The organism is Cobetia amphilecti (assembly GCF_020217465.1).
GTDB classification, from domain to species: Bacteria; Pseudomonadota; Gammaproteobacteria; order Pseudomonadales; family Halomonadaceae; genus Cobetia; species Cobetia amphilecti.
The window spans coordinates 3,106,185-3,221,527 of the sequence record NZ_CP084115.1; the positions used below are offsets into that span (position 1 = coordinate 3,106,185).

Below are 115,343 nucleotides of genomic sequence, written 5' to 3' on the forward strand. Positions count from 1 at the left end.
AGGGCCTCGAAGCTGACCTGCAGATCGGCTTCGGCCGCGATGCGCTGGGCACGCGCGTCATCGAATGATGCCTTGGCTTCCTGTACATCCGTGATCGCGATCAGACCGACCTCGAACTGCTGATTGGCCTGGTCCAGCTGGCGGGAGAAGGCCTTTTCCTGGGCGATGCGCGCATCGAGCACATCACGATTGTTCAGGATGGTGAAATAGGCAGACGCCACATCATAGAGCAGCTGCTGCTGATCGGAATCCAGCAGCAGTTTCTGCTGACGGGTGGTGTCCTTGCTGGTCGCGAGCTCATACCAGTCGGCAGCATCGAACAGCTGCTGGTTGACGTTGACCACGATATTGCTGTCGGTGTAATCGCCTTCGGTGCCGCTCTGGGAATTGCCGGTGACATCGGTACGCGACACGGTCCCCGTGGCAGTGATCTGGGGCAGCAGGTCAGCAAGCTCGATACGCTCATTGTCCTCGACGCTCTGATAGAGCGAGCGAGAGGAGGACAGGCTGGCGTTGTGGGTCAATGCATCACGCGTGATGTCGAGCAGATTGGCAGCCTGAGCCTGGGTCGCAAAACCCATCGCCAGCACCAGTGGCAGTATGCGAATGTTGGCCATGTATGCGTTGTTCCTGATCAGTGACAGTCGTGACCTGCATGGCGCCTCGAAAGCACCAGGACAAGGTAAAAGGTAGCTCACACATCGGCTGGACTACTGCCTCAGCCCTGCTCAAGCGGGTCGTGGAAAAAGTGGCCTTAGTCTAATCGTCGCTCTTTTGGGCGTCCAGTTAGTTGGCTAACTTTGTTGCACGATACAGCGTTTCCAAATTGACAACAGTGCCATGGGGCACCCTGCACTGAGCGCAGTACGTCAGAATGCCCCCACTCTGCCAGAATAATGATGACACAATATGAAAACGGCCCGCTCGAATCACGAGCGGGCCGTTTTCACTGGCAACATGCATCAGGGTATCGACAGCCATGACGACTGTGCCCGCGCATCATTCAAAGATGGATTCGAGCGTCAGCCCCTGCTTCTCGAGCATGCGCCGCAGCTTCTTGAGCGCCTCGACCTGAATCTGACGCACCCGCTCACGCGTCAGGCCGATCTCCTCGCCCACTTCCTCCAGCGTCGCGGCTTCATGACCGCGCAGCCCGAAGCGGCGCACCACCACTTCCATCTGCTTCTCGGTCAGTTCCGCCAGCCACTCATCGACATGCGCCTTGACGTCGACATCTACCAGACTGGACTCCGGGCTGGTGTCATTCTCGTCGGCGATGGTCTCGATCAGCGGCTTGTCGCTCTCGCCGCCCATCGGGTAGTCGACGGATGACACGCGCTCATTGAGCCCCAGCATCTTCTTGACGGTATCGACCGGCTTGTCGAGGAAGTCGGCGATCTCCTCCGCGGTGGCCTCGTGATCCAGTTTCTGGGTCAGCTGGCGCGCGGCACGCAGGTAGATGTTGAGTTCCTTGACGACGTGAATCGGCAGACGAATGGTGCGCGTCTGATTCATCAGCGCCCGCTCGATGGTCTGGCGAATCCACCAGGTGGCGTAGGTCGAGAAACGGAAGCCGCGCTCGGGGTCGAACTTCTCCACCGCGCGGATCAGCCCCAGATTGCCCTCCTCGATCAGGTCGAGCAGCGACAGACCACGATTCAGATAGCGCCGTGCGATCTTGACCACCAGACGCAGGTTGGACTCGATCATGCGCTGGCGACCGGCGGGGTCGCCCGCCTGTGCCAGACGCCCGAAGTAGACTTCCTCCTCGGGCTTGAGCAACGGGGAAAAACCAATCTCGTTGAGGTAGATCTGGGTCGCATCCAGGCTTTGGTAGTGCTTGCGCTCTTCACGATTCAAGGCGCGTTCGAATGCCGCCTCTTCCGCTTCTGCCTCAAGCGTATCGTCGTCCTCCTCGACATCCTCAAGGGACAACTCAACCTCAGCCTGATCGATATCCTTTTCCAGCATGCTCATGTCGATACCCCGTTGTCTCTGGTCTGGTGCCAGGAACTTGTTGTTGTGGCAGCGGTGGGAATCAGCGTTTAGGCAGGAATTTCAGTGGGTCCTTGGGCTGCCCATCCTCGCGAATCTCGAAGTGCAGCTGCGCACGTTCAGCGTCAGTGGCTCCCAGAGTGGCGATGACCTGTCCGGCGTCGATCACATCGTTCTCTGATACACGCAGAGTGTCGTTGTGGGCGTAGGCGCTCAGATAGCGGTCGTTGTGCTTGAGAATGATGAGGTTACCGTAACCACGTACTCCGCTTCCGGCGTAGACCACGATTCCCGGCCCTGCTGCCTTGACAGGTTGCCCCTTTTGACCAGCGATATCAATGCCGCCGGTGACACTCTCGGACTCGCCGAACTTGCCGATGATCTCGCCTTGCGTAGGCCACTGCCAGTCAACGTTTTTTACCGGAACATAGGTCTTCTTGGCCGGTGCAGCCTTGGCGGTTTCGCCAGCGACATTGGTGCCCTTTTCAACCTTGGCAGCCTCATTTTTCACGCTAGCGGCCGCTTTCTCGCGCTCTGCTGCGGCGGCAGCGGCGGCTTGCTCGGCCTTTTCCTTGGCGGCCTTGCGCGCCTCGGCCTGGGCGGCGGCCGCACTGGCAGCTGCCTCGCTGGCCGTCTGACTGGCTGTCTGACTGGCCGAGCTACTGGCCTGCGCAGCACTGCTGCTGGCCTGCTCTGCGCTGTCAGTGGCTGAGTTGCGCGCCGTCTCGGCGAGTGCCTCTTCACTGCCTTCCTGGTAGACAGGCCCCAGCCCGGCAGCCGCCGCGGCGCCGGTGGCGGCCGAGGACACGCCACCCGAGCCAGTCGTCAGCGACTGGGCCTGGCTGGTGCGCTGTTGCTGCTGAGCCATGGCGGATTCATCCGGTGCCAGCCAGTCAGGCAGTTCGCTGCCGCCGGCGATCGAACCATCACTGCCCCCGCCCATCGGCGTGGCAACAACGCCACCGCTCGAGGCGACGCTCGTGCCGGAAGCGCCCGCCGCACTGGCCGGCAGCTGGGTGTTGGGGTTCAGACGCAGCGTCTGCCCCGGCTGCAGGGTGTAGGGCGGATTCAAGCCGTTCATGCGCGCCACATCCCGGAAATCCTGGCCACTCTGCCAGGAGATGCCATACAGGGTGTCACCGCGCTGAACGGTATAGGTGTCGGAGGTGATACGCGCATTGCCGGCGTTGAGGTCCTGAACCTGCGGGCGAGTGGTCGCCGTGCTGCAGGCTGTCAGCGCACCCAGCGCCAGACCTGCCAACGTCAGTTTGATTCCCTTGTCCATCCTGTCACGCATGTTCCTGCTCCTTGCGGGAATTGCTGGAGTCGTCATCCGGGCCGGAGCGCTCTCCGGCAAACCAGACAAGCAATACGCCGGCCAGCATCAGGGCGAGTGCCGCCCACAGCTGGGCAGGCTCACCGGTCACACTGGTATAGGTATCCGGCATCATGAAGTGGTAATCCAGCGGAACCTGTTCACCCTTGGGTCCCAGACGATAATCGGTGATGGTGCGCCACGGCCACAATACCGGCAGCGAGCCGAGAATGAAGCCCGTCAGCAGCATCAGTGTCGCGGTGTGATGATGACGAAACAACCACGACAACAAACGCGAGAAGGTGAACAGCCCGATGGCGCAGCCGCTGCCGAACAGCATGATCAGCTGCAGATCGAAGCTCTTGATGCCAGTCATCACCGTGCCGTAGAGGCCCATGGTCAGCAACAGGAAGCTGCCGGAGACACCCGGCAGCAGCATGGCACTGATGGCGATGGCACCGCCGACCACCAGCACCCAGGAGGCATCGGTGGCGGCGGGCAACAGGCTGGGCAACTTGCTGGCCAGCACCAGCCCCAGCGCCAACCACACCAGATAGCCCATCCGGAAGGTGGTGATACGCCGCGCGACCACCACCCCGGAACACACCACCAGCCCGAAGAAGAAGGCGTTGAGCAGCAGCGGCTGCGCCTCCATCAACCAGGTCACCACATGCGCCACGCTGATCAGGCTGGCGAAGATGCCAGCGACCAGCGGCAGCAGAAAGGCCAGATTCAAATGCTGCCACAGCGCCTTGAAGCCCTGCTCACGCCATACGCCGATGGCGGAGGGGCCGAAGCGCTTGATGGACTCGATCAATTCTTCATAGATGCCGGTCACGAAGGCAATCGTGCCGCCTGATACCCCGGGCACGGCATCCGCCGCCCCCATGCCAGCGCCCTTGAAGAACACGCTCAAAGCTCGTTTCACCTGATCACTCCCTCGAGCAACGGCACGAAGCGCACGGCCTCGAACCGCTGAATATCCTGAGTGTCGCCGACGTGGCGCACTCGTGTCAGCCACTGACGATCACTGTCGTCCTCGGCCAATGGCACGATCATCACCCCCTGCGGGGCCAACTGCTTCAACAACGCCTGCGGCAGATGCGGTGCGCAGGCGGTCACCACGATCAGATCAAATGCCGAGTCATCGTCCTGCCAGCCATGCCCACCATCGGCATGGCGCAACGCGACATTGTCGAGTCCGAACCAGCCAAGGCGTTGAGCGGCCCTGGCATGCAGCACGGCGATGCGCTCGAGCGAAGACACCCGAGCGAACAGGCGCGCCAGCAGCAATGTCTGATAACCCGAACCGGTGCCGACCTCCAGCACCCGACACTCCTCGCGCGGGCGCGGCGCTTGCGCCAGGGCAAGCTCCGTCATGCGGGCGTGCATGTAAGGCTGGGACAGGGTCTGCCCCTGCCCCAGCGGCAGCGCGGTATCTTCATAGGCACGGTGCGCCAGCGCCTCATCGAGAAACAGGTGGCGCGGCTCACTGGCCATCAGCTCCAGCACCCGCTCATCGCGAATGCCGGCATCCTCCAGGCGCGCCACCATGCGGTCTCGCGTGCGCTGGGACGTCATGCCGATACCGCTCAGCTGCGCCGTGTCCGGTCGCCTGAGATGCAAGGGCCCGGCGATTCCCGCTGCGCTGTCTGACTGCGCAAGCGGGAAAGCGTTCTGATACACGTCCTTCATGGTCTTGATTCATATCCTTCGAACGAGGACTTCACAGCGAAATCTTGAGCCTTGGCTGGCGCTACGTCGCTCAGGTCAGCGCCTCGAGCCACTGCGCCACATCGTGACGCGCCCCGTGGGAGGTGAGATCCGTCATCAACGGCGTGATGGACACATAGCCTGCCGCGATGGCGGCGAAGTCGGTGTCATCGCCATCATCGATGCCATCGCCGGCCAGCGCGATCCAGTAGCGGGTACGGCCACGCGGGTCCTTGACCTCGATCGGGGCGCCCGCCGGGCCACGGTGGCCCTGACGCGTGACGCGAAAACCACGAATCTCGCTCCACGGCACATCCGGCACATTGACGTTGAGCAATGAGCGCGGCGGCAATGCCAGGGTCTCGGCCGCGCCGACGAGGCTCGCCGCCACGCGTCCAGCGGTCTCGAAGTGGGTCTTGCCGCACAGTGACATCGCGATCGCCGACATGCCCAGCGAGCGCCCTTCCATCGCCGCGGCCACGGTGCCGGAATACAGCACGTCATCGCCCAGGTTGGCACCATGGTTGATGCCGGAAATCACGATGTCAGGCTTCTCGTCCCAGACCCCATTGACGCCCAGGTAGACACAATCCGCGGGCGTGCCGTCGACGCTGTAGAAGCCGTTCTCCATCGCGGACAGCAACAACGGCCGACTCAGCGTCAGCGAGTTGCTGGCCCCTGAGCGGTCACGGTCCGGCGCGACCACACGAATGCGTGCCTGCCCGGCCAGCGCGTCATGCAGCGCCTTGAGCCCCGGAGCGTGCACGCCATCATCATTGGAAAGCAGAATCCTGCGCATCATCTCACTCCTTTGCGAATCATCGGATAGTCGTCATATCGCCTGACGGCACTACAGCAGCGGATGGGCGATCAGCTCACGCAACAGGCCCGTCGCGAAGCTGCCGCGCGGTAGATCGAAGTGCAGCCAGACACTGGCCTCGCCACCTTCGGTTTTTGCCTGCTCTGGCGTGATATCCCACTCCAGACGCGGCTTGCCGGGCATCAGGCGCAGCGGACGACGCTCCGCCTTGACGCCGGCCTTCTCGAGCCCCTCGCACAGCTGCGGCCAACGCGTGGCCAGGACCTGCTCGAGCTGGGCGACCTGCGCATGAGCCTCCGCCCGTCCGGTGCCCCACAGCGGGCCAGTGGGATGAATATCGCCACTCGCCAGGCGCTGCGCCAGCGTCTCGGCCGACTCGCTGCCATCGGTGACGAAGCGCGAGCCCGTCCCGTTGAGCGCAAACACCTCACCGCTCAACGCCGTCGCCCAGCAATGCGCCTTGAGGCGCGCAGCCAGCACCTCGTTGAACAGGAAGCTGCGCGCGGTCGACAGCAGCATGCCGCTGCGGTCATCACGCTTGCGCCAGCCACGCACCAGCACGGCACGTGCCCGGCCGAGATTATGTCCCTGATGCCCGAAGCGCTGCGGCCCGAAATAGTTGGGCACACCATCACGTATCAGCGTCTGCCAGCGCGCCTCGAACTCGGGATGCGCGACGGCCTCACCACTGACACGCAGCGCGAAGCGGTTGCCGCGATGCACGCCACGCTTGAGCTTGCGCGGATGACGCACGCTGGCCAGCACGCGGACGCCCTTCTCGGCCAGCGCATCGCTGAGATCCTGCGGCGCTTCACGCCCCGGCAACCACACGGAGACCCACTGCTGGGTGATCGCCTGCTTGTCCTTGAGACCGGCCACGCCGATATCACGCGACGCGACCTCACACAGGCCGGCCAGTTCACGGCACAGCTCATCGGTGGTCAGGCCACGTTTCTCGACCCACAGCCACTGATGCTCGCCGTGACCTTCGGGCACGAAGTCCATCAGCTCGGTGACCCGGAAGTCCTCCGGCGTGTGACGGAAGTCGCCGGCTCCCAGCGGGCCGCCATGCGCATGCGGCCAGCGCTGCATCAACTCGGCTTCCTTGACCCACGCCTCGCTGCCCGCGGCGTCCAACGCCGTCAGCGCCTCGGCAAACAGCGCATCCGCCTCGGGCGACTCAGACATGTCATTCACTTCAGACATGCTCGGCTCCGACCGCGGTCGGCAGCGCGCCCAGCAGCACCACCGCCTCGGCGGCGATGCCTTCCTTGCGACCGGTGAAACCGAGCCGCTCGGTGGTGGTGGCCTTGACGTTGACGACCGCCAGCGGCACGCGCAGGTCTTCGGCGATCACTTCCCGCATCGCCTGGATGTGCGGCGCCATCTTCGGCGCCTGCGCCATCACGGTGAGATCGACATTGCCGACCCCGAAACCGGCGGCATTGACCAGCCCGATCACGTGGCGCAGCAGGCCACGGCTATCGGCGCCGGACCACTCGCTGTCGGTGTCCGGGAAATGCTTGCCGATATCGCCCATGCCACAGGCACCGAGCAGCGCATCGCACAGCGCATGCAGCAGCACGTCACCGTCGGAGTGCGCCACGAAGCCATGCTCGTAGGCGATCTTCACGCCACCGATCATCAGGTGATCGCCATCGCCGAAGCGATGCACATCGAAGCCGTGGCCGATGCGCAGGGCCATCGGCACATGGCCAGCCTGCGGGGAAGAGGTCGCGGATTGCGCAGAGGAAGTGGCAGCAGCGGGTGTTGCAGATTGCTCAGTCATGTCAGGCAGATGTCCGGGGGCTATCGGGAAGCGCCTCGCGCGCGGCCAGCAGCAGGCGCGCCATGGCGAGGTCTTCCGGATGGGTGATCTTGAGATTGTCGCGGGCGGCGGCGACCAGCACGGGGGCACGGCCACAGGCCTCCAGTGCCGAGGCCTCGTCCGTGATAAGCGCGGGGTTATCCCCAAGCGCTTCACGCAGCGCCCGCCGCAACAGGCCCAGCGGGAAGGCCTGCGGCGTGAAGGCATGCCACAGGCCGACGCGGGATTCGGTGTGCGCGATGCTCGGCGCGCGCTCTTTATCGCCATCGCCATCGCCATGCGGGCGGGAGTCGCCGGCCGGCGCGGCGCGCTTCATGGTGTCACTGGCGGGGGCCGCGAGGATGGCGCCATCGGCACTGCGACGAGCGGTCGCCACCAGCGCATGGATATCGGCTTCGCGAACGCAGGGGCGCGCGACATCGTGCACCAGCACGAGGTCATCGTCATGGGCGTGGCGGCTCAGGCAATCCAGGCCTGCCAGCACGCTGTCGGCACGCTCGCTGCCGCCATCGGCGCGCAGCCAGTCCTGCCACGGCACCATCGATGGCGAGAAATAGCCATCGTCGGCGCCCAGCACCAGACAGAGTCCTGCCTCGGGCAGCGCGCGCTTGAGTGTCGCCAGCGTCGCCTCCAGCACGCAGCCCCCGGGCGACAGCTCCAGATACTGCTTGGGGCGGTCGGCCTGCATGCGACTGCCCACGCCGGCGGCCGGCACCAGATACCACAGACGGGGCTCGCGCGAGGCGTCTGTCGGCATCATGGCGTGATCACCTTGGGCAGCCCGCCTTCCAGGCCCTTGCCCTCCAGCGCACCGTCAGCCACTTCATCGGGTGATGGCGCCTTGCGTTCCGGCACCGCGACATTGGGCACCCACAGGAACTGCTCGTCCTTGCGCACCATGCCGAGGTCATTGCGTGCACGCTCCTCGATGGCCGCCAGACCATTCTTGAGGTCGACCACTTCCGCACCGAGCCGCTGATTGCGGTTGTCCAGCACCGCATCTTCCTTGGAAAGCTGCTGCACGCGTGCGCGAATATCGAATAATTCGGTGATGCCATTTTCGCCCCACCACAGCCGATACTGGAGCAGTGCCAGCAGCAGCAGCAGTGAGATATTGATCCATTTGAGCATGGCGATGTCCTTGGCCGTTGCAGCGCGCATTATGCCATCATCCGGGAGCGTGACGCAGGCACTGCCAGCATCCGTTGCCACGCTTGACGCACCCCTGTCGATCAGGGCCACCTGATGACAGCGCCCTCTCACCCTTCTGCCAGGAGTCATCCGATGTACAAGCTTGCGTTCTTCGTCCCGGAGAATGACGCCGAACACGTCAAGGAAGCCGTCTTTGCCACCGGTGCAGGGCGCATCGGCGACTACGAGGCCTGCTGCTTCGAGACACGCGGCACCGGCCAGTTTCGGCCACTGGCCAGCGCCAATCCGCATATCGGGACCTGCGGCACGCTGGAGCGCGTCGCCGAACTGAAGATAGAGCTGGTATGTGACGATTCGCTCATCGCCGCTGCCGTGGCGGCGCTGCGCGACGCCCACCCCTATGAAGAAGTCGCCTTCGATTGCTGGCGACTGGAAACGTTCTGACCCCGCGCACCCCGAAGAGCGAGGCACGCGAGGTCAGCATTGGCCAGACGATCTAGCTCGCGGGCAGGAAGGTGGTGTTGAAGAAGTGCTCGCGGGTTTCCAGGTCGATCTGCTCGAGATGCAGCGGGAAATGCTCGTCACCCTCGCCGTGGCGGCGGTCCTCGAAGTAGCGGCGCAGGGTCACTTCCATGGTCGGGAAGGCCAGTGACTGCCAGGGGACCTCCTCCTCGGCGAACAGCGCCACCTCGAGGCTCTCGACGCCGGCCGAGTAGTCACTGATCAGCTCGGCCCGAAACAGCATGTAGACCTGATTGATATGCGGCAGGTCGATCAACGTATAGAGCCCCTGCAGCTTGACCTCGGCGCCGGCTTCTTCTCGCGTCTCGCGGGCAGCGGCGTCGCTGGTGGTCTCGGCGTTCTCCATGAAGCCGGCCGGCAGGGTCCAATAACCCAGGCGTGGCTCGATGGCACGCCGACAGAGCAGCACCTTGCCGTCCCGCACCGGCAGGGTGCCCGCGATGATGCGCGGATTCTGATAATGGATGGTGCCGCAGCTATCACACAGGTAGCGCAGACGATCATCGCCCTGCGGCACTGCCAGACGCACCGTTTCACCACAGTGACTGCAATAATTCATTCGCTCTCCCATGAAATCTCAAGGCGCCCTTCAGTGACATCCCGTCTCCGCTTCCTCGTTGCGCGGTGGGGCCAGCGGCATGGCAGTCGCCTTGACCGCCAGGACCCTCGCGCCACATGATGAATGCCTACGAGGAAACGACATGCTAGAAGCCCTGCGCCAACGCCTGCAAGCACATCAACCCCTTGCGACTGACCACCAGCTACCACGCGCCGCCGTCCTGATCGCGCTGATCGATCGGCCCGAACCGACGCTGCTGCTGACGCGGCGTGCCAGCCATCTCAGCCAGCACCCCGGCCAGGTGGCCTTCCCCGGCGGCAAGGCCGAACCCGATGATAGCAATCTGTTGGCCACCGCGCTGCGCGAAGCCGAGGAAGAGGTCGCGCTGCCGCCCAGCGCCGTGGAGGTCTTCGGCCAGCTGAGCGACGTGATTTCCCTGCACGGCATGCGCGTCACGCCCTTTGTCGGACGCATTCCCGCCGACCTGCCGCTGCGCGCAGACCCCGGCGAGATCGAGCAGATCTTCGAGATGCCGCTGAGCATGTTGCTCAAGGACGAGCGCGAGCATACCGATGTGATCACCGTCGGTGACGAGACCTGGTACGTGCCCAGCTATCGCGTGGCCGACCAGGTGCTGTGGGGGCTGTCCTCGATGATGCTGGTCGAACTGATGGCCATCGGCTTCGGCCATGCTGTGAGTCTCAAGGCAGCGCCACCGCCTGGTGCCCCGCTGCGCCATCTGCCGCCGCGCCCCGTGCCGCCTCGGCCCTGAAGCTCAAGATCCTGAACTCCTGAGTTACTGAGCTCCTGCACCAGACAAGGTGCGTTCCCGCCTAACGGCTCGTCATTGCCCCGACGATATTGCACCGACAATGGCACTGGACTATAACTCCTCGCCCACGATGCCACGCCACTTCCCGTTCGGAGCGCCTGATGCCCGCTGCACCTGCACCCGCCCCACTGCTGGACCCTGTCGCACTCAACCTGCTGATCGATGAACTGGTCGAGCATGGCTACAGCGTGCGCCCCGACTTCCTGCCGCGCCAGGTCATTCGTCAGCTCAATGATGAACTGACGGAGCTTGAGACGCGGCAGCAACTGACGGCGGCGGGTATCGGGCGCGGGCGCGAGCATGATCTGCGCCCGGACATCCGCGGCGACGCGATTCGCTGGCTGGACCGCAATTCGCGTGCCCAGCGCGCCTATCTGGAAGCGATGAACGTGCTCAAGGATGAGCTCAACCGTGCCCTCTATCTGGGGCTGTTCGAGTATGAGGCCCACTTTGCCCACTATCCGGTCGGCAGCTTCTACAAGAAGCATCTCGACAGCTTTCGCGGCCGCGGCAATCGCCTGATCTCCAGCGTGCTCTATCTCAATGAGGACTGGCCGCGCGATGGCGGCGGCGAGATCGTGCTCTACGACCCCGAGGATGACAGCCGCGAAATGGCACGCGTCACCCCCGAGGCCGGCACCTTCGTGTGCTTCCTCTCCGAGCAGATCCCCCATGAGGTACTACCGACGCATCAGGCGCGCGCCAGTGTCACCGGCTGGTTCCGGCGCAACAGCTCACAGGGCAATCTGGTCGATCCCGCACGCTGATTCCCGGGCGGGAAGGCCCGGCCAGACAGGTCTGGACAGCACCGCACCAGCGGCCCTCAGTCGCGCGCCAGCGGCGAATCATCGCGTGGCGGCACTTGGCGCTGCGCGTCCTGCAATGATTGCTCGTCAGTCAGGGCCTGCTCGTCGTGCAGCGCCTGCTCCTCCTTGACCTCGATCTCCTCGAGGCTGTCCATCGAGGCATCCGTGATCAGCTCCGGCATGTCAGCGACCAGCTCACGCGTGACCTCGACCAGCGGGTCATCGGCCTCGGCGTCACGCAGGTGCTCCTCGGCGGCCTCGACCAGTTCAGGCCCGACCGCAAGCTCGGTGCCCAGCGGCGTCTGCGGGGCATGGGTCTCGAAGGGTGCCAACGGCTGCGGCGCCGGACGCATCACGCGTCGCCAGACGAAGAAGAGCAGCATGCCGCCCCCCATCACCGCCAGACTCAGTGCCATGCCGGGCATCGCGCCCATCTCGGCCATCGGCAGCGATACCGCCGGCGGTGACAGGGTCGACCCCACCGCGTTGATCAACAGCAGGCCCTGACTCATGCGCACCAGGGCGCCGGCGGGCGCACGGTCGGCGGCGTGGCTGACCGCCACCGGATAGAGGGTGAAGGCGGCACCGCCGAGCAGGAACAGCACCGTCAGCTGGGCGATGCCCTCGCGCGCCGGCCCCATCAGCAAGGCGGCGAAGCCGACGATGGCGACCGACAGGATGATCAGCACCTGCTGGCGATCGTGGCTGTCAGACCAGCGGCCGATGGGGTACTGCAGCAGCATGCCGCCGAGAATCACCAGCGCCATGCGCTGACCGATCTCCGCGGTGCTCAAGGTGCCGCCATCGCCCAGCGCCAGAGGCAGCAGACTGTAGATGACCGCCACCACCAGCCCCGAGGCCAGACAACCGAACACGCCCGTCGGCGTGATGCGAATCAGGCGCCACGGACTCAAGGGCTCGGACTGTTCGATCAGCGGCGAGACGCGCGGCAGCAGCACCAGCGGCAATACCGAGGCCGCCGCCAGCATCGCCACCAGCATGAAGGCCGCCTCGAGGCTCAGCATGGCGGTCACGCCCAGCAGCAGCTGACCGAGCACCCCAGCGCCGTAGAGCACGATCATGTAGAGCGCCAGCAGACGCCCGCGCACGGCGGGGTCGGCGGCGCTCAGCAGCCAGCTCTCGATGACCAGATACACCCCGACCAGCGACCAGCCGATCATCATGCGCAGCAGGAACCACACCACCGGGTGATCGCCCAGCCCCATGGCCAGCGCCGCGACCGCCACCAGCGAGGCGAAGCCGGCATAGGCGCGGATATGACCGATGCGCAGCAGCAGGCGGTCGTTGACCAGCGCGCCGAGCCCGAGGCCCAGATAGTAGGCCGAGCTGATCAGGCCGATCGCCTCGCTCGAGACGCCGGCGGCAGACAGCCGCAACGGGACCAGCGAGGTTAGCATGGCGTTACCGATCCCCAGCAAGGCAAGGCCGAGCAGGGGCGCAAGGGACATCAACAGCAGATGACGGGGCATGACCAGATCCTCGGCCGGCCGCCAGTCAGCGATCAGCCAATGCCGCAAGGTGCGGATATCGTCGGGAGGGGGAATTTGCCCTGCGAGAATACGTCAAGGCGCGGGCAATATAGTGACAGTCCGCGCCAAATCCAAGCCTTTTTGCGTCATTTGGCGACAATATCGTCTTGGGTGTCGCTGCGCGCTGTCCTGCGCTCTATCCATGCCCTGTCCCGCGCCCTGTCCCATGCCCTGCCCCGCGCTCTTGTCAGGCGGGTTGGGGCACGCGGAAGATGACGCTGTCGTTGGCGACCTGCTCAAGCTCGAGTCCGTGCGTGCGCGCAAGCCAGGCAAAGGTCGCCGGGCTGAACAGGCACACATGCGTCGGATCACGCAGGTAGTGCCAGCGCCTGAGCGCCTCCGGATCATCCGAGGCGGGCTGCGTCATCACCCCCAGCAGGCCGCCGGGCCTGAGGCAACGCAACCACTGGCGGAAGACCTCGCCCGGCGCGTAGAGATGCTCGATCACCTCGGTGCTGACGATGAAGTCATGCTGGCGGGTGAGCGCTGACGGGTTCGGATGATAATAGAGGTCGTGCAGCGCCATCGGATGGCCCGCCTCCTCGAACATCTGCGCCAGGGCAGGCCCCGGCCCACAGCCGAAATCGAGCCCGCGGGCCCCGGCCGCGAGCCGCTCGCACATCGGCGTGAAGAGCTTGGCCAGGAAGCTTCGATAGCGCGGGTCTGCCGGGTCGTTCTCGTGCTGGTCGTAGATGTCCTGCTCTGCCCTGGCATCCAGGCGCTGGGATGGCGCCAGATACAGCAGATGACATTCCGGGCAGCGCAGGTAATCGCGCTCGTCGGCGGGCGGTCGCTGACCGGTCTCGGGGCATGGCCTGCGTCGCTGTACCAGGTGCAGTACATGCTGGCTCTGGGACGCCTCACACAGCGGGCAGACAGTATCTGAAGGCGGATAGGGAACGGGGGAATCAGGGGCTGACATCAGGGCTCCGCGGCAAGGGACACTGGCGATGAGGATCGACGTCACCACACGACTGGCGGTGACAACTCGCCGCCACGCGCGACACCACGGCGGCAGGGGTGATTCCGCAGCAGGTGAACGTATCGAAGGTGGCGACTGTCTGAGTGCTGAATGATACCCCGCGCCAGTGTCTGGCGCCTGCCACGATGGAGCCTGCAGGCACCGCCCCCCTCTGGCACAATGAGCATCATTCGAGTGCGGCACCGCGACACCTGACGATGTCACGGCGCCTGCCTTCGCGTCAGACAGGCGCGATCTTTCACGCCAGACCACCGGAACTTCACGTGTGACGATGGACAAGACTCTCAAGCGGTTCGAACAGGCCATGGAACAGCGCCTGACTCCTCTCAAGGCCAACTCCGTGGCCTGTCTGTGGCAACGACTGTCCGGGCTCAGCACCCGCCAGCTCTGGTGGCTGGCGCGCCCGTTGGCGCGTGTGGTGCAGCTGTGCAATCCCCGCGAGCGCCGGGTCACGCGCCAGAATCTGGGCCAGGCCTTCCCGCAGCTCGACAGCCAGGCGCGCGCGCGTCTGGCGAGCGACAGCCTCGCGCATTCCACCGCCACCATGCTGGAACTGGGCAAGGTGTGGCTGGGCGATGAAGACGCCGTGCGCGATTCGATTCTCGAGGTCCACGGCCGCAACCTGCTCGACGAGGCGCGCGCCGAGGGGCGCGGCGTCATCGTGCTGGCGCCACACTTCGGCAACTGGGAAGTGCTAAATTTCTGGCTCTCCAGCCACTTCCCGTTCACCGCCATGTACGAGCCGCCCAAGTTCGAACGCCTCGACCCGATCATCCGCAATGGCCGTGAGCGCATGGGTGCGAGCCTGGTGCCCACCAACTCGCGTGGCGTCGCTGCCTTGCTCAAGGCACTCAAGCGCGCCGAAGCGATCGGCATACTGCCGGATCAGGAGCCGGGCCGTGGCAGCGGCGTCTTCGCCGACTTCTATGGCCGCCCCGCCTATACCGCCACCCTGCTGCCCAAGCTGGTGGCGAGAACCGATGCCCGCGTCGTCACCGGTGTCGCCCAGCGTCTGGAAGATGGCCATGGCTTCGCCATCCACTTCCTCGCTGCGGATGAGGGAGTCTATTGCGAAGAGGAAGTCGCCTCGGCACGCGGGGTGAATTCCTCGGTGGAAGCGGCGATCGCCTTGGCGCCGGCCCAGTATCAGTGGGAATACAAGCGCTGGCGCAAGAGCCCGCAGGAAATGGAGCAACAACCGGGCTGGCAGGAAGCCCGCTTCTACGCGCGCACCTATTCCTTCTTCTCGCTCAAGGGCTGGCGCCGCTATTTCAAGCATCGCCGCAAGGCCAGCAAGCGCGGCTGAGGGCAACACTGGCGGATCAAGCCATCAGCTCCCAGACTGAATGCGCATGGCTCAATGACAGGAGGCAAGGATGCCGATCGAGACTCACACCGCTCACCTCACAAGCTCATCGCCCCGGCGCCCCTCCTTGCCCCGGGCAGTATCGACACGCCTGCCGGCAAGTCTGGCGACACGCCTGGTCGCAAGTGCCGCGGCGGCCTGTCTCGCATTGTCTCTGCCTGCCCAGGCAGAGGCAGAGACAGAGGCCGCTTCCTCGCTGTCGCTGGTGAGCGCTCAGCAAGTGCCCAGTGATGCCCCTGCGCTCAAGCTGCCTGAGGGCGCCACGCTCGAGCGGCTGGCCTCGCTCGACAGTCCACGCATGCTGCACCTCACTGATGCTGGCGAACTGCTGATCGGCTCGCGGGCCGAGCGTGTCTATCGCGCTCAGCTGACGCCGGACGGCAGCCTCCCTGCCGTGAAGACGCTGGTCGAACTGTCGGGCTACCCTCACTCGCTGGTGGTGCGTGGTGACAAGCTCTATGTCGCGACCACTGCAGCCTTGCTGGTCGCCGACTATTCACCCGGCGAGTCTCTCACCCGCGATGACTTTCGTGAGCTGATCGCCCTGCCCGGCGGCGGTGGCCATAACTCGCGCACCTTGAGTCTCGGGCCGGATGGTGGCCTCTATCTGGCGCTGGGCATCCAGGGCAATTGCTCGAATCAATACCTCGCAGGCAGCGAGCAGGGCTACTCCTTCAGTGAACGCCGCGGCGGCGTGCTGCGCCTTGAGGAATCCGGCGATGCGCCGCACTGGCAGCCCTGGGCCAGCGGGCTACGCAACCCGGTAGGCCTCGCCTGGCAGCCAGGTAGGGAAGATGAGCCGCGTCTGCTGGCTACCAACAACGGCCCCGACCACTGGGGCTATGAGCAACCCCGCGAACTGGTGGTTGCTGCCCGCGAAGGCAGCTTCCATGGCATGCCCTGGTATCAGTGGGTCGATGGCCGCTGGCAGGCGGATGACTGCATCACGAGCGATTCACCGCGTGAGCGTGACGAGATTGCGCCGCCGCTGGCCGAGATCCCCGCTCGCAGTGCACCGATGGGAATCGCGGTGGTAACGCCAGAGCATCCATTGGCGGCAGACATGGATGTCGTGGTGGCAGTCCACGGCAGCTGGGGCACGGCGCCCTCCGGCAACGCCGCGGGTGACCCGGCCAGCCGCCGTGAGCCTCGCCTGCTGGGCCTCAAGCTGGCGACGCCAGACACTGAAGCACGCCTGGTGCCAGTGCTGACCGGCCTGCAGGACAGCAGCAGCGGTCAGCGCTGGATTCGCCCGCTCGATGTTCTGTTCGGCCCTGATGGCAGCCTGTACTTCACCTCGGATAGCGGCGCGGCTGGCCTCTATCGCCTCACCTTCGATTGATGGCCTGACCTCCAGCAGAACGGGCTTTTGATAATCGAGGCCCTGGCCCTTATTCACGCGCTCTCTCCAAGCCCTCTTGTCCAAGCACTCTCTTCAGGCTCTCTTTCCAGGAGCTGCTTGGCAGAGGGCCTATGGAGAGGGCCTATAAATAGGGCCGATGAATGCAGCGCTTGCCTGCTACAGATACTGAAAACCTGCCTTGCATGCCCCGCCTGCGAATTACAGGAATGTAGTCCTGTGCCCTCGCATGCACCCAATGGCCAGCTAGGCATTGTGTGGCCATGGAGCGACACTGGGTCGACGCCAAGCGTTTATTGAACGATGACGCGCTGATAGAGCCTATCTCGCCCGTGCATCCAGCCTACGAACTCCTGCGTATGATCCAACGAATACGCCATCGTCGGAGCCTGCCGCCATGAACCAGCAGCCACCCCCAGCATCACGGACGTCCGCCAGCCGGGACTCCCTGTCGAGCACATGCACGCACCTGACGCGCGCTCCCTGGCTGAGCATCGTGATGCCGGTGCATGACGAGGCAGCCGGCATCGTGCAAACCCTGATTGCCCTGAGTCGCCTGCGCGCGGGGGGTGACTGTGAAGTGATCGTGGTGGATGGTGGCTCGACGGATGGCACCCCCTCACTGGCCCGACCGCTGTGTGATGCCGTGCTGAGCAGTGAGCCGGGCCGGGCACGCCAGATGAATGCCGGAGCCGCGCGTGCACGCGGAGAATGGCTGCTGTTTCTGCATGCCGATACCGACTTGCCCGACAATGCGCTGGCATTGCTCAAGGAGGCCATCACGACGCATCGCCGCAGCGACTGGGGCCGCTTCGATGTCAGCATCAAGGGCGAGTCGCCGTGGTTACCGATGATCGCCGCCATGATGAATCTGCGCTCGCGGCTGACCAGCATCAGCACGGGCGACCAGACCCAGTTCGTGAAGCGCTCGACCTTCGAGGCCATCGGCGGCTTTGCCGACATGCCACTGATGGAAGATATCTGGCTGAGTGCCCATCTCAAGCATCTGACCCCGCCAATGAACCTGACCGCGCGTGTCACGACCAGCGGTCGACGCTGGGAGACCCACGGCGTCTGGCGCACCATCGTCAAGATGTGGGGACTGCGGCTGGCGGCCTGGTGTGGCGTCTCCCCTGCACGCCTGGCACGCCTTTACGGCTATCGCGCCGCGGCGCAGGCCTGTGAGCAGCGCGGCATGCCACATGCGTGATGCGGTGTTGCCTACCTTGCCCACCGCTGATGCCGCGTCAGAGGTGCGCCCGACTCTCATCATCTTCGGTCGCCTGCCCATCGCCGGCCACTGCAAGACACGCCTGATCCCCGCACTCGGCCCCGAGGGCGCAGCTCGACTCTATGCGCGGATGCTGAGCCATATCGTTGACCACGCCTGCGCCGCGCGCCTCGGCAAGGTCGTGGTGATGCTGACGCCCTCTGCCGAGCCGTCGAGTCAGGCACCTGAACAGGCGGCTCTGCGGGCAGCGCTGGAAGCCCGGCTGCGAAGCGTTGTCGATGCCACTGCCGACCTCACCTTCGAGGCACAGCCGCAGGGGGAGCTCGGTGAGCGAATGTCCCGGGCCATGGCCCGACATCTGCCCGAGGGGCCGGTGTTGCTGATGGGCTCCGACCTGCCAGCGCTGGATAGCCAGCGGCTGCGCGAGGCAGCCCACAGACTGCGCACTCACGACGCGGTGCTGCAGCCCACCGACGATGGTGGCTATGGCTTGATCGGCCTCAAGGCGCCCTGCCCGCAAGCCTTCCTGCTGCCCCACTGGAGCCATGCCCATGTCTGCCGGGACACTCTGGCGCTGCTGGCCCGGGCGGGGAGAACGGCCGCTTGCCTGCCGACCAGCTGGGATGTCGATGAGCCGCGTGACCTTGCGCGACTGTCGCGCCACCTGCCGGCACTCATGGCCGACCTTGCCGCTTGAGACTTTCCATAAATAAGCCCGCTTGAGGCTCATCACAGGTTCGGCATGCCTCCCAAAGTCGTATGCATTTTTGCTCACACTGCCCTTCTTCTACGCCGCAGGGCTGTTACACTCGCTGCATCGTGACTCACATGTCACAGCTTGACGGGGTGCCGGTAAGACCGGCTGAGATGTCATGCGCAGGCAACGTCCTTGCGTGAATGACGATCCCGCCGAACCTGATCCGGCTAGTACCGGCGTAGGGATCAAGCGCGAAGCGATGCCACTCGATATCGTCACCACTTTCTCACGGTGACTGTCGGCACCTCCCCCGCTTTTCCCCTGCTCCTGTTCCGGTACTGGCCACGCTTGCGCCAGAGACCTGCCGCCCCATTACGGGTCGTCAGCACGCTCACCGAGGGATGCGTCATGCCTAGTTTCAACGACCTGACCAGTGCCTGCGCCGAGGAATGGCGTGACTATCTCGAGCACGACTTCGTTCGCCAGCTGGGCGAAGGTCGTCTGCCGGAGGAGTCCTTCCGCCATTACCTGCAGCAGGACTACCTGTTCCTGATCCACTTCGCGCGTGCCTGGGCGCTGGCCGCCTACAAGAGCCGCACCCTCGCGGAGCTGCGTCAGGCCACGGCCAGTCTCGACACCATCCTCAATACCGAGCTCGATCTGCATATCGGCTACTGCAGCGAGTGGGGCATCAGCGAGGATGACCTGAGCGAGCTGCCGGAATCCCGCGCCACCCTGGCCTATACCCGTTACGTGCTCGATTGCGGCCAGCGCGGCGACCTGCTCGATCTGCACGTGGCGCTCGCGCCCTGCCTGATCGGCTACGGCGAGATCGCCGAGTGGCTGCTCGATCAGGACACCACCGAGATCGAGAACAACCCATACGCGGACTGGATCGCGATGTACTCAAGCGATGACTTCAAGGAAGCCGTCGAAGCCGAGCGCGAATGGCTGGATGCGCGCCTCTCGGAGGTCTCGGAGCGCCGACTGGGTGAGCTGGTCGATGTCTTCCGGGACGCCACGCGACTCGAGATCGACTTCTGGCAGATGGGCCTCGATCGCGCTTGAGTCATCACAGACTGACGTCCCGGCACTCGCCATGAGCCGCTCGGGATGACGCCATCCCCATGGATGGCACGACTGACAGGCCAACAGAGCCTGGATGCGAGAATGCTCCCCGTGGCAAGCCTGACGCTTCGGGCAACACCCTCGCATTGAAATCTGCACACGCTTGACGGGGTGCCGGTGGAACCGGCTGAGATCCTGCATGCATGCTTCGCCGCCCTGACGCGCGAGCTTGCCAGCAAGGGGTCCCGTGGAACCTGAACCGGTTAGGACCGGCGTAGGAATCAAGCTGATGGCCAGCCGCTGCGCGCGGCCGCCTCGCTCCCGGGCCACCTGCTGGCAAGGAGTCGGCGACGACCATCCTCTCCCTGCGCACGGTCTTCCCATGATGACGTCAGCCGTGACGTCGCCCTTTGAGGAGACCTGCATGAGCACTGCCCCGACGACACAAGACCCGCAAGCCACCAACGCCGCCGAGTCACCGCTCGCCTCGCAGCCTGAGGCTGCCCCCAAGGCACGCGCGCGCGCCGGTCGCAAGGATGGCAGCCGCCATCTCGCCAGCGAAGCACGAGTCGACGCCGCCGCCATCGCGCCGCTGAGCGGCTCGCGCAAGATCTATATCGAAGGCTCCCGTCCGGACATCCGCGTGCCCATGCGCGAGATCGGCTGCTCGCCGACCCAGACCTCCAGCGGCCTGGAAGAGAACCCGCCGATCGTCGTCTACGATACCTCCGGCCCCTACACCGATCCGGCGGTCGAGATCGACATCCGCCGGGGCCTGGCGCCGCTGCGCGAGAAGTGGATCGAGGAACGCGGTGATACCGAACAGCTCAATCAGCTGAGCAGTGAATATGGTCGCGTGCGCCAGGCTGACCTGCGCCTGTCGTCCCTGCGCTTCGAGCTGGACCACCGCCCGCGTCGTGCCCTGCCGGGCAAGAATGTCACCCAGCTGCACTACGCGCGCCAGGGCATCATCACCCCGGAGATGGAATACATCGCGATTCGCGAGAATCAGCGTCGTATCGCGCTGCGTGAGGAATATCAGGGCAGCGAATCCGTCGAGAGCATTCTGGGCCACCAGCACCCGGGCCACAGCTTCGGCGCCAACCTGCCCGACGAGATCACCGCCGAATTCGTGCGTGAGGAAGTCGCATGCGGCCGCGCCATCATTCCCGCCAACATCAATCACCCGGAAAGCGAGCCGATGATCATCGGCCGCAACTTCCTGGTGAAGGTCAACGGCAACCTGGGCAACTCGGCGGTCACCTCCTCCATCGAGGAAGAGGTCGACAAAATGACCTGGGCGATCCGCTGGGGTTCCGACACCGTGATGGACCTCTCGACCGGCGCCAACATCCACGAGACCCGTGAATGGATTCTGCGCAACTCTCCCGTGCCCATCGGCACGGTGCCGATCTATCAGGCGCTGGAGAAGGTCGATGGCGTGGCCGAGAACCTCGATTGGGAGATCTTCCGCGACACGCTGATCGAGCAGGCCGAGCAAGGCGTCGACTATTTCACCATCCACGCCGGCGTCCTGCTGCGCTATGTGCCGCTGACCGCCAGCCGCGTGACCGGCATCGTCTCGCGCGGCGGCTCGATCATGGCCAAGTGGTGTCTGGCACATCACGAGGAAAGCTTCCTCTATCGTCACTTCGAGGACATCTGCGAGATCTGCAAGGCCTACGACATCAGCCTGTCACTGGGCGATGGCCTGCGCCCGGGCTCGGTGGCCGATGCCAATGACGCCGCCCAGTTCGGTGAGCTCGAGACGCTTGGCGAGCTGACCAAGATCGCCTGGCAGCACGATGTCCAGGTCATGATCGAGGGCCCGGGTCACGTGCCGATGCACCTGATCAAGGAGAACATGGACAAGCAGCTCAGCGAGTGTGACGAGGCGCCCTTCTACACCCTCGGCCCGCTGACCACCGACATCGCCCCGGGCTACGACCACATCACCTCCGGCATTGGTGCCGCGATGATCGGCTGGTTCGGCTGCGCCATGCTCTGCTACGTGACCCCCAAGGAGCACCTGGGCTTGCCCAACAAGGACGACGTCAAGACCGGCATCATCACCTACAAGATCGCCGCGCATGCCGCCGATCTGGCCAAGGGCCACCCGGGCGCGCAACGCCGTGACAATGCGCTCTCCAAGGCACGCTTCGAGTTCCGCTGGGAAGACCAGTTCAATCTGGGCCTGGACCCGGACACCGCGCGCAGCTTCCACGACGAGACGCTGCCCAAGGACTCGGCCAAGGTCGCCCACTTCTGCTCCATGTGCGGGCCGAAGTTCTGCTCGATGAAGATCACCCAGGAAGTGCGCGATTACGCCAATGAGCATGGTCTGACCGGCGATGCCGACAGCGTGATGGCCGGCATGCAGGAGCAGGCCGACAAGTTCAAGCGTGAAGGCAGCCAGCTCTATCAGGAGGTCTAGCCAAGTGCCTGACGCACAGGAAGGCTGACATTCCGAGCGACACAAAAAACGCCCCGACCAGTGATGGTCGGGGCGTTTTCGTCACATCCTGCCACACGCTCATGACATCTCATGAGCGTGACAGAAGGCTCACGTGCGGCTGGTGACTTCCAGCAGGTGATAACCGAACTGGGTCTTCACCGGGCCCTGCACGGTGTTGATCGGGGCGCTGAACACGACTTCGTCGAATTCCTTGACCATCATGCCCGGGCCGAAGGCACCCAGGTCGCCGCCACTGCGGCCGGACGGGCAGGAGGAGTGCTCGCGAGCGGCATCAGCGAAATCGCGGCCGTTCTCGATTTCGGTCTTGAGAGCTGCACACTGTTCTTCGCTGGAAACGAGAATATGACGCGCTGTGGCCTGTGCCATGTCTATCACCTGTCACTGATCGAATAAATGCCGCCGGCAATCACCGGCGGCGTGGCAGGTCATTGTGGCCCAAGGCAGCGCTCGCCGCTAGCGTCGCGCGCCTCCCCACCTGCTCAGCGATATCCCAGACACGCGAACGCCCACCCGGAAGACCGGATGGGCGTTGGGGACGCTCGCCTGAGAGCGTCGGCAGCAGTCGCTTACTTGGCGACTTTCTGCATGGCCTCGGAGGCGGACTTGGCGTTGCTTTCTGCCAGTTCCTGACCTTTCTTGGCGTATTCCTGGTTCAGCTCGACCACTTTCTGGGTGTCGTTCTGCAGCTTCTCGCCCAGAGTCTTGACGGTTTCCTGCTGCTCCTTGACGAAGTTCTTCAGACCTTCGCTGTCCTTGATCTCGAGCATGGAACGCGCCTGGGTCAGGGAAGCATCAGCATAGGACTTGGTCAGTTCCATCTGTGCGCCGATCAGCTTCTCGCTGTAATCGATGCTCAGGGCGCTGAACGCACGCAGCGGAGACAGGAACATATCGTCGAACTGCTGAGCGGACTTCTCGAAGTTGGCATTGAACATGTAGGCACCCTCCAGGGTATTGGCATCACGCTGAAATGAACCGGAGCGTTGCTCCGTTCGGTTATCAGGACTGAACCGGGCTGGTGCACCGTAGTGACCGAGCCATCATTATCAAGCCGTCACTATCGAGCCGTCGCGGTCAGATAGTGCTATCGACCAGGTTCCATCCTCGCTGCAACGCAGCATAAGACAGTCTTTGTTGCACTGCAACATCAAAAACATCGCAACGACTGATCTGTACGCCCTGGTTGATGCAGTGGCTTGATTGCACTGGAGAAAAACAATCAGAAGTTGAAAAGAAAATTGACGCCTTGGGGCCCCGTCATGCCACACACCACGCCCTGGAACGCCAGACTGGGCCAAAGTGCTGGGCCATAGGGCTGGGAGGATAAAGGGCTAGGACAGAGGGCTGAGGCAGAAGCCCGAAGCTGAAAGCCTGAACTTGAGGATAGCGCCGTGCTGCTGCCTCACTGGCATGAGGCGTCGCGACAGCGTTTGCAGAGCAGGCGCCCGCCCAGCGCGCGTGCCTGATCTGCCTGGCGACAGAAGTCGACACTCTGGGTGGAAAGCCATCGCCGACAGCCCTGACAGCGCGGCAAGCCTTCCTCATCCTGCGACTGGGCGGAAGACGCGCCTTGCTGATTGTCGGCCGCAGCACCCGGCTGCTCGCCTGCCGCCTGCGGGCTAGCGGGGCCTTCTCGGCCATCCTGATCCAGAGCCTGGTGCCCGGGCTGCCAATGCGCGGCCTGCAGCCCTCGGCCCCCAAAACCGCACTGCCGTTTCAGGGCAGCCGTAGATGTCACGCCACGCTGGACCGCCAGCGTCGTGTCATCCGACGCCCCTTCCATGTCATCGGACTCTGCCGCCATGGCAGCGCTATCGCCTGAGGCCCGCGCCAGTTCTTCAGGCGATAGCGGCGGTTGCCATAGATAGGCCAGCGGGGATACCTGAGTGGCAGCGTCGCCATCCGTCGCGCGCGTGCCAGCGGCCAGGCCCAGCTCCGCCACCCAATCCGTGTTGGGGGCCACATGCTGGGTGGCGATGGCGCGCCCCAGCTGGCGCAGGCGGCGCTGATCGAGGCGGTGGGTAAAACTGCGCAGCCGTGTCACGTAAGCGGTCTTGCCGCTCACCTGCAGGCACTGACGCTTGAGGCGCGCGAAGGACAGCAGCGCACGACTGTCCACGATATCTTCCGGCGGCCGGCTGACCTGAGCCGCATCGGCCACCACGATGCGATAGCGCAATTGCGGCTGCAGGGTCATCCCCAGGCGCACAGGCAACAACGAGGAGGCCTCCAGCCATTGCACGATGGCGCGGCTACGCTCAGGGATCGCCTGCAAGGGACACGGCGTCACGGCATGCGCCATGACGCCATCTTCGCCTGAGGGTGTCTCGCCGCCCTGCGCGACTCGTCCGCTATGGGCCAACAGCTCACCGAAGGGGGTGATCGAGAGCGTCAGATCAAAACAGGAGGCATCCAGCACCCAGACCTGCATGAGGCTGTTGATCAGCAGGTGATCGATCTCGATCACGCCCTCTGCCTGCGCCAGCCGCACATCATGCAGCACGACCCAATCATCCCGCGTCCCCAACAAGGCATCCAGCTGGCTTGCCAGCGCACGGCGACGCGCCTGACGGGCACGTATCGCACGCAGGGCCTCCAGCACCTTGTGGCGCTCGGGCGCGGCAAGCGCAGCATCCTGCGCCAGCACCTCGAGCACCAGCAGGTCGTATTCCCGTGAATCGCAGTCCTTGATCAGCATGGGCGCCTCTGGATTAGAGCATTCATATATAACTCAGTGTAGTGCTCTATTCGCAATCTTTCTTGCCTCTGACTCCGCGGGAGAATCCGCCAGCGGATAGCGGATGACAGTGAAGAAGGCTGAGGGTCATCACTCCTGCGCTGTCTGAGGCGCGGCCTCCCGGTAGGGCAGCATTGCCGTCACCTGCTGACGCGCCTTGCTGAGCCAACGTGCCTCCTCCTCGACCGCCTCTGCCACCGCCTCCTGAAGCCCGGGATGCATCAGCCAATGCAGCGACCCGGTGGCATACGCCGCGAAACCGCGACTGATCTTGTGCTCACCCTGGGTGCCGGGATCGAAGCGCTTGAGCCCTCGCTGCAGGCAGAATTCGAGCCCCTGGTAATAGCAGACCTCGAAGTGCAGACAGTCGGCATGGACTTCGCTGCCCCACCAACGACCATACAGGCAATCACTGCCGATCAGACACAAGGCTGCCGCCACCGGCGCGCCCTGCTCATCTCGCGCCTGCACCAGCAGCAATCGCTCGGGCATGCTGCGCCTGAGCTGCTGGAAGAAATCGAGCGGCAGATAAGGGCGCTGGCCGCGCTCGAGATAGGTCATGCAGTAGCAGCGGTAGAAGGCCTCGATATCGTCAGAGCCAATCTGCGCTCCCTCGAGCCTGGCCAGCGTGAAGCCTTGCTCGGCGACCTTGCGCCGCTCGCGCCGGATCTCCTTGCGCCGTTTGGAACGCAGACTCTCAAGCCAGGTGGCAAAGTCCGGCTCGCCGCGTGACTGCCAGTGATATTGCATCCCGGGACGCGAAATCAGCTCCGGAATCGCCGCCTGCCAGTCTTGCCGCTCCTCTGCCGAGACAAACAGCAGATGAAACCCGCTGTGCTCATAACGACGTAGCGCGCTACCCGGCTCAGCCGCGGGTGCGATGCCAGCCTTGAGATGCGGCCATAACCACTCAAGCAAGGCACGCCGGGCTGCGGGCGACGCCAACTGTGGCGAGGTGACAAGGCGTGGGCCATCGCTGGGAGTGAACGGCACGGCAGTCAACTGCTTGGGATAATAGCGCCCACCCGCCTGCTCCAGGGCCTCCGCCCACTGCTGGTCGAACACATATTCGCCACGCGAGTGCAGCTTGAGATAGCGCAGCAGCCCCGCCAGCAAGCGGCCGTCGGCGTCGCGCACTACCAGATGGGCAGGATGCCAACCACTGCCGGCGCTGGCCGCACCGCAGCTTTCCAGCGCGCTCAGATAGGCATGTTGCAGGAAGGGATAGTCATCGCCTGCCAGCGCATTCCATTCACTGGCGGTGAGGGCGTCGAGGGAATCCAGCACCTCCAGGCGCCAGCCCTGTTTCTCTGCGGTACCTGCGGCGCTCGCAGCCTGCTGCTGGCCTGTTGCCGACCCTGTCGCCGCCTGAGCCGCCGACCCTGTCGCAGCCTCATCCTCTGCCTGCCATTGCCCTGTCACCGTACTCTCCTCATAGTCTTGCCATGCCTACCACTGGTGCAGACATGCCGCACAACCCAGGACATGCTAGTGTGTCGTCATGATGCAGGACAACGAGACCCACATGACAGAGACTCCCACGCCGCCCGACGATACGTCCACGAGCGGCTCACAGCCCCAGGGGCGCGCTCAAGAGTCCTCGCAAGGGCCCTCTCAAGGGCCTTATGCGCCGACCCCGCCCGCGCAGGACACCCACGCCAGCACGAATCTCATGGCAGTGGCCGCCTTTGCCCTGAGCGTGCTCGGCTGCCTGCTCGCGCCTGCGGCACTCGGCGGCGTCGTGTGTGGCCACATTGCGCGCAGCCAGATCCGCCGCAGTGGCGAAGCCGGTGACAGCTGGGCCCTGGCCGGACTGATTCTCGGCTACCTGCTGATCGCCCTATCGCTGGCCGGCCTGCTGATGTTCGGCGGCATGATGCTGACCATGTTCGGCATAATGGCATTCAGCACCTGACCAGCGCCTGACCAGCGCCTAGGCACTCCGGCTTGAACGTGCAGCGCGCCTGCACGGATAATGCGTCGACATTGCTTCCCCGTGCCAGCGGGGCATGCCTGCCTCTCGCAGCGTCTGCCCTGCCAGCGATTCCGGTTCCCCCGAGCCGCCTTGATACTGAGCGAGCCTCGATGTTGTACTCGATTCTCGATAATGATTTCTACAAGTTCACCATGCAGAACGCCGTGGTGAAACTGTTTCCGTATGCGCGCGCTCGCTACGCCTTCATCAACCGTGGCGAGCATTCGTTCCCGCCGGGGTTCGGCGAGGCCTTGCGCATCGCGGTAGACAACATGGCCGAACTGGCATTGAGCGTGGAAGAGAAATCCTTCCTCGAGCTTCACTGCCCCTTCCTGGACCCGACCTACCGCGACTTCCTGGCGGGCTTCCGCTTCGATCCCTCCGAAATCACCATCACCCAGACCGGTGATGAGCTGGAGGTGCATATCGAAGGCTACTGGTATCGCACCATCCTGTGGGAAGTCCCGCTGATGGCGATGATCAGCGAGCTCTGGTATCAGCTGGGCGGAGATCAACGCGACAGCGATCAGGCCCTGCGCGACAGCACCCTGGCCAAGATCGAGCACTACAAGCGTCTCGGCATCCGCGTGGCGGAATTCGGCACTCGTCGTCGTCACTCCTACGATGTGCACGACAAGGTGGTCGCGGGTCTCAAGGACCACGGCCGCGGCTGCTTCATCGGCACCAGCAACGTGCACATGGCACAGCGCCACGGCATCAAGCCGATCGGCACGCACGCCCATGAGTGGTTCATGTTTCATGCCGCGCGCTTCGGCTTCAAGATGGCCAACATCCTGGCGCTGGAGAACTGGGTCAAGGTCTATCGCGGTGACCTGGGGATCGCCCTGTCTGACACCTTCACCAGCCAGGCCTTCTTCAAGAGCTTCGACAAGAAGTTCGCCAAGCTGTTTGACGGCGTGCGCCACGACAGTGGTGACCCCATCGACTTCGCCGAGACCACCATCCGTCACTATGAGTCACTGGGCATCGACCCCAAGACCAAGACCATCGTGTTCTCCGATGGTCTGGACACCGACAAGGTCGATCGCATCGTGCGCTATTGCGCCGGACGTATCGGCATGTCGTTCGGTATCGGCACCAACTTCACCAATGATGTCGGCCCGCAGCCGATGAACATGGTGATCAAGATGACCGAAGCCCGTCCCGAGGGCCAGGAGTGGGTGCCGGTGATCAAGCTGTCCGATGTCTCGAGCAAACACACCGGCGACCCCGACATGATTCGTCTGGCGCACCAGGTGCTGTCACTCAAGGAGCTGGATTGAAGCGCACGCTCAGCGATCGCTGAACGCCTTGCCATGGCCTCCTGCCAGAGACCTTGAAACAGGCTCATGAAATAGCTGCTAGAAAAAGTCCCATGAAAAAGCCCGCCCGGAAACTTCCCGGGCGGGCTTTTTCATGTCGATCACCTTCAGCACCGGTGACGACGGCTCAGGTCTTGCAGCTCAGGTCTTGACGACTCAGGTCTTGACGGACTTCTTCGGTGTCTTGAAGACCTCATTGAACAGGTTGAGCATGACCTGCCAGGAAGCCGAATCCGCGGCCGCGTCATAGCCCAGCGGCAGATCGTACTTGGCCGCCTTGGCATCCGATTCCGGATTGGTGAAGGCGTGCTTGGCACCCGGATACTGGATCAGCGTGGTGCGCGTCTCGAGTGACTGGAAGGTCGCGACCAGCTTGTCGAGATCCTCCTGCGCCACCAGCGTATCTGCCGCGCCATTCTGGATCACGACCCGGCCGGCAAACGGCTCGGGCTCCGTCACGGCAATCGACGGGCTGCCATGGAAGCTGACGACCGCCTTGAGCGGCGCTCCGGTCAGCGCCATGTTGAGCACCACGGCACCGCCGAAGCAGTAGCCGATCGCCGCCATGCGCTCGCCATCGACTTCCGGGCGTGAGCGCAGCACCGCCAGCGCCGAATTGAAGCTGGATTCCGCCTTCGGCCAGTCGCTCATCACCGCAGAGGAGAAGGCGCCGGCCTCCTTGGGATGCTCGGCCGTGCGCCCACCGCCATACATGTCGACGGCCATGACCACGTAGCCAAGCCCTGCCAATTGTTCGGCGCGCTTGCGGGCGTAGCTGTTCAAGCCCCACCACTCATGCACCAGCAGGATACCGGGTCGACGCCCCTGCGCCTTGGCATCGCGTGCGATCAGGCCTACGTGCTCCTCACCATTGGCCCTATAGGTCACCGTCTCCGTGACCACCTGCGGCCCCTCGAGACGATTGACCAGCGGTGCATCCTCGGCGGCCATGGCCTGTCCGGCGGAAAATACCGACTGTGCAAACAACAGGGTGCCAGCGCACCAGCCACGTAACATTCGCATCGCCTACTCCTTGTATGACGTGATCCACTTGCATGACGCGATCCACAACCCGAGACACCGGCTGCAGGTGTGCCCGATTGATCACCGGTATTGGCTCAATTGTCCTCGCTCAAGGACTGCGATGCCAGCACCACCCGATCGCGACCGCTGCGCTTGGCACTGTAGAGCGCCATATCGGCACGGTGCAGGTAGCCATCCCGGGTCTCCCCCGGCAGCGGTGTCGCCACTCCCATGCTGATGGTGCAGCGCAGTATCAGCGACTTGAAGCGCACCTCCAGCGCCGCGATCTGCTGTCGCAGGCGCTCGGCCATTCCGACACCGGTGGCGGTACCGGCATCGGTGAGCAGGACGGCAAACTCCTCGCCGCCCAGACGCGCAAAGCAGTCATCGCGCCGCAGCTGGGCACGACACGCCTCACCAAGACTGATCAGCACCTGATCGCCCGCCGCATGGCCGTGAGTGTCATTGACGCGCTTGAAGTGGTCGATATCAAACAGGATCAACGCCATCTGCTCCCGCGATGACGAGCTCAGCAGGGTGTCGAGCGTGTCGAGGAAGCTGGCCCGGGTCATGGCGCCGGTCATGGCGTCCGTCATCGCTTCATGCTCGCGACGCTGCTCGACCAGCTTGCGCTCATGAATGTTGCGCGACACCGACAGCACGCGCTGATAACGCCCGGTGGCGGGGTCCATCGAGGGCGTCGAGATCGACTCGAACCACAGCGTATGCCCAGCCTTGTGTTGAATCCTGAAGTCGACTCGAAACACTTCGCCGAGACAGGCGGCACGATGGACCTCCTGCGCGATGCGCAGCATGTCATCGGGATGGATCAGCTGCTTGATCTCCTGGCCGATGATCTCCTGCGGGCGATAACCGCAGAGCTTTTCCACCGAGGGGCTGATGTACTGACAGATGCCGTGGGAGTCCTCGATGCTGACCAGATCGCTGACGGAGTTGAGGATGAAGCGATAGCGCTCCTCGCTCTGGCGCAGCTCATCCTCGATACGGTATCGAGCGGTGGCATCGTCACAATAGCCATGCCAGATCACGCCGCCCTCGGGGGAGTCGATCACCTGCGGCAGCCCGACACACGCCAGCCTGCGCTCCTGACCATCCGGATGCTGATAGCGTATCTCCGCCTCCCAGGGCGATTGCTGCCGGGCACTGGTCTGCAGTGACATGAGCAGCTGCTCACGCTCGCGACCCGCGATGCGCGCCAGCAGCAGCATGGGGTCGTCGATGACGGCCTGCGGGTCGAGCCCCAGCACTTGCGAGGCAACTGGCGAAAGGTAGGTATAACGCAGCTCACCCTCCCGACTCAGGCGACACTGGAAGACGACGCCGCGCATCTGCTGGACAAGGTTGTCCAATTGGCGCCGATGCGCTTCGCACTGGGTGACATCACTGAGCTTGCCGAGCACGGCGGTGACCTCTCCCACAGGCGAGTAACTCAGCTGCATGTCATCCTGGAGATAGCGCTTGCGCCCATCCACATGCACGAAGGCGTAACACAGACTCAGACGACTATGGCGCTCCCGCACGGCCTCATCAAAGCGCTGCTGACAGATGGTCAGCTCATCCGGCGCCAATCGGGCCTGCCAGAGACCCGGGCTGGCCATCAGCAGGTCATGTGAAAGCCCGGTGAGCGCCTCGCTGCCTGCCGACAGATACTCCAATTCCTCTGGCGGCCATTCACCAGCGGTCGCGTAGTGCGCGCCGGGTGTCTCATCCACCCGCCGCGCCAGACGTTGCTGTTGATCGATCACATGCTCGAGACGTTGATGTACCTGGGTGATGTCGCGCGCCATCACGGCCACCTGACGCCCCTCGTCGGCGAGTGAGCGTCCCAGACTGACCATCTGCACGGATAACCTGGATTCCCCCCGCGGCAGCGACAGGCTGATATCGCATTGCCAGGGTTCGGCTCTCTCCAGGCTACGCAGGACATGAGGGAGGTAGAGGTGCTCAAGCGAGAGGCGGGAATGCGCACAGGCCGCATCGTGATAGAGATGCCAGGCCGGGTTGGCATGACTGATCACCAGGCTCTCATCCTTGAGCAGCAGGATCGCCATCGGGTCACGGCTGCGCACCATCATCAGACGATAGGCACGCGCCAGCTGCTGCTCCTGCTCATTGGCCTTGTCACGCTGCGTGATATCCGTCACTCGTCCACACAGCGGATGCCCCACACCGGAACTCCACAGACATTCCTCGAGCAACAACATCTGCCCGCTGCGGTCGCGCATGCGATACGTCGTGCGCTCGACCCGCCCCATCGAGGCGCGAAAGTCACTCAACCGCTGCCGGTCGGCGGTGATCACCAGCGAAAGCCAGAGCTCCGGCTGCTTGAGAAAATCCCGCACCGTATATCCCAGCAGGTGTTCCGCCGCTGCATTCATGGCAATCAGGCGCTGACCATCAGCACTGAGCGTGAACAACACATCTGCCACGACAGCATAATGATGCTGCAGCAAACGACTATCCGCGAATGATTCAGGCAACGTGAAACCCCTTCTCTGTCATGCGGTTTGCTCAAGAATGCCCTATCCATGGCGCTGGCAGCCAGCAGTACCCCCAACGCTTGGTTGCGCGAAGATCCGGGCAGATGACGGCATATGAACGATGGCGACCTTTGCCTTTGCGTCTGACTATCTCCCTTATCGGCAGCGCTGGCGCAATTGTTGTGGGCGAATATCACGCAAGCGGCACCGAAGGGAAAACCTCATGGATGCAAAAAGCCCGAAGCATAAGCTTCGGGCTTTTTTGAGAGCTCACCTTGAACAGAGCTGGCCTTGAACAGAGCTGACTTGATCAGAGCTGGCCTGGAAAGATCTAGCCTTGCGCGGAACGCGGCATGGCATCGTCGATGAGCGCGGAGGACGGGGCATCAGGTGCGCCGCTGCGGCCGTCGTTGCCCTCGCCAGCCGGCTGGGCGGTAGCGCGCGGGGCCTTGCGCTTGTGACGCCGCGACTGCCTGCTGTCCTTGTCCTGCTGGGCGGAAGGCGCCTTGACCGGCAGGCGCGCCCGCAGGTGCTCGAGCAACGCGCGAAAATCATCCGGCTCCATGCCGATGCGCTCCGCTGCGACACTTTCCTGCCATAGCACATAGATCGCCGGCTGCTCACGCCCCAGGTCCATACCCACGACCTTGCCCTCGCGCTGAGTACGCGGGTCGCGCAAGGTAGCACCGATCAATTCATGAGCTTCGCGGATGGCATCGTGCATCTGAGACAGCCTGCTGTGGAAGTCGAGATAACTGCCGGAGAGTGTGCGGCAGTGTGGCAATACCTTCCCTGAATTGCGCACAACAATGGATCACTCGCAGGCCATAGGGCCGCCTGCATGATTTGACGTTGTCATGACCTGGCTCACTGATAGACGCAAGGCCAACAGGTGCGAAGTGTAACACACCGCCACAGTTTCGCTAATTTCACTCGACCGTGAATTACGATGACGACATGTTGACCACCTTTCTCGACGTATCAGTGCACGTTTCACACCACCTGACCCGACTCTGTCGCGATCGTGCTCAGAAAAGTTGCCATAAGGTCACGCCATTGACGCAAGACAACGACACTTTGCGCCTTGGAGCACCTCCCGCACTTTCGTGGTGCGCAAAAAAAACCTCTCCCATTGGGAGAGGTTCAAAAATGGATGACGCGATGTCATTCCGAGCAGCATCGAAGCCGGTCTTGGCGCCAACCCTGACCGACCACCGATTCAAAGGGGACGAATGGCATTGCCTTGTCCGTGGAGCCTGAGCGCGACGCGAGAATCCTCGGGCCACTCGTCCTCACCTGTTGGGAGCCTGCCCTCCTGTCTTGCCAACAGACTGACAGGCCCCCGAATTCTTGCTGTCCCGCGCGGCCTTTTGGGTTGATCGATGAGGGATCAAAGGCCGCGCGGGACTCACCAAGTGCTTACTTGGCGGCTTGCATTGCCAACGCAGTGTCGAGCATACGGTTGGAGAAGCCCCACTCGTTGTCGTACCACGCCATGACCTTGACCAGGCGATCTTCGCTGACGCGAGTGTGATTGCTGTCGAAGGTGGAAGAGTGTGCATCGTGGTTGAAGTCGATGGACACCAGCGGCAGCTCGTTGACGGCCAGCACGCTGGAGCCTTCGGCGGCCTTGGCCACGATGGCGTTGATCTCTTCGATGGAGGTATCACGCGACGCGGTGAAGGTCAGATCGACCAGCGACACGTTGATGACCGGCACGCGGATCGCCAGACCATCCAGCTTGCCGTTCAGTTCCGGCAGCACCAGACCCACTGCCGCGGCGGCACCGGTCTTGGTCGGGATCATGGAATGGGTCGCGCTGCGGGCACGGTACGGGTCGGAGTGGTAGACATCCGACAGGTTCTGATCGTTGGTGTAGGCGTGAATGGTGGTCATCAGGCCGTTCTCGATGCCGACTTCATCATTCAGCGCCTTGGCGACCGGCGCCAGGCAGTTGGTGGTGCATGACGCGTTGGAAACGACCTGATGCTCGGCCTTCAGCACATCTTCGTTGACGCCGAACACGACAGTTGCATCGGCATCGCCGCTCGGCGCGGAGATCAGCACACGCTTGGCGCCGGCTTCGATGTGCTTGGCAGCGGCAGCACGCTTGGTGAACAGACCGGTGCATTCCATCACCAGGTCGATGTCCAGGCTGGACCACGGCAGCTGGGCCGGGTCACGCTCGGCCAGGATGCGGATCTTGTCGTCACCGACGAACAGATTCTCTTCGTCGTGCGAGACAGTCTCGGCGAAACGGCCGTGGACGGTATCGCGGCTCAGCAGGTGAGCATTGAGCTTCGGATCACCCAGATCATTGATAGCGACGACCTGGATACGATCGTTGTACTGACCTTCATACAGCGCACGCAGCACGTTGCGACCGATGCGACCAAAACCATTGATGGCGACGCGTAATGTCATGATTCAACTCCTGTGGCGTATGGCGGGTGCAGGACCAGACCTGATCCAGGAACGAAAGCCTGCAATGCGTTCCGTGAAATTATCCTACACGCTTTTCCCATAATTTGGCCGAAAGTCGTCCAGTCTTCAAGCAGTTTTTTTGTTAAATTTACCGAATATTCCGAACAAAACCGTTTCTCGAGCGCCATGACGCGCTACTGTAGGCTACCCCGGCAACCGAACGACGCGACACGAGTGAGGCCAGAGGCTTTACACCGCCATCACCACTGGATAGCGTCGCCGGATAGCAGCACGCCCACACAGCGGGAAACGCTTTCTTTCGCCAGCCTCGGCGCCCTGCGCCGCCTGATACATGAGGTAAGAGCATGTCAGTCAACCAGACCGTAGAGCACGTGACCCAGCGCATCATCGACCGCTCCCGCGAACGCCGCGCCGCCTATGAGCAGTTGATGGAAAGCCAGCAGCGCCGCGGTGTACACCGCTCCGAGCTCTCCTGTGGCAACCTGGCGCACGGCTTTGCCGCCTGTGGCGAGACCGACAAGAATCGTCTCAAGCTGATGAACTCGGCCAACCTGGGCATTATTTCGTCATATAACGACATGTTGTCCGCCCACCAACCGTTCGAGGACTACCCGCGCATCATCAAGGAAGCTGTCCAGGCGATGGGCTCCACCGCCCAGTTCGCCGGCGGCGTGCCCGCGATGTGCGATGGCGTGACCCAGGGTCAACCGGGCATGGAGCTGTCGCTGTTCTCCCGCGACCTGATCGCCATGGCCGCCGCTGTCGGCCTGTCGCACAACATGTTCGATGGCGCCCTGTTCCTCGGCGTGTGCGACAAGATCGTCCCGGGCCTGTTCATCGCCGCCGCACGCTTCGGCCACCTGCCGACGCTGTTCGTGCCGGCCGGCCCGATGCCCTCCGGCCTGCCCAACAACGAGAAGGCGCGTGTCCGTCAGTTGTTCGCCGAAGGCAAGGTCGGCCGCGATGCGCTGCTGGAAGCCGAGTCCGCGTCCTACCACAGCCCGGGCACCTGCACCTTCTATGGCACCGCCAACTCCAACCAGCTGATGGTCGAGCTGATGGGCCTGCACCTGCCGGGCGCGTCCTTCGTCAATCCGGGCACCCCGCTGCGCGAAGCCCTGACGCGTCACGCCGCCGAGCAGACCATCCGCAACAGTGAAGTCGGCGGCGACTACCGTCCCTTCTATCGCCAGATCGATGCCCGCGCCATCGTCAATGCCATGGTCGGCCTGCTGGCTTCCGGCGGCTCCACCAACCACACCCTGCACCTGGTCGCGATGGCCGGCGCAGCGGGCGTGACCATCACCTGGGATGACTTCACCGAGCTTTCCGCGGTGGTGCCGAGCCTGACGCGCATCTACCCGAACGGCCAGGCCGACATCAATCACTTCCAGGCGGCCGGCGGCATGAGCTTCCTGATCCGTGAACTGCTCAAGGCGGGTCTGCTCCACGACATCCCCACCCAGGACGGCGGCACCCTGGCCGGCTATGTCCGCGAGCCCTTCCTCGAGAACGGCAAGCTGGTCTGGAAGGACGGCCCCACCGACAGCCTCGACGAGGATGTGCTGCGTCCGGTGGCCAACCCGTTCGCCCCGACAGGCGGCCTGACCGTGCTGGACGGCAACCTCGGCCGCGGCGTGATCAAGGTCTCTGCCGTCAAGGAAGAGCATCGTCTCGTCGAAGCGCCGGTGAAGCTGTTCAGCGACCAGGATGAGATGAAGGCCGCCTTCGAAGCCGGTGAGCTGGAGCAGGACATGGTCGCCGTGGTGCGCTACCAGGGCCCGCGTGCCAACGGCATGCCGGAACTGCACAAGCTGACGCCCTACCTCGGCATCCTGCAGGACCGCGGCTTCAAGGTCGCACTGGTGACGGATGGCCGCATGTCTGGCGCCTCGGGCAAGGTCCCGGCCGCCATTCACATGACGCCGGAAGCGCTCGACGGCGGCCCGCTGGCACGCCTGCGCGAAGGTGACGTGGTCCGCCTGGATGCCAATGCCGGCACCCTCACAGCGCTGGTCGATGAAGCCGAATGGGCCGAGCGCGAGGCCGAGACCATCACTCGCGACAGCTATCATCACGGCCTGGGCCGCGAGCTGTTCTCCGGCATGCGTTCACTGGTCGGCGGTGCCGAGGAAGGCGCCTCCAGCTTTGCTGGCTACGGCGACCTGCCGGGCAGCGGCCACGACCTGATGTGATGGGCGCACCCTGTCACTCTCCTGAGGCACTGACGCAAAGGAAGGATGCCGGACGATGACCCGCGACACCTCCCATCGCCTTGCTCTGGTAGGCGATATCGGTGGCACCAATGCCCGGCTGGCACTCGTCCAGCCGGGCAGCCACACCCTGCAGCACATCCAGACGCTCGCCTGCGCCGAGCATGCCGGGCTTGAGGAGGCCATCCAGGCCTACTATCGGATGCTGGGCCTGTCAGAGGCCGAGCAACCCGTCGAGGCCTGCCTGGCCTTCGCCTGCCCCGTGCATGATGAACGCGTCAGCATGACCAACAATCACTGGACGTTTCTCAAGCGCGAGGTGCGCGAATCATTGAGGCTTGAGCGCTTCAAGTGCCTGAATGATTTCACCGCCATGGCGCTGGGCGTGCCCCACATCGAGGCCAGCGAACGTCTGGCCATCGGTGAGGAGCTCACCGAAGGTAGTGGCGATGCGGCCTCGCCACGCCTGGTGATCGGCCCCGGCACCGGCCTGGGTGTCGCGGGTCTGGTGCGCGGCACGCACAACTGGATTCCTCTCGCGACCGAAGGGGGGCATGCAAGCTTCGCCCCCACCGACGAGATCGAGGATGGCCTGCTCGGCATCTTCCGCCGTCGCCATGGTCGCGTCTCGGTGGAGCGCCTGCTGTGTGGCCAGGGCATGCTCGAGATCTATCAGGCCCTGGGCGAGCTTCGCGGCCTGCCGACTCCCCTCGACAGTGCGGCCAGCGTCAGCCAGGCAGCGCATGAGCACCTGCATCACGATGAACCGCAGAATGCCCTCGCCTTTGATGCCGTGATGCGCTTCATGAAGATTCTTGGCGCGGTCGCCGGCGATGCAGCACTCACGCTGGGGGCGCGCGGCGGGGTCTATCTGTGTGGTGGCGTGCTGCCGCGCAACCTGGATCTGCTGATACGCAGCGATTTCCGCCACGCCTTCACCGACAAGAATCGTCTGAGCCGTTACAATGCCGCGATACCCACCTGGGTGGTGACCGCGCCGTGGACCGGCCTGCTGGGCGCCGCCGAGGCTCTGCACAATGAAGAGGTGGCATGATGCATCGCAACCTCCTGAACCATCGAGGTAGCTCGAGATGATCCCCGAAAGTCTGCGCGCACTGATCGCCGACACCGCTGGCCAACGCACTGTCGAATGGCAGGGCCGCTCGCTGTTGATCCTCAACCAGGAGTGGGGCGAGCTGGTGGTCTGCCACCAGGGGGCTCAGGTGCTGCACTATCAGCCGACGGGCGACTCTCCCTGGCTGTGGGTGACGGAAACGCCCGCCGCCCTGCCGGGCAGCATTCGCGGCGGCATTCCGCTGTGCTGGCCCTGGTTCGCGGATGAGTTCCCCGAGGGCGAAAGCGAACTGCACGGCCCCGCTCGCAAGGCCGACTGGCGCATCGATGCGGTGGACGAGGAAGAGGAAGGCGTCGAGATCCATGCCTCACCGGTCTCAGCGCTGCATGCCGCCCTCTCTCCGCGCGTGGTGATCTTTGCCAGCCGCCGCTTCCTCAAGGTCGAGCTGATCACGGAAAACCGTGGCGAGGCTCCGATCAAGATGACCGGCGCGCTGCATACCTACTTCGCAGTGGCGAATGCCTTCGAGTGTCGCGTCACTGGTCTGGCCGGCGCCAGCTACCTGGACAAGAGCCAGGACTTCTCGCGCTTCGACCAGCAGGGCGAACTGGGCGTGCGCGGCCCGCTGGACCGCATCTACCAGACCAGCCAGGTTCAGGTGCTCGAGGACGGCAAGCGTCAGCTGCGCATCGCCAAGCAGGGCTCTGACTCCACGGTGGTCTGGCATCCCGGTGACGCGCCGCCGGCCGACACCAGCGTCGAGAATGCGCGCAGCTTCCTGTGTGTCGAGACCGCCTGCACGCGACTCGATCCGGTCTGGCTGCCGCCGGGCGCTCAGCATCTGCTGGCTCAGCACATCTCACCGCTGAGCGGTGATGAGGCAAGCGGCGAGTGAATGACAGCCGGCCACGCGACTCACGGCGTGGCCGGCACCTTGCGCACCTTGTCGGCCAACCGAGAGCTCTCGGCGCCTGAATCGTGTCATCCACACGACTCCCGACTGACAGTGACTTTCGCCTCGCCTGCAAGCGTGCGTCGGGCCGCCACAGAATGCGACCCGCCCCGATGAACTTCAACAACCCATACGATGGACACTTCCATGCTGCAATTGACCCGTAGTGTTTCCTGGCAGGCGCTGACCCGGCTGGGCGAGGTGACCCGCAACGACCGCATCCGCGATTACTTCGCGGCGGATCCCAAGCGCTTCGAGAAGATGAGCCTGCGCGTCGGCGGCCTGTTTCTCGACTACTCCAAGCACCACATCTCCGATGAGGTGATGGAGGCGCTGGTCGAACTGGCTGAGCACTCTGCACTCGTTCAACGTCGCGCGCAGATGTTCTCCGGCGACATCATCAACGTCACCGAGAATCGCCCGGTGCTGCACACCGCACTGCGCAGCCAGACCAACACGCCGGTCATCGTCGATGGCAAGGACGTGATGCCGGAAATCCACAAGACGCGCGAGCAGATCCGCGCCTTCTCGGAAGCCGTGCGCAGCGGTGAGTGGAAAGGCTTCGACGGCCAGCGGATTCGCGACGTGGTCAACATCGGCATCGGCGGCTCCGATCTGGGCCCCAACATGGCCTGCCGTGCGTTGCTCAAGCATCGCCACCCGGAAATCAATTTCCACTTCGTCTCCAACGTCGATGGCAACCACATCCAGAAGGTGCTCAAGCGCCTGGATCCTGCCACCACGCTGTTCATCGTCTCCACCAAGACCTTCTCCACCCAGGAAACCCTGCTCAACGCCAAGACGGCGCGCCGCTGGTTCCTGGAGCACGCCGGTCAGGATGCCGACGTCGGTGCCCACTTCGTCGCGGCTTCCACCAACCGCAAGGCGGCCAAGGAATTCGGCATTCGCGAAGAGAACGTCTTCGAATTCTGGGCCTGGGTTGGCGGTCGCTACTCCATGTGGTCTTCCATCGGCCTGCCCATCGCCCTGTCCATCGGCTATGAAGGCTTCATGGAGCTGCTGGAAGGCGCCCATGAGATGGACCAGCACTTCATCAATGCGCCGATGGCCGAGAACATGCCGGTCCTGATGGCGCTGATCGGCATCTGGTACATCAACTTCATGGGCGCCGAGACCCAAGCCATCGTGCCTTACGACCAGGCCCTGCATCAGCTGCCCGCCTTCCTGCAGCAGCTGGACATGGAATCCAACGGCAAGTCAGTCGACATCTTCGGCCGTCCGGTGGACTACAAGACCGGCCCGATCGTGTGGGGCGAGACCGGCTCCAACGGCCAGCATGCCTTCTTCCAGCTGCTGCACCAGGGCACGCGCTACGTGCCCATCGACTTCATCGCCTCGCTGAAGCCGGAGCCGGGTACCGAAGAGCACCACTTCGCGCTGATCACCAACATGCTGGCGCAGGCCAACGCCTTCATGGAAGGCAGCCAGGATGGCAGCAACCTCGATCCGCACTACAATTGCCCGGGCAACCGCCCGTCGAGCACCCTGCTGCTGGATGAGATGACCCCGCGCAACCTCGGCGCACTGATCGCCCTCTACGAGCACAAGGTCTTCGTGCAGGGCGTGATCTGGAACATCAACTCCTTCGACCAGTGGGGCGTGCAGCTCGGCAAGCGCATCGCCGGGGAAATCAGCGCGCGTATCGATACCGACGTGAAGGCCTTCGATCCGTCCACCCAGGGCCTGCTGGCGCTGGTCCGCGAGCACTTCCCTGCCGGTGGCGCCACCCAGGCGGATGACAGCAACGACAAGCCGGGCAAGAAAGCCAAAGGCTCCACGACGACCACTCGCAAGGAAACCTCCTCCTGATGACTCCGGTAATCGCGTTCGGCGAAGCGCTCGTCGACATGCTCTCCAACAAGCTCGGCGGCCAGGCCGTCGAGCAGGAAACCTTCACGCCCTACGCGGGCGGCGCACCGGCCAACGTCGCGGTGGCCTGTGCCCGTCTCGGCCTGCCGAGTCACTTCGTCGGCATGCTGGGTCAGGACAGCTTCGGTGACTTCCTGCACGACGAACTGAGCGCTCATGGCGTGCAGATGGATCACGTCAAGCGCACCAGCCATGCGCGCACCGCACTCGCCTTCGTGTCTCGCGATGAAGAGGGTGAACGCCGCTTCGACTTCTATCGTCCGCCGGCCGCTGACCTGCTGTTCCGTCCGGAGCACGCCGGGCCTGAGCTGTTCGCGACCCCCGCCATCTTCCACCTGTGCAGCAACAGCCTGACCGACGCCGGCATCGCGGACACCAGCTTCGTGCTGGCGTCACGCGCACGTGCTGCAGGCTCTCTGGTCAGCGTGGATGCCAATCTGCGTCACAACCTGTGGCCAAACCAGCAGGTCGATGTGACCCTGGTCACGCGCCTGCTGGACAACGCCGATATCCTCAAGCTGTCCCAGGAAGAGGTCGAGGCACTGACCGGCAGTCAGCCGCAGACCGACTGGCTCGAAGCGCGCCTGAAAGCCGGTGTGCGCCTGATCGTGCTCACCGATGGCCCGGGCGTGATCCGTGCCCTGGTGCGCAAGCAGAGCGGCGACATCGAGACCGTCAGCATCACGCCGCCCACCGTCAAGGCGGTCGATACCACGGCCGGTGGCGACGCCTTCATCGGCGGCTTCCTGTCAGCCCTCAGCGAAGCCGGCATCAATGCCGACAACCTGAGCGACTGGTGCGAAGACGAGAGTCATCTCAACGCCGCACTGGAGCGTGCTGCAGCCTGCGGTGCCTTCGCCGTGACTCGCCCGGGCGCCTATGCCGCACTGCCCAAGCGTGAAGATCTCGACGCCATGAAATGATGGCCGGATAATTGCGCTGACAGGTTATCCGCCAGCGCCATCATTTCCCTGAGAGGCGCATGATAAAAGCCCCTTTGATCATCAGATCAAAGGGGCTTTTTTCGTGACCATGACGCTAATGCTTGCGCATTGGCTACCCTCCCTTCATCGGACAGGGAGTCAGTCATCACAGAAGAGACAGACGTAAAAAAGCCGGCCCTGAGGGACCGGCTTTCGTTAGCTTGCTAGACGATTGAAGACGTCTTAGAAGCCGTAGTAGATGCCGACTGCAGCGCCGTCACTAGCATCGCCAGAACGATCGTACTGGGCGTATTCAATGTAGGTGTACATCGCGGAAGAGATGTTGTAAGTCACACCCAGGTTGAATTCGTTGAAGCTGTCGTCGCCACCGTTTTCAGTAGCCACGGTGGAAGCGTCTTCAGCGTCGACATACTGGTAGCCGCCGTAGACGTCGCCCATGCCGTAGCCGTAACGCGCGCCGATACCGTAGTAGTCGACGTCGGTGTCATCTTCTTCACCCGCGAAACGCTCAGCCTTGACGGCGATACGCAGGGCATCGACGGTGTACTGACCGGTGATACCGTACTGGTCACCGATGTCGCTGCCGTTGGTGGCTTCGAACTGGTCCAGGTTGTCATACACAGCGGCGAGGGAGAAACCGCCGACGGTGTACTTGGCACCAGCGAAGAAGGACGCCTGATTGGAATCGGTGATGTTCTCGTCTTCGCCATCGCCTTCGAAGTTGGAACCGACGGCGAACTGCATGCCGCCCATGACCGGAGACATGTACTGCAGCTTGTTGCCTTCACGAGTCTGGCTGTCGCCAGTGATCTGGGAGCTGGAGTCAGTCAGGTCGAAGTATTCGTTGTTGGAGATCGGATCCTGGATCCAGTCATCCATCAGCTGATCCCAGGAACCGATACGCGCGTCACCGAAGGAGCCCTTGGCACCGACGTAGGACTGGTCGCCATCGTTCAGGCCGTTGCCGCCGCCCTTGGATTCGTCAGCGTCGTATTCCCACTCAGCCTTGAAGTAACCAACGATATCGTCGTTGATCTTGTGCTCGCCCTTGGCACCGAAGGTAGAACCGTTGTCACCCAGTTCGCTTTCCGGATCACCGCCGAGCTGGTCGACATAAGTGTATGCCAGCTGCACGTTACCGTAGATGTCCAGCTTGGTACCGTCCTGGTTGTAGACAGTAGCAGCGGAAGCAGAAGTAGCAGCCAGGGCAGCAGCGCCGGCGATGGCAGTAGCCAGAAGTGTCTTTTTCATCGCGATAGTTCCTTAACTAGCGTTAACTGTTCGATCGTGTCTGCCGATGGCAGTGACCAAGGTTCCGGGCGCTTGATGACGCCTCTAAAACTCTGTGGCCTAGTTATTATCCAATGCTCGCAGGGAAACCATATACCGGGCTTTCAGGATGTGCAACAGAAAAAAACACTGTTTTCGATCACCACTCCTGAACCTATCCATCGGTCGGTTGTCTGGCGTGAGCATACTCTAGGGCTCAAGAATGAAGGATTCATGACAACCATGCGTCTTGACGCGGATTCCTGCATCACCGAGCGCATCGCTGAGCGTTAATCCCGGATTCATTGTGGAAAAACCTCGCTTGCGACAAAAGTCGCAGAACAAATACCCGTCAACTGCTGTGCTTGTCTGATGCCAAGTTGTGGTTTCCTCTCAGCTTTATCTTCATGAAAGGCACCGTCCCTGTGCCAATGATTCATTCATGAGTCTGCTATCAATATCGGTCATCAAACTCAATCATCAAATCCAGTCAACAAGCCCAGTCGCCCTCCCTGTCATCAAGCTCTGTCATCAAGCTCTGTCATCAATCAATCTTTCCATCGCACCTTGTCAGCAGGCAGTGATCCTCAACTGCTCAACCAGTTGGGCAGGAACAGCGAGATAGCCGGCACATAGGTGATCAACACCAGGAACAGCAGCAACAGCGACAACCACGGCAATGCTGCCCGAATGACCCAGGTCATCGGCTTGCCGGTGATCCCCGCCGTCACGAAGAGGTTCAGCCCTACGGGGGGTGTCAGCATGCCGATCTCCATGTTGACCACCATGATGATGCCGAGATGGATCGGGTCGATCCCCAGCTGCGTCGCGATGGGGAACAGGATTGGCGCCATGATCAGCAGAATGGCCGAGGGCTCCATGAAGTTGCCCGCCGCCAGCAGCAGCAGATTCATCACGATCAAGAAGCCCCACGCCGGCAGCCCCCAGCCGATGATGGTTTCGGCGATGGTGTGCGGAATGCGCTCCGTGGTCAGTACATGCGCGAACAGCATCGCGTTGGCGATGATGAACAACAGCATCATCGAGACGCGCGCGCCATCCAGTACCACCTTCTTGACCTCCTGATCGGTGAAGGACCCCAGAAGCCCGGCAGGCACCTGCCACAGCGCGCGCAACCCCGCACTCCCCCAGGCTTCGTTGCCCTTGCGCCACGGCACGTTCTTCAACGGCCCCATGTCGCGATAGCCCACCACGGCGATGAACCAGGCATACACCGTGGCCACGGCCGCGGCTTCGGTGGGACTGGCCACGCCGCCATAGATCGAGCCCAGCACGATGAAGATCAACATCAGACCGCCCATGGCGATCAGGCCAGAGCGCGCAAGCACCCGTACGCCGGGGAAAGGCTGAGCCGGCAACTTCTTGATCCGCGCCGCGATATAGATGGCGACCATCAAAATACCGCCCATCAGGAGGCCCGGAATCAGACCTGCCATGAACATCTTGGCCGCCGAGACTTCCGTGGCGGCGGAATACACCAGCATCACGATGGACGGCGGAATCAGGATGCCCAGTGTCCCGGCATTGGTGATCACGCCCGCCGCGAAGGACTCGGTATAGCCCTGGCGCACCATGCCCGCGATCACGATGGAGCCGATCGCCGCCACCGTGGCCGGAGAAGAGCCGGACACGGCGGCAAACAGCATGCATGCCAATACGGAGGCCATCGCCAGTCCACCGCGCACGTGGCCGATGGCATCGGTGGCGAAGGTGATCAGGCGACGTGCCACGCCACCGGTCGAGAGAAAGGTGCTGGAGAGAATGAAGAACGGGATCGCCAGCAGGGTGTAGTGATGCGACAGGGCTTCGAACAGCTTGATCGCCACCGACCCCAGTGAGTCACTGGAAAACAGCAGGATCGTGGTGACACTCGAGAAGCCCAGCGCAAAGGCGATCGGCATGCCGAGAAAGATGCCGCCGAACAGCAGCGCAAACAGAGTGGCTATGGTCATCGTGGTGTTCCCTGATCACTGTCACGGCCAGCATCGCCGTTGTCTTGGCCATCCGGCGCGTCCGACTGCACCAGATGCATGCTGTCCTCGCCTTCGTCATGAAAGCCGAAGCCACTGGCATCGCCACGAATCACCTTCCAGCCCAGTACAGCAAAGCGCAGCATCAGCAGCAACATGGCAATGGGCAGAATGGTGAGGGCGTACCACTTGGGAATCGCGATGTCCTCAAGCTCGATGCCGATCATCTTCATCAGCGAGAGATATTCATAACTGCCGACCAGCAGCATCACGCAGTACGCCATGCAGATCGCCAGCGCCAGCAAGGTCGCCACGCGCTGCCAGAGCATCGGCAGCATCTTGACCACGACATCCACGCCGATGTGCGCGCCCTGCTTGACGCCCCAGGACACGCCGATCAGCACGAACCAGCCCGCCAGATACAGCGTGGCCTCCTGTGACCAGCTGATGCCGGTATTGAAGACGAAGCGCAACACCACCTCGACGAAGACCAGCAGCACCATCGCTACCAGCAGCAGCGAGAACAGCGTCTCTTCCGCCTTGTGAAGCCATCGTAGTGCCATGGCAAAAATCCTCATGTCGCTCAAGGACACTTGCCCCACGCGAGATCGCCGATGTCCTGGCGCTCAAGATGGGGCAAGTGATGGATGGCCTGATGGCTTACTGGTTAGCAGCTTCCGCGGCGTCGACGATGTCCTGACCGATGTCGTCGGCAAACTCGCCCCATACCGGCTTCATGGCGTCGACCCACTGCTGACGCTGGGCATCGTCGAGCGTGATGATCTCGCTCTGGCCTGAATCGATGATGGCCTGCTTGGCCTCCATGTTCTTGGCTTCGGAGAGCTGGTTGCCGTAGACGATGGCCTCATCGAGCGCCGACTTGACCTCACCACGCACGTCATCCGGCAGGCCATTCCAGAAGCGCGCCGAAGACACCACCATATAATCCAGCACGCCGTGGTTGGATTCGGTGATGTACGGCTGCACCTCGAAGAACTTCTGGGAGTAGATGTTGGAGTAGGTATTCTCCTGACCGTCGATGGCCTTGGTCTGCAGCAGGATGAAGACCTCGGAGAACGGCTTCTTCAGCGAGACGGCATCCACCGCGTCAAACTGGGCCTCGAGCACATCGGAGGTCATGATGCGGAATTTCTTGCCGTCGGCATCCCCCGGTGTCTTGAGCGGCGATGACGCGGACAGCTGCTTCATGCCGTTATGCAGATAACCGAGCCCCACCAACCCCTTGGATTCCAGCGACGTCAGCAATGACTGGCCCGTCTCGCTGCTCTGGAAGCGTTCGACAGCGCCCATGTCCTTGAACAGGAAGGGCAGATCGAAGACCTGCAGCTGATCGGTATATTTCTGGAACTTGGACAATGACGGTGCCGCCAGCTGCACATCGCCCAGCAGCATGGCTTCCAGCACCTTGTCGTCCCCGTACAGCTGCGAACTGGGGTAGAGCTCGACTTCCACCTTGTCGCCCAGTCGCTCCTCCACCAGTTGCTGGAATTTCTTGCCCATCTGGCCCTTGGGGGTATTTTCCGCCACCACATGGGAAAACTTGATGGTGATCGGGTCGGCCATGGCCGTCGCTGAGGCAAACAGGATGGCAGCACTCAGGGCGGTCAGGGCTGGCTTGATAAGGCGCATGGCGAATCCTCTTGAATTGCGGATATTGTTGGTCTTGTAGGGCATTCGATATCCCGTCTGCGCGGCTCCGACACGAAGCCGCGCAGAGGTGCGGCGCGAGCAGGGATAGCCGAGACCCTGCGAGCATTGCGCCACAGCCGCCAGATAGACGAGACAATCCAGACAATTCAATAAGTTGAAGACGCACAGTTCGCATACAACTCGCGCACAAGTGAGCCGAATTCCGCGGGCCGCCGGCGATCTGTGAGGAGTTGTGCGGATTTCCGCCCACCAACGACAAGGCCCCTGTGCGGGAATCCGCACAGGGGCCTTGTCTGTTAGCACCGATCATTGTCGATCGAGCGTCTTCACCAGCTGTCACATCACCTGCCAACACATTCTCAGGAACGGTTCTCAGGGACGGTTCTCGAGGACTGTGTTCAGGGGCGGTGCTTGGTCATCAGCTCGCTGAGCTTGTGGCTGATACGCTGATCGGTCGCCTGCTCTTCCCGCGCCTTCTGTTGACGCGTCAGCTCATCGAGCTGCTGACGGGCATGGCGTGCCTCATCTTCCGTCACGGCACCCACCGACTGACCCGAGAGGTCCACGCGCTGCGTGCCCGCCCGTACCGCCTTCAGATACCGCGGCAGATGGACATAACCCGCCAGCGCGCGTCGCACCAGCTTGTCATCCCAGGGCTCGTTTTCCAGCAGCTCGATATGGATGCCGATCTTCAGCGGCCGGGTGTGGCCCTTGAAGAAGGTATCCGGATAGCGCTTGTACCACTGCTTGAGCAGCGCATGGGGAGAAGGCGCCGACTCAGGCTGAGAAGCCTGCTGTGCTTGCGGGGCCTCGCCCTGCTCAGCCTCGTTCTGCTGCTGCGCCTCCTGCTCCTGCGGTACCTGAGCTTGCGGCGTCTGGGCTTGCGACGCCTGAGCCTCGGACGAATCAGCAGCCGTCGTTGTCTGCGCGGCAGCTGCCGGCTGACTCACGTTCAGGCGCTCTGAGGCCAGGCGTTCTGCCTGCGCCTCCTGCTGCGCTGTCAGACCCGCCTCCGCATTCGTGGAGAATTGCGGCGCAGAAGCCTGCTCGACCAGTTCACGCAATTGCGCATCTCGCGCCAGCAACGCCTCATTCACCGCGCTTAACTGCGCCTGCTGCTCCTGCAGTGTCTGGCGCGCCGCCGCGAGTTGCTCAGCGAGCTGCTCACGCTCATGACGCTCCGCGGCCAGTGCACGCTCGGCTTCTGCCAAGGCACGCTGATGCGCATCGGCATCTGCCGTGGCTGCAGACGTTCCCTGCTGCTCCAGCTGGGCCAGCGCATCGCGCAGGCGGGCATTTTCCGACTCCAGGGCCGCACGGGCCTGGCGCTCTGTGTCACGCTGCTGTCGCTGTGTGTCGGCTTCATGTTCAAGCGCAGAATACAGCGCTTCGAGGCGATCCATCGTCAAGGCCTGAGCCTCCCTTGCACGCTATGGGCAGTTCCGTTTGGCACCAGTCTGTGTCAGTACCTGCTGACTGTAAAGGTCACGCCGGCCAGCCAGTGGCTCAGACGTCGCGGCGCTCGAAGCGCACGAAGTCATAGGCCGGCAGACCCTCACCACTCTCCCCCGGGACGCGCTGCGCTTCCTGCCAGCTCGCATCCAGCGCCGGGAAATGAGCATCGCCCTCGATCTCGACCGCAACCTCGGTGAGATAGAGGCGCGTCGCCACCGGCAGCGCCTGGGCGTAGATCTGACCGCCACCGATCACCATGATCTCGTCCACGCCTTCGATCATCGCGTGGTGGTCCGCCATGCTTAGCGCGGCGGCCAGGTCACTGCAGACCCGCACGCCATCGTGACTGAACTCGCTGTCACGCGTGACCACGATGTTGAGGCGGTTGGGCAGCGGCCTGCCGATGGAGGCGAAGGTCTTGCGTCCCATGATCACCGGCTTGCCCTGGGTGACATGCTTGAAGAACTTCAGGTCTTCCGGCAGATACCACGGCAACTGGTTGTCGACGCCGATCACGCGGTTGACCGACATGGCGGCAATCATCGCGACGGGCACGACGGTGTCAGCCGCCGCCGTCAGCGGAGAGAATTCATTATCGCTCATACAGCCACCTGCGCCTTGATATGCGGATGGGATTCATAGCCTTCGATGGCAATGTCATCGAAGGTGAAGTCGAACAGATCCGTGACTTCCGGATTCAACACCAGCTTCGGCAGCGCCAGCGGCTCACGCGTCAACTGCTCACGCGCCTGCTCGAGATGATTGCTGTAAAGGTGGGCATCGCCGAGGGTATGGATGAACTCGCCCGGCTTGAGGCCACACACCTGCGCGACCATCTGGGTCAGCAGCGCATAGCTTGCGATGTTGAACGGCACGCCGAGGAAGATGTCCGCGCTGCGCTGATAGAGCTGGCAGGACAGGCGACCATCGGCGACGTAGAACTGGAACAGTGCATGACAAGGCGGCAGCGCCATCTCATCCACCAGCGCCGGGTTCCAGGCCGAGACCATCAGGCGGCGCGAATCCGGGTTGGTCTTGATCTGCTCGATCAGCTGGCTGATCTGGTCGACGGAACCGCCTTGCGGGTTCGGCCAGCTGCGCCACTGGTAACCGTATACCGGCCCGAGGTCGCCATTCTCATCGGCCCACTCGTCCCAGATACGCACGCCGTTTTCCTTCAGGTAGGCGATGTTGGTATCGCCCTTCAGGAACCACAGCAGCTCGTGGATGATCGAGCGCAGGTGCAGCTTCTTGGTCGTGACCAGCGGAAAGCCTTCGGCCAGATCAAAGCGCATCTGGTGGCCGAAGACACTCAGGGTGCCGGTGCCGGTGCGATCGCCCTTTTGTGTGCCGTTTTCCAGCACATGGCGCATCAGATCTAGATAGGGTTGCATGGTGGCGAGTCCGTACGGCGTGTCAGAGGCTGGCGCGGCGAGCGGAGCCGTGGATCGCCCTGCACCAGCCTCTTCATGAATTCGAATCGTTCACTTGACGATATTTGACGCTGCCAGATACGCAAGAACGCGGCCCGATGGCCGCGTTCTTGCGTATCTGGCAGGGGGCCAGTTTACACCGAATGCCCCCTGTATTCACGCCTGCATTGCCCCTCAGGAGGCGCGAGGCACCGGCGGCTGCGCCACTTCCTGACCGCGCGACCAGGCCATCAACAGCAGCCCGAACAGCACCATCGGCAGCGACAGCAGCTGGCCCATGGTCAGCCAGTCGAAGGCGATGAAGCCGAGCTGGGAGTCCGGCTGACGGAAGAATTCGGTGATGAACCGGAAGCAGCCGTAGCAGAGCAGGAACAGACCGGAGATCAAGCCCTTCTGACGCGGTTCACGCGAGACGAACCACAGGATGGCGAACAGCGCGACGCCTTCCAGTGCAAACTGATAGAGCTGCGAGGGATGACGCGGTTCCGGCCCGTAGAGCGGATAGACCATGCCCCAGGAGACATCGGTGATGCGCCCCGGCAGCTCCTGATTGATGAAGTTGCCCAGCCGCCCTGCGCCGAGACCGATCGGCACCATCGGCGCGATGAAATCGGTCAGCTGGAAGAAGGTCAGCTGATGGCGACGCGCGAACATCAGCATCGCGATCAACACGCCCAGCAAGCCGCCATGGAAGCTCATGCCGCCATCCCAGACCTTGAAGATCCACACCGGGTCCGCCAGCAGCTTGTCGAAGCCATAGAAGAGCGCATACCCCAGGCGGCCACCCAGCACCACACCCAGGGCGCCGAAGAAGATCAGGTCGCCTACCGCGTCCTGACTCAGGCCGACGCGTGCGCGACGTGCTCGTGCCAGCCCCCAGGCCGCCGCGAAACCGATCACGTACATCAACCCGTACCAATGAATCTTGAAGGGCCCCAGCGCCAGCGCCACGGGGTCGATCTCAGGATATTGCAACATGTGAAAACCTTGAATGAGGAAGTCGGGCTCTACCAACGCACTGGGCGATGCAGTCATCGCCTCTCAGGCGGGCAGAGCATAACAGTCAAAGCATGAACACGACCTGCCTGAGGCAGCGTATTCCCGCTCACGCCAGCAGAAACCGCAGTCCGACGACGACCAGGATCAGCGCGAACAGGCGCTTGAGCAGCAGGGCCGGCAAGGCATGCGCCAGCCGCGCCCCGAGGCGCGCAAACGGCACGGACGCCAGCACGATGCCCAGCCACGCCACCCAATGGACATAGCCGATGGCGTGCTCCGGCAGATTGGGGGCATGCCAGCCGACCACGATGTTGGTCAGTGCGGCGGTCAGCGCGATGGGGAAGCCTGCCGCGGCGGCGGTCCCCACCGCTTCGGTCATGCGCGCCTGCCAGCTGGAGAGCATCGGCACCATCACCGTGCCGCCACCGATGCCGAACAGCGAGGAAATCACGCCGACGGTACTGCCGCCCACGAACTGGCCGACCCGCCCGGGCGCCTGGGCCATCTGGCCCACCTTGAGATCCAGCCCGAGCTTGGCCGCCACCAGCAGCACGAAGACGCCGAACGCCAGCTTGAGCGTCTCGCCGCTCAGTTCACTGGCCAGCACCACGCCGAGCCCGGTGCCGACCACCAGCCCCGGCAACAGCCGCTTGAGCCAATCGAGGCGCACCGCACCGCGCTCATGATGTGCCCGTGCCGACGACAGCGAGGTCACCACGATGGTGGCCAGCGAGGTGCCGATCGCCAGGTGCATCAACACCTCCGGCGCGACGCCTTGCAGCACGAAGGCCGCGGCCAGCACCGGCACGATGACAAGCCCTCCGCCAATCCCGAACAACCCCGCAATCATGCCGGCGACTGCGCCCAACAAGGGATACCACCACCACATACCCGACTCCTTTCATGCTGCATTGCGGTGACTGTCTGCCGAGAGTGGCCCGGGCCTCTCAGCGCCATGACCGTCAGCCGTCTGTTGATACTTGACCTTCGCCGCTGCCGGACGCGCGTGGCGTCAGCGTCACGTCAGGCAGCCACATGCTGACCTTGTCGATCAGCGCCTGAGGCCGGTAGGGCTTGCCCAGATAATCATCCAGCCCGGCGGCGAAGAAGCGCTCGCGATCGGCCTCACTGGCATTGGCGGTCAGCGCGATGATGACACTGCGCCGCTCACTGCCGGCGGCGGCTTCCTGCTCGCGCCAGCGCTGGCTGACACTGACGCCATCCATGCCGGGCATGAAGATATCCATGAACACCAGCGCGTAGAAATGCTGTCCACGAGCGGCCAGCGCCTCTTCGCCGCTGCTGGCGGTATCGACCAACAACCCCTGACGACCGAGCACCGTGCGCGCCAGCATCGCATTCACCGGCCCGTCATCGACCACCAGGATGCGGGTTTCGGTCGGCTTGCCCGGCCATGTCATCGGCAGCAGGATTTCCAGCGCCTGCTCGTCGTCCAGGTTGATCTGTCGATAGCTGCCGCCCAGCTCGTCGATCAAGCGCCGCGCCATGACAAGGCTCGAGGGCGATTGATGACCGATATCGAGGCCGACATGTCCACGCAGCTCGAGCCGCAGACAGCAACAGCCAGCGCCCTCGTCGTCGGAACCCTCTGCAGAGAACGCTGCATCGCGACAGGCCGGCAGCTCACAGGCTTGCTGCAGCTCAAGCAGCAGAGATTGATGACTGGCGCTTTCGTGACGCACGCAGCCTTCCGCCAGATGCTCGAACAGCTGCGCGAGGCGGCGCACATCACCGCGCAAGGCCTCCGGCATCGGCCCCAGCTGCCACTCGAAGGGGCAGCCGACATCATGATGGCGCTGCTGCATGTCCTCGAGCAGCGCCCCCAGCGTCTCGGTCGGCGAGAAGTCATTCTCTTCCAGCGGCGTCCGTACCACTTCCTCGCGCTCGGTCAGGGCATCCAGCAGTTGCGCCACGCTGTCGAGGCGGCCCTGCAGCAGGCTGAGCTCGGCATCCTCGATATGACGCTCACGCCTGAGCTGACCAAGCTTGCGCACCAGCCCTTGCAGCGGCGGCGTCAGCTCAGCGTGCAGCATGTCCAGATAATCACTCTTCAGACGCGCTTCTTCGCGGGCACGGTCACGCGCGACCAGTAACTGCTGGCTGGCCTGATCGTGCTCTGACTCATCGATCATCACGCCGAGCACCTGCGCCGGGTCATTGTTGAAGCGACACAGCTCGAGGCGCATGCGCCGCATGCGCCCCTCGGCGTCATGTACCCGGAGTTCACGACTGCTGGGCACGCTGGGGTTGGGCTCCAGCATCAGCAAGCTGCCCACCGACCGGCCCAGCGCCTCATGCAATACCAGTCCGAACAGCTTCTCGAAGGCCGGGTTGGCCATCGCCAACAGTCCATGGCGCATCACGAAGGCCGGCAGCGGCAAGGCATCCAGCTCATGGCCGCGACCACGACGCAGCAAGGCCACGGCCCCACGATGGCGACGCAGGATGTCATCCGCCGGATAGGCCTGCCGCCCCACCGGCGGGTACTCCTCCATCACCTCACCGTTCTCGATACGCTCGCTCTGGCGCGCCAACCACTCCAAGGGCTGCCCCAGGCGCTGGTCCATGCGCCTGAGCCGCCATTGCAAGATGAGCATGACGACGGCAAACACCAGCAGCAGCGCGCCACCACTGCCCAGCAACAGGGTCAGCAGCGGCACCTGACCGGGCACCTCGAGTCGCGTGCTGGACACCAGACGCCAACCAGTGACCGGCAAGCTGTCCCACACCACCACCTGATTCCCGTGCGGGTCGTCCAGCGTGGCACCGCGTAGGCTGGTATCCATCGCGCGGGCGATATCCGCGGGCAGCTCCCGGGAATGGCCGTCGCCGACATTGCTGCTGGCCGCCCAGACGTTCAGGTGGTCATCGACCAGCCAGAAGGCATCCGAGGGGGCATGCCCCGGCAGCAGCAGGCGCGCCTCCATCTGCGGCAGCGCGAGATCCAGCCCGACACGCGCCTTCTGGCCATTGCTGAGAGAGACCTCTGCCAGCGCCGTGATCTGCGGCAGACCGGCAGGCCCCGGATGCGGCGGTAGCCAGACCACGCGCGCCGCACCATTGTCGGTGTTCTCGGCAAGCTGACGCACGGTGCCCGGCAGCACGCCGGTATAGGGCATGAAATCGCTGCCCGGCGCGAAGGCATCCAGCACGTTGAACCAGGGATAGAGCATGACCATGCTGTTATCGAGACTCACGAACAGGCGTGAGATCAGGGGGTCCGACGAGTAGAGGTCCGACAGCAGCCACTGCATATGCATCAGTCGCCGCCCGGCGTCACGATCCTCATCGCTCAACGGCCCTGCGAATTCGCCGTAGAGTGCGGCCCCCCCACGCGATACCGGTCTGAACAGCTGGCCCTGCTCGGTGAGCGAGAACTGGTCCAGGCCATCGTCATAGGCGCTGCTCCCGTTGGCGCCGAAGTCGAGATGGCGCCGTGCATAGCGCGCCAGAATCTGCAGGCGACGCTGTTGGGTTTCCAGACGCTCGCTGACCAGCGCCGTGGCCAGCGCATGCTCCTGCCGGAGCTCCCCCAGCGCGCTATCGACGGCAGCATGCTGCGTGCTGTCCCTGACCACGGCGGCCCCGACCAGAAAGCTCAACGCCACCGCCAGCTCCGCCAGCAGCAGCGGGCCAGCCGTCAGCCGAATCATGCGCGCCCAGACCTTCTCCAGGCCACTGGCGGGATTCTGGGCATTCGAAGCCACCGCCGCAGCAGGCGGTGGCTCGACAGAGGAAGCACGGCGCGAGAACATGATCTGAAAGCATCCTGTAGGTGAGGCGTCGGCAAGCCCGACCGCTGACCAGCGCAAGCTGTCGAGACAAAGCAGCAGCATACGCAAGCCGCCGTCAGGCGTCATGCAGTGCCAGCGTGACAGAGGCGCTATTTTCTCCCGACCCCCTGATGGAGTGGCGACATGTGCCTGATGGCATTTGACTGGCAACCGGACTCGCCGCAGGGCGAATGCCTGTTACTGATCGGCAACCGGGATGAGTTTCACGCACGCGCCACCGCCGGGCTCTGCGTGTGGCCGGATGGTGTCCTGTGCGGCGGACGCGACCTGGTGGCCGGCGGCGGCTGGCTGGTCATGCACCCCGCCGGCAGCCTCGCCACGCTGACCAACGTGCGCCAGCTGGACCACCCTGCCCCGACGGCCAGCATCAGCCGTGGCCAGCTGGTCGCGGCCGCGGCGCGTCAGGCGCTGGGGCGATGCTCGCGCTGGCGCCTTGAAGACTGGTTGCGCGCACTGGTCGCGGGAGAGAGCGTGCCCGCGGCACTGGAGGGAGCGGACGCACAGAAGCTGTCTGCGCTGACGCTTGAGGCCGTGGACTGGTGCAACCTGCTGGTCTGCGATGGCAAGGCGTTGTGGCGCCTGCATCATGGCCCACAAGGGGCCGAGGTGAGCCGCCTCAGCGCGGGCATCCACAGCCTGAGCAATGGCCATCCCGAGACCGACTGGCCCAAGCAACGACGCCTGAGTGGCCGCCTGACAGCCCTCCTCGACCCGTCAGCCCGTGCCGGTCAGACAACCGCACGGCCATTGAGCGACGACGCGCTGCTCGACCTGCTCAAGGATGACTGGCGGCCCGCGCCGACTCAGCTACCGGCCACCGGACTCTCGCCCGAACGCGAAGCCCTGCTGTCCAGCCCGTTCATCGTCAGCGCCGAATATGGCACGCGGGCCTCGACCCTGGTGCGCTGGCAACGCCACCCGGCAAGGGATACGACTGATCCGTCCGGTGTGGTGCAGACCCTGACCCTGCTGGAGCGCCGCTTCAGCCCTGAGGGCCACATCATCGCCAGTCGCAGGGCCATGACCCGCTCACTCGCATCGGAGAGCGGCAAAAAAGGAGATATCGGCAGCTGGCGACTCAGCTAGCCGTCTCGCCGGCTTTCTGTGCCACAGGCGCGTTGTCGCGCGGCGGCAGCAGGTGGGCCAGATCCCAGGCCTGCAGGCGGTGGAGCAACAGGTCATGAACCTCATCGGCGGTGGGCTGACACAGCACCTCGCCCACCAGCCCCTGCGCCGCACTCAGTGACACCCGCCGAATGGCCGCACGCACGCGCGGCAGGCTCGGGGCATTCATCGACAGACTGTCAAAGCCCATGCCCAGCAGCAGCAAGGCCCCGGCGGGGTCGCCCGCCAGCTCACCGCAGACGCTCACCGGCATCTTGAGCGCACGCGACTCTTCCGCCAGACGCGCAAGGGCGCGCAACACCGCCGGATGGCAGGCATCGTAGAGACTCGCCACGCGCGGGTTGTTGCGGTCCACCGCCAGCAGATACTGGGTGAGATCGTTGGAGCCCACCGAGAAGAAGTCGACCCGGGTGGCGAGCGCTTCCAGCTGATAGAGCGCCGCCGGCACCTCGATCATCACGCCGACACTCGGTCGCGAGACGTTGATGCCCTCTTCGGCCAGCTCGACCAGCGCCCGATTGACCAGCGCCAGCGCCGCATCGACTTCCTCGATTCCCGAGATCATCGGCAGCATGATGCGCAGATTGTCCAGCCCTTCCGCGGCACGCAGCATGGCCCGCAGCTGCACCATCAGCACCTCGGGGTGATCGAGCGTCACCCGGATGCCCCGCCAGCCCAGGAAGGGATTGGCCTCGTTGATCGGGAAATAGGGCAGGTCCTTGTCGCCGCCGATATCCAGCGTGCGCATGGTGACCGGCAGCGGCGCGAAGCCCAGCAGCTGCTCACGATAAAGACGCGCCTGCTCCTGCTCGCTGGGGAAGCGGTCACTCATCATGAACGGTACTTCGGTGCGGTAGAGCCCGACCCCGCCGACCCGCGACTTGAGCGACGCGACGGAATCCAGCGCCAGGCCGGTATTCACCATCAGCGGCAGAACATGACCATCCGGGGTCACACTTGGCAGATCCTGCTCCTGTTCCAGCAGCGCACTCAACGCCTGCTCCTCCTCGATCAACCGTGAATAGTAGGCGCCGAGCTCAAGCTCGGGACGCACTACCAGTCGACCACGGTGACCATCGAGAATGACCGGTGCACCGCCCAGTCGCGACAACGGAAGATCCACCATGCCCAGCACGGTGGGAATCCCCATCGCACGCGCCAGGATGGCGACATGCGAGGTACTCGAGCCACTGACCGCGACCAGCCCCTTGAGGCGTTCACGCGGGACTTCCCCCAGCGTGGCGGGGCTGATCTCGTGACCGATGAGGATGGTGTTTTCCGGGTATTCGATCGGACCGCTATCACCCTCTTCCTGCAGGTGTGACAACACGCGGCGCCCAAGATCCCGTATGTCGGCGGCTCTTTCGCGCAGATAGTCGTCATCGACACGCTCGAGATACTGCACATGGCGGCGCACGATATCGGCCAGCGCCGCCGGCGCCCACTGTCCTTCACGGATGCGCTTCTCGACTTCCTGGCCCAGCGCCGCGTCACCCAGCATCTGCTGATAGACCTCGAACAGCGCATGTTCCTGGGTGGAGATACGACTGGCGAGGCGCTCCGCCGCGACGCGAATCTCTTCGCGCACGGCGTTGATCGCCTCCTTGAGGCGTGCGATCTCGAATTCGATATCGGTGGGGATCAGGTCGGGGACGGCGTCCAGGTCGGCAGGCGGAGACAGCACGAAGGCCTTGCCGATGGCGATACCAGGCGAGCCGGCCACGCCGGAGAAGGTCGCCTGGCCGCTGGTACCGGCCAGCTTGCCCAGCGCCCCGGTGGCCAGGGCGTGGGCCAGCACTCCCGCCAGCTGCGCGCCGAGGGTGACAAGGAAGGCTTCCTCACCTTCATCGAAACGGCGCTTCTCGTGCTGCTGGATGACCAGCACCCCGAGCACGCGACGCTGATGGATGATGGGGACACCGAGGAAGCTGGAGAAACGCTCCTCTCCGGTCTCCTCGAAATAACGGAATTGGGGATGTGCGGGCGCATCCTCGAGGTTGAGCGGCTCTTCTCTGAGCGCCACCATCCCGACCAGGCCCTCGCCACGTGCCAGACTGACCTGCCCCACCGACGACGAGCGCAGACCGATGGTGTCCTTGAGCACGAAGCGATCGCTTTCCGGTGCCAGCAGATAGACGGAGCAGACGTCCGTCTTCATGGCCTTGCGTATGCGCAACACCATGGTCGCCAGTGCCGCGTCCAGAGAACGTGCGCCATTGACCTCCTGAACGATACGACGTAGCACCTCAAGCATGGAGTACCTCAAGCATGGTGTATCTCGCGCATCGAAGACGTCGAGAAGGTGATTGCTCAGCCAAGGCGGCGTGACCCACGCTCAGCCACCCGCGCCCATCAACGCCATCAGCCGGACGAATGACGCCCGTGACCCTCGGAGCTGGCGTCACCGGCTCCGGAGTCAGCGGCACCTGTGCCATCGAGCCCCTTGGCCGCCGCGTTGGCAGTAGCGACCGGTGAGCCACTGGCGCCAGACGGCCCGCAGGCGCCCCGCGCCTCATGCAGCGATGGCCCCTCGGCGAGCGCCTTGAGCCGCTCGGTGTCCACCAGACGCTGCAGACGCGGCGCCAACTCACGCAGGGCGCGCCGATAGACCTCACGCTTGAAGGCCACGACCTGCCCCAGCGGATACCAGTAGCTTACCCAACGCCAGCCATCGAATTCAGGGTTGGGCGTGGTATCCACACTTACGCGGTTGTCCTGACAGCGAATCTGCAACAGGAACCACTTCTGCTTCTGACCGATGCAGATCGGTCGGGAGTGCGTTCTTACCATGCGTCTGGGTAACCGGTAGCGCAGCCATCCACGGGTGCAGGCCAGTATCTCGACGTCCTCAGCTTTCAGGCCGATCTCTTCTTCGAGTTCACGAAACAGCGCCTGTTGCGGTGTCTCGTTTGGCTTGATGCCCCCTTGCGGAAACTGCCACGCATTCTGTCCTACCCGGCGCGCCCAGAGCAGCTGGCCCTCACAGTTGGCAATGATGATGCCAACGTTGGGGCGAAAGCCGTCAGCGTCGATCACGGATGTCACCTTTGATTCGTTAATTGAAACCATTCTTCCACAAAGGCTGAAAGCGCTTCAATACGCGGTTTGGCGGTGTGAAAGCCCGAGCACCTCTGCAATAATCGCTGCCTTCACGCTATTGCAGTGCAACACGGCCGTGCGAGACTGCTCGTCGGCCACCGTACACCCGCGCAAACACTGGGCCGGCACCTTATCGTGCTCTGTTGTCCGTGTCTGTCGCCCAGCCGAGTGTGGCTGGGCAGAGCAAGGAGTTTTCCGTGAGTCTGGCCATCTTTGATCTCGACAATACCCTGATCGCCGGGGACAGTGATCACGCCTGGGGCGAATTTCTGGTCGAACAGGGCGCTGTCGACGCCAACGTCTACCGTGAAGCCAACGAGCGCTACTACCAGCTCTACCAGAGTGGCGAGCTGGACATTCACGAATACCTGGCCTTCTCACTCAAGCCGTTGTCCGAGAACAGTCCGGAGCAGCTGGCGGCCTGGCACCAGCAGTTCATGGCCGCCAAGATCGAGCCCATCATCCTGCCGCGGGCGGAAGAGCTGCTGGCACGCCACCGGGCACGCGGCGACACCCTGCTGATCATCACCGCCACCAATCGCTTCATCACCGCTCCCATCGCGGACCGCCTGGGTGTCGATGAGCTGATCGCCATCGAGCCCGAGATCGTCAACGGCCGCTACACCGGACGCGTCAGCGGCGTCCCCAGCTTCCAGGCCGGCAAGGTGACCCGCCTCGAGGCCTGGCTGGCCGAACGTGACCACACTCTGGATGGCAGCACCTTCTACAGCGACTCCATCAATGACCTGCCGCTGCTGGAGCGTGTCGATACTGCCATCGCAGTGGACCCGGATGAGCAACTGCGCGCCGCCGCTGACGCGCGCGATTGGCGCATCATTTCGCTGCGCGACTGATAAACGACTGATTTGCTTGGCTTTTATCGATCCATAAGGTCGATCAGCCTCAGCTATAAGGTTTTCATGTGGCTACAAGCATTCACCATAAAGTCGACCTTATTTGCTGAATCATTTCGCACAAGATGTGTCTATAATGTGTGTCCATCGAACCGTCGAGCCTGGTGCGGCAACTTTTGCCCCGTCACGGCAGGACGGCCTCCGGAATCCCGGTCGGGTCCGGGGGATGTCCCTCACCAACCTTGAGCGTGAGCAGCCATGTCCTCAACGACATACGATGTCCTGATTGTGGGTGGCGGCGTGTCCGGCACCGCCCTTCTCTATGAACTCGCCCGCTACACCGACCTCAAGTCGGTCGGCCTGGTGGAAAAGTACGACCACGTCGCGATCGTCAACTCGCACGGTCGCAACAACTCCCAGACCATTCACTGCGGCGACATCGAGACCAACTACACGGTCGAGAAGGCGCGTGTGACCAAGCGCACCGCGGGCATGGTGGTCAACTTCGCCACCAAGCTCAGCGAGAGTGAGCGCGATCACATCGTCTACAAGTATCCGAAGATGGTGCTGGCGGTCGGTGCCAAGGAATGCCAGTTCCTGCGCAAGCGTTTCGACACCTTCAAGCAGCTGTTCCCCAACCTGAAGCTGCTCGAGCGTGATGATATCGCCGAGCTGGAGCCGAAGGTGGTGGAAGGTCGTCGTCCTGACGAGGAAATCGTCGCGCTGGGTTCCACCGACGAATATACCGCCGTCAACTACACCACCCTGTCGGAAGCCTTCGTCAGCGAAGGCGAGAAGGCAGCGGCCGAGAAAGGCATGAACTTCGACGTTCGCCTCTCGACCGCCGTGGAAGACATCCGCAAGGAAGGTGACGTCTACAAGGTCAAGACCGACAAGGGCGAGCTCAGCGCACGCTATGTCGTGGTCAGCGCCGGCGGTCACTCCCTGCTGTTCGCCCACAAGATGGGTTACGGCCTGGACAAGTCCTGCCTGCCGATGGCCGGCTCCTTCTACTTCACCCCGAAGGTGCTCAACGGCAAGGTCTATACCATCCAGAACGAGAACCTGCCGTTCGCCGCCGTCCACGGCGACCCGGACGTGCTGGTGGAAGGCAAGACCCGCTTCGGCCCGACCGCCCTGATGCTGCCGCTGCTGGAGCGCTACAACGGCAAGACCTTCTGGGAGTTCCTCAAGGTGCTGCGCATGGACCGCAACGTCGTCAAGGCCCTGTGGGACCTGATGAAGGTGCGCGACATCCGCAACTACATCTTCAAGAACTTCATGTTCGAGGTGCCGGTGCTGCGTGAGCGTCTGTTCCACGGCGACATCAAGAAGATCGTGCCGAGCCTGGACGTCAAGGACGTCAGCTTCGCCAAGGGCTTCGGTGGCGTTCGTCCGCAGTTGATCGACAAGAGCAAGCAGAAGCTCGTGATGGGCGAAGCCAAGATCAATCCGGGTACCGGCATCGTCTTCAACATGACGCCGTCACCGGGTGGCACCAGCTGTCTGGGCAACGCCGAGAAGGACATGTATCTCGCCCAGGAATTCCTTGGCTTCAACATCGACAAGGAAACCTTCGAGCGTGATCTGCTGACCGGCGAGATCGAACTGACCGAGATCGAGCGTCCGGAGGCCTCCTCACTGATGTAAGCCTCTTTCGAGACACGCATCGGGATGAGCATCAAAAAGCCCCGCCAGCGAATGCTGGCGGGGCTTTTTGATGGGTGCCTGTCGATGGGTGCCTGGCGGGAGGCGGCCTCAGGACACCGACTGACCCGACGGGGCCGACTGGGCAATTGGCTCGTGTACCGCATGCAGACGCTGGATCAGCTGATCCTCCAGCGCGAAACGCTCGGTCAGCCCCTGCTGCAGGCGGGCCAGCCATTCCGGCAGTCGGGCGCGATAGTGCTGGCAGCGGGTAGGACTGGAGAAATCCTCATCGAAGGACAGCACCAGCTCGGTGGAGGGTTCCAGGCGCTGCATCAGCTGCTCGCAGACCGCCAGCGCCGCGGTGTCCTCGAAGACACGGCCTTCTTCCTTGAGCTGAGGATAGACCTCGAAATGCCCCGCCGAGATGTAGTCCATCAAAAGCTCGATGAAGCGATTGACGCGTGTCATCTCGAGCTGCTCGAGGTCATTCACGCAGGCCTCGTGCAGATCCATGAAGCAGACCAGCATCTCGCGTCGCTGGTCCAGCCAGCGATCAACCAACTGATGAACGCCACGAAAGCGTTCCGCCGCAGTGGTGCATTCCTCCAGCATGGGCGCCTCCTCTGGCATGACCCGAACGATAGGGGCTGACATCCGGTGCTCGCCCCGCTGCCAACCCACTATCCTCCATGCCGTGCACGCTGCCAACCCCCCACCATGGTGGCAGGGCATATTGCCTCAACGGCGGAAGCTGCTCCACAGCATCGCCAGCGGTACCAGCGCCAGCCCACAGAAGCCGATCAACGACCACTGCGGGATCGAGAGCCCCAGCCATTGCGCGCTGATCTGGGCGCACTCACCGGAGGCGTTGAGCACCTGGGTGATCACGTCCCATACCGGCAGCACTTCCAGCATGTAGTTGAGGCCCGGGCCACAGGCCGGCACCTGATCCGGCGGCAGTGACTGCAGCCAGATATGGCGACCCGCCAGTACGACCGCGCCGAGGCTGCCGGCCAGTGCGCCCAGCGCGTAGATGCGCGTGCCGATGCGTCCGGGGCCATGCAAGGCTCCCAGCAGGAAGAAGGCGCCGGCCACGGCCACCGCCACGCGCTGGAAGATGCACAGCGAACACGGCGCCAGATCGAAGGCGAACTGCAGCACGAAGGCCACGCCCAGCAAAAAGGCGCACCCCAGCGCTCCCAAAAGACACCATTGACGCCCGCTCCAGCTCGCCAGCCGGGCAAGCCCGCCCTTGCGCGCTACCGGCTGCTGCCCCGATTGTTTGTCCGCTTGTGTCATTTGCCGTCCTTGCCGGTGGAACTCCAGTGGAGTCATGGGTGAGAAATGACGCAGCCGCAAGACCATCAAGGCCCTGCGACTGCATTGAGGCTTGCACCGCGTCGTGCCCTGCAGCCGCGCTCAGTCTGGCTGCACAGGCCACATACATCATCGGCGCCTCAAACCTGAGGCGCCGATGATGAAGCGATAGCCGAATCCGTCACTATCAGCGACTGATGCCTATCATGCCGTGTCGCGATGACCTGAACATGAATTGGCGTTGCGTCACGAGATCACGCCGGTTGCGTGCCATGGGCGGACGCGAAGTACTCGGCCATGAAGGTGTCGAAATCCTGATGATCGCCCTTCTCGATGTCGCCCTGCTGCTGCAGCGAGGTCTCGACCAGCTGATCGAGCAGATAGCCGCGCGCACGCTCCGTCGGCTCTGACTTGAACTGCTCGGCCTGCCCCTTGGCCAGCGCCAGCACTTCGTCGACGAAGTTGCTGCCGTTGTCGAGCATGCTGGTCAGCAGACGGCCCGACGGGGTGGTCTGGGCATCGTCGAAGCGCGGCGCGAGCGCCGCCAGCGCATCACGGTGCGCGCTGCCCGTCTTGTCGCCACTGTCGAGCAGGCCCGCGACTTCCCCCAGCTCATCCATGATGTTGGCCGCCAGATCGCGCAGGCGACGCTCTTCACCATTGACGCTCAGGGTCAGTTCCGGGTCACGCCCGGCCTCGACCACGCGACGCTTGCTGTTGTCGAGCGTGGCGCATTCCTCGTCGTCGATCCACGGGCTCTCGGTCAGCAGACACCAGATCAGGAAGGTATCGAGGAAGCGGATCTGCGTCTCGTCGATCCCGACCGGCAGGAAGGGGTTGAGATCCAGACAACGCACTTCGATGTACTCGACGCCACGCCCTTCCAGTGCCTGGCTGGGCGTCTCGTTCTGCCGGGTGACACGCTTGGGACGGATGTCGGAGTAGTACTCGTTCTCGATCTGCAGGATGTTGCTGGAGAGCTGCGACCAACTGCCATCGTCCTGCTTGACGCCCAGCTTCTCGTAGTCCTTCCACGGCGTGACGATGGCGTGACGCAGCGTGCCGACGAAGTTGTCCAGCGAGTTGAAGCAGATCTTGAGCTGCGCCTGCACCTTGTTCTGATAGCCCAGGTCCGACATGCGCAGGCTGGTGGCGTAGGCCGAGACCAGGCTGCGGTCCGCCTGACGCTTGAGGCGATCATCATTGCCGCCATCGAGGAAGCTCTCATCGATGCCCGGCGAGGCGCCGAACAGATAGAGCAGGATCCAGCTGTGACGACGGAAGTTGCGGATCAGCTCGAAATAGCGACGCGAGCGGAAGTCGCGCGCATCTTCCGCCTCTGCCCCTTCCAGCCCCTGCAGCAGGCTCCAGAAGTCATCCGGCAGCGAGAAGTTGTAATGGATACCGGCAATCGACTGCATGATGCGCCCGTAACGGACGTCCAGCCCCTTGCGGTAGATATGCTTCATGGTGCCGCTGTTGGAGGTGCCGTAATCGGCGATCGGCACGCTGTCGTTGCCGTGCAGACGCGGCGGCATGCTGGCCGGCCAGATCAGCTCATCGCCCAGGTTGCGATAGCTGAAACGATGCAGGTCAGCCAGAAACTCCAGCGACTCCTTGGGACGAGTGAACACCGGGGTGATGTACTCGAGCAGAGACTCGGAATAGTCCGTGGTGATGTACGGGTGGGTCAGCTTCGACCCCAGAGAACGCGGATGCGGCGTCTGGCTGATGTCACCGCCAGCGGTAACCCGCAGGCCTTCCTTCTCGATACCACGGCGCAGGCGCCCGAAGAGACCCTGACGGGCCTGGGGCGTGAGTCGCGCAATGGCGGACGCGAGTTGCTCGGACAAGGTATGAACCCTTTCGCATGGGGAGAAGCCCAGCCTCTCCGGTCGAATTGGATGACCATGGCCCGCGTGCTGCACCGGATGCCATGCAAGACGCGAACGGCAGCTACCGTTCGCGTCAGGTCAGTATGCCCACATTATGGGCGCGTAAAAAATGCTTTCAAGGCTTATGATTTCGACTTGCGCGCATTGAGCAGTGCTGCTGCCATCGCATTGTTGGCCGGTGCCGCGCCGCCGCTCGCGCCAGAATTGCTGCCGCGACCACCGCGCTCCTGACGGCCACCGCCGCCTTGCGAGCGCCCACCGCGACCGCCCTCTGCGCCGCGTCGCGCCTCGCCTGCCGCGCCTTTCTCGGCGGGAGTATCGCTCATGCGCATGCTCAGCGCGATGCGCGCGCGCGGGATGTCGACTTCCATCACCTTGACGCTGACGATGTCGCCCGCCTTGACCACCTCGCGCGGGTCGGCAACATACTTTTGCGACAGGGCAGAGATGTGTACCAGGCCGTCCTGATGCACGCCGATGTCCACGAAGGCCCCGAAGTGAGTCACGTTGGTGACGACGCCCTCAAGCTTCATGCCCGGCTCGAGGTCCTTGAGGGTCTCGACGCCTTCCTTGAACTCGGCGAAGCGGAATTCGGGGCGCGGGTCACGTCCCGGCTTGTCCAGCTCGCGCAGGATGTCGGTCACCGTCGGCAGACCGAAGTGCTCATCGGTGAATTCCGTCGGCTTCACGGTGCGCAGGAAGGCGCTGTCACCCAGCAGACTCGGCAGATCACGCCCGTGCGCCTTGGCGATGCGCTCGACCAGCGGATAGGCCTCCGGGTGGACGGCACTGGCATCCAGCGGATTCTTGCCGGAGGCGATGCGCAAAAAGCCGGCACACTGCTCGAAGGTGCGCGGACCCAGCCGGCTGACCTTGAGTAATTCCTGGCGCGAGGCGAAACGGCCGTTGGCATCCCGGTGCGCGACGATATTCTCGGCAAGCGTGGTGTTGAGACCCGCGACGCGCGACAGCAGCGCGCTTGAGGCCATGTTGAGGTCGACGCCGACACCGTTGACGCAATCCTCGACGACGGCTTCCAGACTGCGCCCCAGCTGCACCTGACTGACATCGTGCTGGTACTGGCCGACGCCGATGGACTTGGGCTCGATCTTGACCAGCTCACCCAGCGGGTCCTGCAGGCGGCGGGCGATGGACACCGCGCCGCGGATGGTCACGTCCAGGTCCGGGAATTCGCGCGCCGCATATTCCGAGGCCGAGTAGATGGACGCGCCGGCCTCGTTGACCATCACCTTCTGCAGGCGACGGCCGGACAGGCGCGTCAGCACGTCGGCGGCCAGCTTGTCGGTCTCGCGCGAGGCGGTGCCGTTGCCGATGGCGATCAGCTCGACGTCATGCCGCTCGACCAGCTTGACCAGCTCGGCCACCGAGGCGTCCCAGCGATTGTGTGGCGCATGCGGATAGATGGTGGCCTGATCGACATACTTGCCGGTGGCATCCACCACCGCGACCTTGACGCCGGTACGCAGGCCCGGGTCCAGGCCCAGCGTGGCCTTGGGGCCCGCCGGCGCCGCCAGCAGCAAGTCCTTCAGGTTGTCGGCGAAGACCTGGATGGCCTCCTGCTCGGCGCGCTCGCGCAGGCGGCCGATCAGCTCGCTTTCCAGATGGGTATAGAGCTTGACGCGCCAGGTCCAGCGCACCACTTCCTTCAACCAGCGATCCGCGGCGCGCCCCTGATCCTCGATGGAGAAATGCGCCGCGATGGCGCCTTCCATCGGGTGACGCGGCAAGTCGTCTTCGCCTTCCAGCTTGAGCGCGAGGCTCAGCACGCCTTCATTGCGACCACGCAGCATGGCCAGCGCACGGTGCGAGGGCGCCTTGTGCAGCGGCTCGTCATGCTCGAAGTAATCGGAGAACTTGGCGCCCTCCTGCTCCTTGCCCTTCATGACGCGCGCACTGAGGATACCGTCGTCCCACAGACGTTGACGCAGGCGACCGACCAGCGCGGCGTCCTCCGCGAAGCGCTCCATCAGAATCTGCTTGGCGCCATCCAGCGCCGCCTTGGTATCGGCCACGTCCTTGTCGGCAGCGACGAAACCGGCCGCCTGAGCCTCCGGCTCCAGCGTCGGGTCCGCGAGCAGCGCATCGGCCAGAGGCTCCAGCCCCGCTTCACGCGCGATCTGGGCCTTGGTACGGCGCTTCTTGCGATACGGCAGATAAAGATCTTCCAGGCGCTGCTTGCTGTCGGCGGCCAGCACATCCCGCTCAAGCGCGGCGCTCAGCTTGTTCTGCTCGGCGATCGATTCGAGCACGACCTGACGCCGCTCCTCCAGCTCACGCAGATAGCGCAGGCGCTCTTCGAGCTGACGCATCTGGGTGTCATCGAGCCCGCCGGTGGCTTCCTTGCGGTAGCGCGAGATGAACGGCACGGTCGCGCCGCCATCCAGCAGCTCGACGGTGGCGGTGATCTGTTCTTCGCGCACCCCAAGCTCACCGGCCAGCGCCTGTTGAATGCGGCGAGTGGTGGCAGCGGGCGACAGCGTCGGTGCAGGACGGGAGGTGGTAGCGTCAGTTGCAGTAGCGTCCATGAAACGTCAGTCCCTTACAGCAGAATTCATGCGGCAATATACAGACGGCCCGGTCGTGGAATCGACCGGGCCGTCTGTATCACGATGTCGTCACGTTACCACAAAGCGGCAAGATTGCTTTAGCCGCTCACTGCGCCAGCCGGGATGCCTCCCAAGCGCCTCACGCGGGCACGAAGCGCAGCGCGACACCGTTGTTGCACCAGCGCAGGCCGGTGGGTTCGGGGCCATCCTCGAAGACATGCCCCTGATGCCCGCCGCAGCGCGCGCAGTGATATTCGGTGCGCGGCCAGATGAGTCCGTAGTCGGTCTTGGTCAGAAGGCGCCCTTCGATATGATCGAAGAAGCTGGGCCAGCCGGTGCCGGACTCGAACTTGGTGGCGGAAGAGAACAACGCCAGATCACAACCGGCACAGCGATACTCACCCTCGCGATGCTCCTTGTTGAGCTCGCTGGAGCCCGCCCGCTCGGTGCCTTCCTCGCGCAGCACGCGATACTGCTCCGGGCTCAGGCGGGCACGCCATTCGTCTTCTTCGAGGGTCAGCGGCGTGATATCCGCGCCACGCTCGAGCTCGAGCTCCGGACGCGCGGCAGACAGCCTGGGCAGCGCCAGCATCGCTCCCGCCCCCAGCACCAGCCCTATGAATTGGCGACGTTGCATGACGTGTCTCCTTGTAGCAATGAACGGCAATACTGACTTCTACGCGCAGCGGCCTGCGCTGGATGCATCGCCTCATGAGAAAGCCCCCACGATGCTGCCATCGCGGGGGCTTGGGTCTCATCGGCTGACGCCAGCCATCGGGTCAGATGCGCAGACCACCATCACATTCGATCACTCGCCCGGTGAAGTAGTCATTGTCGAAGATGAAGGCCACGCTGCTGGCGATATCTTCCGGGCGGCCCAGGTCGCGCATCGGGATGCCACTCTTGATCTTGTCGAGCATCTCCGGCTTCATGCCGGCGGTCATCTCGGTGGCGATGAAGCCCGGCGCCACGGCACCGACACGAATCCTGTAGCGTGCCAGCTCCTTGGCCCAGGTCACGCTCAGTGCCGCGACACCGGACTTGGCGGCGGTGTAGTTGCTCTGCCCCATGTTGCCGGCGCGCGAGATGCTGGAGATATTGACGATCACGCCCGGCTGGCCAGCTTCGATCATCTGGCTGGCCGCTTCACGCGTGCACAGGAAGACACCGGTCAGATTGACATCGATGACCTGCTGCCAGCTGGACAGCGACATGGTCTTCTCCACCACGCCATCACGCGCCTTGATCAGCAGCCCATCGCGGGTGATGCCGGCATTGTTGACCAGACCGCTCACCGGTCCCAATGCGCTCTTGATGGCCGAGAAGGCCGCCGTGACGGAGTCCTCTTCCGCGACATTGGTCACGAAACCCTGCGCCTTGATGCCTGCAGCTTCCAGACTCGCGACGGCGTCATCCAGGCCGTCCTGTTCGATGTCCAGCAGCGCCAGTACCGCTCCCTTCTCGCCCAGATAGCGCGCCATGGCCAACCCCAGCCCACGAGCGCCGCCCGTAATCGCGATGACCTTGTCGTCAAGCTTCATGTCCCGTCTCCCAGGTTGTCTGCCGGCAGTGAGGAACGTCTGCCGGATGCGAGGCCCGAATGCCGTACGGGCGTCACGATCTATGTGTCGAGTGTCCCGCACCGCGCCCTTCAGTGTTGAGCGTCATCGTGACAGAGAATGCCTCGGGATGACGCCCGCTGCCAGCTCGCGGTGAATTCTCATGATGCAGTGCAACAGATCACGGCGTGTCCTGCCTCAACGCAGGCGAGATCCGCCAACGCAACGCACTGACGGCGTCAACGCACGCCATCGACAGCGGGCGCGAAAGCAGGGAATGCTGATGAGTGAGCCTCGGCCCGCCCCCTGCGGACGCCATGGGCTCTACCTGTCCAGCCCCTCTATTGTGCACTGCAACATGCAACATCGTTCAGCATGGCACCGCTACTCCTGCAGCGCCAGCCATCCACGCCGCCGACCATCAGCGGCTCATCAGCGGATCATGGCCCGTTCATGAGCCCGATTCGACTGTTCCCCATCCGGCGGCTGGTTTACCCTTGACGCATTGGCGCAACCTGCCATTTACCTGCTTCGGGAGAGACGATGCCCATACTGTTAGTGATTACCCTGTTCGGGTTATTGGATTTCGTGGTGCTGTTCAGTCTTGGCAGCCAGATCGGCCTGCTGCCGACCCTGGCGCTGGTGCTGATCACCGGCGCCGTCGGCCTGCATCTGATTCGCCGCGAAGGTCGCGCGACACTGATGCGCGCCCAGGAACGCCTGCAACGTGGCGAGATGCCTTCCGGCGAGCTGATGGAAGGCGCGGCGCTCATCTTCGGCGGTGCCCTGTTGATGGCGCCGGGCTTTCTGTCTGACGCCTTCGGCCTGCTGTGCCTGCTCCCCGCCTCACGGGGACTGTTAACGCGCGGCCTGAGCGGCAATGGCGCGATCGCGCGCTTCTTCAAGGGGCGCTTCTCGGCTGCGGGAACCTCGCGCAGCACCCGCACGGGTGACTGGGAAGCCGACGCCCGTGCTGACAGCGCATCACGCAGCGATGGCGATCAGCAGCACGCCAGCGGCAACCATGCAGGGCAGCAAGGCAGCAGCCAGCAGACCGGCGAGCCGCTGGAAGGCGATTACATCAGCCGTGACGAGCCGCGCCTCTAGCGCCTTCTCACGCACAAGCACCACGCGCAATCGTCTGCTTGAGAACCATGTTTGAAAGTCATGTTTGAAAGCGATGGGCCCGGCACTGGAACACCAGTGCCGGGCCTTTTTGATTCGTGATATCTTGCTTCACAGGCTCCATCACGCTGTCCTGCTCTCTCCTGTCCTGCTCTCTCCTGTCCTGCACTGGCCAGCCCCAGCGCCAATGCCTGTCACTGACCGGAGTCGCGCTCTGTGAGCTGCCCGACCGAACCCTTGCGCCTTGCAACAAGGCTCACCCTGGCCTCTGCCCACCCACTGGCGTCTTGTACCAATGGACACCGTCTGGAGGCTGCCAGCTATATGCCAACGGTGAACGGCTCGGATACACTCAAGCCGTTGATTCATCTAGCGGAACCTTGCGGAAGACAGGCTGCACCCAGGGTGCGTAGCTTTCATGCGACGCACAAGATGCACCGATTTGAAATTTTTTTATGATCGCCTACTTGAAAGCTGTCCCCCCGCCACCATAAAAGCGGTGCAATGGATAACGGCCACGCCCCCAGCGGCGGGGCCCAACACTCGGTAGGCAACCCCATTGAACGCCAGACTCACCGACAAAGAACGGGAGCTGGCGGGATTTACCATCAGGAGAACGTGAGCAATGAACATTCGTCCCTTGCACGATCGCGTCGTGGTTCGTCGCGTGGAAGAAGAACAGAAGACTGCAGGTGGCATCGTTCTGCCCGGCAGCGCCCAGGAAAAGCCGACCCGTGGCGAGATTCTCGCTGCCGGCAACGGTCGCATCCTCGAAAACGGTGAAGTTCGCCCGCTGGACGTGAAAGTCGGCGATACCGTGATCTTCAAGGATGGCTACGGCGTCGAGAAGCAGAAAATCGACGGCGAAGAGGTGCTGATCATGAGCGAGAGCGACATCCTCGCCGTGGTGGAAGGCTGAGTTTCAGCTTTTTCGGGTTCCAACGCTTCGACTTACTGATTAAAGGTAGAGATAAACATGGCTGCAAAAGACGTTCGTTTCTCCGATGATGCACGCAAGCGCATGGCGCGTGGTGTCAATGTCCTGGCCGACGCGGTCAAGACTACCCTCGGCCCGAAAGGCCGTAACGTGGTACTGGAAAAATCCTTCGGCGCTCCGACCGTCACCAAGGACGGCGTTTCCGTCGCCAAGGAAATCGAGCTGAAGGACCGCTTCGAGAACATGGGCGCCCAGATGGTCAAGGAAGTCGCTTCCAAGACTTCTGACGTGGCTGGCGACGGCACTACCACCGCCACCGTGCTGGCTCAGTCCATCGTCAACGAAGGCCTGAAAGGCGTGACCGCGGGCATGAACCCGATGGACCTGAAGCGCGGCATCGACAAGGCTGTCATCGAAGCCGTCAAGGCCGTGCGTGAGCTGTCCGTGCCGTGCACCGATACCAAGGCCATCGCCCAGGTCGGCACCATCTCCGCCAATGGCGACTCTCGCATCGGCGAGATCATCGCGGAAGCGATGGAGAAGGTCGGCAAGGAAGGCGTCATCACCGTCGATGAAGGTCGTGGCTTCGAAGACGAGCTGGAAGTGGTCGAAGGCATGCAGTTCGATCGCGGTTACCTGTCTCCTTACTTCGTCACCAACCAGGACACCATGGCGGTCGAACTCGAAGACCCGTACATCCTGCTGGTCGACAAGAAGATCTCCAACATCCGCGAACTGCTGCCGGTGCTGGAAGGCGTTGCCAAGTCCGGCAAGCCGCTGGCGATCATCGCCGAAGACATCGAAGGCGAAGCGCTGGCGACTCTGGTCGTCAACACCATGCGCGGTATCGTCAAGGTCGCTGCCGTCAAGGCACCGGGCTTCGGTGACCGTCGCAAGGCCATGCTGCAGGACATCGCTGTCCTGACCGGTGGCACCGTGATTTCCGAAGAAGTCGGCCTCAACCTCGAACAGGCCAACCTGGACCACCTGGGCACCGCCAAGCGCGTGACCATGTCCAAGGAAAACACCACCATCATCGATGGCGCCGGCAACGAAGGCGATATCGAAGCACGCGTTGCCCAGATCCGCGCTCAGATCGAGGAAACCTCCTCTGATTACGACCGCGAGAAGCTGCAGGAACGTGTCGCCAAGCTGGCCGGCGGCGTTGCCGTCATCCGCGTCGGTGCTGCCACCGAAGTCGAGATGAAAGAGAAGAAGGCTCGCGTCGAAGACGCCCTGCACTCCACTCGTGCGGCCGTCGAGGAAGGCGTCGTGCCTGGCGGCGGTACTGCCCTGGTTCGCGTGCTGGGTCAGCTGGTCGACCTGAAAGGCGACAACGAAGATCAGACTCACGGTATCGCCATCGCACTGCGTGCCATGGAAGCGCCGCTGCGTCAGATCGTCACCAACGCCGGTGAAGAAGCCTCTGTCGTGCTCAACAACGTCAAGGCTGGCGAAGGCAACTACGGTTACAACGCCTCTACCGGCGTCTACGGCGACATGTTCGAGATGGGCGTGCTGGATCCGGCCAAGGTGACCCGTTCTGCACTGCAGTCCGCGGCCTCCATCGGCGGCCTGATGATCACCACCGAATGCATGATCGCTGAAGATCCGGAAGACAAGGCTGCTGCCGGCGGCGGCGACATGGGTGGTATGGGCGGCATGGGTGGCATGGGCGGCATGATGTAAGCCAGCCTCACCCCCCCCCCCCCCCCCACGACTCACCCGTCGTGACCCGAACCGCTCCTGCGCAAGCAGGGGCGGTTTTTTTAATGCCTGTCATTCAAGGCGCTGCAGCTCTCATACGGTAAGCGCCGCGGCTCTCGGCACCTGACGCCTCCCGCTCACCACGCTACACTAGGCGCCACTTTTTGCCGCGACCCGAGACATTGCGCCTGGTGATGACAGTGCATCGAGGCTGACGATGCATTGAGGCTGAAATGCCCACGATCACGACCGATGACGCCAACCGCTCAGGCCGCGCGACTCGCTTGCCCAGGACCTTCTCATGACTGATACCCCCGCCGCTTCCCAGACCACTAGCGCCCTCGACAATGTGCGTGTCGTGCTGGTGCAGACCTTCCATCCCGGCAACATCGGCGCCACCGCTCGCGCCATTCTGACCATGGGCATCAAGGACCTGGTGCTGGTCAATCCGCGCTGCTTCCCCGACGAGGAAGCGACGCGTATGGCCAGCGGCGCCGCGGAGCTGCTGGATAATGCACGCGTGGTCGAGCGCCTGGAAGACGCCGTCAATGACTGCCAGCTGGTCATCGGGGCCAGCGCTCGTCTGCGCAGCGTCCCGCTGCCCCACTTCGATGAGCCACGCGAGATGGCGGCGCACGCCATGGATATCGCGCGCGATGGCAAGGTGGCGCTGGTATTCGGCCGCGAGCGCTTCGGGCTGACCAACGAGGAAATCGCCTGCTGCACGCATCAGGTGTCGATCCCCACCAACCCGGACTACGGCATCCTCAACGTCTCACAGGCCGTCCAGGTGCTGGCGCACGAGTGCCGCAGTACATGGCGCCTGACGCTCGACAAGCCTCAGGAGGCGCCTGTGGCGCGCCGTGAGGATGATCAGCTGCCGACCCGCGAACAACTCGGCTACTTCCATGAGCATCTCGGCCGCGCCCTGCAGGGCTCCGGCTTCCTCAACCAGCCCCACTCCCAGACCGAAGAGCGGCTGCGCGCCCTGTTCGCACGTGCCGAGCCGACACGCCGCGAGCTCTCCATCCTGCGTGGCATGCTGTCCAATCTTGAGCGTCAGACGGCAGCGGCGAACGCTGGCACAGGCAGCGAGCAGAGCGATCACGAGGCGTCCTGAGTCGCGCACGACCGCCCCGTCATGTACTGAGGCTCGGACTGTTGCTACTTGGCTCTCGCCACTTCGCAACAGCCTGTCAGCGCAACGTCATCCTTCTGACATGGATCAAGGTGCACTGTAGACCTTCCGCTATGCTTGATAGGCAAGACGTCAGGCACCGCAGAACCCGTCACACAGCCTAGGTATAGAAATACGGGTATAGAAATACCGGCATAGAGATACGGCACAGACCCATGCAGTAGCTGCAGCCCAGCAAGGAAGTCACGCGCGAAGGCTGCAGTGTCAGGCAAAGGCTCCTTTGCGACCTTGAGACCTGCCATGCAGGTCGAGAACTGCCGCAAGAGCAGGCAGAGACGCCGCCACGCCAACACACGAAGGGCCATGACAGGCCAGCGTGGCGACGCACCTCGAGACACCCACAAGAAGAGCCGACCCTGATCCCATCCACGACCATGGACTCACGGAGCGCCTTTACATGACTCGGACAGCCGCACGACAGACTCAGACCCCGGACGCGGAACAGCTGGCCAGCGACATCCACCAGCTGGAAGCTCGCCTGCTCAAGACCGACCCGACGCAGGAACCGACGCTCTACCGCAGCCTGTACTGCACGATCTCGCTACGCCAGATGCAACTGCTGGCCAAGGTCAGTCAGCCCGCAGCCTCGCAGGCGCATTGAGCGACGCCAGGTGAGATGGTTGGCAGGTGGCGACTGGTAATGATCAACAATGACCAGCAGCCACCCGTAACGACCAGGCATGAAAAAACCGCCACCCCGAAGGGTGGCGGTTTTTTTCGTTCCCGCATATGACATGCGTCTCATGCAGGATACCGATTCGGAGACGCTGAGGTGACTACCAGAGGCATGTCACCTCAGCGTGGATCCGGACTCCCCACCTCACGAGGAGGCGGAGTGTCTCGGGATCACTCCTGACCCAGCTGCTGCTTGATCAGATCACCGATGGTAGTCGGGCCGTTGCTCTCGACTTCCTGGGTACGCGGCTTGGCAGCATCGCGACGCGGTGCTTCAACCTGGTCCTTGGACTTGACGGACAGGTTGATCAGGCGGCTCTTGCGATCCACACCGACGATCTTGGCTTCGACAGCATCGCCGACGCTCAGGACGTTGCGTGCGTCTTCGACACGGTCAGCGCTGATTTCAGAAGCCTTCAGGATAGCGATGACGTCAGTCGCCAGCTCTACCTGAACTTCCTTGGCATCGATGTCGACAACACGACCGGACACGATAGCGCCCTTGTCGTTGACGGCCAGGTACTCGGAGACCGGATCGCTCTCGAGCTGCTTGACACCCAGAGAGATGCGCTCACGTTCCGGATCGATGGACAGGATGACCGCTTCAGCTTCTTCGCCCTTCTTGTAACGACGCACGGCTTCTTCGCCAGCTTCGTTCCAGGAAATGTCGGAGAGGTGAACCAGGCCGTCGATGCCGCCTTCCAGACCGATGAAGATACCGAAGTCAGTGATTGACTTGATGGTACCGGAGACACGGTCGCCCTTGTTGTGCTTGCCGCTGAAGTCTTCCCACGGGTTGGTGGTGCACTGCTTGATACCCAGGGAGATACGACGACGCTCTTCGTCGATGTCCAGAATCATCACTTCCACGTCATCGCCGACATTGACGACCTTGGACGGGTGGATGTTCTTGTTGGTCCAATCCATTTCGGACACGTGGACCAGACCTTCGACGCCCTCTTCCAGCTCGGCGAAGCAGCCGTAGTCGGTGAGGTTGGTGACGCGTGCGTTGATCTTGGCGCCTTCCGGGTAGCGAGCCTTGATGTTGACCCACGGATCTTCGCCCAGCTGCTTGAGACCCAGAGACACACGGTTGCGCTCGCGGTCGAACTTCAGCACCTTGACATTGATCTCGTCGCCGACAGCAACGATCTCGGACGGATGCTTGATGCGCTTCCATGCCATGTCGGTGATGTGCAGCAGGCCGTCAACGCCGCCGAGGTCGACGAAGGCGCCGTAGTCGGTCAGGTTCTTGACGATACCCTGAATCTGCTGACCTTCCTGCAGAGTGGCCAGGAGGGCTTCACGCTCAGCGCTGTTCTCGGCTTCGAGGACGGCACGACGGGACACGACAACGTTGTTGCGCTTGGCGTCGAGCTTGATGACCTTGAAGTCCAGCTCCTTGTTCTCGAGGTGGGCGGTGTCGCGCACAGGGCGGACATCGACCAGAGAACCCGGCAGGAAGGCACGGATGGTGTTGATGTCGACGGTAAAGCCACCTTTGACCTTGCCGTTGATCACGCCCTTGACGATCTCGTCTTTCTCGAAGGCGGCTTCCAGCTCTTTCCACGCTTCGGCACGCTTGGCCTTCTCGCGGGACAGGCGGGTCTCACCGAAGCCATCTTCCACGGCTTCCAGTGCAACCATGACTTCGTCGCCGATGCTGATGGACAGCTGGCCACTTTCGTCACGGAACTGTTCAGACGGAATCTGACCTTCAGACTTCAGACCGGCATTGACAGTGATCCAGTCGCCATCGATATCCACGATGGTAGCGGACACGATTGCGCCCGGCTCCATGTTGATGTCCTGGAGTGACTGTTCAAATAAATCAGCAAAGCTCTCGCTCATGGTATTCCTACATGATCAACGTTTGGGGCGGCTTGCACCGCAGTCTCCGTACCACCAGCAAGCACGGGCCATATCTACATATCCCCGGGGGCGTTGACGCTGGTTCGAGATACACCGGCTTTCCGCTTGCCGCCGATGCACCCCATGACACCTTGCCGGGGGGTTGATGACACCTCGGTGTCATCTGGGTTCTGCATCATCACTCGCGAAGCGAGCGAAACCCGCTGCTGCCCGACCCGGAGGCCGTATTGCAACAGCAGGCGATCAATCCGTTGTTCTGACGACTTACAGGCTGAGACTCGAGTCTCAGCGCGCCGCTACCAGGCCGTATTCGACCAGCAGCTGCTGGATGCGTTCGATCACCTGGTCGATGTCGAGATCCGTCGTATCGAGGATCACGCCGTCGTCTGCAGGCTTGAGCGGGGCGACTGCCCGGCCCATGTCACGCGCATCGCGCGCCTGTATTTCTGTCAAAAGGCTCGAAATATTAGCATCGACACCCGCTTCCTGCAACTGGGCATGACGACGACGCGCACGTTCCTCGGCGCTCGCCGTCAGGAAGATCTTGAGCGGCGCACCGGTGAAGACCACCGTGCCCATGTCGCGACCATCGGCCACCAGGCCCGGCGCACGCGCAAAGGCACGCTGGCGCGCCAGCAGTGCAGTCCGCACGCGCGGCTGGGCCGCGATGATGGAGGCATTGTTGCCGACCGACTCGAGACGGATGTCACGGGTGACGTCCTCGCCTTCCAGAATCACGCTGGTGGCGTCGCCTTCGGCATCGAACTGCACATCGAGGTGCTCGGCGATGGTCGCCACGGCGTCCTCGTCTTCCAGCGCCACGCCATGACGCTCGGCGGCCAGTGCCGTCAGGCGATAAAGCGCACCGGAATCCAGCAGATGCCAGCCCAGGCTCGACGCGACCAGACGACTGATGGTGCCCTTGCCTGCCCCGCCGGGGCCATCAAGGGTCAACACCGGCGCGTCGCAGATCTGGCTGTGATGAGGTGTCGCTTCCCCGCTCATGAAGCCTCCTGGCCGGGTGCCACGGCACCGAGGTTCTCGACCTGCATGCCGACTTCAGCGGCCAGCGCCACGAAGTTCGGGAAGGAGGTCGCGACATTGGCGCAGTCGTCGATCAGGATCTCGCCCTGGGCGCGCAGCGCCGCGACACTGAAGGCCATCGCGATGCGGTGATCGCCGTGGCTGTCGACCAGGCCGCCACCGTAGGCGCCACCACGGATGTCGATACCGTCCGCGACCACTTCGTGCTCGACGCCGATCTGCGCCAGACCATCCGCCATCACCTGGATGCGATCGGACTCCTTGACGCGCAGTTCCTCGGCGCCACGCAGACGGGTCATGCCCTCGGCATTGGCAGCGGCGATGAACAGTGCCGGGAATTCGTCGATGGCCAGCGGCACCTGGTCTTCCGGAATGTCGATGCCCTTGAGCGGCGCATAGCGGATGTGCAGGTCTGCCACCGGCTCGCCGCCGACTTCGCGCTCATTGGAGACGCTCAGGTCGGCACCCATCGCCTTGAGGATGTTGATCACGCCGATGCGCGTCGGGTTGATGCCGACGTGCTCCAGCACCAGTTCGGAGCCCGGTGTGATGGCCGCGGCGACCAGGAAGAAGGTCGCGGAGGAGATGTCGGCCGGCACGTCGATCGGGCAGGCTTCGAGGCTGCCGCCACCGTTCAACCACGCCTCGGCGCCCTGACGCTCGACCTTGTAGCCGAAGCCATTGAGCATGCGCTCGGTGTGATCACGCGTCGGCGCCGGCTCGATGGCACGCGTCTCGCCTTCGGCGTAGAGACCGGCCAGCAGCAGGCAGGACTTGACCTGAGCGGACGCCATCGGCATCTCGTAACGGATGCCCTTGAGCGGCTGACCACCGTGGATACGCAGCGGCGGACGGCCGTTGTCTGCGGTATCGATCACCGCGCCCATCTCGCGCAGCGGATTGGCGACGCGGTCCATCGGACGCTTGGTCAGCGAGGCATCACCGGTCAGCTCGGTGTCGAAGGCCTGACCGGCCAGCAAGCCGGCGAACAGGCGCATCGCGGTGCCGGAGTTGCCGACATACAGCGGGCCCGGCGGCTGCTTCAGGCCGTTGAGACCCACACCGTGAATGGTGACACGCCCCTGATGCGGGCCTTCGATGACCACGCCCATGTCGCGGAAGGCCTGCAGCGTGGCCAGACTGTCTTCCCCTTCCAGGAAGCCTTCGACTTCGGTCACGCCGGTCGCCAATGCGCCCAGCATGATGGAGCGATGCGACATGGACTTGTCGCCCGGCACACGAATGCGCCCCTGAACCTGCCCACCCGGCAGTGCACGGTACCGCACGTTCTGCTGTTCCATGGTCTGATAACTCGTCTGTTTCAAGAGGGTATTGAAGTAGTGTCGGGCGTGGCTTGCGCGGGTGAATATCCCCAGCATCGCCTCACCATCGCCCGCGGTCACGGCAGCGCGCACCCGCGCTACCCCGGCCTCGAATTCGTCCAACGCCTCCAGCACCGCATCGCGGTTGGCCAGATAGACGTCGCGCCACATCACCGGGTCACTGCCCGCGATGCGCGTAAAATCACGGAAACCGCCCGCCGCGTAGCGGAAGATCTCCAATCGCTCATCCTGGCGCGCCAGGCTGTCGACCAGCGAGAACGCCAGCAGGTGCGGCAGGTGGCTGGTGCGCGCCAGCACTTCGTCGTGGCGCGCCACGCTCATGCTCAGAAGCTGGGCACCACATACCGACCACATGGCCGCCACGCGTGCCACGGCCTCGGCATCGCTGTCCGGCTCCGGCGTCAGGATCACCTTGTGATCGCGATAGAGCTCGGGATTGGACGCCGCGACACCGCTCTTCTCGGACCCGGCGATCGGGTGACCGAGCACCAGATTCGGCGGCATGCGACCGAAGACGCCGAGCGCCGCATCGCGGATCGCGCCCTTGGTGCTGCCGACATCGGTGATGACGGCGTCATCATCCAGCAACGGCGCCAGTTCGGCCATCACGCTCTGCATCGCCATCACCGGCACGCACAGCACGATCAGCGAGGCACCCGGTACCAGCGCCGCCAGTTGCGTGCTGCCACCGTCGATCAGCCCCATGCGCTGGCCGAGGCAGATCTCGTTGGAGTCACGATCACAGGCGAGAATCTCGCCGCGATGGCCCGCCGCGCGCAATGCCGCCGCCAGCGAGCCACCGATCAAGCCCAGCCCGACCAGCAGGATACGCCGCTCGCCGGCCAGACGCTCCGCTGACGGCAGCGAGGACAGCAGGTCTGACGACGCAGCATGGCGCGCGTGGTCAAGCTCGCTCACAGCACACCGACCGGGTAGGACCCGAGCACCTTGACGTCCGCCGCGCACTGGCGCAGCTCTTCCAGCGTCGCCGTGATGAGCGGGTCATCGCGGTGGCCACGGAAGTCGATGAAGAAGACGTAGTTCCAGGCACCGGAGCGTGACGGACGCGTCTCGACGCGGGTCAGGTCGATCTGGTGGCGGTGGAACGGCGCCAGCAGGTCGTGCAGTGCCCCCGGCTGGTTGCGCATCGCCACCACGATGGAGGTCTTGTCATCGCCGGACGCCGGCACCGAGCTGTCACCGATGATCAGGAAGCGCGTCGAGTTGTCGGGGCTGTCCTCGATCTTCTCCTCGACCTTCTCCAGCTCATAGAGCTTGGCCGCCATGTCACCGGCAATCGCCGCACTATGCCACTCGGTGCGCACCTGACGCGCGGCCTCGGCATTCGAGGACACCGCGATGCGCTCGGCGTGCGGGAAGTGGGCATCCAGCCACTTGCGGCACTGGGCCAGCGACTGGGCGTGGGAATAGATGCGCGAGATCTTCTCGCGACGCGTATTCGGGCCCACCAGCAGGTGGTGGTGAATGCGCAGCACCACTTCGCCTGAGATCTTGAGCTGCGAGCCCATGAACGAATCCAGCGTGTGGTTGATGACGCCCTCGGTGGAGTTCTCCACCGGCACCACACCGTACTGCACCGCGCCCGCTTCCACTTCGCGGAACACCTCGTCGATGGCGGCCATCGGCTTGGTCACGGCGCTGTCGCCGAAGTGCTTGAGCGCGGCCTGCTGGGTGAAGGTGCCTTCCGGGCCGAGATAGGCCAGGCGGATCGGCTGTTCCAGCGCCAGACAGGCGGACATGATCTCGCGGAACAGACGCGCCATCTCCTCGCCTTTCAGCGGGCCGGGGTTGTTGGCCATGATGCGACGCAACACCTGGGCTTCGCGCTCCGGGCGGTAGAACTGCACCTGGCCGTCCTCGCCCACGTCACCGGCCGCCAGCTTGACCTCGGCGACCTGCTGCGCGCAGCCCGCGCGCTCGCTGATCAGGTTCAGCAGCTCGTTGTCGATGGCGTCGATGCGCTGACGCAGGTCGTCCAGCGTCACCGCCTTGCCCGCCGCCTGCGGCGCAGGGCTCTCCTTGGAATCCGACATCTCACCTCCTCCCTTAGCCGTGACGGCGCGCGAAGTCGCCCATGAAGTCCACCAGCGCAGTGACGGCAGCTTCCGGCACGGCGTTGTAGAGGCTGGCACGCATGCCACCGACGCTGCGGTGACCGGCCAGATTCAAGAGACCCGCCGCTTCGGACTCGGCGAGGAAGGTCTTGTCGAGACGGTCATCGGCCAGCACGAACGGCACGTTCATGCGTGAGCGGTTCTCGGTGACGATCGGGTTGGAATAGAAGTCGCTGCCATCGATGGCCGCGTAGAGTGCCTGCGCCTTGCGATCATTGATCGCGTTCATGGCGGCGAGGCCACCGACCTCGTCCTTGAGCCACTCGAACACCAGCCCGGAGAGATACCAGGCGTAGGTCGGCGGCGTGTTGAACATGGAATTGGCCTCGGCGGCCGTCTTCCAGTTCAGCATGGTCGGGCAGTCCTTGCGGGCGCGATCGAGCAGATCTTCGCGCACGATGACCAGCGTCAGACCCGCCGGACCGATGTTCTTCTGGGCGCCGGCATAGATGACGCCGAAACGGCTGACATCCAGCGGGCCAGACAGGATGGAAGACGACATGTCGCACACCAGCGGCACGCCATCCGCTGCCACCTCGGGGATGTAGTCGAACTCGAGGCCGCCGATGGTCTCGTTGGCGGTGTAGTGCAGATAACCCACATCACCCGAGAGCTGGATCGCGTTCTGGCGCGGCACGGCGATCAGGCCATTGCTCTCGCTGGAGGCCGCCACGTGGCTGCCCACCGCCAGATGCTCGGCTTCCTTGATCGCCTTCTTGCCCCAGATACCGGTATACAGATAGTTGGCACTGCCACCCGCGCCCAGCAGGTTCAGCGGCACACCCGCAAACTGGGTCGAAGCGCCACCCTGCATGAACAACACGCGATAGTTGGACGGAATCTCGAGCAGTTCGCGCAGGTCCGCCTCGGCCTTCTCGGCGATGGCCACGAATTCGTCGGAGCGATGACTCATCTCCATGACGGACAGTCCGCGGCCCTGATAATCCAGCATCTCGGCGCGGGCGCGCTCCAGGACAGCGGTCGGCAGTGCAGCAGGACCGGCGCAGAAGTTGAACTTGCGTGTCATGTCGTCTTATTTCCCGAAAGTGAAGCGACCGCCCCGAAGGCGGTCGCAATCCAGCGTCTTATTCCGCGTCTGTCGGCGGGGTATCCGTCGACTCGGCGTCATCTCCCGCCTGCACCTGTTCGTCGGTGCTCAGCGCCTCTTCGTCCAGCTCATCCTGCACCACGACGACCTCTTCCGGCTCGTCGACACGCACCGTCGTCACCAGACGCTCCTCTTCCGCGGTGCGGATCAAGGTCACGCCCTGGGTGTTGCGCGAGGTGGTGGACACCTCGGCGACGCGGGTACGTACCAGGGTGCCGCGGTCGGTGATCAGCATCAGTTCGTCGTTGTCGCTGACCTGCACCGCGCTGACCAGATCACCGTTGCGCTCGCTGGTCTGCATCGCGATCACGCCCTGGCCACCACGGCCACGCAGCGGGAACTCTTCCAGACGCGTGCGCTTGCCGAAGCCATTGGCGGACGCGGTCAGGATGTAGCACTGCGGCACCTCACCGCTGGCGACGCCGTCTTCCGACACGCCCTCGGTGGTTGCCACATCAGCGCTCTCGACGCCTTCCGCCGTCGCGTCCGCGGCGTCATCGACCTCGATCTCGTTGTCATCGATCGCGGTGGTGCGCGGAATGATCAGGCTGATGACCTGTGCATCGTCGAGCAGACGCATGCCGCGCACACCACGGGCGGTACGGCCCATCACGCGCACGTTCTGCTCTTCGAAGCGGATCGCCTTGCCGTTGGAGGACACCAGCATGACGTGGTCGGAACCGGACGTGATGTCGGCGCCGATCAGACGGTCACCTTCCTCGATGTCCAGCGCGATCAGGCCGACACTGCGCGGACGCGAGAACTGGCTCAGCGCGGTGCGCTTGACCGTGCCGTTGGCGGTGGCGAAGAAGATGTAGCTGTCGGCGGCGTAATCGCGCACCGGCAGGATGGTGGTGACCCACTCGCCGTCGTCCAGCGGAATCAGGTTGACCAGCGGCTTGCCGCGCGAGCCACGTGACGCCTGCGGCATCTCGTAGACCTTGAGCCAGTACACCTTGCCCTTGTTGGAGAACAGCAGCACGGTGTCGTGGGTCGAGGCGACCAGCAGGTGCTCGATGACATCCTCATCCTTCATCGAGGTGGCGGACTTGCCGCGGCCACCACGCTTCTGGGCCTGGTAGTCAGACAGCGGCTGGGTCTTGGCATAGCCGCTGCGCGAGACCGTCACCACCATGTCTTCCTCGTTGATGAGGTCTTCGATGGTCAGGTCACGACGGCTGGTCATGATCTCGGTGCGGCGTTCATCGGCGTACTGGGCACGCACTTCGCGCAGCTCTTCGCGGATGACTTCCATCAGGCGGTCGGCAGAGGACAGGATCTCCATCAGCTCGGCGATGCGCTCGAGGATGGAGGAGTACTCGGCCAGCAGCTTCTCGGTCTCGAGACCGGTCAGGCGATGCAGACGCAGCTCGAGGATGGCCTGGGCCTGGGCCGGCGACAGACGGTAGTGCTTGGCGTCTTCAGACAGCCCCAGACCTTCCGGCAGATCTTCCGGACGGCAGGAAGTGGCACCGGCGCGCTCGAGCATCTCGACCACCTGACCCGGCTGCCATTCACGATCGACCAGCTTTTCCTTGGCTTCCGCCGCGCTCGGCGAGCCCTTGATCAGCTCGATCACCTCGTCGATGTTCGAGATCGCCACCGCCAGACCTTCAAGAATGTGGCCACGTTCACGCGCCTTCTTGAGTTCGAACAGGGTACGACGGGTAACGACTTCACGACGGTGACGCACGAAGGATTCCAGAATCTGCTTGAGATTCAGGATCTTCGGCTGACCTTCGTGCAGCGCGACCATGTTGATGCCGAACACGGTCTCAAGCTGGGTCTGGGAGAAGAGGTTGTTGACGACCACTTCACCGGACTCGCCACGCTTGGTCTCGATGACCACGCGCAGACCGTCCTTGTCGGACTCGTCACGCAGCTCGGCGATGCCCTCGATCTTCTTGTCCTTGACCAGTTCGGCGATCTTCTCGATCAGACGCGCCTTGTTCACCTGGTAGGGGAGCTCGGTGATGATGATGTGATCACGACCGTTCTTGTCGTTGTGCTCGATGGTATGCACGGCACGCACGTAGATACGACCACGACCGGTGCGGTAGGCATCGAGGATGCCGGCACGGCCGTTGATGATACCGGCGGTCGGGAAGTCCGGCCCCGGGATGAATTCCATCAGCTCATCGATGGTCAGATCGCCGTTGTCGATCAGCGCCAGACAGCCGTCGATGACCTCGCCCATGTTATGGGGCGGGATGTTGGTGGCCATGCCCACGGCGATACCGGAGGAGCCATTGACCAGCAGGTTCGGGGTCTTGGTCGGCAGCACGGCAGGAATGCGCTCGGTGCCGTCATAGTTGTCGACCCAATCGACGGTGTCCTTCTCGAGGTCGGCCAGCAGCTCGTGCGCCAGGCGCGCCATGCGCACCTCGGTGTAACGCATCGCCGCGGCGCTGTCGCCATCGATGGAACCGAAGTTGCCCTGACCATCCACCAGCACATAACGCATGGAGAAGTGCTGGGCCATGCGGACGATGGTGTCGTAGACCGCACTGTCACCGTGCGGGTGGTATTTACCGATCACATCGCCGACGACACGGGCAGATTTCTTGTAGGCCTTGTTCCAGTCATTGTTCAGCTCGTGCATCGCGAACAGTACGCGACGGTGAACCGGTTTGAGGCCATCGCGAACATCCGGCAAGGCACGCCCGATGATGACGCTCATCGCGTAATCGAGATACGACTGCTTGAGCTCGTCCTCGATGTTGACTGGCAGTATCTCTCTGGCGATCTCACCCATGATTCGTCAAATCCTTGAACTCAACTGTTGGCGCCACTGCAGCAACGACGCATGCTCCGTCGGTACTGCAGCGCGGCAGTGGCGTGAAGCAGACACGGGGTGCCAGCTCCGCGGCACCGAAGTGGCGGCATTATATCACTTGCGAGCGCGCCTAGCAGCTCACACGACGCCGCAAGGACACCTCAGTACGGTAGTACGGCCGTCAATATGCGCGGCCTGCTGGCTCATGCCTCGCCGCTGAGGGGCGATCAGGCCGTTTCTTCACTGACCAACGCGCCCAGCAGCGCGCCGATCTCGCCGTCCAGCGGCATGGCGCGACCGGTGTCGGTATTCATCAGCACGAAGGTGAAGTCCGCCCTGGAGACCAGCGCCCCGGAACGCGGATGCACCTCGCCCATGCGCCGCTCGCCCAGATGGATCTCCTGACGCATGATCATCTTGCGGCGCCCGAGCTCGGCCAGCCGCGTGGTGATGACCAGCTCATCATGCACGGTGGCGGGATAGTGCCAATCCAGGTTGAGGTTGACCGCCACCATCGCGATACCTTCGCGCTTGAGCGCGGCCAGATCGAGATGCGCGAGCATGAACTCCCAGCGCCCTTCCTCATAGAACTCCAGATAGCGGGCATTGTTGACGTGCCCATAGCCATCCAGATGATAACCACGCACCGTCAGGGTCGTGCGACTGACGACGCCTGCGTGATTGCCGACGTCTGTGTGAGTGCCGACGTCTGTGCGAGTGCCGACATCTGTGTAAGAGCCGACCGCTGCCTGCGGTGGATTGCTGTCGTGTTGCATCCCTGCCTCCCGTCCGTGAAACGATCGCGCCGTATGGCCATCGTCAGCTGATCTTATGCCGGTGACGGACAGAAAAACAAACGCTTGGCTGAATGATGACGCCTGCCCTGCTCGCCATCCCGGCAAGGCGGCTACTCGCCGGGCGGACCCTGCGGTGGCCTCTCGCCGCCCTCCTCGTCGAGGAAGTGCCCCTTCTCGCCCATGAAGCAGCCGAAGATCTGGTTAACCCCCGGCGCCAAGGCGTGATAGTGATAGCCACGCACCGGGTCCGTCTCGCCGCCACACTCATCCAGGTCAGCGGGAACATTGCCGTCGTTGTCCTCTCTGGCATAGATGGCATAGCCATCCAGCGCATAGCCGATCATCGGCGAATGGCCATCTTCCTGAATGCCGATCTCGGAGCAGCCAGTGGCGGTGTGATAGTGATAGCCCTCATGAGGGTTGGCATGCGCGCCACAATCATCGAGCACTCCCAGGGTGTGAGAACTCAGGATCAGCTCCAGCGGCGCCGGCGGGCCGAACAGCACGCCATTGAGCGCCACGCCGGTGTTGGAGCGGCCGGCAAGCGAGGTCGGCTCGGCGGCCGGCACCGGCACCTCGGGAATCACGGCAGTCTTCTCGATGCCACCGCCCAGCTCATCCAGCGGACACTCGAGACAGAAGTTGTCGAAGCCCTCGATGGGGTTCGGGTTCCCCGCCACCTCGCAGCCACGCGCGCCATCGATCACGGTGATCTCGCCCGTGTTGACGTCGTACATCTGCCACTCCTTGTCCTTGTAGAGAGTGGCCAGATTCTTGATGAACTCGCCGTCCACCTGATAGAGGGTGCCCTCGCCATCCATCCAGGTGCCGCCTTCCTGCTCACCGGAGTGGATATTGGGCGGGCAGAAAGGCCCCTCCGGCGAGGTTTGCGGGTCCGCGGGCGCACCGGCCACGCGGAACTGATAGCAGGTCGTCTGCGTGCCGCCGCTCAGGGTGCAGTCGACGGTCTCGACCTCACCGACGATCGCGCCCTCGGCAAACACCTCAGGTTCCAGCCCGAGCGCCGCAGGGGCAGATTCGCCGTCAGCGGCTGCCTCTTTCGTGACCGTTGCACTGGTCTCGGCCGCGCTGGCCGCCTTGTCGTGGGCGTCATGCTCCCCGCTGCAGCCGAACAGCAGCAGGGTCAGCGCCGCCAGCGTCAGTGGTCGTGTCCGTTTCAGCGCGCTCGCGCCTGAAGCTCTGCTCTTCACAAAAGCCTCCACAACCGTCTCCTCAGCAGTCCCCACAGCAGTCTCCACAACAACGTCGTCGATCACTCTGCTGCCCTCCGCGTCTCAAGTCTGATGGTCTATGCCTATAGGTCGATGCCTGCTATTCGATATCTACTGGTCGATGCCTGCTGATCGATATCTGTCGGGCGATACCGCAAACCGCCAGACCGCGCACCGCCAGGTCGACTCAAGACTAGCGCCACAGCGTGCATACAGTATGTCTTTGTGCTCGCGCGCGATGGTCGGCAACCGCAGTGTGACGCAGGGTCACGTCCACGGCGGATGACCCGTCGCATGAGTTTCGCCATAATATGCGCCATTCAGACGGGCAGCCCCCGTTCACCGGACTCAAGGACTGGTCGCATGTGGTTCAAGAACCTGCAACTGTATCGCCTGCACGATAGCGCCCCGCTGGAAGAGGGTCGTCTCGCCGACGCCCTGCCGGAGCATGTCTTCCGCCCGGTCACCGGCGTCGAAGCCAAGCGTATCGGCTGGGTCGCACCGGGCGGCCGCAACAGCGACCTGCTGGTGCACGAGATTCAGGGCCATTTCCTGATCAGCGCCCTGCGCCAGGAGCGCGTACTGCCCTCCGCCGTGGTCAAGGAAGAACTCGAGGAGCGCGTGGCCGAGCGCGAGACCGCCGAAGGCCGTCCGCTGCGTCGCCGCGAGAAGCTGACCCTCAAGGAGCAGATCTACGAGGAGCTGCTGCCGCGCGCCTTCACGCGCTCCTCGCGCACCGACCTGTGGTGGGACAGCCGTCGCGGCCTGATCGCCGTCAACGCCTCGAATGCCAAGCGCGCAGAGGAAGTGCTGGACCTGCTGCGCCAGACACTGGGTACGCTCAAGGTCACGCCGCTGGCCGTCGCGCAGCCGCCTTCCCAGGTGATGACCACCTGGCTCAAGGATGTCAGCTCGCGCCCGGAAGACCTGATCGTCGGTGACCAGGTCGAACTCAAGGCGCCGGGCGGCGAGGATGGCGTGCTGCGTGCACGTCAGTTCGATCTCGACGGCGAGGAAATCCAGACGGCGCTGAATCTGGGCCGTGTGGTCAGCAAGCTGGCGCTGGAAGTCGATGGCCGCGTCGCGCTGGTGCTCGGTGAGGACATGGCGCTCAAGAGCCTCAAGTTCGCCGATGCCGTGGTCGATGAAGCCAACGCCCAGGATGACGGCGAAGACCCCATCCTGCGTCTGGAGACCGACTTCGCGCTGATGGCCCAGGTGCTGTCCGGCGTGATCGAGCAGATGACCGCCTGGCTGGGTGGTGAAGCCCAGCCCGCCAGCTGAGCCTTGGGCCCGCTGCCGACCCTCTCTTTTTTCAGAATGACAAACCCGGATGACGTGCGTCGATGACTGACACTGCAACACCCAAGCCTGCCACGACCAGCGAACAGGACCCGTTCGCCGATATTCGCCCCTACCACGACGACGAGGTAGCGGAGGTGCTGGTACGCCTGGAGCAGGACCGCGAGCTGCTCGACACCCTGACTCGCTTCCGCCTGCCGGGCCTGACCCAGCGTTTCCCGTGGCTGGCACGCCAGGTCGCGCGCCTGGCCATCAAGCGCGAGATGATTGGCGTCAAGGATGTTGCCAGTTTCCAGAGCCGCATCGCCGTCTACATGGCGCGCATGATCCACACCACCACCACCAGCTTCGAGACGGTGGGGCTGGAGCGCCTGTCCCCGGACACGCCGTATCTGTTCCTGTCCAACCATCGCGATATCTCGCTGGACCCGGCCTTCGTCAACTACGCCCTCTATCGTCACGGGCGTGACACGGTGCGCATCGCCATCGGTGACAACCTGCTGCAGAAACCCTTCGTCACCGACCTGATGCGCCTCAACAAGAGCTTCATCGTGCCGCGCTCCGCCAAGGGCAAGCGCGCGATGCTGGCCGCCTACCAGTCGCTGTCGGGCTATATCCGCCACTCGCTGACCCACGACCAGCACTCCATCTGGCTGGCCCAGCGTGAAGGGCGCGCCAAGGATGGCCGTGATGGCACCGAGAGTGCCATCATCAAGATGCTGACCATGGCGGCGCGCACCGCCGACAAGACGCGTCCGTTCAGCGAGGCGGTCAGCGAGCTCAACATCGTGCCGGTGTCGATCAGCTACGAGTTCGACCCCTGTGACCTGCAGAAAGCGCGTGAGCTGGCGGCCGTCGCCAATGAAGGCCGTTACGAGAAGGTGCAGTACGAGGACATCAAGTCCATCGCGGCGGGTATCAGCGGGCACAAGGGGCGCGTCAAGCTGGTGTTCGGCGAGCCGCTCAAGGGCGACTTCGAGACCCCGGAAGACGTGGTGAAGGAAGTCGACCGCCAAGTGCTGGCCTACTACACCCTCTACCCGAGCCATCAGCTGGCACTCGAGAAGCTGGCCGCCAGCCGCCCGCAGCTGCGTGAGGAGCCGCGCCTGGCCTCGGCGCTGGATGTCTCGGCCATCAGCGGTGCCGAGCGCGCCACCTTCGAGAACCGCCTCGCAGAGGTGCCCGCAGAGCTCAAGGACTGGTGGCTGGTGCAATACGCCAACCCGATCCTCAATCGCGAAGGGCTCTCCATCGATCTCGATGAAAAGCTCGATGCCGCCGAGGCGACGGACGGCGAGAAGGTCGCTCAGTAAGCCAGCACTGCGGAGCAAGACACTTGAGTCTTGTACCTGCCACGAAAAAGCCACCGTCAATCGACGGTGGCTTTTTCGTGGGCTGCTACTTGCGCCAGAAGCTGGGCGAGAACAGCACCAGCACGGTCAATATCTCGAGACGCCCCATCAGCATGCCGATGCACAGCAACCACTTGGCGCTGTCCGGCAGGCTCGAGAAGTTGCCCGCCGGGCCGATGATCTCACCCAGCCCCGGGCCGACGTTGGTGACGGCCGTGGCGGCGCCGGTCACCGCGGTGATCAGGTCCAGCCCGATGAACGACAGCGCCAGCGCCAGGCCACCGATGGTGATGAAGAAGAAGAACGAGAAGGCGATCACGGCGCGCACCACCTCATCGGGCAGCGCGCGACCGTTGTAGCGCTGCGAGAAGACGCCATTGGCATGGATCAACGAGCGCAGATGGTTGCCGAGCATGATCAGGCCGATCTGCAGGCGGAAGATCTTCATGCCGCCGCTGGTCGAGCCGCTGCAGCCTCCGACGAAGGTCAGATAGAAGAAGGCCACCACCGCAAAGGACCCCCAGGCACTGTAGTCGTCGCTGGCGTAGCCGGTGGTGGTCACCACCGAGATGACATTGAAGGTCACCTGGGTCAGCGCCGTGAAGATGGCCTCGCCATTGACGACGCGATACAGCGTCAGCAAGGCGATCACCCACCCCAGCAGACGCAGGAAGCCGCGCACCTGGGCATCACGCCACAGGACACCGGCCTGGTCCTGCCAGGCGCGGATGAACAGCACGAAGGGCAGCGCCCCCAGCAACATGAACGCCGACGCCATCCACAGCAGATAGGGCCGGTCGGAATAGACGCCCATCGAGCTGTCGTAATTGGAGAAACCGCCGGTGGCCAGCGACGTCATGCCATGCACCAGCGCATCCAGCCAGTGCATGCCACCGAGCCAGTAACAGACGATGGCCAGCAACGTCAGCCCGACATAGACCAGCCCGATGGCCTTGGCCACGCCACCGGCACGCGGCAGCACCTTGTCGGACCAGTCCGAGGATTCGGTCTGGAACAGGCGCATGCCGCCGACCTTCAGAAACGGCAGGATCGCGATCGCCATCACGATGATGCCGATACCACCGACCCACTGCATCAGGCCGCGCCACAGCTTGAGGCCATCCGAGAGCCCTTCGATGTCAGACAGCACGGTCGAGCCGGTGGTGGTGATCGCCGACACCGATTCGAACACGGCATCGGTCACGCCCAGGTGGGTCGCACCGAAGATCAACGGCAGGCTCGAGTAGGCCGACACCAGCACCCAGCTCAGCGTCGTCAGCACGAACATCGCACGCGGCTTGAGTTGCAGCTCCACCTTGCGCGAGACCGTCAGCATGATGACCGCCGAGCCGAGCGTGATGCCCAGCGAGATCAGAAAGGCGCTGGCATCCGCATCCGCTTCGCCGAGCAACACCAGCAAGGGCGCCAGCATCATCAAGGCCACCACGCATAGCAGCAGGCCGAGTACCCGGATGACCGGCAACCACTCCGAGAGCGAAAGAAGGCGCATCAGCGCCTGCGAGTGCGCTCGGGTCGCCTGCCCTGCGCGAGCACTTGCGCGCGCTCGTCTACGCAGCAGGTCCCGCGAGCCACCCTTCATGCCACCGGCCTGTTGATGACAGTCATCATTGTGCGTCCTCAGCGTTTTACCCCATGACGCCCCGGGCGCCAGTCTCAGTGCGACGATACCCTACACCCTCTTCTGCCGCTGTCCAGCGCCGCCACAGCGGTGACCCGCCGCAGGACATCACACCCCGACACCTCACGTCAGGCGCCTTGTGCCGCCCTGCAAGCTGCTATCCTGCCAACGACACGCGTAGCCACGCCGCCTGCTCAGTGCCAACACGCCTGAGTCCGGTTGGGCTGCCCAACCCCTGTGCGGTACACTGAGGCCCCAATATGGCAACGATGCGTTCACGGACAAGAACCTCATGCGTCTGACTGATTGGCGAGCCTGGCAGGCGAGTGCGTCCCGCACCGCCCACGACAGCCGCGTAGATATCACCCCCTCCCCGCGTGCCGAGCAAGTCCCGGCCATGCAGCGTCGTCGACTCAGCCCGGTCGGCCAGGCCTGCTGCAAGCTGCTGTTCGCGCTCGACCCTGACGCCGACCTGCCTATCATCCATGCCTCGCGCCATGGCGATACCGGCAAGATTCTCGCCCTGCTGGACGCCGCCACCCAGTCCGACGAAGCCCTGTCACCGGCGCGCTTCTCGCTCTCGGTGCACAACGCCGTGCTGGGCATGTACTCGATCACCGGCAAGTCCCATCAGCCGCTGGAAGCCCTCGCCGCCTGTGGCAACGAATTCGAGGCGCTGATGAGCGAGGCGCTCGGCTATCTGAGCGAGCGCGGGGACGTCATCGTGCTGTTCTCCGATATCGCCGCGCCGGAGGCCTTCCTGCTCCACGGTGACTACCCGGCCTGCGCCAGCGCCGTCGCCCTGCGCCTGAGCCGCAGCAGTGACGATGACAGCGCATGGACACTGAGCGCTACGCCTGGCGAATCGTTGACGGACAGCGCCCCGACGCCGCTTGAGGTCATCGCCTGGCTCGAGCAGGCCGGGGCTGAGACGCTCCCCTGTCGTCGCCATCACTGGCAGCTGAGCCGCGCTCACGCCGCCTCACCGACGCCGCCAGCAGACTGATGCCACGCATGCTGTCGTCTCCCCTCGGGCGCCTGTGGCGTGGCATCGCTACGGCCATCAGCTTCCTGACCTTCGGGCTGGGCGGCTTGCTGGTGGGGGGAATGTGGCCCCTGCTGACACTGGTGGTACGCCGCCCCGACAAGCGACAGAAGCTCGCGCGCAGCATCATCCATCACTGCATGCGCGGCTTCGTGGGCCTGATGCGCGGCCTGGGCGTGCTCGACTATCGCCTGCACGACTGCGAGCGTCTGCAACGTCCCGGCCTGCTGGTGCTGGCCAATCACCCGACGCTGATCGACGTGGTCTTCCTGCTCGCGCTGATTCCCCACGCCGACTGCGTGGTCAAGGGACGGCTGGCACGCAACCCCTTCACCCGTGGCCCCATCCGCGCCGCTGGCTACATCACCAATGAAGAGCCGCAGGGCGTGCTCGAGGCCGCCGGCGCGAGCCTGGCGCGCGGCAATGCCTTGATCCTGTTTCCGGAAGGCACGCGCAGCGTGCCCGGGCGCGCGCTGAAATTCCGCCGCGGCGCCGCCAACATCGCGCTGCGCACGCCAAGCGAGATCACCCCCGTGCTGATCGACTGCCAGCCCAGCACCCTGACCAAGGGCGAGCCCTGGTATCACATCCCGGCCCGACGGGTGATGCTCAATATCAAGGTGCTGCCGGACATGACGGCGCATGTCGCACCGCCACCGGCAGCAGAGGATGAGGTGCCGCTGTCACGCGATGCCCGCCAGTTGACGCGCCGCCTGGCCAGCGACTTTGCCGCTGAGCTGGCCGCCTTTCAGCGACGGATTCGCGAGTCATGACAACGCGCTGATCCGCACTGCCCCTGATCTCGATGTTGATCAGATAGCGAGAAAAAGTGATTAAGATATTCGGCCTTCCCGCCGTTAATAAAGCCTGCTGCCATTCATACCGGCCATTATCGGTACGCCGACACGAGGAATACTCATGAGCGATAGCGCCAAGCTGGAACTGGAACTCAAGCAACTGATCATCGACACCCTGGAGCTTGAGGACATCACGCCGGACGACATCGTCGCCGATGAACCGCTGTTCGTGGACGGCCTGGGGCTGGATTCGATTGACGCCCTGGAGCTCGGTCTCGCGCTGCAGAAGCAGTACGGCATCACGCTGGACGCCGAAGCCGAGGACACCCGCGCGCATTTCGCCAGCCTCAATGCCCTGCGTGAACTCGTGGAGGCCCGTCGTGAGCGCTGAGCAACAGACCGCGTCCCGCGAAGAGATCTATGCCCATGTGCGCAGCACCCTGATCGAGCTGTTCGAGATCGATGCCGCTGACATCCACCCCGAGGCGCTGCTCTATGAAGACCTCGACATCGACAGCATCGATGCGGTGGACCTGGTGGTCGAACTCAAGAAGTTCACCGGCCGACGCATCGAAGCCAATGACTTCAAGAGCGTACGCAGCCTCGATGACGTCGTGACCGCCGTCGAGCAGCTGATGCAGCGCCAGGCATGACGTCATTGTCCTCTGGTCGAGGGCGGCGTCCGTCACTGCCAAGGCTGCTGCTCGGCGGGCTGGGCGTCGTGGCCGCCATATGCTGGCCACTGCTGGTCTATGCCCTGCTCTCGCGGCTGACGGCAGACCCGGTGGGCGACGCGACCAGCGGACATGTCTCGCCCTGGGTGTGGGCACTGATCGCGCTGGGCGCCTTGCTGATCCAGCGTCTGCCCTTGCCGTTGATCCTGCGCCTGACGCTGGCCGCGCTGCTGATCGCCATCAGCCTGCTCAGCGAGGCGGAACTGGGGCTGCGCGCCTATCCGGTGCTGGTCAATCTGGCCATGCTCAGCGTGTTCGCCACCAGTCTGTGGCGCGGCATGCCGGTGATCGAGCGCCTGGCGCGTCTGCAGGAGCCTGATCTGCCCGCCGCCGGCGTGCGTTATACCCGCAAGGTCACCCGAGTGTGGTGCGGCTTCTTCGTCTTCAATGCCAGTGTTGCCGCGACCACGGCGCTGTATGCCGACCTCGCGACCTGGACGCTCTACAACGGCCTGGTGAGCTACGTGCTGATGGGGCTGCTGTTCTGCGGCGAATGGCTGGTACGCCGTCGCCTGCGCCGCGCCGATGGCTGAACCTGGTTATCGATGAGCTTGGCTATCGATGAGCTCGGCTATCGATAGCTGAATCCATGTATGGATACGCCCGGCGTGGATACGCCCCCAGATGAATTCGACTTTCTGAAGAGTTGCCTGCCTCACATGTCTGATGCCCGCCAGCCTGCCAGCCGCGCCACCGCACGCTCCACTGAGCAAGACGCCGCCCAGCGCGCCACCTCCCTCATCCATCAGGGTTGGCGCCAGCTCGCCCGACTCGCGCCCGCGGCGCCGGCCTGCTGGCTGGCCAGTCCCGGTCAGCCGCTGCGCCCGCTGAGTCGTGCCGAGCTGATGGCACGCGTCGATGCCTGGCATCAGTGGCTGGACAACCTGCCCGCTGCGCATGCTGGCCGCCGACCCGGCGCACGTTGGGTGCTGTTCCAGCCCACCACACTGGGCGCCTGCGTGCAGCTGCTGGCGCTGTGGGAGCGCGGCATGCTCGCCGTGCTGCCCGGCGATGACCGCCCGGAAACCCTGGCCCGCCTGGCCGAGAGCAGTGATGGCAAACTGCCCGAGACCAGCGCCGCTGGCTGGCCGCCGGAGCAATCCGGAGCTCTCAGCTCTACCGGCACTCTCAGCTCTACCGACTCTGTCGGCTCTACCGCAGCACCGAATACACCGTTCGAGATCACGCCGGACGGCGGGCGTCTCGCGCTGGAGCTCTGCACCTCCGGCTCCACCGGCGAGCCGCTGCGCATCGCCAAGCGCTTCGATCAGCTCGAGGCCGAACTGGCCGTGCATCGCGCGCTGTGGCCGCTGGCGACGGACGCTTCAGGCACTGACTCAGCGTCTGAGCCAAGCACAGGCGCCGTCAGCCTCAGCCAGGTCAGTCACCAGCACATCTACGGTCTGCTGGTGTCGCTGCTGCGCCCGCTCAGCGAAGGGGTGCCGTTTCTCAGCGAAGCCTGTCATTACCCGGAGCAGCTGGCCGCCGCCATCGCGCAGCTGTCCGGCCTCGGGCATCGCTGCCAGCTAGTCAGCTCGCCGGCCCAGCTGGCGCGCCTGCCCCAGGCCAGTGACGGGAGCCGCGTGGCGGGCCAGGCTCAGGCTCAGGTGTTGCGGGTCTTCTCTTCAGGTGCCCCGCTGCCGGCCGAGGCCGCCCGCCACGCAGAGAACTGCCTGCAGGCGCCGGTGATCGAGATCTACGGCAGCACCGAAACGGGCGGCATCGCGCATCGCCGCCAGCACGAGACGTCCGACTGGACACCGCTGCCGGAGGTCGAGATCCGCTTCTCGCCCGCCTTCGCGGTGCGCTCGCCGTTTCTGGAGCAGCCGGACCAGTGGTGGCAGCAGGCCGACAACGCCGCGCCAGTGGCGGCTGAAACGTCGTCGCAAGGCGAGCAGCAGGCGGCGCCACGCTTCCAGCTGCTGGGGCGCAGTGATCGGCTGGTCAAGCTGGCCGGCAAGCGGGTCTCGTTGAGCGCGGTGGAGCGCTGCCTCAGCGCGCAAGCGGAGGTGCTGGAAGTACGTTGCCTGCCGATGCCCACCCGCGATCATCGTCTGGGCGCGGTGGTGGTGATGGACGAGAGCGCGCTGCCGCAGGACCACGCCAGCCGCCGTGATCTGATTGCCCGTCTGCGCCGTGCGCTGATGCCGGGTTTCGAGCGCATCGCCCTGCCGCGCTACTGGCGATTCGTCACGCGCCTGCCGCTGAATGCCCAGGGCAAGTTCACGGCGGATTCCGTCGCGCGGCTGTTTGCCGATCTCGACGATCATCGTCTGCCACGCTGGCTGGGCGAAACCTCCAGCGGTCCGCAGCAGCTGACGCTGGAAGCCGAGGTGCCCGACAGCCTGTGCTACCTCGAGGGGCATTTCGCTGACCAGCCACTGGTGCCCGGCGTGGTGATGCTCAAATGGGCTCGCGATCTCGGTCGCCGCCTGCGCCTGGCGGGTGTCGGCGTGCAGGAAAGCCGTTTTCAGCGTCTGGAGCGCATCAAGTTCTCCAACCTGTTGCTGCCGGGCATGCGCTTTACGCTGGCCGCGACACTGGTCGCCGACAGTCACGGCCTGCGCGTCGACTTTCGCCTGGAATCCCGCGCGGGCCTGCACGCCAGTGGCCGCTTGCGCTACGGTGCTGAAACCGATAGCGCGGCTGATAGCTCGCCCCTCAGCCCACCACTCAGTTCGCCCCAGACGACACCCACACCGGAGGCGTCATGAGCCAGCCCCAGGCGCCGATGACCGGCCACACACCCTCTCCCCCCGTCAGCGAGTCGCCACTGCGCGCCTGCGTGGTGATTCCGGTCTACGACCACCCCGCCACCATCGCCGGCGTGTGCGCGGGTCTGGCACCGCTCGGGCTGCCCATCGTGCTGGTGGATGATGGCTGCAGCGCGCCCTGCGCCGAGGTGCTGGATCAGCTGGCGGCCGAGGGTCATCACCTGGTGCGCCGTGAGCAGAATGGCGGCAAGGGCGCTGCCGTGCGCAGCGGCCTGCAGGCTGCCGAGCAGCTCGGCTTCACCCATGCCCTGCAGGTGGATGCCGATGGGCAGCACGACGTCAGTGATCTGCCCGCCTTCCTCAACGGCATGCAGGAAAATCCCGACTGCCTGCAGATCGGCTATCCGCAATACGACGCCAGCGTGCCGCGCATCCGCTTCTATGGCCGCTACGCCTCGCACATCTGGGTGTGGATCAACACCCTGTCGCTGGCCATCCGCGACACCATGTGCGGCGTGCGCCTCTATCCGCTGGCCGCCACCAACCGGCTGCTGGCGCATCATGACTGTGGCGATCGCATGTCCTTCGACACCGAGGTGCTGGTGCGCTGGTACTGGGCCGATGGCGAGGTCGCCAACCTGCCGGTGCATGTCAGCTATCCCACCGGAGGCGTCAGCCACTTCCGCCCCGGTCACGACAACCTGTTGATCAGCGCCATGCACACGCGGCTGTTCCTCGGCATGCTGCTGCGCTCACCGAAACTTGCCTGGCGCACGCTGTCGGGACGCAATGGCAGGACATCATCCACTCATGTCAGTCGCCCCTCGCAGCCTGACGATGCGAAGGGGAAACACGAATGACCCATTGGGCACGCCTGTCGGAAACCGGCTCCACCACTGGCATGCGCCTGATGGTGACGATTCGTCGTCGCCTAGGTGCCTGGCCGTTTCGTATCGCGCTGTTTCCGGTGCTGGTGTGGTACTTCCTGCTGCGCGGGGTGGCGCGGCGTGCCTCCTTCGACTTCCTCAAGCGCCTCGAGCCAGAGCTTGGCGGCGTGCGCCTATGGACGAGAAGCTTCGCCCACTTCATGCAGTTCGGTGAGGCGATCATGGACAAGGTCTCGGCCTGGAGCGGCGAGATTCCGCTGACCTCGCTGACCGGCACCGGCCCGGAAGACCTGCGCGACGCCGCGCTGCGTGGCGAGGGCGGCATCATCCTCGTCGCTCACCACGGCAATCTGGATGTGATCAATGCCATCGGCGAGCGCCACGACATCGATCTGTGCGCGCTGGTGCACACGCGCCACGCCGAGAAGTTCAATCAGCTGCTGGAGCAGGCCACCGGGCGCAAGCCGCCGCAGATGATCGAGGTCAGCGAGATCACGCCTGCCACCGCCATGGCGCTGGGCGATCGGGTCAATCGCGGCGGCTTCGTGGTCATCGCCGCCGACCGCGTGCCGATTCCGCCCACCGCCGACGATGCCAAGGCAGACACCCCTCCAGCAGAAGGCAGCAGACTCGCGTCGCCGGCCAGTGCCGCGGCCTCACCGCGCGTGCTGCACTGTGACTTCATCGATCAGCCCGCGCCCTTCCCGCAGGGGCCCTTCATGCTGGCCGCGCTGCTGCGCTGTCACGTCTATACCCTGAGCTGCATTCGCGAACAGGGCGGCGCCCATCCGCGTTTCCGGGTCGACTTCGCGCCCTTTGATGACAGCCGCGCCGTCAAGCGCAGCGGTCGCGAGGCGTGGATCCAGCAGGCCATGCAGCGTCACGCCCGTCATCTGGAAGCGCGCGTGAAGCGCCATCCGCTGCAGTGGTTCAACTTCTTCGACTTCTGGCATCAGGCGCCTGACAGCACGTCGAATCCAGACAGCGCGTCGGCTCCGAAACAGGACGCCTGAGCCGCGCCGGGCCTGCGGCAACGCTGCTTCGCGCCCGGCTCTGCGGCCTTCACCTTGTTCGCTCTTCACGTTCAGCGCATTTTCACGCTTCTCTCTTCGCCAGGTACCTCGTCATGTCACAGCCCGCCACCTCTTCCTCCGCCCTGATTCTCGACGGCAGTGATATCACCCTCGAGCAGTTGATCGATGTCGCCGAAGGCCGCCGTGAGGTGCGCCTGACTTCGGATGCCGCCTTCCGCGCCCGTATCGAGGCCGGCCCGGCCCTGCTGGAACGCCTGCTGGAGGAAGAAGGCGTGGTCTACGGCGTCACCACCGGTTACGGCGATTCCGTGACGCGTGCCGTGCAGGGGGCAGAGGACCTCGAAGCCCTGCCGCGCCATCTCTATACCTTCCACGGCTGTGGCATGGGCGCGGACCTGGATGTGGTCAGCAGTCGCGCGGTGGTGATGGTGCGCCTCGTCTCGCTGTGCCGTGGTGTCTCCGGGGTCAGCATGGCGCTGCTGGAGCGCCTCGTATGGCTGCTCAATCACGACATCCTGCCGCGCATTCCCGAAGAAGGCTCGGTGGGAGCCAGCGGCGATCTCACCCCGCTTTCCTATGTCGCCGCCGTGCTGTGTGGCGAGCGTGAGGTCTGGGTGCGCCCCGGCGCAGGCCAGCCCCACGCGCTGCGCCCGACGGCCGAGGTCTTCGCGGCACACGGCCTGACGCCCTATGTGCTGCGCCCCAAGGAAGGCCTGGCGCTGATGAACGGCACCGCCGTGATGACGGCTCTCGCCGCGCTGGCCTATGGCCGCACCTGCTACCTCAGCCGCCTGAGCGCGCGCATCACCGCCCTCAGCGTGCAGGCGCTGGAAGGCAACCCCTACCACTTCGATGCCGACCTGTTCGCCGCCAAGCCGCACCCCGGTCAAGCCCGCGTGGCCCAGTGGCTGCGCGATGATCTGGCCCACCCGGCGGCACCGGAAGTCGACGCCACGCCGATCAACTCGCCGCGTCTGCAGGACCGCTACTCGACGCGCTGCGCGCCCCACGTCATCGGCGTGGTCGAGGACAGCCTCAGCTGGTGGCGCAGCTTCCTGGAGACCGAGCTCAACAGCGCCAACGACAACCCGCTGATCGATGTCGAGGCCGGCAAGATTCTCCACGGCGGCCACTTCTATGGCGGCCATGTGGCGATGGTGATGGACAGCCTCAAGACGGCGGTCGCCAACCTGGCTGACCTGCTCGACCGCCAGCTGGCACTGCTGGTCGACAGCCGCTACAACCGTGGCCTGCCCAGCAATCTCAGCGGTGCCACGCCCGAACGCGCGCCGCTCAATCATGGCTACAAGGCGGTACAGATCGGCGCCTCGGCCTGGACGGCGGAAGCCCTCAAGCTGACCATGCCCGCCAGCGTCTTCTCGCGCTCCACCGAGTGCCACAATCAGGACAAGGTCAGCATGGGCACCATCGCCGCGCGGGATGCGCTGCGCGTGCTGACACTGGTGGAACAGGTCGCCGCCGCCACCCTGCACGCCGCCGTGCAGGGCAGCGAGCAACGCGCCGACATCACGGGTCAAGCCGCCACGCCGCCCAGACTGGCCGCCTTCACCCGTGAACTGCGTGAAGACATCGCGCCCCTCGAGGAAGATCGCGGTCTGGAAGCCGACCTGCGCCTGCTGTGCGCGCGCATCCGTGAGCGCCATTGGGCCCTGAGCGCCGGCGAGGCCAACGCATGAACGAGAGACAAGCCATGAATCAGCCAGCCGAAACACCGATGCCGACCGCCACGGTAGAGATGGAAGTGCCCTTCCACGACGTCGACATGATGGAAGTCGCCTGGCACGGCCATTACGTGCGCTATCTCGAGATCGCCCGCTGCAAGCTGCTCGACATGCTCGACTACAACTACCCGCAGATGCGCGATTCCGGCTACGCCTGGCCGGTGATCGACCTGCGCCTGCGCTATGCCGGCCCGGCGCGCTTCGGTCAGCGCATCGCCGTCACCGCGCGGCTGCGTGAGTGGGAGAACCGCCTCAAGCTCGACTACGTGATCCGCGATGTCGAGAGCGGCAAGCGCCTGACCCGCGGCTACAGCGTGCAGGTCGCCGTCGGGTTGGAAGATGGCGAGATGCTGCTGGCCTCGCCCGCCGCGCTCAGCGAGCGGCTGGCCGCCTGGCAGGCCAGTCAGTCGCAAGTCAGCCAGTCACGCTCCAGCGACGAGGATGCGCCTGCCACCCCGAACCCGACACAAGGAACACCGTGATGACTTCGCGCCTTGCCATTGCCGCCACTGCCCTGCTGCTGACTGCCGGTGCCCCCTGGGCCAGCGCATCCGAGAACAGTGCCTCAAAGACCAGCACCGCCGAATTCGACGCCCGCGCCCTGACGCAACAGCTGGCGCGCACCGCCCCGGTCTGCGGTGACTTCCAGCAGACGCGCTGGCTCGAGGATGTCGGTGCAGAGCTCGAGAGCCGGGGTCACTTCCGTCTGATCGGCGACCCGAACGCACCCGAAGGCCTGGTGTGGGAAACCACTTCGCCGATTGAAGACCGTCTCGAGATGCGCCCCGATGCCGGCCAAGGCCCGAATGGCGAGCCGCTGCCGGCCGACCAGCAGGCGATGGCGGAGCTGCTGATCAGCTTCTTCCACGGCGACTGGCAGGCGCTGGAGGAGCACTTCTCCCTGACGTTGACGGGTACGCCGGATGATTGGCAGGCCAGCCTGACGCCCAACGATGCCCGGCTGGCCGAGGCCATCGAGCGCCTCGAGATCGACGGTGGCAGCTGGCTGGAACACGTGAATCTCGACAGCGGCGACGGTGACCGCCTTGAGCTGGCGCTCACCGCCGGCGGTCACTGCGAGCGATGACATCGCCCAGCCATGAGCCGCGCCAGGGGCTGGATCGCGCCATCTGGCGCTGGCTGTGGGCCGCCGCCCTGCTGCTGTGCGCGCTGCTGCTGGCCGCGAAGATCGTCCCGCAGAGCCCCTGGCGTGGGGCGATCGACACCCGCATCACCGCCATGCTGCCAGAGCAGGAGCGCAGCCCGCTGGCAGCGCGCGCCGAATCGCTGGATGACACCGCCAACCGGCTGGTGATTCTGGTCGGCAGTCGCGATGCCAGCGCCGCCGCACGCAAGCAGCGTGACGCCGCCGCCCAGGCGCTGCGTCAGGCGCTCGCGCCCATCGCGACGCTGGATGACGGCAAGAGCCTCGAAAGCCTGCGCCTGCCGGCAGAGGTCCAGCCGGCCCTGATCGCCCCGTCGCTTGCAGGCCTGAGTGACGATGACTGGCAGGCACGCGCCCTCAGGCAACTGTTCCAGCCCGGCGGCCAGCGCGACCTGATCCGCGATCCCTTCGGTCTCGCCGGCGCCTGGCAGAGCTGGCTGACGCCCGCCAACCTGTCGCTGTCCGGCGGCCAGCTCTTGCTGCGCGCGCCGGCTTCCGCTGGCTCAGCCAGTAACGAACAGGACAGTGATGAGCAGAACAGCGAAGAAGGCGGTAGCGGCTATCGGCTGATCAGCGCCACCCTGACGGGCAGCGCCTACGCGATGAGTGACCAGCAGGCGCTGGAGCAGGCCGTGAATGGCGTGAAGGCCGACTATCCCGACGTCCAGCTGCTGCGCTCCGGACTGGTCTTCCATGCCAGCAACGGCGCGCAACAGGCCAAGCAGGAGATGTCGACCATCGGGCTCGGCTCGCTGATCGGCGTGCTGCTGTTGCTATGGGCGGTGTTCCGCACCCCGCGTCGGCTGCCATTGCTGCTGGTGCCGGTGGCCACGGGTGTGCTGTTCGCGCTGCCGCTGACCTGGTGGGCCTTCGGCAGCCTGCATGTGCTGACGCTGGCCTTCGGCGCCAGCCTGATCGGCATCTCCATCGATTATGTGCTGCATCTGGAGTGCATGCGCCGTCTGGCGACGCATGGCCGTGGCGGGCTCGCCGCGCTGTGGCCGGGCCTGACGCTGGGACTGTGCTCCAGCCTCGCCGCCTATCTGGCCATCACCCTGACGCCGATGCCCGGCCTGCGCCAGATGGGCATGTTCGCGGCGCTCGGCTTGATCGGTGCCTGGCTGAGCGTGCGCCTGTGGCTACCGCAACTGCCACTGCCGGCACAGGCCACCCGCGAGGACTCCCCCGCCGCCCGCGCCGCAGGATGTCTGGCGCGCGCCATTCCCGGCAAGCGCAGCTGGCAGGCACTGGGTCTGCTGCTGATGGCTGCGCTTGCCAGCCTCTACGGACTGCGCAGCGATGACCGCCTCACGCAGCTCAACCCCTCGCCTGCGTCTCTGATCAACGAGCAACGCGAGGTCCAGCGCCTGCTTGCCGAACCGGATGGCCTGCGCTACCTGATCGTGCAGGCCGAGACTGACGCCGCCCTGCTCACGCGCCTGCATGCGCTGGAAGACACCTTCCAGCAGCTGAATGCACGCCAGCAGCTGGGCCACTGGGCGAGCCTCGCTCAGCAACTGCCGACGCTTGAACAGCAGCAGGCCAATCTCGGCGCCATGCGTGAGCGCACCCGCACCCTGCTGCCCCAGGTGCTGAGCACCGCAGGCCTGTCACCCGAGCTAGTCACGCGTGCCGAGCAGGCCATCGCAGACGCCCACCCGCTGCGCCCGGCGGACTGGGTCGCGCTGCCCGCCGGTGAGATGGGCCAGCGACTGTGGCTCGATTCGCGCCGCGCCGCCATCGGCATCGTGCGCTTCGGCGATGTCACGGCTGAGGGCAGCGCAGCGCTTGCGCGCCTCGCCGCGGATGACGACAGACTCGAGTATGTCGATCAGGTCGCCAGGCTCTCGACGACGCTGGGCAGGATTAGCAGCGAGATGGCCTGGCTGGTCGGCGGCGCGGTGGTCTTGATCAGCCTGCTGCTGGCGCTGCGCTATCGCCGCAGCACCTGGCGAGCCCTGCTGCCGCCGCTGGGCGGACTGGTGCTGACGCTGGCGGCCCTGACGCTGGCAGGCGTCGGCCTCAACCTCTTCCACCTGCTGGGCCTGTTGCTGGTACTGGGGATTGGCCTCGATGCAGGCATCTTCTGTGCCGAGCATCCCGCGCGCAGCGCAGAAAAAAGCAGTGCTGGCATCTTCTGTGCCGAGCATCCTGCGCGCCGCTCTTTATCAGCTCCAGCGTCAGATGCAGCACAGACCAGCACCAGCCGTGCATCGCAGGCCAGCCTGCTGGCGATTTCGCTGTCGTGCGCCTCCAGCCTGCTAGCCTTTGGGTTGTTGAGCTTCAGTCAGACACCGGCGCTGGCGGCACTGGGGCTGGCCTGCCTGCTGGGGCTGAGCGCCACCTGGTGTCTGGTGCCCTTCGCGCGCAGTTGAGGCGGGTCTGAAGCGAAAGACAAGCAAGCCGCAGGGAACGCAGCGCAGCATGTACACATAACGACAACGACAGGGGACGATGCCATGGAATCGGCAGATCGCAGCAACAACCCACCACGCAAGGAAGTCATCATCATCGGCGCCGGACCCGCCGGCGCGGCGGCGGCGGCGTGGCTGGCACGCGCGGGCCATGCGGTGCGCGTACTGGAGCGCAGCCACTTCCCTCGCTTCTCCATCGGCGAGAGCCTGCTGCCACGTTGCATGCAGCATCTGGAGGCCTGCGGCTTGATGGAGGCCGCCGCCGCCGGTGGCTATCAGCGCAAGACCGGTGCGGCCTTCACCCGCCGCGGCGAGCATCGCGTGATCGACTTCCGCGACAAGTTCAGCGACGGCCCCGGCACCACCTGGCAGGTAGAGCGCGCCGACTTTGATCAGCGCTTGATCGAGGGCGCGCGGGCGGCGGGCGCCGAGGTCGAATTCGGTGTCACGGTCACGGGCTTCACTCCGGCTCGCGCCGCGCAGAGCGACGCCACCGGCCATGCGCAGGGGCCACGCCTCACGCTGGCGGATGGCCGCGAGCTTGAGGCCGCCTTCGTGCTGGATGCCAGCGGCTATGGCCGCGTGCTGGCGCGCCTCGAATCGCTTGAGCGTGACCCGCGCCTGGAGCCGCGCATGGCGCTGTTCGGCCATGTCCACGATGGCATCGCCGACCTCGCGCCGCCCGCCGAGGGCTATCGCCGCGACAATATCCTGATCGCCTCGCATCCTACGCATCCCGATGTCTGGTACTGGCTGATTCCCTTCGCCAATGGCCGCGCCTCGCTGGGCGTGGTCGGCCCGCGCGAGCTGATCGAGCCTGCCGCCGAGGACGATGCGCAGACACGCCTGTGGCAGTGGGTGATGGAAGAACCGCGCCTGGCGGAGCTGCTGCGTGATGCTCGACCGGCCAACGCCGTGCAGTCGCTGGGCGGTTACAGCGCCGATGTCAGTCGCCTGCATGGCCCGGGCTATGCGCTGCTCGGCAATGCCGGAGAATTTCTGGACCCGGTGTTCTCCTCCGGCGTGACCATCGCGCTGGAATCGGCGCTGCGTGCCGCGCCGCTGGTCGGGCGTGAGCTTACCGCGACCCGCGATGAGCAGCGCCCCGACTGGGCCAGCGAATATGAGCAGCCGCTGCGCCGTGGCATCGAGGTCTTCCGCGAATTCGTCACCGCCTGGTACGACAGCCGTCTGACCGACATCATCTATCATCCCGAGCCGCATGCGCGGATTCGCCAGATGATCAGCGCGGTGCTCGCCGGTTACGCCTGGGACACGACCAACCCCTTCGTCAGTGCCAGTCGCCGCCGCCTGACGGCCCTTGCCAGACTGACCGCGCCCGAGCAGACACTCGCGCCAGACGCGGTGCCGGAAAGCGATTCGCTCGCTGACCTCAGCGCCTTCGGCCGCGCAGCAAGCGTCGGCGAGAACAGGTAAAGTAGCGTCATGAAAAACATGTCTTTCGCCTCTCACGCTGTTTCTACTGGGCTGCACACAGTCGGGCTGCGCTCAGCAGGGCTGCGCTCTACTGGGCTGCACACAGTCGGGCTGCGTTCAGCAGGGCTGCGCAGCCGCCTCGGGCTGGCCAGCCTTGCCGTGGCCGCCACGCTGCTGTTGAGCGGCTGCAGCCTGCTCGCCCCACAGCCGCTGGAGGCTGCCAGCCCGATGCCGGCGCTGGCGAGTCTCGAGCAGACCAGTACCCAACGTCTGATTCTGCGTGTGGCGCGTATAGAGAGTGATGACAACGCAAAACGGACTGTCGCTGTGGATGCCGAGGCTGGCGAGGGTGCGCAGGAGCAGAATCTGCCGCCTCTCATCGGCGTACTGCGTCAATCGCCCGAGGCCATGCGGCTGGTCATGCTCAGCGTGCAGGGCCAACGCCTGCTGACGCTGGTGCATGATGCCGACGGCAGCCGTTTCGAGAAGGCACGCCCCGAGGTACTCGAGAAGCTGCCCTTCAGCGCCGACTGGCTGGCGCGACGTATCGCCTGGGTGCACTGGCCGCAGGCCGCGATCGATGACGCCTTTGCGAACACAGGCTGGCAGCTGGTACAACGCGGCGACTGGCAACAAAGTCGCCAGCCCGCGCAGCGCATCATCACGCAAGATGGTGTGACCATCGCCGAGCTGACCCGCGATGCCAGTGGCAGCGTGACCCTGCGCGACCCGGCGGCCGACATGCAGCTGACGCTGGAACCGCTGGCAGCGCCCAGCACACAGAACGCCCCTGACGACTCACCGGAAGCTCCCGCGCATGACTGAATCTGTTGCAACCGTGGCCACCGCTACCCCCAAGGGCCGCGACACTGGCAACGCCTGCCGCCTGTCTCGCCCCGGCATCGTCTGCCCGCTGGGCGCAGACCACGGCCTGATCAGCAGTGCGCTGTTCAGCGCCAGCCGTGGCCTGCGTGTCAGTGATGACTTCAGCCCCGGCACGCCGCTGTCGCTGGGGCGCGTCACCGCGCGGCTGGTGGATGACAGCGACTGGCCGGCCCCGCTGCGCTCACGCAACAACCGCCTGCTGGCCACCGCGCTTGAGCAGTTGGCACCGGAACTTGAAGCCCTCAAGCGTCAGGGCATCGCGCCGGAGCGCATTGGCGTGGTGCTCGGTACCAGCACCTCCGGCATCGGCGAGACGGAAGCCGCGATGGACGCCCAGCGCGCCGCCGTCGCCCAGGGCACGCCGAGCGCCGACAGCTGGCCGCAAAGCTTTGAATATCGTCGTCAGGAACTGGGCGCACCCGCCGAGTGTGTCGCCTGGCTGAGCGGCGCGCGTGGGCCGATCTACACCCTGTCCACCGCCTGCACCTCCAGCGCCAAGGCCTTGGCCAGTGCACGTCGTCTGCTGGCCTCCGGCCAGTGCGATGCGGTGATCGCCGGCGGTGCCGACAGCCTGTGCCACATGACGGTGAAGGGCTTCATGAGTCTGGAGGCCGTCAGCCGCAAGCAGAGCCAGCCGCTGGGAGCCGAGCGCGATGGCATCAATCTGGGCGAGGCCGCAGTACTGTTCGTGGTCACGCCGGAGCGCGGCGGCGTACAGCTGACCGGCGTCGGCGAATCCAGCGATGCCCACCATATTTCCGCGCCCTGCCCCGATGGCAGCGGCGCCGAGGCCGCCATGCGCGGCGCGCTCGCCAGTGCCGGCCGCGCCCCCGGTGAGATCGACTACATCAACCTGCACGGCACCGCCACGCCGCTGAATGACGCGATGGAAAGCCTCGCCATCAGCCGCCTGTTCGGTGCAGATGCCGACTCTGACACCGGTTCTGATATCGATCACGCCCGTCTGCCCGCCGTCAGCTCGACCAAGGCCCTTACCGGCCATACGCTGGGCGCCTGCGGGGCGCTGGAAGCCGCCTTCTGCTGGCTGGCGCTGGAACATGGCCGCCTGCCGCCGCATGCCACGCCGCGTGAGGCGCTGGACCCGACGCTGCCTGCGCTCAACATCGTCTATCGTGACCGCCCCGAGACCCCGCCGCTGCGGGTGATGAGCAATGCCTTCGCCTTCGGCGGCAACAATATCTCGCTGGTGCTGGAGCGCCACACCACCGACCCGGAGTCCTCTGCATGCTGACCCCGAGCACCGACTCAGTTTCCCTTGCTGGCGCTGAGGTGCAGCCCCGTGAGGCGCGCTATCCCGCCATGCCCTGCGCCATCGGCCCCTATGTGCCCCATGATGCCGGCATGTGCCTGCTGGATAGCGTGCTGCGCTGTGACGAGCATTCGCTGAGCGCCGACATCACCCCGACGCCAGACAATCTGTTCGCCGAGCCGGACGACGACGGCCAGGCCGTGATTCCCGCCTGGGTCGGGCTTGAGTGGATGGCGCAGGCCATCGCCGCCTGGTCGGGCCTGCAGGCTGCGCGCAGCGGCCAGCCGCCGCGAGTCGGCTTTCTGCTCGGGAGTCGCCGCTATGAGAGCGAAGTCGCCGCCTTTTCCTGCGACTGTCGCTGGCTGATTCATGTTCAGCTCGACTATCGCGCCGACAACGGGCTGGGCGCCTTCGAGGCCACCATCAGCGACGAGCACGGCGCCACTGTCGCGCGTGCCGGCGTCAATGTCTTCGAGCCGGCGCCCGAGCCGCTGCCCTCCGCGGCGTCTACGCAAGAGACCGCACAAGAATCCTCACCCGGACAGCAGGATGCTGCCGGTGCCTCATCGCAAGGTAATGTCTGATGTCTGTCACACCCCTCGCTACTGAAACTGCCACCGCTGCCCCTGAAGCACGCGAGTGGATTCTGGTCACCGGCTCCAGCCGTGGTATCGGCCGCGCCATCGCGCTGCGTCTGGCCCGCGAAGGCTACAACCTGGTGCTGCATTGTCGCTCGCGCCGTGACGCCGCCGAGGAGGTCGCGCGTGAGATCAGCGCCCTGGGCGGCGAATCGCGCATCCTCAGCTTCGATGTCGCCGACCGTGACGCCGCACGCAGCGCGCTGGAAGCCGATATCGAGGCCCACGGCTGCTGCTACGGGGTGGTCTGCAATGCCGGTATCCATGCCGACAACGCCTTCCCGGCGCTCACCGATGAAGACTGGGACAGCGTGATCCGCACCAACCTCGATGGCTTCTACAACGTCATCAAGCCGCTTTCCATGCCGCTGGTACGCCGCCGCAAGCCGGGGCGCATCATCGTGATATCCTCGGTGTCGGGCATGATGGGCAATCGGGGTCAGGTCAACTATTCCGCCGCCAAGGCGGGGCTGATCGGCGCGGTCAAGGCACTTGCGGTGGAGCTGGCCAAGCGCCGCATCACCGTCAATGCCGTCGCACCGGGCGTCATCGCCACCGAGATGACCGAAGGCGTCGAGATGGAAGAGGCGCTGAAGATGATTCCCATGCGCCGCGCAGGGGAAGCCGAGGAAGTCGCCGCCACCGTGGCCTTCCTGTGCTCGAAGGACGCCGGCTACATCACCCGCCAGACCATCGCGGTGAACGGGGGGATGTTCTGATGACGACTTCCTCTCAGGCACTGCGCGGCAGACGTGTCGTGGTCACCGGCATGCATGGCTTCTCGCCCATCGGCAATGACTGGCCGACCCTGCGCGCCAACCTGGCCGCCGGGCGCACCGGCATCCGCTATATCGAGGACTGGGACAAGTACGACGGCCTCAACACCCGCCTCGGCGCGCCGGTCAACGATTTCGAACTGCCCAGTCACTACAACCGTCGCGCGCTGCGCAGCATGGGCCGTGTGGCGCAGCTGGCGACCCGCTCCAGCGAACTGGCGCTGGAAGCGGCCGGCCTGAGTGACAGCCCGCTCAAGGAGAGCGGCCAGATGGGCATCGCCTACGGCGCCTCGGCCGGTGAGCCGGATGCGGTGGCCGACTTCGGCAACATGCTGCTCAACCACTCCACCGACGGGCTCAGCGCCAATTCCTATATCCGCATGATGGCGCACACCGCGCCGGTCAATATCGGCGTGTTTCTCGGTATCAAGGGGCGGATTCACACCACCTCCAGCGCCTGCACCTCCGGCAGCCAGGGCATCGGTTACGCCTATGAGGCGATCCGCTTCGGCCGCCAGACCGCGATGGTCGCCGGTGGCTGCGAGGAGCTGTCCGCCGCCGACGCCGCCGTGTTCGATACCCTGTTCGCCACCAGCACCTGCAATGAGCGCCCGGACCTGTCACCGCGGCCCTTCGATGCCGAACGTGATGGCCTGGTGATCGGTGAAGGCGCCGGCACGCTGATTCTGGAAGAGCTGGAGCACGCCCTGGCGCGCGGCGCGACCATCCACGCCGAGATTCTCGGCTTCGGCACCAACTCCGATGGCCGTCACGTCACCCAGCCGGACGCCAACATGATGGAGGCCGCGATGCGCATGGCGCTGGAGGATGCCGGTGTCGAGGCCTCAGAGATCGGCTATGTCAGCGCCCATGGCACCGCCACCGAGCGCGGCGATATCGCCGAGAGCCATGCCACCCATGCGGTGTTTGGCGATTCCACGCCGATCAGCGCCTTCAAGAGTTACACCGGCCATACGCTGGGCGCCTGTGGCGCGCTGGAGGCCTGGATCGCCATCGAGATGATGCGTGATGGCTGGTTCCACGGCACCGCCAATCTCACCAGTCTCGACCCGCGCTGTGCGCAGCTCGACTACCTCACCGGCGCAGGCCGCGAGATCGAGACGGACACCGTGATGAGCAACAACTTCGCCTTCGGTGGCATCAATACCTCGCTGATTCTGCGTCGCTGGCAGGGCGAGTGAGTCACTGGCAATCTGATCTGGCGCCAGTCATTACGCTTCGCGCTGACGCCTTTGCAGGGTGTCGCCAACGTACGACTTTGCAGCGGGTCGGATCTGGCGCAAGATACGCGCCCGCTGCATGGTCTATGGTGTGATTGGCTCACGCCCCTGGCTGGCTGACGGCGCTATTCACTGGCGTCGCGCCAGTCAATCACCCTGTTAGGAGAGGTCTCAGATGGCGTCACGTTCTGCTCAGTCGCTCGCATCCTCGAAACGTTCCACGGCACCTGCCACGCGCACTCGCTCGGGTCGCGCCTCGCGTGTGCTGACACTGGTGTCTGCACTGCTGCTCGGCTCTGCGGGGCTTGTGGCCTCCGCCCCGGCGGTGGCGCGGGACACGCAGCACTTCCTGCCGATCATGCCGGTGATGGCCAGCACCGCGGCCAGTCAGCGACTGGGCAAGGACGTGGCTTTCTTCTTCGGTGACAAGCAGCCCTACGAGCGGATCGAGAAGCGCGGCTGGGCGCGGGTGAACCCGAAGACCAACGCCACCAACAAGAGCGATGCGGAAGCCTGTCGCTGGGTGTTCCTGTCGGCGCTGCGTGAGCTGCAGGAAAAGGCGCGCGAATATGGGGCCAATGCGGTCATCAACATTCGCAGCGACTATGACAAGGTGCCCTACTCCAGCAGCGAGAAGTACGAGTGCCATGCGGGTAATATCGTCGCGGGCGTCGCGTTGCGTGGGGATCTGGTGATCCTGCATCCGAAGAACTGATTCGCCATCATGACGGCCAGGCAAGGCGAGGGTGTGAGCGAGACAAGTAAGCCGGTTGAGGATAACTCGGCAATCGAGCCTGCGGCGCGCCCGACCGACCACCCCGCCTACCGCTGCGTGGTGCTGGGGCATGCTGCAGCGGATGGCTCCGCTTCGCTGAGCACTGGTTCACTGAGCAGTGGTTCGCTGAGCAGTGATTCGCCATGCATTGAGCCGCTGAGCGTCGGGCGGCCAAGCATTGAGCCGCTGATCTCGCATGATCCCCACGCCCTCGCCGCTTCCTTGGCGTCTGCGACTGGCGGCGCTGCCCGCGCCTTGGCGAATCACTGCTCTGCATCATCCCCTCGGCCAGCCCGCCTGTGGCTGGCCGAGGCGTGTGTGCTGCCAGCATCCTGTGCTGATTCGGCTGCTCCCTCTATCAACTCCTCGGCGGATGCTTCACGCCGTCGCTCGCTGCGCGCTCGCCAGCCGGATGTGGATAACGCGGACACCCCCGTGTCATCTGCCAAGGCCCGCCGTCGCCAGCAACGTGAAGCCGAGTCACACCTCGCTCGCCTCCTGCTAGGTGAACTCGCCGCGGCCCAAGGCATTGTGCTGCCACTGACCGACTGGTCGCCGCGTGGCCAGGCACCCCATCACCCTGCGCTACCGGCAGGCTTCTACGTCTCCATCGCCCACCGCCACGGCCATGTACTCGTCGGCCTCGCCACCGCCCCGCTCGGGCTGGACCTCGAATACCGCAACCCCCGCCACGCCCACGACCTCGACGCCCGCATCGCCATGCTGCCCCAGGACGCACGCGAACACCTCGCCGAGGCATCACACCTCAGCGAGACAGAACGACTGGACGGGTTTTATCGAGAATGGGTGAGGTATGAGGCGGCGTTCAAGTTAATAAGATAATGCGTCTTAAGCTCAGGATTTCCTAGCATCTCTGATATACATGGCAGTTCCATTGCCACGCATTTCTATGGAAAACAGTTCTGATGCTCTAACTAAATCCCCAAGCTTTTTATACCCATAATTAATAGATGAAAAAGAACTTTTATTAGACATATAATGTCCCACTCGGCCTAATAAAGACCACCCATCGTCTTCTGAAGATTGCTCTGCAGCGTTTCTTAGCAAATTGACTAATGCTGTATCACTTCTAAGCTCATTCCTACATCTTGGAACTTGGCTACTATCATCTGGTATATCCGTAACTGGCTCTTCATAATACAATTTTTCAGTATATATAAATGTCGAACAAGCATCTACAAAAGGTCTCGGAGTCTTTTGCTCTCCAAAACCATAGACAGGGAATCCTCCTTCAAGCAGCCTCAAGACTAATGGTGTAAAATCGCTATCACTAGTCATGAGCGCAAAAAGATCAATATTACCACTATAGAGGAGATCCATAGCATCTATAATCATTGCAGAGTCAGTAGCATTTTTACCTTTCGTAAAGGCAAACTGCTGCATAGGCCTTATAGCATTTGGATGAAGCTTTTCAATCCATCCTGATAGCAAAGGGCTGTTCCAATCACCATGGGCATGTCTGACATTAACCACACCATATTTTGCAAGCTCTTCTAGAACCCCTTCAATTGAATTATGACTAACATTGTCACAATCTATCAAAAGCGCAATCCGTTGCTCTCCAGCCATCAGCTCATCCCCTTGTTAGAAGTTTTAGTGGTTACAAAAATTATTTCTTAAGTACTCAACACCTTCAGTAGTATTATTTTCAACCAGTCCCTTTGCAACCATTTCATCATATATTTCAATAATTTTCACGACATCATCCATGGAAATTTTATCATCATCGAGTAAAGCTTGTAATATCTGTCTAATCCTCTTGCCATATATTTTTGACCTGACATTTGATAAACGCTCTATCAAGAAGAATGACTGCGCAATAGAGAAGCTACGCTCGATACCCCCAAAGAAATATTTAGATGCTTGAATTACCCCCATAACCCTGAACTCATACCTTACGGAAGACAAGTACATATCTAGCTGCTCGTCTTTATCTATAACTTTAGTAAACCACTTGGCTAAAAGTATCTCTACAATCTTTCTTCTTTTTGTTTTACTAAAATCTTTTATAAACAATGTACGAACTAACTGCTGTGTAATAGTCGAGCCACCTGACCTTGGGTGCAATTTCAACGAGGACAATATAACTCTTGCAAGCCCCTTCCAACTCACACCGCTGTGACGGTAAAACTCTTTATCCTCTATTCGCACTGCAATTTGCTTGAGGGCCTTTAAGTCAATATTTAATCTCTGAGCTTCGTATACAGATAATTTTGCATGATAAACAATATGCTCTATTCGCTCCTCGACTTTTAACGAGAGTAGCTTAGACACATACTGAGTAAAAACAAGAAGCATACTCTCGTGCTTATCTAGCAAAGCGTGCCTATATAGGAAACAAAAGGCAACAAAAGCAAGGAATGATGCTGGAACAGAGACAACCAGATCAGCATTCAAAGTAGAAGCTATTGACAACCCGCCTACATCTAACAAAATAGTCAAAATAAAATATATTACAAAAGCCGAGATTCCTGATATGGCATAGCATGGATATGCTACGTAAGTTTTCCAGCCTGGAAACATACGTATGGCAAATGGTTCATTAGCTCCTTCAATCCGCCAATTAGGAAGAACGAGCTGAAACTCACCATATTTAACACCGAGCACAGTTCTCAAAACAACTACTTTTCTAGCCGCATATACTATTGATTTTTGTCTTGCAGCAAAATGAAACAAAAATAGAACAGTAAATAGAATAGTGATAATGAGAAAAGCAAAAAGCATAGACTCAACTGGCATCAAAAAATCTTTATTACCTGTAATGCTTTCCAATTTACCTAAAGTCAGTGAACCGAATGCTGCACCTATTACAATCGCGATATTAGCCGCGCTCAAGAAGACCTTCTCTTCCGTTTCTAACGTTTTTGACGCTGACCTATACTCTTCAAGAATCATTTCATTATTATCAAACTTAAACGTTGGGTAGTGCTGCTTCCAACCTGGGTTATCGCCACTATTCATCCAAAACCACCTATAAGCCCATCATGCAAAGAAAACATTTCTTAACACTTATACCCTAAACGACTAATAATAAAAAACCCCGCCAGAGAAATCTCTGCCGGGGTTAGGAAAACCATACTGCGAGTTACTTAACAGCGGCGACCACGGTAATTTCACACAGCAGTTCCGGGCTGGCCATGGCGGCTTGTACACAGGCGCGGGCGGGGGCGTGACCTTGTGGCACCCAGGTGTCCCAGATGTCGTTGAAGGTCTTGAAGTCGTCCATTGTCTTGAGATAGACGGTGGCGGAGAGCAGGTGCTCGCGGTCGGTGCCGACTTCTTCCAGCAGCGCATCGACACGCGCGAGCATGCTGTTGGCCTGGTCCGTGATATTCCCGAAGCGATGGTCCGGACCGGCGACCTGGCCACACAGGTAGATGGTGTTGTTGTGGATCACGGCGCGGCTCATGCGCGGCTTGGTGTCATGGCGTTGGATGTTCATCGAGAGTGTCCTTGTGCTGTTCTTCTTGGGTAGTGAAAAAATGCCCCCAGCGGTGCTGATACAGAAAAGACCGCTAGCGAAGCAGGGTGAGGTCAGTCCTTCAGCGTTCCAGATTCGCGCGAGCGGCGCAACGCGACCTGCGGAGAATATTACCCTGCATCAGAAGAACCTGTGGTTTCAGTTATGGGGGCTCTTGTGGTGGCTCTTGTGGTGACAGCTGTTGTTTCACGCGTGCTGCCGGTGATGCAGGAAAACGTGCGTGAACTCAAGACTGCCGGTATACGAAGACACCCGCCAGACAGCAAGACGCCGCGCCCGAGAGATTACGGAAGCGCGGCGTCACGGCAATGATGGAACGGCTCGCTCATCAGCCAATGCTCATAGAGCCGCCTGAGCGCCTCAGGGATGGCTCAGCGCAGGATCAGCAGCGGCACCGTGGCGTTGCGAATCATCTCGGTGGTGGTGCTGCCGACCAGCAGCTGACGGATGCGCGAGTGGCCATAGGCGCCCATCACCAGCATGTCGATGGTGTGTTCCTTGGCATATTCGCGCAGGCAGGCTTCCACCTCTCCTGCTCTGAAGCTGGCCTGCACGCTGAAACCTGCCGCGGTGAGGGTGTCGCGCGCGGCGTCCAGCGGAGCCTGATGTTCCACCGACTCCGCGCCGACCATCACCAGATGCAGCTCCGCGCCTTGCAGCAGCGGGCTTGCCGCCAATACCTCGACGGCGCGCTTGATGGTGGTGCTGCAATCGAAGGCGATCAGCACCCGCGTCGGCTGATTGAACTCGCCCGGCACCACCAGCACCGGACGATGCAGACTGCGAATCACGCGCTCCAGATTGCTGCCCAGGTGCTCGCTGGCCTGCTCCGCCCCTTCGCCGCGCTTGCCGATCACCAGCAGGCGAATCTCGTCTTCCAGCTCCGCGAGGGTCTCGACCAGCTCTCCATTGCGCTGGCGTGGACGCGGCTCCGCGATACCCGCCTGCACGGCGCGCTCGTAGGCGGCCTCCAGCATCAGGCGGCCCTGCTCCTGGGCGATACGCCCGCGTTGCTCATCCAGGGTGGCGAGCTCTTCCAGCAGATGCTCGCGCGCACCGAGCCCGATACTGCCGGAGAGATCACTGTTGGTCTCGCCCGCCCCTTCCTGGCGGTCGATCACATGCAGGAAGCTCAGCGGCGCCGAGAGACGTTGGCTTGCCCATACGGCGGCATCACACACGGAGACGGCAAAGGCGGAGCCGTCAATGCAGGCGGTGACCTTGTCATGGCCTGTCAGGGCACTGGCAGAGGATTGGCTCATGGCGTGCTTCCTTATGCTGACGATCAAGGTGGCGCTTCAGGCGCCTGTTTCGAGATTACCACTTTCCGACCCTACCAACGCAAACGGCGGGCAGCCCGTGAAGGACTGCCCGCCGTCTTTACGCATCAATCACGCTGCTGGCGCCGCCCTCGATCAGGCGGGTGGCGCCAACGGGATCAATGCCCCATCAGTTTCTCGACCGCATCCGGCTTGTCATGCACCGCGAAGCGATCCACCAGCGTGGCGCTGGCTTCGTTGAGGCCACGCACCTCGACCTCGGTACCCTCGCGGCGGAACTTGACCACCACGGTGTCCAGCGCGCCGATGGCGGTGATGTCCCAGAAGTGTGCACGGCTGACGTCGATGACGACACGCTCGACGGTCTCCTTGAGGTCAAAACCGGCCTGGAACTGCTCGCTGGAGGCGAAGAACACCTGACCGACCACGCGGTATTCGCGGGTACGACCATCGGCATTCATGTCGCTGCCGATATGCAGCACCTGACCGATCTTGTTGGCGAAGAACAGCGCCGAGAGCAGCACGCCGACCAGTACGCCGATCGCCAGGTTGTGGGTCGCGACCACGACGGCCACGGTGCCCAGCATGACGATGTTGGTGGACATCGGGTGGGTCTTGAGGTCACGGATCGACTGCCAGGAGAAGGTGCCGATGGAGACCATGATCATCACCGCGACCAGTGCGGCCATCGGAATCTGCGAGACCCACGGGCCGAGG

Annotated in this window: 98 protein-coding genes, 1 pseudogene and 2 riboswitches (2 of these 101 cut by a window edge); of the genes and pseudogenes, 46 read left to right on the plus strand and 53 right to left on the minus strand. The window is 63.7% G+C overall.

Annotated elements, in window-relative coordinates:
- The 10 genes from LCW13_RS13060 to ftsB form a co-directional block, all read right to left on the minus strand.
- Nucleotides 1-617: the 5' end (the start) of a TolC family outer membrane protein gene (locus tag LCW13_RS13060; protein ID WP_225347111.1), read on the minus strand. It extends 754 nt beyond the left edge of the window; only the first 617 of its 1,371 coding nucleotides appear in the window; its start codon is at nucleotides 615-617; the stop codon falls past the left edge of the window.
- A 382-nt stretch (nucleotides 618-999) separates the two neighbouring features.
- Nucleotides 1,000-1,977 (minus strand): RNA polymerase sigma factor RpoS, encoded by a 978-nt coding sequence (rpoS, locus tag LCW13_RS13065; RefSeq protein ID WP_043331399.1) that lies wholly within the window; start codon nucleotides 1,975-1,977, stop codon nucleotides 1,000-1,002.
- Nucleotides 1,978-2,038: 61 nt separating this feature from the next.
- On the minus strand, nucleotides 2,039-3,292 hold the full coding sequence (locus LCW13_RS13070; RefSeq protein WP_225347112.1) for a peptidoglycan DD-metalloendopeptidase family protein: 1,254 nt from the start codon (nucleotides 3,290-3,292) through the stop codon (nucleotides 2,039-2,041).
- On the minus strand, nucleotides 3,285-4,238 hold the full coding sequence (locus LCW13_RS13075; protein ID WP_225347113.1) for a DUF368 domain-containing protein: 954 nt from the start codon (nucleotides 4,236-4,238) through the stop codon (nucleotides 3,285-3,287). The genes LCW13_RS13070 and LCW13_RS13075 overlap by 8 nt, the downstream gene beginning before the upstream one ends.
- A complete protein-coding gene (locus tag LCW13_RS13080; protein WP_225348164.1) occupies nucleotides 4,235-4,891 on the minus strand; it encodes a protein-L-isoaspartate(D-aspartate) O-methyltransferase in 657 nt (218 codons plus the stop codon). Before LCW13_RS13080 ends, LCW13_RS13075 begins: the two co-directional genes overlap by 4 nt.
- 184 nt (nucleotides 4,892-5,075) lie before the next feature.
- Nucleotides 5,076-5,822: a 5'/3'-nucleotidase SurE gene (gene surE, locus LCW13_RS13085; RefSeq protein ID WP_043331401.1), complete on the minus strand. Its 747-nt coding sequence runs from the start codon at nucleotides 5,820-5,822 to the stop codon at nucleotides 5,076-5,078.
- A gap of 51 nt (nucleotides 5,823-5,873) precedes the next feature.
- Complete coding sequence (gene truD, locus LCW13_RS13090; RefSeq protein WP_318527663.1) at nucleotides 5,874-7,049, minus strand: tRNA pseudouridine(13) synthase TruD; 1,176 nt, start codon at nucleotides 7,047-7,049, stop codon at nucleotides 5,874-5,876.
- Nucleotides 7,042-7,542: a 2-C-methyl-D-erythritol 2,4-cyclodiphosphate synthase gene (gene ispF / locus LCW13_RS13095; protein WP_276315245.1), complete on the minus strand. Its 501-nt coding sequence runs from the start codon at nucleotides 7,540-7,542 to the stop codon at nucleotides 7,042-7,044. Before ispF ends, truD begins: the two co-directional genes overlap by 8 nt.
- Before the next feature lie 91 nt (nucleotides 7,543-7,633).
- Entirely contained in the window at nucleotides 7,634-8,431 is a 798-nt protein-coding gene (locus LCW13_RS13100) for an IspD/TarI family cytidylyltransferase (protein ID WP_225347114.1), read from the minus strand.
- Complete coding sequence (ftsB, locus tag LCW13_RS13105; RefSeq protein WP_225347115.1) at nucleotides 8,428-8,832, minus strand: cell division protein FtsB; 405 nt, start codon at nucleotides 8,830-8,832, stop codon at nucleotides 8,428-8,430. Before ftsB ends, LCW13_RS13100 begins: the two co-directional genes overlap by 4 nt.
- 123 nt (nucleotides 8,833-8,955) lie before the next feature.
- Here ftsB and LCW13_RS13110 point away from each other — a divergent pair, with 123 nt between their 5' ends.
- Nucleotides 8,956-9,267, plus strand: a complete 312-nt coding sequence (locus tag LCW13_RS13110; protein ID WP_166018843.1) for an NGG1p interacting factor NIF3 — start codon at nucleotides 8,956-8,958, stop codon at nucleotides 9,265-9,267.
- Between the two features lie 52 nt (nucleotides 9,268-9,319).
- Here LCW13_RS13110 and LCW13_RS13115 read toward each other — a convergent pair whose 3' ends face one another.
- Entirely contained in the window at nucleotides 9,320-9,904 is a 585-nt protein-coding gene (locus LCW13_RS13115; RefSeq protein ID WP_054555560.1) for an NUDIX hydrolase, read from the minus strand.
- A gap of 142 nt (nucleotides 9,905-10,046) precedes the next feature.
- Between LCW13_RS13115 and LCW13_RS13120 the strand changes: the two genes are divergently transcribed.
- Both LCW13_RS13120 and LCW13_RS13125 read left to right on the plus strand, forming a co-directional pair.
- A complete protein-coding gene (locus LCW13_RS13120; RefSeq protein WP_054555561.1) occupies nucleotides 10,047-10,676 on the plus strand; it encodes a CoA pyrophosphatase in 630 nt (209 codons plus the stop codon).
- A gap of 161 nt (nucleotides 10,677-10,837) precedes the next feature.
- The gene (locus LCW13_RS13125; protein ID WP_225347116.1) at nucleotides 10,838-11,503 is read left to right on the plus strand and encodes a 2OG-Fe(II) oxygenase; all 666 of its coding nucleotides are present in this window, start codon (nucleotides 10,838-10,840) and stop codon (nucleotides 11,501-11,503) included.
- A gap of 56 nt (nucleotides 11,504-11,559) precedes the next feature.
- On the opposite strand, the gene LCW13_RS13130 is transcribed toward LCW13_RS13125, so the two are convergent.
- Entirely contained in the window at nucleotides 11,560-13,032 is a 1,473-nt protein-coding gene (locus LCW13_RS13130) for an MFS transporter (RefSeq protein ID WP_225347117.1), read from the minus strand.
- A gap of 247 nt (nucleotides 13,033-13,279) precedes the next feature.
- Entirely contained in the window at nucleotides 13,280-14,014 is a 735-nt protein-coding gene (locus LCW13_RS13135; RefSeq protein WP_225347118.1) for a class I SAM-dependent methyltransferase, read from the minus strand.
- A 331-nt stretch (nucleotides 14,015-14,345) separates the two neighbouring features.
- On the opposite strand from LCW13_RS13135, the gene LCW13_RS13140 reads away from it, so the two are divergent.
- The 6 genes from LCW13_RS13140 to thiC all read left to right on the plus strand — a co-directional run bounded on the left by LCW13_RS13140 (nucleotide 14,346) and on the right by thiC (nucleotide 22,230).
- Nucleotides 14,346-15,380 carry a lysophospholipid acyltransferase family protein gene (locus tag LCW13_RS13140; RefSeq protein WP_225347119.1) on the plus strand — a complete coding sequence of 345 codons (1,035 nt, stop codon included), beginning with the start codon at nucleotides 14,346-14,348 and terminating at the stop codon, nucleotides 15,378-15,380.
- 70 nt (nucleotides 15,381-15,450) lie between these two features.
- Nucleotides 15,451-16,782 (plus strand): PQQ-dependent sugar dehydrogenase, encoded by a 1,332-nt coding sequence (locus LCW13_RS13145; RefSeq protein ID WP_225347120.1) that lies wholly within the window; start codon nucleotides 15,451-15,453, stop codon nucleotides 16,780-16,782.
- A gap of 517 nt (nucleotides 16,783-17,299) precedes the next feature.
- Nucleotides 17,300-18,010 (plus strand): TIGR04283 family arsenosugar biosynthesis glycosyltransferase, encoded by a 711-nt coding sequence (locus LCW13_RS13150; protein WP_225347121.1) that lies wholly within the window; start codon nucleotides 17,300-17,302, stop codon nucleotides 18,008-18,010.
- Nucleotides 18,003-18,728 (plus strand): TIGR04282 family arsenosugar biosynthesis glycosyltransferase, encoded by a 726-nt coding sequence (locus tag LCW13_RS13155; protein ID WP_225347122.1) that lies wholly within the window; start codon nucleotides 18,003-18,005, stop codon nucleotides 18,726-18,728. Before LCW13_RS13150 ends, LCW13_RS13155 begins: the two co-directional genes overlap by 8 nt.
- Nucleotides 18,729-18,863: 135 nt before the next feature.
- Nucleotides 18,864-18,990: riboswitch (TPP riboswitch) on the plus strand.
- Nucleotides 18,991-19,136: 146 nt separating this feature from the next.
- Nucleotides 19,137-19,796 (plus strand): thiaminase II, encoded by a 660-nt coding sequence (gene tenA / locus LCW13_RS13160; protein ID WP_043331406.1) that lies wholly within the window; start codon nucleotides 19,137-19,139, stop codon nucleotides 19,794-19,796.
- Between the two features lie 157 nt (nucleotides 19,797-19,953).
- Nucleotides 19,954-20,094, plus strand: a riboswitch (TPP riboswitch).
- A gap of 126 nt (nucleotides 20,095-20,220) precedes the next feature.
- Nucleotides 20,221-22,230, plus strand: a complete 2,010-nt coding sequence (thiC, locus tag LCW13_RS13165) for a phosphomethylpyrimidine synthase ThiC (protein ID WP_225347123.1) — start codon at nucleotides 20,221-20,223, stop codon at nucleotides 22,228-22,230.
- A 129-nt stretch (nucleotides 22,231-22,359) separates the two neighbouring features.
- Here thiC and LCW13_RS13170 read toward each other — a convergent pair whose 3' ends face one another.
- The 4 genes from LCW13_RS13170 to LCW13_RS13185 all read right to left on the minus strand — a co-directional run bounded on the left by LCW13_RS13170 (nucleotide 22,360) and on the right by LCW13_RS13185 (nucleotide 26,431).
- The gene (locus tag LCW13_RS13170; protein WP_043331408.1) at nucleotides 22,360-22,638 is read right to left on the minus strand and encodes a peptidylprolyl isomerase; all 279 of its coding nucleotides are present in this window, start codon (nucleotides 22,636-22,638) and stop codon (nucleotides 22,360-22,362) included.
- Nucleotides 22,639-22,838: 200 nt separating this feature from the next.
- Nucleotides 22,839-23,207 (minus strand): phasin family protein, encoded by a 369-nt coding sequence (locus tag LCW13_RS13175; RefSeq protein ID WP_043331409.1) that lies wholly within the window; start codon nucleotides 23,205-23,207, stop codon nucleotides 22,839-22,841.
- Between the two features lie 467 nt (nucleotides 23,208-23,674).
- Nucleotides 23,675-24,970 carry a nuclease-related domain-containing protein gene (locus tag LCW13_RS13180; RefSeq protein WP_225347124.1) on the minus strand — a complete coding sequence of 432 codons (1,296 nt, stop codon included), beginning with the start codon at nucleotides 24,968-24,970 and terminating at the stop codon, nucleotides 23,675-23,677.
- 129 nt (nucleotides 24,971-25,099) lie between these two features.
- A complete protein-coding gene (locus tag LCW13_RS13185; RefSeq protein WP_225347125.1) occupies nucleotides 25,100-26,431 on the minus strand; it encodes a GNAT family N-acetyltransferase in 1,332 nt (443 codons plus the stop codon).
- Between the two features lie 103 nt (nucleotides 26,432-26,534).
- Here LCW13_RS13185 and LCW13_RS13190 point away from each other — a divergent pair, with 103 nt between their 5' ends.
- On the plus strand, nucleotides 26,535-26,924 hold the full coding sequence (locus LCW13_RS13190; protein WP_225347126.1) for a DUF4190 domain-containing protein: 390 nt from the start codon (nucleotides 26,535-26,537) through the stop codon (nucleotides 26,922-26,924).
- Between the two features lie 170 nt (nucleotides 26,925-27,094).
- Nucleotides 27,095-28,267: a nicotinate phosphoribosyltransferase gene (pncB, locus tag LCW13_RS13195; RefSeq protein ID WP_043331412.1), complete on the plus strand. Its 1,173-nt coding sequence runs from the start codon at nucleotides 27,095-27,097 to the stop codon at nucleotides 28,265-28,267.
- Nucleotides 28,268-28,462: 195 nt separating this feature from the next.
- Here the strand turns inward: pncB and LCW13_RS13200 are convergent, their stop codons facing one another.
- The 4 genes from LCW13_RS13200 to gap form a co-directional block, all read right to left on the minus strand.
- A complete protein-coding gene (locus tag LCW13_RS13200) occupies nucleotides 28,463-29,329 on the minus strand; it encodes a dienelactone hydrolase family protein (protein ID WP_225347127.1) in 867 nt (288 codons plus the stop codon).
- 95 nt (nucleotides 29,330-29,424) lie between these two features.
- On the minus strand, nucleotides 29,425-31,830 hold the full coding sequence (locus LCW13_RS13205; RefSeq protein ID WP_225347128.1) for a sensor domain-containing diguanylate cyclase: 2,406 nt from the start codon (nucleotides 31,828-31,830) through the stop codon (nucleotides 29,425-29,427).
- 331 nt (nucleotides 31,831-32,161) lie between these two features.
- A complete protein-coding gene (locus LCW13_RS13210) occupies nucleotides 32,162-32,554 on the minus strand; it encodes a hypothetical protein (protein WP_225347129.1) in 393 nt (130 codons plus the stop codon).
- Between the two features lie 695 nt (nucleotides 32,555-33,249).
- Complete coding sequence (gap, locus tag LCW13_RS13215; protein ID WP_043331416.1) at nucleotides 33,250-34,254, minus strand: type I glyceraldehyde-3-phosphate dehydrogenase; 1,005 nt, start codon at nucleotides 34,252-34,254, stop codon at nucleotides 33,250-33,252.
- Nucleotides 34,255-34,619: 365 nt separating this feature from the next.
- Between gap and edd the strand changes: the two genes are divergently transcribed.
- The 5 genes from edd to LCW13_RS13240 all read left to right on the plus strand — a co-directional run bounded on the left by edd (nucleotide 34,620) and on the right by LCW13_RS13240 (nucleotide 41,328).
- Complete coding sequence (edd, locus tag LCW13_RS13220; RefSeq protein WP_054555569.1) at nucleotides 34,620-36,470, plus strand: phosphogluconate dehydratase; 1,851 nt, start codon at nucleotides 34,620-34,622, stop codon at nucleotides 36,468-36,470.
- 55 nt (nucleotides 36,471-36,525) lie between these two features.
- Nucleotides 36,526-37,542 (plus strand): glucokinase, encoded by a 1,017-nt coding sequence (glk, locus tag LCW13_RS13225; RefSeq protein ID WP_153636384.1) that lies wholly within the window; start codon nucleotides 36,526-36,528, stop codon nucleotides 37,540-37,542.
- A gap of 37 nt (nucleotides 37,543-37,579) precedes the next feature.
- Nucleotides 37,580-38,458 (plus strand): D-hexose-6-phosphate mutarotase, encoded by an 879-nt coding sequence (locus LCW13_RS13230; RefSeq protein ID WP_153636385.1) that lies wholly within the window; start codon nucleotides 37,580-37,582, stop codon nucleotides 38,456-38,458.
- Nucleotides 38,459-38,662: 204 nt separating this feature from the next.
- Nucleotides 38,663-40,345 carry a glucose-6-phosphate isomerase gene (gene pgi / locus LCW13_RS13235; RefSeq protein ID WP_054555572.1) on the plus strand — a complete coding sequence of 561 codons (1,683 nt, stop codon included), beginning with the start codon at nucleotides 38,663-38,665 and terminating at the stop codon, nucleotides 40,343-40,345.
- Complete coding sequence (locus tag LCW13_RS13240) at nucleotides 40,345-41,328, plus strand: carbohydrate kinase family protein (protein WP_054555573.1); 984 nt, start codon at nucleotides 40,345-40,347, stop codon at nucleotides 41,326-41,328. Before pgi ends, LCW13_RS13240 begins: the two co-directional genes overlap by 1 nt.
- Nucleotides 41,329-41,571: 243 nt before the next feature.
- Here LCW13_RS13240 and LCW13_RS13245 read toward each other — a convergent pair whose 3' ends face one another.
- The 10 genes from LCW13_RS13245 to LCW13_RS13290 form a co-directional block, all read right to left on the minus strand.
- Complete coding sequence (locus LCW13_RS13245) at nucleotides 41,572-42,600, minus strand: porin (RefSeq protein WP_153636386.1); 1,029 nt, start codon at nucleotides 42,598-42,600, stop codon at nucleotides 41,572-41,574.
- Nucleotides 42,601-43,205: 605 nt separating this feature from the next.
- Nucleotides 43,206-44,591 carry a TRAP transporter large permease gene (locus LCW13_RS13250; protein WP_043331424.1) on the minus strand — a complete coding sequence of 462 codons (1,386 nt, stop codon included), beginning with the start codon at nucleotides 44,589-44,591 and terminating at the stop codon, nucleotides 43,206-43,208.
- Entirely contained in the window at nucleotides 44,588-45,172 is a 585-nt protein-coding gene (locus tag LCW13_RS13255; RefSeq protein ID WP_153636387.1) for a TRAP transporter small permease, read from the minus strand. Before LCW13_RS13255 ends, LCW13_RS13250 begins: the two co-directional genes overlap by 4 nt.
- Before the next feature lie 97 nt (nucleotides 45,173-45,269).
- The gene (locus tag LCW13_RS13260; RefSeq protein WP_225347130.1) at nucleotides 45,270-46,259 is read right to left on the minus strand and encodes a TRAP transporter substrate-binding protein; all 990 of its coding nucleotides are present in this window, start codon (nucleotides 46,257-46,259) and stop codon (nucleotides 45,270-45,272) included.
- Nucleotides 46,260-46,678: 419 nt separating this feature from the next.
- Nucleotides 46,679-47,683 (minus strand): ProQ/FINO family protein, encoded by a 1,005-nt coding sequence (locus LCW13_RS13265; RefSeq protein ID WP_225348166.1) that lies wholly within the window; start codon nucleotides 47,681-47,683, stop codon nucleotides 46,679-46,681.
- 103 nt (nucleotides 47,684-47,786) lie between these two features.
- Nucleotides 47,787-48,338, minus strand: coding sequence for a dihydrofolate reductase (locus LCW13_RS13270; RefSeq protein WP_054555577.1), 552 nt, complete (start codon nucleotides 48,336-48,338; stop codon nucleotides 47,787-47,789).
- Nucleotides 48,335-49,129, minus strand: a complete 795-nt coding sequence (locus tag LCW13_RS13275; RefSeq protein ID WP_131432578.1) for a thymidylate synthase — start codon at nucleotides 49,127-49,129, stop codon at nucleotides 48,335-48,337. Before LCW13_RS13275 ends, LCW13_RS13270 begins: the two co-directional genes overlap by 4 nt.
- Nucleotides 49,130-49,342: 213 nt before the next feature.
- A complete protein-coding gene (gene lgt, locus LCW13_RS13280; RefSeq protein ID WP_054555578.1) occupies nucleotides 49,343-50,146 on the minus strand; it encodes a prolipoprotein diacylglyceryl transferase in 804 nt (267 codons plus the stop codon).
- A gap of 127 nt (nucleotides 50,147-50,273) precedes the next feature.
- Nucleotides 50,274-51,056: a sulfite exporter TauE/SafE family protein gene (locus LCW13_RS13285; RefSeq protein ID WP_107336182.1), complete on the minus strand. Its 783-nt coding sequence runs from the start codon at nucleotides 51,054-51,056 to the stop codon at nucleotides 50,274-50,276.
- 73 nt (nucleotides 51,057-51,129) lie between these two features.
- A complete protein-coding gene (locus LCW13_RS13290) occupies nucleotides 51,130-53,943 on the minus strand; it encodes a response regulator (RefSeq protein ID WP_225347131.1) in 2,814 nt (937 codons plus the stop codon).
- Between the two features lie 162 nt (nucleotides 53,944-54,105).
- Between LCW13_RS13290 and LCW13_RS13295 the strand changes: the two genes are divergently transcribed.
- Nucleotides 54,106-55,068 (plus strand): NRDE family protein, encoded by a 963-nt coding sequence (locus tag LCW13_RS13295; RefSeq protein WP_153636391.1) that lies wholly within the window; start codon nucleotides 54,106-54,108, stop codon nucleotides 55,066-55,068.
- On the opposite strand, the gene ptsP is transcribed toward LCW13_RS13295, so the two are convergent.
- Both ptsP and LCW13_RS13305 read right to left on the minus strand, forming a co-directional pair.
- On the minus strand, nucleotides 55,061-57,361 hold the full coding sequence (ptsP, locus tag LCW13_RS13300) for a phosphoenolpyruvate--protein phosphotransferase (RefSeq protein WP_225347132.1): 2,301 nt from the start codon (nucleotides 57,359-57,361) through the stop codon (nucleotides 55,061-55,063). The two genes, LCW13_RS13295 and ptsP, sit on opposite strands and share 8 nt — an antisense overlap.
- Nucleotides 57,362-57,669: 308 nt before the next feature.
- Nucleotides 57,670-58,143, minus strand: a pseudogene (locus tag LCW13_RS13305) (RNA pyrophosphohydrolase); the annotation flags it as partial.
- A 260-nt stretch (nucleotides 58,144-58,403) separates the two neighbouring features.
- On the opposite strand from LCW13_RS13305, the gene LCW13_RS13310 reads away from it, so the two are divergent.
- Together LCW13_RS13310 and LCW13_RS13315 are read left to right on the plus strand one after the other, a co-directional pair.
- The gene (locus tag LCW13_RS13310) at nucleotides 58,404-59,060 is read left to right on the plus strand and encodes a histidinol-phosphatase (RefSeq protein WP_054555583.1); all 657 of its coding nucleotides are present in this window, start codon (nucleotides 58,404-58,406) and stop codon (nucleotides 59,058-59,060) included.
- A 258-nt stretch (nucleotides 59,061-59,318) separates the two neighbouring features.
- Complete coding sequence (locus LCW13_RS13315; RefSeq protein ID WP_043331433.1) at nucleotides 59,319-60,710, plus strand: FAD-dependent oxidoreductase; 1,392 nt, start codon at nucleotides 59,319-59,321, stop codon at nucleotides 60,708-60,710.
- Nucleotides 60,711-60,818: 108 nt separating this feature from the next.
- On the opposite strand, the gene rsd is transcribed toward LCW13_RS13315, so the two are convergent.
- From rsd to LCW13_RS13345, 6 genes are all read right to left on the minus strand, one after another.
- On the minus strand, nucleotides 60,819-61,322 hold the full coding sequence (gene rsd / locus LCW13_RS13320) for a sigma D regulator (protein ID WP_213114509.1): 504 nt from the start codon (nucleotides 61,320-61,322) through the stop codon (nucleotides 60,819-60,821).
- A 126-nt stretch (nucleotides 61,323-61,448) separates the two neighbouring features.
- Complete coding sequence (locus LCW13_RS13325; protein ID WP_225347133.1) at nucleotides 61,449-62,009, minus strand: disulfide bond formation protein B; 561 nt, start codon at nucleotides 62,007-62,009, stop codon at nucleotides 61,449-61,451.
- Nucleotides 62,010-62,281: 272 nt separating this feature from the next.
- Entirely contained in the window at nucleotides 62,282-63,880 is a 1,599-nt protein-coding gene (gene gshA / locus LCW13_RS13330) for a glutamate--cysteine ligase (protein ID WP_225347134.1), read from the minus strand.
- 164 nt (nucleotides 63,881-64,044) lie between these two features.
- Nucleotides 64,045-66,468, minus strand: a complete 2,424-nt coding sequence (locus tag LCW13_RS13335; protein WP_225347135.1) for a Tex family protein — start codon at nucleotides 66,466-66,468, stop codon at nucleotides 64,045-64,047.
- 160 nt (nucleotides 66,469-66,628) lie between these two features.
- The gene (gene msrB, locus LCW13_RS13340; protein WP_225347136.1) at nucleotides 66,629-67,126 is read right to left on the minus strand and encodes a peptide-methionine (R)-S-oxide reductase MsrB; all 498 of its coding nucleotides are present in this window, start codon (nucleotides 67,124-67,126) and stop codon (nucleotides 66,629-66,631) included.
- Between the two features lie 142 nt (nucleotides 67,127-67,268).
- On the minus strand, nucleotides 67,269-68,030 hold the full coding sequence (locus LCW13_RS13345; protein ID WP_153636394.1) for an SDR family oxidoreductase: 762 nt from the start codon (nucleotides 68,028-68,030) through the stop codon (nucleotides 67,269-67,271).
- Between the two features lie 561 nt (nucleotides 68,031-68,591).
- On the opposite strand from LCW13_RS13345, the gene LCW13_RS13350 reads away from it, so the two are divergent.
- From LCW13_RS13350 to LCW13_RS13370, 5 genes are all read left to right on the plus strand, one after another.
- Nucleotides 68,592-69,155, plus strand: coding sequence for an FxsA family protein (locus LCW13_RS13350; RefSeq protein WP_216061314.1), 564 nt, complete (start codon nucleotides 68,592-68,594; stop codon nucleotides 69,153-69,155).
- A 643-nt stretch (nucleotides 69,156-69,798) separates the two neighbouring features.
- Nucleotides 69,799-70,092, plus strand: coding sequence for a co-chaperone GroES (locus LCW13_RS13355; protein ID WP_043331438.1), 294 nt, complete (start codon nucleotides 69,799-69,801; stop codon nucleotides 70,090-70,092).
- Between the two features lie 57 nt (nucleotides 70,093-70,149).
- Nucleotides 70,150-71,799 (plus strand): chaperonin GroEL, encoded by a 1,650-nt coding sequence (groL, locus tag LCW13_RS13360; protein WP_043331439.1) that lies wholly within the window; start codon nucleotides 70,150-70,152, stop codon nucleotides 71,797-71,799.
- 319 nt (nucleotides 71,800-72,118) lie between these two features.
- Nucleotides 72,119-72,937 (plus strand): RNA methyltransferase, encoded by an 819-nt coding sequence (locus LCW13_RS13365; protein WP_225347137.1) that lies wholly within the window; start codon nucleotides 72,119-72,121, stop codon nucleotides 72,935-72,937.
- A gap of 475 nt (nucleotides 72,938-73,412) precedes the next feature.
- Complete coding sequence (locus LCW13_RS13370; protein ID WP_107336170.1) at nucleotides 73,413-73,616, plus strand: hypothetical protein; 204 nt, start codon at nucleotides 73,413-73,415, stop codon at nucleotides 73,614-73,616.
- A 245-nt stretch (nucleotides 73,617-73,861) separates the two neighbouring features.
- On the opposite strand, the gene rpsA is transcribed toward LCW13_RS13370, so the two are convergent.
- From rpsA to LCW13_RS13410, 8 genes are all read right to left on the minus strand, one after another.
- Entirely contained in the window at nucleotides 73,862-75,541 is a 1,680-nt protein-coding gene (rpsA, locus tag LCW13_RS13375) for a 30S ribosomal protein S1 (protein WP_043331442.1), read from the minus strand.
- A 306-nt stretch (nucleotides 75,542-75,847) separates the two neighbouring features.
- A complete protein-coding gene (gene cmk, locus LCW13_RS13380) occupies nucleotides 75,848-76,567 on the minus strand; it encodes a (d)CMP kinase (protein WP_225347138.1) in 720 nt (239 codons plus the stop codon).
- On the minus strand, nucleotides 76,564-78,795 hold the full coding sequence (locus tag LCW13_RS13385) for a bifunctional prephenate dehydrogenase/3-phosphoshikimate 1-carboxyvinyltransferase (RefSeq protein ID WP_225348167.1): 2,232 nt from the start codon (nucleotides 78,793-78,795) through the stop codon (nucleotides 76,564-76,566). Before LCW13_RS13385 ends, cmk begins: the two co-directional genes overlap by 4 nt.
- 68 nt (nucleotides 78,796-78,863) lie before the next feature.
- The gene (gene pheA / locus LCW13_RS13390; RefSeq protein WP_052384256.1) at nucleotides 78,864-80,003 is read right to left on the minus strand and encodes a prephenate dehydratase; all 1,140 of its coding nucleotides are present in this window, start codon (nucleotides 80,001-80,003) and stop codon (nucleotides 78,864-78,866) included.
- A gap of 13 nt (nucleotides 80,004-80,016) precedes the next feature.
- A complete protein-coding gene (gene serC, locus LCW13_RS13395; RefSeq protein WP_054555590.1) occupies nucleotides 80,017-81,111 on the minus strand; it encodes a 3-phosphoserine/phosphohydroxythreonine transaminase in 1,095 nt (364 codons plus the stop codon).
- A 58-nt stretch (nucleotides 81,112-81,169) separates the two neighbouring features.
- Nucleotides 81,170-83,947 carry a DNA gyrase subunit A gene (gene gyrA / locus LCW13_RS13400; protein WP_225347139.1) on the minus strand — a complete coding sequence of 926 codons (2,778 nt, stop codon included), beginning with the start codon at nucleotides 83,945-83,947 and terminating at the stop codon, nucleotides 81,170-81,172.
- A gap of 248 nt (nucleotides 83,948-84,195) precedes the next feature.
- Entirely contained in the window at nucleotides 84,196-84,744 is a 549-nt protein-coding gene (locus LCW13_RS13405) for an acyl-CoA thioesterase (protein WP_225347140.1), read from the minus strand.
- Between the two features lie 131 nt (nucleotides 84,745-84,875).
- Nucleotides 84,876-85,976: a YHYH protein gene (locus LCW13_RS13410; protein WP_225347141.1), complete on the minus strand. Its 1,101-nt coding sequence runs from the start codon at nucleotides 85,974-85,976 to the stop codon at nucleotides 84,876-84,878.
- A 384-nt stretch (nucleotides 85,977-86,360) separates the two neighbouring features.
- On the opposite strand from LCW13_RS13410, the gene LCW13_RS13415 reads away from it, so the two are divergent.
- Together LCW13_RS13415 and LCW13_RS13420 are read left to right on the plus strand one after the other, a co-directional pair.
- A complete protein-coding gene (locus LCW13_RS13415) occupies nucleotides 86,361-87,281 on the plus strand; it encodes a recombination-associated protein RdgC (protein WP_043331446.1) in 921 nt (306 codons plus the stop codon).
- 62 nt (nucleotides 87,282-87,343) lie between these two features.
- Nucleotides 87,344-88,612 carry a 1-acyl-sn-glycerol-3-phosphate acyltransferase gene (locus LCW13_RS13420; protein ID WP_225347142.1) on the plus strand — a complete coding sequence of 423 codons (1,269 nt, stop codon included), beginning with the start codon at nucleotides 87,344-87,346 and terminating at the stop codon, nucleotides 88,610-88,612.
- A gap of 85 nt (nucleotides 88,613-88,697) precedes the next feature.
- On the opposite strand, the gene LCW13_RS13425 is transcribed toward LCW13_RS13420, so the two are convergent.
- Nucleotides 88,698-90,161, minus strand: coding sequence for a TrkH family potassium uptake protein (locus LCW13_RS13425; RefSeq protein ID WP_225347143.1), 1,464 nt, complete (start codon nucleotides 90,159-90,161; stop codon nucleotides 88,698-88,700).
- 421 nt (nucleotides 90,162-90,582) lie between these two features.
- On the opposite strand from LCW13_RS13425, the gene LCW13_RS13430 reads away from it, so the two are divergent.
- From LCW13_RS13430 to LCW13_RS13525, 20 genes are all read left to right on the plus strand, one after another.
- Complete coding sequence (locus tag LCW13_RS13430) at nucleotides 90,583-91,296, plus strand: beta-ketoacyl synthase chain length factor (RefSeq protein ID WP_225347144.1); 714 nt, start codon at nucleotides 90,583-90,585, stop codon at nucleotides 91,294-91,296.
- An 8-nt stretch (nucleotides 91,297-91,304) separates the two neighbouring features.
- Nucleotides 91,305-92,108, plus strand: a complete 804-nt coding sequence (locus LCW13_RS13435) for a lysophospholipid acyltransferase family protein (RefSeq protein WP_225347145.1) — start codon at nucleotides 91,305-91,307, stop codon at nucleotides 92,106-92,108.
- A 145-nt stretch (nucleotides 92,109-92,253) separates the two neighbouring features.
- Nucleotides 92,254-92,523 (plus strand): phosphopantetheine-binding protein, encoded by a 270-nt coding sequence (locus LCW13_RS13440; protein WP_043331448.1) that lies wholly within the window; start codon nucleotides 92,254-92,256, stop codon nucleotides 92,521-92,523.
- Nucleotides 92,513-92,785 carry an acyl carrier protein gene (locus tag LCW13_RS13445; RefSeq protein ID WP_043331449.1) on the plus strand — a complete coding sequence of 91 codons (273 nt, stop codon included), beginning with the start codon at nucleotides 92,513-92,515 and terminating at the stop codon, nucleotides 92,783-92,785. The genes LCW13_RS13440 and LCW13_RS13445 overlap by 11 nt, the downstream gene beginning before the upstream one ends.
- Nucleotides 92,782-93,399, plus strand: coding sequence for a COG4648 family protein (locus tag LCW13_RS13450; protein ID WP_225347146.1), 618 nt, complete (start codon nucleotides 92,782-92,784; stop codon nucleotides 93,397-93,399). Before LCW13_RS13445 ends, LCW13_RS13450 begins: the two co-directional genes overlap by 4 nt.
- 126 nt (nucleotides 93,400-93,525) lie before the next feature.
- Entirely contained in the window at nucleotides 93,526-95,580 is a 2,055-nt protein-coding gene (locus LCW13_RS13455; protein WP_225347147.1) for an AMP-binding protein, read from the plus strand.
- Nucleotides 95,577-96,440, plus strand: coding sequence for a glycosyltransferase family 2 protein (locus tag LCW13_RS13460; RefSeq protein ID WP_225347148.1), 864 nt, complete (start codon nucleotides 95,577-95,579; stop codon nucleotides 96,438-96,440). Before LCW13_RS13455 ends, LCW13_RS13460 begins: the two co-directional genes overlap by 4 nt.
- Nucleotides 96,437-97,480, plus strand: a complete 1,044-nt coding sequence (locus LCW13_RS13465; protein ID WP_225347149.1) for a glycosyl transferase — start codon at nucleotides 96,437-96,439, stop codon at nucleotides 97,478-97,480. The genes LCW13_RS13460 and LCW13_RS13465 overlap by 4 nt, the downstream gene beginning before the upstream one ends.
- A 113-nt stretch (nucleotides 97,481-97,593) precedes the next feature.
- Entirely contained in the window at nucleotides 97,594-99,198 is a 1,605-nt protein-coding gene (locus LCW13_RS13470; protein WP_225347150.1) for an HAL/PAL/TAL family ammonia-lyase, read from the plus strand.
- 14 nt (nucleotides 99,199-99,212) lie between these two features.
- On the plus strand, nucleotides 99,213-99,725 hold the full coding sequence (locus LCW13_RS13475) for an acyl-CoA thioesterase (RefSeq protein WP_225347151.1): 513 nt from the start codon (nucleotides 99,213-99,215) through the stop codon (nucleotides 99,723-99,725).
- Nucleotides 99,725-100,330: a LolA-related protein gene (locus tag LCW13_RS13480; protein ID WP_225347152.1), complete on the plus strand. Its 606-nt coding sequence runs from the start codon at nucleotides 99,725-99,727 to the stop codon at nucleotides 100,328-100,330. The genes LCW13_RS13475 and LCW13_RS13480 overlap by 1 nt, the downstream gene beginning before the upstream one ends.
- Nucleotides 100,327-102,783 (plus strand): MMPL family transporter, encoded by a 2,457-nt coding sequence (locus tag LCW13_RS13485; protein WP_225347153.1) that lies wholly within the window; start codon nucleotides 100,327-100,329, stop codon nucleotides 102,781-102,783. The genes LCW13_RS13480 and LCW13_RS13485 overlap by 4 nt, the downstream gene beginning before the upstream one ends.
- Before the next feature lie 84 nt (nucleotides 102,784-102,867).
- The gene (locus tag LCW13_RS13490; RefSeq protein ID WP_225347154.1) at nucleotides 102,868-104,259 is read left to right on the plus strand and encodes an NAD(P)/FAD-dependent oxidoreductase; all 1,392 of its coding nucleotides are present in this window, start codon (nucleotides 102,868-102,870) and stop codon (nucleotides 104,257-104,259) included.
- A gap of 9 nt (nucleotides 104,260-104,268) precedes the next feature.
- The gene (locus LCW13_RS13495; protein WP_225347155.1) at nucleotides 104,269-105,084 is read left to right on the plus strand and encodes a DUF3261 domain-containing protein; all 816 of its coding nucleotides are present in this window, start codon (nucleotides 104,269-104,271) and stop codon (nucleotides 105,082-105,084) included.
- Nucleotides 105,077-106,396, plus strand: a complete 1,320-nt coding sequence (locus LCW13_RS13500; RefSeq protein ID WP_225347156.1) for a beta-ketoacyl-ACP synthase — start codon at nucleotides 105,077-105,079, stop codon at nucleotides 106,394-106,396. The genes LCW13_RS13495 and LCW13_RS13500 overlap by 8 nt, the downstream gene beginning before the upstream one ends.
- Complete coding sequence (locus LCW13_RS13505) at nucleotides 106,390-106,998, plus strand: hotdog family protein (RefSeq protein ID WP_225347157.1); 609 nt, start codon at nucleotides 106,390-106,392, stop codon at nucleotides 106,996-106,998. The genes LCW13_RS13500 and LCW13_RS13505 overlap by 7 nt, the downstream gene beginning before the upstream one ends.
- Nucleotides 106,998-107,771, plus strand: a complete 774-nt coding sequence (gene fabG, locus LCW13_RS13510; protein WP_225347158.1) for a 3-oxoacyl-ACP reductase FabG — start codon at nucleotides 106,998-107,000, stop codon at nucleotides 107,769-107,771. The genes LCW13_RS13505 and fabG overlap by 1 nt, the downstream gene beginning before the upstream one ends.
- Nucleotides 107,771-109,030 carry a beta-ketoacyl-ACP synthase gene (locus LCW13_RS13515; protein WP_225347159.1) on the plus strand — a complete coding sequence of 420 codons (1,260 nt, stop codon included), beginning with the start codon at nucleotides 107,771-107,773 and terminating at the stop codon, nucleotides 109,028-109,030. Before fabG ends, LCW13_RS13515 begins: the two co-directional genes overlap by 1 nt.
- Nucleotides 109,031-109,244: 214 nt before the next feature.
- On the plus strand, nucleotides 109,245-109,784 hold the full coding sequence (locus tag LCW13_RS13520; RefSeq protein WP_225347160.1) for a heavy metal-binding domain-containing protein: 540 nt from the start codon (nucleotides 109,245-109,247) through the stop codon (nucleotides 109,782-109,784).
- 33 nt (nucleotides 109,785-109,817) lie between these two features.
- On the plus strand, nucleotides 109,818-110,687 hold the full coding sequence (locus LCW13_RS13525) for a 4'-phosphopantetheinyl transferase family protein (RefSeq protein WP_225347161.1): 870 nt from the start codon (nucleotides 109,818-109,820) through the stop codon (nucleotides 110,685-110,687).
- Between the two features lie 12 nt (nucleotides 110,688-110,699).
- Here the strand turns inward: LCW13_RS13525 and LCW13_RS13530 are convergent, their stop codons facing one another.
- The 5 genes from LCW13_RS13530 to LCW13_RS13550 all read right to left on the minus strand — a co-directional run.
- On the minus strand, nucleotides 110,700-111,434 hold the full coding sequence (locus tag LCW13_RS13530) for an NYN domain-containing protein (protein WP_131432607.1): 735 nt from the start codon (nucleotides 111,432-111,434) through the stop codon (nucleotides 110,700-110,702).
- A 24-nt stretch (nucleotides 111,435-111,458) separates the two neighbouring features.
- On the minus strand, nucleotides 111,459-112,826 hold the full coding sequence (locus tag LCW13_RS13535; RefSeq protein WP_225347162.1) for a biosynthetic peptidoglycan transglycosylase: 1,368 nt from the start codon (nucleotides 112,824-112,826) through the stop codon (nucleotides 111,459-111,461).
- Between the two features lie 124 nt (nucleotides 112,827-112,950).
- On the minus strand, nucleotides 112,951-113,307 hold the full coding sequence (locus LCW13_RS13540) for a RidA family protein (protein ID WP_043331456.1): 357 nt from the start codon (nucleotides 113,305-113,307) through the stop codon (nucleotides 112,951-112,953).
- 410 nt (nucleotides 113,308-113,717) lie between these two features.
- Nucleotides 113,718-114,608, minus strand: a complete 891-nt coding sequence (locus tag LCW13_RS13545; protein WP_225347163.1) for a universal stress protein — start codon at nucleotides 114,606-114,608, stop codon at nucleotides 113,718-113,720.
- Nucleotides 114,609-114,784: 176 nt separating this feature from the next.
- Nucleotides 114,785-115,343: the final stretch of a SulP family inorganic anion transporter gene (locus tag LCW13_RS13550; RefSeq protein ID WP_054555610.1), read on the minus strand. Its footprint extends 929 nt past the window's final position; only the last 559 of its 1,488 coding nucleotides appear in the window; its start codon lies off the right edge, out of view; its stop codon occupies nucleotides 114,785-114,787.

Excerpts from the sequence above, each read along its gene's own strand:
- rpoS (WP_043331399.1), bottom strand. The coding sequence starts at position 1,977 with ATGAGCATGCTGGAAAAGGATATCGATCAGGCTGAGGTTGAGTTGTCC.
- LCW13_RS13070 (WP_225347112.1), bottom strand. The coding sequence starts at position 3,292 with ATGCGTGACAGGATGGACAAGGGAATCAAACTGACGTTGGCAGGTCTG.
- LCW13_RS13080 (WP_225348164.1), bottom strand. The coding sequence starts at position 4,891 with ATGACGTCCCAGCGCACGCGAGACCGCATGGTGGCGCGCCTGGAGGAT.
- surE (WP_043331401.1), bottom strand. The coding sequence starts at position 5,822 with ATGCGCAGGATTCTGCTTTCCAATGATGATGGCGTGCACGCTCCGGGG.
- truD (WP_318527663.1), bottom strand. The coding sequence starts at position 7,049 with ATGTCTGAAGTGAATGACATGTCTGAGTCGCCCGAGGCGGATGCGCTG.
- LCW13_RS13100 (WP_225347114.1), bottom strand. The coding sequence starts at position 8,431 with ATGATGCCGACAGACGCCTCGCGCGAGCCCCGTCTGTGGTATCTGGTG.
- ftsB (WP_225347115.1), bottom strand. The coding sequence starts at position 8,832 with ATGCGCGCTGCAACGGCCAAGGACATCGCCATGCTCAAATGGATCAAT.
- LCW13_RS13110 (WP_166018843.1), top strand. The coding sequence starts at position 8,956 with ATGTACAAGCTTGCGTTCTTCGTCCCGGAGAATGACGCCGAACACGTC.
- LCW13_RS13115 (WP_054555560.1), bottom strand. The coding sequence starts at position 9,904 with ATGAATTATTGCAGTCACTGTGGTGAAACGGTGCGTCTGGCAGTGCCG.
- LCW13_RS13120 (WP_054555561.1), top strand. The coding sequence starts at position 10,047 with ATGCTAGAAGCCCTGCGCCAACGCCTGCAAGCACATCAACCCCTTGCG.
- LCW13_RS13125 (WP_225347116.1), top strand. The coding sequence starts at position 10,838 with ATGCCCGCTGCACCTGCACCCGCCCCACTGCTGGACCCTGTCGCACTC.
- LCW13_RS13130 (WP_225347117.1), bottom strand. The coding sequence starts at position 13,032 with ATGCCCCGTCATCTGCTGTTGATGTCCCTTGCGCCCCTGCTCGGCCTT.
- LCW13_RS13135 (WP_225347118.1), bottom strand. The coding sequence starts at position 14,014 with ATGTCAGCCCCTGATTCCCCCGTTCCCTATCCGCCTTCAGATACTGTC.
- LCW13_RS13140 (WP_225347119.1), top strand. The coding sequence starts at position 14,346 with ATGGACAAGACTCTCAAGCGGTTCGAACAGGCCATGGAACAGCGCCTG.
- LCW13_RS13145 (WP_225347120.1), top strand. The coding sequence starts at position 15,451 with ATGCCGATCGAGACTCACACCGCTCACCTCACAAGCTCATCGCCCCGG.
- LCW13_RS13150 (WP_225347121.1), top strand. The coding sequence starts at position 17,300 with ATGCCGGTGCATGACGAGGCAGCCGGCATCGTGCAAACCCTGATTGCC.
- LCW13_RS13155 (WP_225347122.1), top strand. The coding sequence starts at position 18,003 with ATGCGTGATGCGGTGTTGCCTACCTTGCCCACCGCTGATGCCGCGTCA.
- tenA (WP_043331406.1), top strand. The coding sequence starts at position 19,137 with ATGCCTAGTTTCAACGACCTGACCAGTGCCTGCGCCGAGGAATGGCGT.
- thiC (WP_225347123.1), top strand. The coding sequence starts at position 20,221 with ATGAGCACTGCCCCGACGACACAAGACCCGCAAGCCACCAACGCCGCC.
- LCW13_RS13170 (WP_043331408.1), bottom strand. The coding sequence starts at position 22,638 with ATGGCACAGGCCACAGCGCGTCATATTCTCGTTTCCAGCGAAGAACAG.
- LCW13_RS13175 (WP_043331409.1), bottom strand. The coding sequence starts at position 23,207 with ATGTTCAATGCCAACTTCGAGAAGTCCGCTCAGCAGTTCGACGATATG.
- LCW13_RS13180 (WP_225347124.1), bottom strand. The coding sequence starts at position 24,970 with ATGCTGATCAAGGACTGCGATTCACGGGAATACGACCTGCTGGTGCTC.
- LCW13_RS13190 (WP_225347126.1), top strand. The coding sequence starts at position 26,535 with ATGACAGAGACTCCCACGCCGCCCGACGATACGTCCACGAGCGGCTCA.
- pncB (WP_043331412.1), top strand. The coding sequence starts at position 27,095 with ATGTTGTACTCGATTCTCGATAATGATTTCTACAAGTTCACCATGCAG.
- LCW13_RS13200 (WP_225347127.1), bottom strand. The coding sequence starts at position 29,329 with ATGCGAATGTTACGTGGCTGGTGCGCTGGCACCCTGTTGTTTGCACAG.
- LCW13_RS13210 (WP_225347129.1), bottom strand. The coding sequence starts at position 32,554 with ATGCACGATGCCATCCGCGAAGCTCATGAATTGATCGGTGCTACCTTG.
- gap (WP_043331416.1), bottom strand. The coding sequence starts at position 34,254 with ATGACATTACGCGTCGCCATCAATGGTTTTGGTCGCATCGGTCGCAAC.
- edd (WP_054555569.1), top strand. The coding sequence starts at position 34,620 with ATGTCAGTCAACCAGACCGTAGAGCACGTGACCCAGCGCATCATCGAC.
- glk (WP_153636384.1), top strand. The coding sequence starts at position 36,526 with ATGACCCGCGACACCTCCCATCGCCTTGCTCTGGTAGGCGATATCGGT.
- LCW13_RS13230 (WP_153636385.1), top strand. The coding sequence starts at position 37,580 with ATGATCCCCGAAAGTCTGCGCGCACTGATCGCCGACACCGCTGGCCAA.
- pgi (WP_054555572.1), top strand. The coding sequence starts at position 38,663 with ATGCTGCAATTGACCCGTAGTGTTTCCTGGCAGGCGCTGACCCGGCTG.
- LCW13_RS13240 (WP_054555573.1), top strand. The coding sequence starts at position 40,345 with ATGACTCCGGTAATCGCGTTCGGCGAAGCGCTCGTCGACATGCTCTCC.
- LCW13_RS13245 (WP_153636386.1), bottom strand. The coding sequence starts at position 42,600 with ATGAAAAAGACACTTCTGGCTACTGCCATCGCCGGCGCTGCTGCCCTG.
- LCW13_RS13250 (WP_043331424.1), bottom strand. The coding sequence starts at position 44,591 with ATGACCATAGCCACTCTGTTTGCGCTGCTGTTCGGCGGCATCTTTCTC.
- LCW13_RS13255 (WP_153636387.1), bottom strand. The coding sequence starts at position 45,172 with ATGGCACTACGATGGCTTCACAAGGCGGAAGAGACGCTGTTCTCGCTG.
- LCW13_RS13260 (WP_225347130.1), bottom strand. The coding sequence starts at position 46,259 with ATGCGCCTTATCAAGCCAGCCCTGACCGCCCTGAGTGCTGCCATCCTG.
- LCW13_RS13265 (WP_225348166.1), bottom strand. The coding sequence starts at position 47,683 with ATGGATCGCCTCGAAGCGCTGTATTCTGCGCTTGAACATGAAGCCGAC.
- LCW13_RS13270 (WP_054555577.1), bottom strand. The coding sequence starts at position 48,338 with ATGAGCGATAATGAATTCTCTCCGCTGACGGCGGCGGCTGACACCGTC.
- LCW13_RS13275 (WP_131432578.1), bottom strand. The coding sequence starts at position 49,129 with ATGCAACCCTATCTAGATCTGATGCGCCATGTGCTGGAAAACGGCACA.
- lgt (WP_054555578.1), bottom strand. The coding sequence starts at position 50,146 with ATGTTGCAATATCCTGAGATCGACCCCGTGGCGCTGGCGCTGGGGCCC.
- LCW13_RS13285 (WP_107336182.1), bottom strand. The coding sequence starts at position 51,056 with ATGTGGTGGTGGTATCCCTTGTTGGGCGCAGTCGCCGGCATGATTGCG.
- LCW13_RS13290 (WP_225347131.1), bottom strand. The coding sequence starts at position 53,943 with ATGTTCTCGCGCCGTGCTTCCTCTGTCGAGCCACCGCCTGCTGCGGCG.
- LCW13_RS13295 (WP_153636391.1), top strand. The coding sequence starts at position 54,106 with ATGTGCCTGATGGCATTTGACTGGCAACCGGACTCGCCGCAGGGCGAA.
- ptsP (WP_225347132.1), bottom strand. The coding sequence starts at position 57,361 with ATGCTTGAGGTGCTACGTCGTATCGTTCAGGAGGTCAATGGCGCACGT.
- LCW13_RS13315 (WP_043331433.1), top strand. The coding sequence starts at position 59,319 with ATGTCCTCAACGACATACGATGTCCTGATTGTGGGTGGCGGCGTGTCC.
- rsd (WP_213114509.1), bottom strand. The coding sequence starts at position 61,322 with ATGCTGGAGGAATGCACCACTGCGGCGGAACGCTTTCGTGGCGTTCAT.
- LCW13_RS13325 (WP_225347133.1), bottom strand. The coding sequence starts at position 62,009 with ATGACACAAGCGGACAAACAATCGGGGCAGCAGCCGGTAGCGCGCAAG.
- LCW13_RS13335 (WP_225347135.1), bottom strand. The coding sequence starts at position 66,468 with ATGGACGCTACTGCAACTGACGCTACCACCTCCCGTCCTGCACCGACG.
- msrB (WP_225347136.1), bottom strand. The coding sequence starts at position 67,126 with ATGCAACGTCGCCAATTCATAGGGCTGGTGCTGGGGGCGGGAGCGATG.
- LCW13_RS13345 (WP_153636394.1), bottom strand. The coding sequence starts at position 68,030 with ATGAAGCTTGACGACAAGGTCATCGCGATTACGGGCGGCGCTCGTGGG.
- LCW13_RS13350 (WP_216061314.1), top strand. The coding sequence starts at position 68,592 with ATGCCCATACTGTTAGTGATTACCCTGTTCGGGTTATTGGATTTCGTG.
- LCW13_RS13355 (WP_043331438.1), top strand. The coding sequence starts at position 69,799 with ATGAACATTCGTCCCTTGCACGATCGCGTCGTGGTTCGTCGCGTGGAA.
- groL (WP_043331439.1), top strand. The coding sequence starts at position 70,150 with ATGGCTGCAAAAGACGTTCGTTTCTCCGATGATGCACGCAAGCGCATG.
- LCW13_RS13365 (WP_225347137.1), top strand. The coding sequence starts at position 72,119 with ATGACTGATACCCCCGCCGCTTCCCAGACCACTAGCGCCCTCGACAAT.
- LCW13_RS13370 (WP_107336170.1), top strand. The coding sequence starts at position 73,413 with ATGACTCGGACAGCCGCACGACAGACTCAGACCCCGGACGCGGAACAG.
- rpsA (WP_043331442.1), bottom strand. The coding sequence starts at position 75,541 with ATGAGCGAGAGCTTTGCTGATTTATTTGAACAGTCACTCCAGGACATC.
- cmk (WP_225347138.1), bottom strand. The coding sequence starts at position 76,567 with ATGAGCGGGGAAGCGACACCTCATCACAGCCAGATCTGCGACGCGCCG.
- pheA (WP_052384256.1), bottom strand. The coding sequence starts at position 80,003 with ATGTCGGATTCCAAGGAGAGCCCTGCGCCGCAGGCGGCGGGCAAGGCG.
- serC (WP_054555590.1), bottom strand. The coding sequence starts at position 81,111 with ATGACACGCAAGTTCAACTTCTGCGCCGGTCCTGCTGCACTGCCGACC.
- gyrA (WP_225347139.1), bottom strand. The coding sequence starts at position 83,947 with ATGGGTGAGATCGCCAGAGAGATACTGCCAGTCAACATCGAGGACGAG.
- LCW13_RS13405 (WP_225347140.1), bottom strand. The coding sequence starts at position 84,744 with ATGCAACACGACAGCAATCCACCGCAGGCAGCGGTCGGCTCTTACACA.
- LCW13_RS13415 (WP_043331446.1), top strand. The coding sequence starts at position 86,361 with ATGTGGTTCAAGAACCTGCAACTGTATCGCCTGCACGATAGCGCCCCG.
- LCW13_RS13420 (WP_225347142.1), top strand. The coding sequence starts at position 87,344 with ATGACTGACACTGCAACACCCAAGCCTGCCACGACCAGCGAACAGGAC.
- LCW13_RS13425 (WP_225347143.1), bottom strand. The coding sequence starts at position 90,161 with ATGCGCCTTCTTTCGCTCTCGGAGTGGTTGCCGGTCATCCGGGTACTC.
- LCW13_RS13430 (WP_225347144.1), top strand. The coding sequence starts at position 90,583 with ATGCGTCTGACTGATTGGCGAGCCTGGCAGGCGAGTGCGTCCCGCACC.
- LCW13_RS13435 (WP_225347145.1), top strand. The coding sequence starts at position 91,305 with ATGCTGTCGTCTCCCCTCGGGCGCCTGTGGCGTGGCATCGCTACGGCC.
- LCW13_RS13440 (WP_043331448.1), top strand. The coding sequence starts at position 92,254 with ATGAGCGATAGCGCCAAGCTGGAACTGGAACTCAAGCAACTGATCATC.
- LCW13_RS13450 (WP_225347146.1), top strand. The coding sequence starts at position 92,782 with ATGACGTCATTGTCCTCTGGTCGAGGGCGGCGTCCGTCACTGCCAAGG.
- LCW13_RS13455 (WP_225347147.1), top strand. The coding sequence starts at position 93,526 with ATGTCTGATGCCCGCCAGCCTGCCAGCCGCGCCACCGCACGCTCCACT.
- LCW13_RS13460 (WP_225347148.1), top strand. The coding sequence starts at position 95,577 with ATGAGCCAGCCCCAGGCGCCGATGACCGGCCACACACCCTCTCCCCCC.
- LCW13_RS13465 (WP_225347149.1), top strand. The coding sequence starts at position 96,437 with ATGACCCATTGGGCACGCCTGTCGGAAACCGGCTCCACCACTGGCATG.
- LCW13_RS13470 (WP_225347150.1), top strand. The coding sequence starts at position 97,594 with ATGTCACAGCCCGCCACCTCTTCCTCCGCCCTGATTCTCGACGGCAGT.
- LCW13_RS13475 (WP_225347151.1), top strand. The coding sequence starts at position 99,213 with ATGAATCAGCCAGCCGAAACACCGATGCCGACCGCCACGGTAGAGATG.
- LCW13_RS13480 (WP_225347152.1), top strand. The coding sequence starts at position 99,725 with ATGACTTCGCGCCTTGCCATTGCCGCCACTGCCCTGCTGCTGACTGCC.
- LCW13_RS13485 (WP_225347153.1), top strand. The coding sequence starts at position 100,327 with ATGACATCGCCCAGCCATGAGCCGCGCCAGGGGCTGGATCGCGCCATC.
- LCW13_RS13490 (WP_225347154.1), top strand. The coding sequence starts at position 102,868 with ATGGAATCGGCAGATCGCAGCAACAACCCACCACGCAAGGAAGTCATC.
- LCW13_RS13495 (WP_225347155.1), top strand. The coding sequence starts at position 104,269 with ATGAAAAACATGTCTTTCGCCTCTCACGCTGTTTCTACTGGGCTGCAC.
- LCW13_RS13500 (WP_225347156.1), top strand. The coding sequence starts at position 105,077 with ATGACTGAATCTGTTGCAACCGTGGCCACCGCTACCCCCAAGGGCCGC.
- LCW13_RS13505 (WP_225347157.1), top strand. The coding sequence starts at position 106,390 with ATGCTGACCCCGAGCACCGACTCAGTTTCCCTTGCTGGCGCTGAGGTG.
- fabG (WP_225347158.1), top strand. The coding sequence starts at position 106,998 with ATGTCTGTCACACCCCTCGCTACTGAAACTGCCACCGCTGCCCCTGAA.
- LCW13_RS13515 (WP_225347159.1), top strand. The coding sequence starts at position 107,771 with ATGACGACTTCCTCTCAGGCACTGCGCGGCAGACGTGTCGTGGTCACC.
- LCW13_RS13520 (WP_225347160.1), top strand. The coding sequence starts at position 109,245 with ATGGCGTCACGTTCTGCTCAGTCGCTCGCATCCTCGAAACGTTCCACG.
- LCW13_RS13530 (WP_131432607.1), bottom strand. The coding sequence starts at position 111,434 with ATGGCTGGAGAGCAACGGATTGCGCTTTTGATAGATTGTGACAATGTT.
- LCW13_RS13535 (WP_225347162.1), bottom strand. The coding sequence starts at position 112,826 with ATGAATAGTGGCGATAACCCAGGTTGGAAGCAGCACTACCCAACGTTT.
- LCW13_RS13540 (WP_043331456.1), bottom strand. The coding sequence starts at position 113,307 with ATGAACATCCAACGCCATGACACCAAGCCGCGCATGAGCCGCGCCGTG.
- LCW13_RS13545 (WP_225347163.1), bottom strand. The coding sequence starts at position 114,608 with ATGAGCCAATCCTCTGCCAGTGCCCTGACAGGCCATGACAAGGTCACC.